The following is a 114,245-nucleotide window of genomic DNA, read 5'->3' on the forward strand; positions in this document are numbered from 1 at the left end:
TCCCCCGGCCATCTTTTGGTGACTTTTGGATGGCTCCAAAAGTCACTCGCCGCCGTAGCGGCGAAATCTCCTAACCCTATAGACTAAAATTTATTTGACCGTTGAGATCGCAATGGCGTGACAGATGCCGGGAATAGACTCGCCCTGGAAGGATGCGGTGGGGGAGTGGAGCGCCCCGGTGGGGCAGAACAGGATGTTGTTCCACCGCCCGGTCCGCATCCCGTTCAGAAGATACCCGGTGAGCACCGACGCGCTGCATCCGCAGCCCGATCCGCCGCAGTGGACGTCCTGGTCCTGGGCGTCAAAAATCAAAGTTCCGCAGTCCACATGATTGGAGAGCCGGTAGCCCTCCCGCTCCAGCAACTCGACCAACAGCTCGCTGCCCAGACTGCCCAGGTCACCGGTGACGATCAGGTCATAGAAGTCAGGGGAGCGGCCGGTGTCCCGGAAGTGGGCGGCGATGGTGTCCACCGCTGCTGGCGTCATGGCGGCTCCCATGTTGTTGGCGTCTTTGATCCCCTTGTCCACGATCTTGCCCACGGTGACATGGGTAATATAGGGGCCGGGCCCCTCCCGGGCCAGAATGGCGGCCCCGGAGCCGGTCACCGTCCACTGGGCGGTGGGGGTGCGCTGGCTGCCGTATTCCAGAGGGGTGCGGTACTGGCGCTCGGCGGAGCAGAAATGGGAGGACACCACCACGCCGGCCCACTCGCCAAAACCGCCGTCCAGCACCATGGAGGCCAGGGCCAGTCCCTCGCCCATGGTGGAACAGGCTCCGTATAGGCCGAAGAAGGGAACGTTTTCGTCCCGGGCGGCGTAAGAGGAGCCAATGCACTGGTTCAGCAGGTCCCCGGCGAAGAGCCAGTCCAGGTTGGAGGCGGACTGCCCCGCCTTGTTCAGCGCCAGCTCCAGGGACTGCTTCTGCATGGCGCTCTCGGATTTTTCCCAGGTGGACTCGCCGAAGGTGTCGTCAGGGGCGATATAGTCGAAGGAATCGGCCAGGGGGCCTTCTCCCTCTTTTTTGCCCACCACGTTGGCGTGGCCGGCGATGGAGGGCGGATTGGACAGGGCAACCGTCTGGCTGCCCCGCTTTTTGGTGGTCATAGGGAACACCTCGCAAGCTGTATTGAGAATCGAAACTAGCCTTCCCATGGAAAAAGAAAATTATGCCCGGCCCAGGCAGAATTTTGAGATGGGGCGGGAAGAAAGGCAGGTGAACCGCCGCCGGAAAAGTATCAGGCATAACCCGTCCTTCCGCCACATAGGATTGGGCGAAAGGAGTGGACAGGCATGGATGGGGAACAGAGGATACGGGCGTATGTCCAGGCGGCGGGGGCCCTGCCCCAGCGCCTACGGCAGGAGGCCCTCTCCCTGCCCCGGGAGGAGCAGGCCCGGGGAGAGGAGCTTCGGCTGCGGTCGGGGCGGCCCATGTCGGTGGTGCTGCCCGAGGGGGAGCGGACCCTGGGCCGTGTTCCGGTGAGCACCAGGGAACTGGAGCAACTGGTGGAAATCGCCAGCCGGGCCTCTCTCCATGCGGTGCTGGACCAGGTGCGCCGGGGCTATCTCACCATGGCGGGGGGACACCGGATCGGCCTGTGCGGGACGGCCTGTATGCGGGATGGTGCCATCCACAGCCTGAGCCGCTTTTCCTCCGCCAATGTGCGGATCGCCCGCCAGGTGCGCGGGGCGGCGGACCCGGTGCGCGGGGCGCTCTGTCCGGGCGGAAAGCTGGCCAGCACCCTGATCCTGGCCCCGCCCGGGGCGGGGAAGACCACCCTGCTGCGGGACCTGATTCGCCAGGTATCCGACGGAGCGGGCTGCCAGCCCCTCCGGGTGTCTCTGGCCGATGAGCGGGGAGAGGTGGCCGCCCTGTACGGCGGCGTTCCGCAATTGGATGTGGGGGGACGTACCGATGTGGTGGAGGGATGCCCCAAGGCCCAGGGGCTGATGCTTCTGCTCCGGGCCATGAACCCCCAGGTGCTGGCGGCGGATGAGATCACAGCTCCGGAGGACGTGACGGCCCTGCGGACGGCGGCGGGGTGCGGGGTCACCCTGCTGGCCACTGCCCACGGGGAGAGTCGGGAGGATCTGGAACGCAGAAGCTTGTACCGCCCCCTTCTGGAGGAACATATTGTGAGAAAGCTGGTCCGCATCCGGGAGAAAGGCGGCCAGCGGTTCTATACTGTGGAGGAATTGGGATGATGCGTCTGTTGGGCGCCGCCCTGGTGGCGGCGGGAGCGTCCTGGCTGGGGTTCCGGGCTGCTGCTGCTTTGAACCACAGGGCCAGGGCGTTGGAGGAGATGGCTCAGGGGTTGGCCCTGCTGGAGCAGGAACTGGAATTGGATGGACCTCCCCTGCCCCAGTTGATGGAACGGCTGGCAGAGGGCAGCCGGGGTCCGGCCCGTGCCCTGTTCCGGGACTGCCGCCGGGCGCTGGATGAGCTGGAACGGGAATCCCTCTCCGATGCCTGGGAGGAACTGGTGGGGGCCAGAGGAGAATTGGGCCGGGAGGGGCAAGGGGCGCTCCTCCCCCTGGGGGAGACGCTGGGGCGGTGCGGCTGTGAGGAACAGCGCCGGGCGGCCGCCCGGGTCCGGATCCGGCTGGAGGAGCTGGTCCAGCGGACGGAGGAGGACCGCCGCCGCCAGGGAAAGGTGTACCAGGTCCTGGGCCTGTCCGGCGGGGCTTTTTTGATCATTCTGCTGCTGTGAGCGGAATAGGAACACGAAAGAGGGGCTTGATGTGGATGTGGATCTGATTTTTAAGATCGCCGCCATTGGTATCGTGGTGGCGGTGCTCAACCAGGTGCTCAGCCGGGCGGGCCGGGATGAGCAGGCCATGATGACCACCCTGGCGGCACTGGTCGCAACAAGATAGAATGGAAAATCCTAGCTCAAATGGTTCTATCTTCTTACCTAAGCAGGACTTAGGAATACAAGATAGAAGTGTTATGATCCCTATTATCACGAACCACTACAGCAAAGAAGTATCGTATTATAGGGAATATGTGTATAGATTGCATATAATTGTTGGTTAGAAGTTCAAATATTCGAAAAATAGCACTCCATGGCGACAGGGCCATGGAGTGCTATTTTTGATGCTTTACTTCTATTTAACCGAAAGCTCTTTCCATCAAACATTGGAATGCAGATGGTACCAGTCACATTTCTCCTTGAGCATGAGTTGTATTTCGGATGTATCGTAGTCAGAGAACTGGCTTACAGCTTTCACGAAAGAGGGAATCATAGGGCCGTCCAGTACGTGGTCATATCCAGAGTACCACTCAAATCCATTATCCAATTTTACTGGTTTAATCAGCTTGTCGTATGAAATGAAAAGATTGTCATATTTGAACAGGTGGTTCGGTACTCTATAATTTGCAATATACAGTAGGTGTTTTACGCCTCGCGCTGATATGAAGCCATAGCTCTTATAGATATACCCGTAGACAAACCATTCTGGAAGATCTTCAGCTTTTATTTTTGTTGGGTACTTACCACTAGAGTACAAATAGCCATCAGGATGGGGTTCGAATAAAGATCGACGTTCTTGGCGAACCCTATGTGTTTCCATGTATAATGTTGATCGTATTCTCTTCATGAGCCTCATCATTCTTTCATTCACGTTTCTTCAATTATTGCAATAACGGAATTAACAGTCAATGGGATTGGCGGTTTCATATTTGCTATGAAACTGGCCCCTGCAGAAGTCTCTGCAGAGGGCCAGTTTTCTTAGCCAATCTGTGGTTTCACCTGTCTTTTAGTACATTGGATGTACTTGGTAAATGCTGTAGACTATCAATAATGAGACCTTGATTTCACCAGAAGACAACGGTTGTTCCGAAGGCTGGTTTTTGCTGCAACTGCCAGTTCGTAAATGATCCGACGTTCGTAGCTACTGCAGTCCTGTAACAGTTTATAAAACTCAGGTTGGTATTCCAAACGATCATGCGGTTGGTTGCCATAGAGTATGTGGTCTACGGTGACACCAAGGGCTGCAGCTATCCTGACATAAGAATCCAGACTTCCGCTTCTCACGCCGGTTTCAATACGACTGATGTAAGGTTCTGTGAGATCTACCGATTCCGCCAGCTCTGACTGTGTCATGTGTAGCAATTTACGGATGTCGTGGATTCGCCTGCCAATCAGCACATAGTCCAAAGACATTTCTTCACCTCCTATCGTGCATAATTTCAATTTAAATATGCACAATAGTTTGTGTCACCGTCTATTGTTTGTTCACTATTTCGGCTTTTCACGGTACTATTTCAATGCGCAACAAGAATAGTGTGTGGAGGTGATCCAATGTCAGAGCAGCTGAAGGCGCTTGGTGAGCGAATTAGAGAGACCCGAAAAGAGAAAGGACTCACTCAGTTGGAACTGGCTGAAAAGGTCAAGATTTCTCCCACATACATGAGTGAAATCGAGTTGGGTAAGTCCAACTTTGGTGTAGAGACGTTGATCCGGATCAGTGAAGAATTGCAGGTTTCTACGGATTGGCTTATTCGTGCAGCCGTTCCGGAGGTTAATGCAATCTATCAGAACGAGATCCACAGCATTATTAAAGACTGCGAACCGGCTCTCATTGAGTACATGCTGCAGATGCTCCAGCTGATGAAGAAAACGAGCGAGCAGTCCGGAAAAGAAGAGTAAATGAATGGCACCCTGTACGGCTGATACAGGGTGCCATTTTTATGCGCTTCATTCAGAGTTGAATTTTTTCGTCTATTGTTGTAATATATAATTAAACTTACAGTTGCAACGGAGGCCGCCAACATGGATGATGTGCTGTTTCATCAGAGGATAACTGAAATTGTAAGAGCCATCAAGGATGCCGGCTATGATCCGTATGATCAATTGATAGGTTATCTGAAGACCGGGGAGGATTATTACATTACTCGGAAAGGCGATGCCCGCATTCTGATTAAGACGTTGGACAAAGAGAGGCTTGAGTCCTTTGTTCGTGATCTAAAGATTAAAAGATAATGTTGATGGACACCCTGCGCTGTGAGTGCAGGGTGTTTTCTTTTTGTGAAGTAGAAAATTTCAGATATTGTGTGAACTTTTGGCTCTTCACTCGACATGTGGACTGTAATTATAGCATGGGACTTACAATTTCTAAAAAAGATTCTCGAAAATGCACTAGGTGGAAGATACCTTCCAGCTGGTGCATTTTAATTTTACCACCCCACCCGTATACTCGAAGTAGATTACACGGTGGAGTGAAAGCCATGAATGAGAATGAAAAGAAACTGATGTCTGTCCAGGATAGGAAAGCAAAGATCCGGGAGCGTTATAAAGGTGTAGATCCGGATCGGTTGGAGATTATTCCTGCCCGTCGTCAGACAGATGTGTTCGATGATGAAATCTATAAAAGAGTGGCAGTTTATGCTCGAGTATCAACGGACGATCCTCGGCAGACATCGTCTTATGAGCTCCAGAAGAATTACTACACGGACATGGTCAGCAGGCATCCTAATTGGGATCTCGTCAACATTTATGCAGACGAAGGTATCAGTGGTACATCCCTTAAAAAACGTGACTCGTTTAACCGCATGATTACTGACTGCAAGGCAGGGAAGATTGACCTCATCGTTACAAAGAGCGTATCGCGATTTGCTCGAAATATTGTGGACTGCATCAGTATCGTACGTATGCTCTCTGCCATGACACCTCCGGTAGAAGTGTTTTTTGAAACTGAGCACATCAATACTCTGAATGATAAGACTGAGATGAGTCTGGCATTTACGGCAACACTGGCGCAGGAAGAGTCTCATACGAAGAGTACAATCATGAACGCATCCATTGAGATGCGTTTCTCTCATGGTATTTTCCTAACGCCTCCGCTGCTTGGATATGATCGTGACGAGGAAGGCAATCTTGTCATCAATGAGGAAGAGGCGCAGACAGTGCGCCTGATCTTCTTCATGTACCTGTATGGCTATACCTGCACACAAATCGCAGCAACGCTCACACAGCTTGGTAGAACGACGAAGAAGGGAAATACAAACTGGAGCCCGCAGTCAATCCTTGGTGTTTTGAAGAACGAAAGACACTGTGGCGACCTGATTTCACGAAAGACATATACACCGAGTTACCTTGACCATAAATCGCGTAAAAACCGTGGTGAGAGAACACAAGTAAAGACTCGTGACCACCATGAGGCTATTATCAGCCGAGATGATTTCATCGCTGTGCAGCGCCTAATCAGCAATGCCAAATATGGAAACAAGGGGATTTTGCCTCAGTTGAATGTAATCAAAGAAGGTGCTCTGCGTGGTTTCGTGTCCATCAATCCGCGTTGGGGCGCTTTTACGGAAGACGATTACTTCGAAGCTTCTGCAAGCGCTTATCCAGAGGATGCTCCCATGGAGAGTGAGATTAAAACTATTGAAGCGCAGGGGGGCTCATTTGATTTAAGAGGCTTTGAAATTGCAAGAGCACAGTTTTTTAATACTTCAGGTCGTTTGTGTGTAACCTTAACCGACAACTCTGTCCTTTTCAGCACGGAATGTATTCGCAAATTTGGAAAGACAATCTATGTAGAATTATTGATCCATCCCAGTGAGCATCTTCTTGCTGTTCGACCCAGCACAAAAGAAACTCGTAATGCTGTGAGATGGGCAAATCTGAGCGAAGTGGGGACCTATCATCCGCGAACGGTGCGAGGAGCCGCCTTCGGGAAAACGCTCTATTCCTTGTTTGGATGGTCGCCTGAATGTAAATACCGAGTCAGAGGTGTATACCGTCAGAGGGATAAAGAGAAGCTGTTGGTATTCGATATGCGTGAAACTGAGGTGTTTATTCCTAAGGCCGTGCTTGAACCTGAGGTTGGCGAGATTTCTGAGGAAGTAAGCTTTGTTGATGGTGCTAGTGAATCTGCCCTCGAAGAGCGTCGGAATGTGATTGCGTACCCAACAGCCTGGGCAGCCAACTTTGGACCGGGTTTCTACCGCCATTCTCAGGCACGAGAACTTGCGGCGCTGGAAGCTGAAAACGCCTGGAAGAGCATGGAGGAAGCGCAGCCCTATACGGACAAGATGGACATACAGGTGACTGCACCTGAACTGGTAGTGCAAAACATCCATCAGATTATCAGTGATATGAAGCAGGAGGTTGGAGAAGTCGATGCCTGAAAACAATTCTATAATTTACGATCCTGTGGCAGCTGCGCTTTCTGGCCAGACAATGCCGCCCCCACCAATTGAAATCCCTATGCAGCAGATGATGCCGCTCTCACCCCAGGATCAGGAAGAGGAGCCGTTTAGCTATGATGGATATCAAGTTGTCCGTGGTGAGTTCTTCGCGCACATCTATGAGCCGTCCATCACATTTAACAACTGTAAGGTTAATGTGAACACGGCATGTCTCAATCGGCTTCCAACAGTCTCCTATGTGCAGTTTCTTGTTAATCCTGAAGATAAGAAAATGGTTGTTCGGCCATGTAGCGAAGATGAAAAAGACTCTTTCCGGTGGTGTAGCGAGAAAAACGGAAAACGGAAACCGAAGCAGATTACCTGCAGAATCTTCTTCGCGAAAATCGTGAACCTGATGAACTGGAACCCGCATTATAGATTCAAGCTGCTTGGTAAGGTAGTACGCAGCGGTGATGAGCAGCTTGTGGTGTTTGATTTGACTGCTACGGAAACTTATCCCAGAGTCATCAAGGAAGGTGAGAAGCCAAAGACATCACGTACGCCAGTGTTCCCGGCAGAATGGCAGAACCAATTCGGTTTGCCGGTGGAAGAGCATCGTAAACTTCTGCAGGTGAACATTTTCAATGGCTACACCGTTTTCGGGCTTGGCGATGAGCAGAATGCTTCGGATAGCGTACAGGAAAAGATGGAGGAGGTGTCTGTTGATGCAGGATAAAGAGACAGCAAACTTGGGTATATTCATAGATTTGAAGAAAAAACGTATCCGGATCCATCGCTCCACACTCCATGCGCTTGGAGACCCTGATCGGGTATATTTACTTGTTAATCCGGAGCAGCGCATTCTTGCCGTGCAGTCTGCCCTGGCGTCCGATAAACGCGCTCATAAAGTATATACAACGTCCGAGAGCAATCGACAGACATATGAGTTGTATAGCACCCCACTGGTTGCAAACTTACTCGCGTTAAATCCTGATTGGACTGAGCTCTATAAGTATCGTTTAAGGGGCGAGGCTATTCCAAATGAAAGCGCTGTGGTTTTCAAGATGGATGATGCAACGGCTGTTGGATGCTAAGTTCAAGGTGACTGGCATGAGAATGTATAATTTAACGATTGACCCTGAATTCAAGCAACTGATCCCGCCTTTGATGCAAGTAGAGCGTCAGCAGCTAGAAGAGAATATAAAGCGTGATGGGTGCCGTGAACCGATTGCACTATGGGGCAACACCATCATAGATGGCCATAATCGGTATGAGATCTGCCGGAAGCACAATCTTCCATTTAACACCGTTCAGGTCGAACTGCAGAGCAGGGAAGAGGCCATTGCGTGGATCTGTGCCAATCAGTTAGGAAAGCGTAATATATCCGATGAATCACGACGCTACCTGATTGGGAAGCGGTATGCAATGGAAAAAATCCTGGGTGCACACAACTCTGCCGGGATCAACCAATACACAAAGAATGAGGCAGGGGCCAAATTGTTGCCCGAAGCTAAGTCTTCAGATCCGGAGATTGGGGCCAAATTGTTGCCCGAACCACAATACGATAGAACAGCAACTCGGACGCGAGAACGCCTTGGTCGTGAATACCACATATCCCACGCAACTGTTCTGAAGTACAGTACCTATTCTGAAGCTCTGGACTATCTCGCTGAGATTGTGCCGGAGCTCATCTCAAAGGTGCTGTCAGGCCAAGTGAAAATATCACAAGAGAATATTCTGGAGTTAGCAAAAATGCCCCCATTGGAAATTAAACGTCTTGGCTCCCAGTTGGTAAGGAAAAAGGAAGACTTCGTAGGTTACTCAAATGCCAGACGAGTCATTCCCACAAAACCAGAACAACCAACAAGGCCTCTGTATACGCCAAACGTATCAATTAAGAATATGCCAGAGTATGATCCTGATGCAGAGTTTTCCAGCTTGACACTTACAATCCCGTCTTGGGTTAGCTCTATCATGCGAACACAGTCAATTGCAAACTTGGAGAAAGTGACTCCCCAAGCAAAAAGCAAACTTGTGCAGGGCCTGATGGATTTGAGAAAGACTGTCGATGAACTTCTGAGCGTGATCGAGGAGGTAGAATAATGGATGAAGATCTGAAACTCTTTGTACCAGATGTTCATTTTGAATTGTTGCCGATAAAGAACCTGGTTTCCAGCCAGGACTATCAGCGTAATCTGTCACTGGCTCATATCCAGCGAACAGTTGAGAATTTTGATTTGCATCAGGTAAACCCTGTGAAGGTAAGTCGGCGTGATGGTATAAACTATGTCTTCAACGGTCAGCATACGATAGAAGTGATTGCTGCAGTCTCCGGATCTCGAGAGACCCCTGTTTGGTGCATGATTTACGACGACATGGATTACACCATCGAAGCAGACACCTTTGCCAATCAGCAGAAATATATAAAGCCGCTGATTCCCTATGAAATCTTCATGGCCAATATTGAAGCAGGTAATGACACTCAGCTGATGATTAAGTCTCTTGTAGAATCCTATGGCCTTACCATCAGCAGTACCCGCTCGCCCGGATCTGTCTGTGCCATTTCCACGCTCGAAGGAATCCACGATAAGTATGGGTTTCACGTTCTTGATCGCACGCTCCGCCTATGCGTCGGCACCTGGGAAGGAGAGCCGGACTCCCTGTCTGGAAACATGCTTAAGGGCATTGCTCATCTGATCATGTCTTTTGGAGAGTCCTTGCGTGATGACGTATTCAAAGATAAAATTGGTAAAGTATCAGCCAGAGAGTTAAGTAGGACAGCTCGGGAGCGGAAGGCTGGTTCTATGGGCTATGCTGAAGCGATCCTGCTTGAGTACAATAAGAAGATGAAGAACCCTCTCCATTGGTCGAAGCTATATGAGAAGAAGACGCTGAAGACAGACGGGTATGATTTTGAAGAAGATGCAGAGCCCATGTATGAGGATATGGATCATTATAGCCAATCGCCGTGGGACGATATGGATGCACTCACTGGAGGTAACGAGCTATGCTGAGCGATATATACAGGGAAGGGGAGCGAGTGTTTGGCCAGGAATCGAAGTGTAGGGTATTACACGCGACGAACTCCCGATGAGATGGATATCGATCAAGATTATGACTTGCTATGTAAGGAGGCCTTTAGTGGCAGATTTGCTGAAGCTGGTGAAACTGAAACGGCAAGCTACTATTTGGATATATGCTATCAATCGGACATAACCCAACGCCCGCAGATGCTTCGATTACTCCGCAACTGCGTAGATGGCAAGGTAGATCTTGTTGTGATGGACTACCCCGAACGTGTAGCTGCAAGTATGAATGAACTGTTTTTTCTCTTGTATTTTCTGCTCCATTTAGAGAGACCACCGGAAATCGCTATACTCAATTGTCTGAGCACGGGAGTATCTAAAGGTAAAAAGAAAAGCATCATGCGAGTAACTGAACAGATCGTATCCGAACAAAAATCGGATTACACGCATTGGAAGAATCGCATTCTTCGTGGAATGTAACAGAGCAATTTTCATGATCCACCACTCCGAATTAGGGTGGTGGATATTTTTTTTGTTTTTTCAAAAAAAGTTTGAGGAGGATACCTTAAAAAATGGCCGTTTTTCTCTATTTATTACGAGAGGTTCATTCCGGTTTCAAAACTGGGCAACAAATCGCCTCTCGATATACCCATAGCAAATGCACCTTGAAAACTTCATACGACCTCAAGACGTTACCATGTTCGAGCCACCGTAGCGGGTGTTAAGGGCCGAGGACAAGCCCAGAGCGAAGAAGACATGGGAAAATAATGATACCCCGCCCGGCTAGGCCACACACCGAGGGGCGGCTTGCCCACAAGAATGGGATGAGCGCTGAGATGCCTGTGATCCTCCGTGACCAGAGGACTTGAGGTTGATTTTTTTCTAATCTATCTGGAAGGAGGTGCATGTCATGGCTTGCACACAGCATAAGCAGCTTGTATGCTTTCCGAAATCGAGAATTCAAAAGAAGTGGTTTCGCTACTTCAATGACCATAAGGACTTTCATAACGAAGGAACCTTACACCTGTTCAGCTTAATGGCCTTATTTTCCTACGCCAATTTCCGAAGCAATAATCGTAGATTTGGCAATCAGGAGTTTATGGAAAGCCCCGGCCAGTGGATTTGCAAATGGTCGGCGCTGCCTCGCATACTCCGCGTTCATTCCAAAGAACAGGCAATGGTGCGTATGGAATACTTCAAAGGAGCCGGGTTCCTTGATTATGAGATTCTGGATGAAGAGCTGGGAATCATTCGTTACACGATTGCTGACTGGCAACGCCATTGCGTGCATCTGGAATATAATTACTACAGCTACAAAGGATCAGGCTTTTTCTTCTTTCCGCTACCTGTTGGCAGATCCCTGATCAAGAGCTGCCGCGAAAGTGGGGAGAAGGTCGTATTCAGTGAGTTGGACGCAATCATGGACCTGTGGCTCCACACCATACTCAATGATCCAGCTGTTGCCGGGTCTGAGTATATGCCAGTCGTATACTATGCCAATATGAAGGGCATGCCGCTGTTGTCCTATTCCTATCTTGCAAAGCGATGGGGCTGGTCAAAGTCCAGAGTCGGACGCTTCATTCTGAAAATTGAAGAGAGTGGAATCATCAGCCGCGTGAGCTTTTCGAGTTCTCGCGGCTCTGTACTTTCACCCTGCCTGTTCCGTGAAATGATTTTCGGCGAGGATTGTGAGCAGCTTCAGCTGCAGAAGATTGGCGAAATCCTGGGTATTGCTCAGGTCGTTGAGCCGGTTAGCGATCCCAGTACACTTGAACTGAGTGTCCAAACTCGCGTCCCATCGGGGAAACCTGTGAGGGAAGGCGCAAAAGCCTTGAGAATTCAGGTGTTTCAGGTGCCTGGATCCTCTTTTTTTGCTCGTCCGGTGCCCTTAATCTTCTATAGTTCTTTAGACTGGGGAACGTTAGAAGTAGAAGCTGGTACTTATAGAGGCCCACCAAGAAATAAACGGAAGGGAGATGAGAACGGTGGCTCAAAGTAAAAACATCACAAATCCAGCCTTTGAGTTGGAAAAAGCAATCATCTGTGAGGAAGTCCAGGCGGGACTTGAGACTGGTGTGGATCAATTGAAGAACCACGGTGAAAGCAAATCAGAAAAACCGGATCATTTCCACAACACGAAGCATTTGCTCCAGCAGTATCGTAGAGTTGCTTACGCAGTGAAAATGTCGGAGGCTGATCTGAACGTTCGCATTGAAATGGAGCATGGTACTCGACTTTCCACATTTGAGCTGAACGCGGAGCTGGCTGGGATTGATTTATCTAACACGAAGCTGGAGAACTACGCCAGAACGGTTGTACGCAGTAAGCAGATGATGGAAATCATCAATAATGCTCTTGAATACGTCAAAGAGGATCCGGATCGAGGAGACCTGCTCCATGCCGTATTAGAGCAGACGTACTTCACCCCCAGAAAGCCAAGAAATCGTGAGGAAATCCTGTATGCTTTAAGCCGACTGGGCTTTGATATGTCCCTGGCAAGCTATCACATATACCTCAAACAGGCGATTCGAGCGATTGATCGTATCCTGTGGGGCTACACAGCTCGTGACTGCATGGATATCATCAAGCAGTTCCTGCCGGAGCCCTAAGACATAATTTGCACTAAATTTAGACTGTTTTTTAATTGAAGGCTGATTTTTCCTATGGTAAGATGTCATCGTTCCAAAATAGCAAACACGGACAAGCTGCCTAAGCCAGGCGGCTTTTTTATTGTTCGAAGGCTCGGACGGGAAGTAGATCGCACTATCTGCTCCTGACTGGGCCTTTTCTATTTGGACAAGTCACTTCAAAAGGAGGTCAAGCACTCATGAAATCCAAAGTCGAAGGCATTCGGGCAAAAATCCGTGAGAAAGTACATGCCCTTGATAAGGGCCGTGCTCTCTATACGGCATTCGTATTGCCCAGTGCCATGACGCTGCTGCCTACCACGGCATTTGCTGCAAACGATACGATTTGGACCAAGGCCAGTGAAATCATGAAGGACGTGTACAGTCAGGTCCTTGGTATTTCCACCATTGCTGCCATCGTCACAGCCAGTATCGCATTGCTACTGATGAACTTCTCTAAGACTGGTAAAACTGTCGATGAGTCCCGTGCGTGGCTGAAGCGCATCATCATCACCTGGGCCATTCTGAACTCCCTTGGTTTCATCATGGCCTACGTTACGCCCTTCTTCCAGGGAGGACAGTGGACGCCCTAAGAAGGCAGAAAGGAGCTTATATGAACAAAGGAATTATCGGTTTTATTGGCGGCATGGTCACTGGTGTAATCCTGACCCTCGCCGCAGCAAGTCTGATCCCTGAAGACTATGTCTTTCAGGATAGACACTGACAACGCTGGATAGGAGGGACCCTCCATGGGGATTCTTGATAGCGTCGTTGAATGGCTGGCAACACAGGTCATGAATCTGCTGGATATGATAAACGGCTCTGTTCTTGGCGCATTAGGTTGCGATATGACCGTGTTCCTCCGGTACTTTCCGGCAGCACAGACGCTATACGAGGTCTTTGTTGCCTTTTCCATCGGATTTATTCTGTTGAACCTTGTGTGGCAGCTATTCAAGAATTTTGGAGCAGGTATCGGACTCAGTGCGGAGGATCCGGTAAAGCTCACCGTTCGTTCGATTCTTTTTATCCTCCTGGCATATTTCGCTGACGATATCGTTTCACTTGTCTTGACGATTGCTGGAACACCGTATTCATGGATTGTAGATGCTTCGCTTCCAGCCATTGATTTCGGTAATTTTGGCAGTGTGTTGACGGTAATCATAGGCTGTCTTGCCAGTGGATCTGTGAGCCTCATTGTCCTGATCCTGATCATCATTATTGCCTGGAACTACATTAAGCTGTTATTTGAGGCAGCTGAGCGATACATCATGGTAGGCGTGCTGGTCTATACGGCACCTATGGCCTTTGCAACAGGCGCTTCAGAGAACACTTCAAACATCTTCAGTGCATGGTGCCGTATGCTGGGTGGCCAGCTATTTCTGCTGATTATGAATGCATGGTGCCTTCGTCTATTCGTATCCATGGTCGGAACCTTTCTGGCCAATCCGTTATCTGTATGAGGAGGAAAAGAACTATGAAACATCGAAGAATAACAGTATGCTTCCTCCTGATTATGCTGATGGCGTTGCTTTCTACCTCAGCCTTTGCAGTGGATGAAAGTGAGGTGGAAAGTGCCATTGCAGCATCCGGACAGGATGCAGTCGCAGGCAACCTCTTCATCTGGTTCCTCTGTGCGGTATCATTCCTGAAGATCAGTCAGAAGATCGATAGCTTCATGACCAGCCTGGGTATCAATGTCGGTCGAACAGGTGGCAGCATGATGGCTGAAATGCTGATCGCCGGTCGTGCGCTCGGTGGAGCAGCCAAAGCAACAGGTGGTGCAATAGGCAACATCTTCAATCGCGGCCATTCCAATATGACCAACCAGGCAACTGGTCAAGCTTTCACTGGAGGTGGTGGCGGTATGATTGGTGTCGCCAAACGTGCCGTTGGTAATGCTGCAGCAGCAAGTGCAACGAATACAGCAGTTGGGCTTGGAAGCGTTGTGGGTGGAGCTATGTTCGGCTCCAGCCTTAATAACGGTGGCAAGTTTGCAACAGGTGTTGTCGGAGCAGTTGCTACTGGAAACATCTCGAAGGTAGGTTCCATTACAGGAGCGAAAGCTGCGCAGGCCCTGACTTCTTATTTGGGCTATGGAGTAGCTGCGGGTACTGGTACCGGTGCGCCTTCTGGCAAACCGGGAGGAAGTGCCACAGTAAATGCTGGTGGTGTCACTGATCCACACCTACGCAAAGAAGGGAATCACACATGAAAATGACTCCCTAATCGATCCGGAGGACCCCACACGATATCGGGAGATGCCGCTTTTAGGCGATGTCTATGACCTGCTGATGGAGTCGGATGAGACCAGACGTCTTGGCAACATCTTGAACCGATTGGTTCATGGCTCGGCAAAGACATTCAATCAGCATACCAATGTCAATCTGAACAGCCCATATACCGTTCTGGATATCTCCGAGCTTACTGGCGACCTGCTGACCGTGGGTATGTTCGTTGCTCTGGACTATGTCTGGGATAAAGCGAAGGAAGACAGAACAAAGGAGAAGGCCATCTTCATTGACGAGATCTGGCAGCTCGTAGGTACCGGCAGTAACTCCCTTGCTGCTGAGTTCTGCCTGGAGATTTTCAAAATTATCCGTGGCTATGGTGGTGCTGCCATTGCAGCTACCCAGGACCTGAATGACTTCTTTGCCCTTGAAGGTGGCAAGTATGGTAAGGGCATCATCAATAATGCCAAAACAAAAATCATCTTGAACCTTGAGGATGATGAGGCCGTTCGTGTTCAGGACACCTTGAAGCTCACAGATGCAGAAATTACCAACATCACACGCTTCGAGCGAGGCAACGGACTCATTTCCACCAACAGCAATCACATAACCGTTGAGTTCAAAGCCTCCCAGTTGGAGAAGCAGCTCATCACCACAGACCGGTATGAATTGAGCAAGATGCTCGAGGAAAAGCGGCAACAATAAATACGTTCAACGTTCTCGTTTGAAAACGTAGAAATAGCGGGTTTTACATATCGAGAACGTTGAACGTAACACTCTCAAATGACTACGTACAACGTTTTCGATTGAAAACATAGGAGGGATCAAAAATGACTTTTGCACGTGCCGTGAAGAATAAGGAACTGGCCTACATATCACGGCTTTTATCTATCTTTGGGATTGTGGAAGAACGGCAGATGCGATTGCTGTTCCAGCACCTTGATTCTAAAGAGTATGGAAAGATCATGACACGGCTTCATCGTGAAGGCATGGTCTACCGAACACCAGACGCCAAGTACTTGGCAGTCAGTGAGTTAACAGCCAACCGCGCTGATCGCAGGTACAGTGTTCTTTGCTTCTGGGCTTTCATTAAGATCCGCGATAAGGCGCATGACTTCTGTATGGGAGAGCCTCCGACGATCATCACTGTCGCATCCGGAACAACAGACTATGATGTGATCCCCCTGTCGAAGGAGAATATCCCTCTGATCAATGAGCAGGGAGATGAGATCCCGGAACGCTCTGTGAGATATCTGGTTACAGACGACTTGACGCTAGTTTCCGGTGTGGAGCGTCGGTTCAAGAATGACTATTTACTCCATATCAATACAGACGGCGAAATTGAAACTTATGAATTGTGAGGTGAAGCATGTTTACTAATGCCTATAAATCCATGCTCAGGAAGGTTGCATCAGATTATGATGCTGCCAGTCAGGAGCTATTTGGCATTGCACACAGGATTGAAGGATCTGAGCGATACAACCCTGGGAATGAGTTGTATGGTCTGGTGCGTGTTGCGGAAACAAATGCCGTGCAGCTTCGAACGCTGGCAGCGCGTGTCATGGGTCAGCCCAATACGGCTCTGAATGAAGAGATCTCCCAGGCACAGGGTATCAGGGTAGAGGAGGAGCACCGATGGATTAAGATCGTTGTTCCTGCAATCCTTCCGAACCGCAACGCACGAGATAACACCCTGTTTACAACTCGACCATTGCGACACAGCCTCATCCAGTTCCAGAGGGAAAACCCAATGGAGCGCTTTTCATCCTGTGCGATTTGCATCGTCCATAAATACGACGAAGCGCTTGGCCTGAATCGTGTTCGTGACTATGACAATATTGAGACCAAACGATATCTGGATGTAATTGAGTCGGTAATGCTGACGAACGACAGCGGGCTGCTTTGCACTATCCTTCAGACCACGCAAATATCTGATCGGGACTGCACGGAGTTCTATCTGATGCTCCCGGAAAGCCTACCTATTTGGGCCAGTGCACAAATCAAATCTCATACCGGAAGCTACAAAAAAATAGCTTTAGAAAATGGTACCTAAAATGAGGACACATGTGAGACCCGTCCAGCAACCTCAGAAATTGGTATGCTCGAGATGAAATCATCTTTTGGGGTCTTTCTGTTCTGGGGCGAATAGTCACTCGTGTGTTCTTACGAATATTTTGTACAGGCAGTCTAGGCAGTCTGTTATTCAGAATGGAGGTGAGTTGCTTGATTACCTGTAAGAATGATCGGATGCTGGAGCTTCTTTGGTTTGTTGGGTACTGTGGAGAATTTCCATCGCAGTTGGCGATTCGTGTAGGAGGTCATCCTGAGTGGAATCGTCATGTGAAGTATCGTGCGATTGAGGAAGGGTATGTGACGGTGTTTCGGGGTAAGAACAGGCAGAGAGTGATTCGGTCTTTGCGTTTAACTGAGAAGGGAATTGACTATATCAGTGAGCGGGATCCAGAGGCACTGGCATACATCCTGGCAAAGAACCACGGTGGAATTATTACAAGAAACAATATTGATAAAACAATGCGGAGGCATTCACTGGCGACCGGTCTTCTAATGTCCGCAAATGCAGGGGCAGAAATCCTGCCAGGAAAGAAGCCCACACTTATGCCGGATGCTCCGAGGGTAACGCCTCTGGAATGGGGACCTCTCTATTATTCAGTTGAAGAAATCCGTGCGGCAATCCAAGCCTTTGACCCAGAGACAATGGCAAAGACTTCGCGGATCATCGGAATCATCGTCAGCGGAAAACAGTGCTTTTGCCTTTATCATACCGGTCATAGCAGAATGTATTGGATGAAAACGCAGGAGGAAAATACCGTTGCGGCAATAGATGCTCTGTTAGTGACACGTGGTTTCTCCTGTACTGTTTTCAATCAGGTGGTAATTGGCAGCAACCTCAATCTGGCCGTCAAGATCGCACGATATAAGCTCAATAGCAGAAGTCGATACTTCACACTCTCTGAGGAATACGATCACAGCTACTACCTGGAAAACAGCTTTCACGGCGATGAACTGCTGAAGATCCTCATCCATCCGGACTTACGGTTGAAGGTGGACCGAACTGCCCTACAGGGTTACGAACCACCTCCCGAATGGGTCAGGACATGTGATGCAACAGCGGATGACGGTCAGCGTCCTGTCATTCTGGGCTACTCATTTGATCTATTGCAACTCCATGAATTGGATGGCGCTCATAATGGTTTTCCACAGAGTCCTATCGTGCTCTGCTTCGAATACCAGCGTGATGCGCTGCAGGCCATTGCAGGCCCAAAGGTTGAAGTTCGCCCATTCAGTGGAGGATTATGAATATGAAAGAGAAATTGAAGAAGAACACTGGTGGAGTGCTGTCCATCGCTCTTCTGGTCCCAGTACTATTTTACGTGGCAGGCATTATCGCACAGCTGATGATCAATATCAATGAATGGGAAGCGGCAGGCAGTAACTATAACGTGAGCCCTGGCTTGCCGTCACTGAATGTACTGGACAGTTGGGGGGCACTCTTCAACTTCCCGGAAGGTCCCATCGCCATAGGTGTGGTACTAATTGGAGTGACACTCATCTGCGTCTTCGGCCTACGACTTGGTTGGGGATCTCGCGGCACTACGGATCGTGAGAGGAATCTTACCATCTCCAACTCCGGCAGTTATGGTACAGCATCATTCATGACCGATAAGGAAGCGGAAGCCTGCTTCGATATTACCACCTGTGCAAAGACGGACCAGGACATCCTCGGGACCACTGCTGGAGGTAAAGTCTTCACATTACCTCGTAACACCCGTCTTAACGCGAATATGGCTATCTGCGGTGCCTCTGGTACCGGCAAGTCCAGATCCATATCCCGAAATCTGATCCTACAAGCTGCAAGACGGAATGAGAGCGTAATTATCACTGACTGTAAGTCAGAGCTTTACGACTCCATGTCCGAATACCTCAGAGAACAAGGTTATGTGGTCAAGGTCCTGAATCTCATTGAGATGGAACATAGCGATGCCTGGAATTGCCTTGGTGAAGTGGGCTCCAGTGAGCTTATGGCTCAGACCTTCTCCGATATTGTTCTATCCAACACATCGGGTGATGATCGTGATGCATTTTGGTACAATGCAGAGCTCAATCTTCTGAAAGCTCTTGTCCTGTATGTCTCATTGGAGATGCCGCCGGAGAAACGAAACTTCGGTTCCGTCTACGATATGCTGGTCAATGAAGATGAGAAATCATTGAAGCAGAAAATGTACGCAATCCGGGGCGGACGTGTGGATCCGGAAACCGGCGAGTATAAACCCCCATCACCAGCCTTTGCTCCATTTGCCATCTTCATGCAATCCAGTGAAACAGTCCGAACCAGTGTGATCATTGGTCTTGGCAGTAAGCTGCAGGTCATGCAGGCACAGCAGGTGAAGAACATCACCAGCTACGATGAGATTGATCTGGAACTGCCAGGGAAGCAGAAGTGTGCGTATTTCTGCATCGTATCCGATCAGGACAATACATTTGAGTTTCTAAGCACCTTGTTTTTCTCGTTCCTATTTATTCGACTCATCCGCTATGCAGATAGTCGATGTGAAGGGAATACACTCCCAACGAAAGTGAGATTCATCCTGGATGAGTTTCCAAACTGTTCTGGTAGTATCCCTGACTTCCAGAAGAAGTGCAGTACAATCCGTAGCCGTGGCGTATCCGTCGCAGTCTTCTTTCAGAATGTCGGTCAGATGAAGAACCGCTATCCTGATGACCAGTGGCAGGAGATCCTCGGCGCTTGTGACACGACCGTGTTCCTCGGCTGTACTGACATGCTTACTGCAGAATACTTCAGCGATCGCATTGGAATTGCCAGTGTGGAAGTGGAAGGAACCATGCGAGAACTTAACTCCATGCGTATCACCAACTACACACCCAGCTACCGCGAGACCAACTCTCTTGGCAGACGTCAACTTATGACGCCAGACGAGATCCTCAGGATCCCACCTGACGAGGAGCTGATCTTCATCCGTGGCCAGAAAGTATTCCGAGCGCATCGCTTTGACTACTCCCAACATACTCACTATAAAAAACTGAAAAATACCAAATCCATATACCATGAGCCTGCCTGGAAGCGAATTGCTGACGGACAGGCTTTTGCTATACCTGCCATTTACGATACGCCTCCGAAAAAGCATCACGTGAAGGAGCGCAAAAGAGCAGAGAAACCCACTGCCAAGCAATCCGGAGCGGAGTCCTTAGGCCTGAAGCGTACCGATATAAATGAGACCATATAGAAAGGAAGGTAAACCCCAATGCCCAGAAAGAAGATAGAACCTGAGCTGGAAGCTGCGGTAGAGCAGAAGCTGGTAGAGGAAAAAGAACCGGTTGAACTGACTCCCAAGCGTAGCCATCCTCAGACACGTTCTTCCGACGACATCCTGACCATCAACGATCAGGAACGTGGCATCACCCCAACTGATAGCGACGACGTCAAGTGGAACTACATCTCCGGCGCATATGCCAAAAAAGAGATCCTTACCGGCATCGTCAGTGGTATCGAATCTCCTGATACTGCTAACCCCGTCTGCGTTGTGGATTTCGAAGGCATTCGCATTCTGGTACCTGGAAGAGAAATGTTCATGGACGATTGGCCTGTAAATGAGAAGATGCCGCGTGAATTCTTCATGCGCTTCAATCGCATTCTCGGAGCCACTGTCGATTTCATTATCGTTGGCGTTGATAGTAGAAACCATGCTGCAGTTGCAAGCCGTAAGATGGCCCTGGAACAGCGGCAGGCGAAATACTACGCCACCGGTCGAGTGAAGCCCGGTATCCGAGTTGCATGTCGTATCATTGGCGTCGGCAATAACCGTATCACCGTCGAAGCGGTTGGTGTAGATACCACCATCTACGCAAGTGCACTGTCCTGGGAATGGTTCCCGGACGTAACAGACCTGTACTCTACGGAAGACCTGGTCGTTGCAAGAGTACTGGCAGTCGTGAAGGATGAGAAGACCGGTGCGTATTCCGTTCGACTCTCCGTCAAGGATGCCACAGAGAATCCCGATCTGCCCAACCTGCGCAAGCTGGTGCCCGGCTCCAACTATTATGGCGTCGTTACTGGCGTCCGCGATCAGCTGATTTTCGTTCGACTCCAGATGGGCGTCAATGCCAAGACCAAGCTGTTCCACACCAAGCAGATGCCCAGTAAGTTGGACACCGTCAGTTTCCAGGTACGAGATGTCGATCTGGAAAGCGGCGTTGCATTCGGACTCATCACACGCATTATCAGACGCCACGCAAGAACGAGGTGAAGACCATGCCCAACAAGCGGAAAAGCATTTATGAAAATTGTCGCGCTGTTGTGCGGGCATGTCTCAATATCGTGGAAGAGAAGGGCGACACCTACGTTGCCATCCATAAAGATGACGATGTGGAATGTGTCGTCCTTGTCTCCATGATCCGATCCTATCCCATCCTGTCCATTGTCGTAGCGGATAAACTGCTCTTTGCTGAGGAGAATGCCGCAGACATGTATCAGGCAGCCAATGAACTCAATAGCGAGTCCATTACCGGCTGGCACTCTATCATGCTCTCCAGCCAGACCAGTATCTACATGTATCGCCAATGCATCTGGATCAATGCGCAGCTCAATCGTGACTACCTCATGGAGATGCTGTGTCAGAGCATTGCGGAATACAAGAGGGGGAAACTGCATCTGGCATCCGCACTGCGAGAGGGCGAGAAGACTCCAAATAATACTGAAGAGGAGGTTCACTGAGCGCCTCAACCTTGGGGCGCTCAGCCAAAATCAAATGAAGAAAATGATTACCGTATTCGGACTTGTGCTTGCATTGAGCATGAGCCTTTGCGTGGGTGCCAGCGCTGCGTCGTATGTAGCGGATGACATCACGTATCAGAACCTGAACGGTCAGCAGTTGGCAGTCAAAGTCTACACGCTGCTCCCGGATCAGGATCCCGGCGACCTGCTGGAAGCCGACTTCGAGCATGACGGCTATATCTATTCCTACAGTGACATGGTCAAAGCGGAACAGACCTTCAATGAAGAGACCCTGCACAAGGAGATCGTAACCGTCACCACTGCAAGCAAGAACCTGGAAGATATCCTTGCAGCCCTGCAGCCTACCATCGAATTCGATGATGGCAACGCAAAGGGCACTCTTGCACTGGACCACAGCACCCTCAAGACCGAAGCTGCAGGCTATAAGAGCAGCAGTTACACCGTCACCGCTACCAAGAACTACACCGGCCTTGCTCGTAACGACTCCAGCCTGATTGATAAGACCGTGGTGAAAAACGGTCGCACTCTGAGTCTCTCCAATGTGACCTGGTCCGTGGAGAGCACTGCGCTGGTTGGCGATGAGCTGGTCCCCGCAACCTACTCTGCAGTTGCCACCTATTCCGGCTCTGCCAAATCCACTGTAGCCACCGGCTACATCACCACCGCTGAGTATTCCGGTAAAGTCACCGCATCCGGCATCTCCAGCATCCAGTACACCGTCACTTACCTCGGCACTCCCATTGTGATTGAGGAAGATGGTATGGATCTTCTGCCTGTTATTGTGGGTATTGTCGCCTGTGCGGGAGCAATTTTGTTGTTAGTTTGCCTGCTGCCTCGTAAAAACACTACAGTATACGCTGCAACAGGAAAGGGCAACGAATACGACAAATGCGGTCGTTTGCATCTCAAGGTGAAGAACCCTGACCTGCGCATTGACCGTCTGAAGGAAGTCCCTGAAGGTGTCATTGCCATTGAGGTAGAGGAGAAGGTGGCTCGTAAGCTGTTCGGTCAGAACATCGCCATCCACTACTACGATCGGAACTTCGCCCACACTGTAGGCACAGTCAATGGACCCTACTGGTTTAAGGTCGATGTTGGCACTGCCCCTGCAGATGATGAGGATGAGATCCGAGCGGATGAAACCAGGGAGGACCTCGTATGAAGAAAGGACTCATCAATCTGTTGCTCACCATGAGTGTAGCTGCCAGCATGGCAATCTCCGCAAGTGCAGCAGATTACACATTTAAGACAGATCCCAATCCCGAGTATTACGGGAGCACCAATTACACGGATCTGTATAACGCCGACTATCAGTACGGCGGCAGGAACCAGATCGATTACGACATCCCTGAGATCCGCTACGGACTCAGTCAGCAGTTCCTGGAAAGTTCCCTCAATAATCCCTATCTCGGGAGCGGGATCCAGTACGGTGTGACCGCATCTGGTGGCGGGAATACCTCCATCAACTATCCTGGATCTGACTTCAGTTCGTCCAGCATCATCACCGGCGGCGGTCTGATTGATGTCATCTATCGGCCTTCTTATACACTGAAGGATCTGACACGCAGTGACGGCAGCATCGGCACCGTCAGCATCTCCCGCGTCGGTCTGAAGGCGAAGGTCTACGAAGGTGCCACAGACGCCTCTATGTCGAAGGGGGCCGGACACTACACCGGCTCCAGCCTGTATGAGGGTAACATCGGTCTGTTCGGCCATAATCGTGGCAGCAACGCCTATTTCGCCAAGCTGAAGAATGTGAAGATCGGTGATACGGTCACCTACAAGACCAGCGTTGGCACCAAGACCTACGAAGTCGTATTCGTTGGTACCATCGCCAGTACGGACTTCTCCTACCTCAACGAGATGGGTGATAACCGGATCACGATGATTACCTGTATTGCAAACCAGCCCTCTCTGCGCCTGTGCGTTCAGGCAAAAGAGATTCACTGATATAAATGGAGGAACATATGAAGAACAACAGCAAAGCCCGTAACCGTGAGCATCGAACCAAGCCTTCCAAAACACCCGTATCCATCCAGATCAAAATGGATCGTGAGATGTTCGAGCAGGTCAAACGCATTGAGACCCGAACCGCCTATACTCGCGATCAAATCTTCATGCTGGGCTTAGCCTGCTGCAGCAAGGAGTGCTTCAATTCCTGAAACCCTAACAGTCAGTAACCTCACAGAGAGTGGTTGGAAATAAACTGATGAGGTGAAAGCACATGAAACGAATCGGAACCTTTATGACCGGTCTCGTGATCGGCGCAATGCTCTTCGGTAGCTCTGTAGCTTACGCTGCAGGAGCCATCGCAGAGCTGAGCAACCATCGCTTCTTCGTAGATGGTGAGGAAGTGACCATGACAGCCTATGGCATCAACGGCAATAACTACGTTATGCTGCGTGATATTGGTAAAGCTGTCGGATTCAACGTGTATTGGGACAGTGTGAACCACTGTGTCCAGATTGAAAGCGATAAGCCTTATACCGGTACAGCGCCGACAAAGGTGCAGCAGGTGGCTAAGCCCGAGAGAGCAGATTACTCTCAGGGTGATGTGATGCCGAACCCTGAAGTGGGAGATACCATTACCTGTAGCGACGGCTACGTAATGGAGATTAAGGACCTGACCAAGTACCAGAACAGCATGTTCGCAACCCAGGAAACGGACACGCTTCCGAAACCGACCTGTGATTGGTCCATGTTGGATCAGCCGGTTCTGCCGGATGCTGAAGCAAATCACTTCAAGTCCGGTGGTCGCGACTACGTCTTCGTCAGGAACCTGTTCGAAACCCGTCGCATGCAGTACACACTGTATAACGCGATCGGGGATAATCCCCAGACCTGGAAGAATGGAAAGCCTGTAACAAGAGCTGACGGCGGTCCTCTTGTGACCGTGAAACTGTCCATCCCTGAAACCGTGGCAGCCAACAGTTTCTGGCCCTGGCGCACCGAACAGATCACAGAGCTTTTCAACTCCTGCCCGCCTGGTGAGTATAGCTTCGAAGCATGGGATGTCTACTGTGATGGCGTCTTCCGCTACACGGAATACTACGTGGCAGTCAAGTAACTCAATAGCAGACCATCTACGAGAGCAGTGTGCAAAAAACGCACATTGCTCTTTTCTTTCACCTCAATTCCAACAGCTTCATGTGATACACAAAATCAAAATGGAGGAACAAGATATCATGAAAACACGCGTAATGAGTATGTTGCTCGCCGTCATCATGATCTTCGGCATGATCCCCGGAACGGCCTTCGCTGCAAGTTCCGTAGAGGAAGCGCTGGGCGAAGTGGACATCTACAATGGTGGCACTCCGCTGAGTTATCTTTCCATCAATGGCCGAGTCCGCGAGCTCATCTATACGTACTACAACTACGTCAACCGCAATGGCCAGACGAAGGAGATTCCTGCGTACTGTGTCAACCCCAACACAAAGGGCGTGCCCCAGACCGTGGCAGAAGGGGAGAGCATCAAGTACCTGGCGGAGGAGATCGGTAGCGATCCCAAAGTCATCGGTATCATTGCCAACGGCTATCCCCACCGTGGCCTCGGTGAGCTGAAGCTTGAGAATAAGTATCAGGCCTACTACGCCACCAAGATGGCACTCTGGGCGTATCTGCTGCCCAACTGGGACATCAACAACATGAAGGTCAATCCCAATCTGACCGGCGTTGAGCTTGAGCGTGCCAATAAGATGCTGGCAGCGGTGAAGGACATCTACCGGCGTGGCACCGCATGGTCGAAGGTCCTGGCACCCAACGTTACCACGGAACCCGATCAGGAAGTAGCATATCCCGTGACCGTCAATGGCCAGGAATACCTGCAGCAGATCTTCACTGTCACTTCTGAGACTTGGGTTTGCGACTATACCGTCAATGTCGGATTCACCGATCCCTCTGCTGTACCTGCCGGTACCAAGATCGTGGATATGAATAACCAGGAAATTGATGTGGTTACCACCCAGGCAACTGGCAATGGTTACGCCGGTCAGTTCAAGGTCCTGTATCCCGTTGGTAGCGTGGAAGGTCAGAATGGCAGTGTGCAGCTCAGCCTTCGTACTAACGTCTATAAGTACGCTATCTACTACGCCGTGTGTGCTGAGGTGGATAAGTACGGTAAGCTGCAGAACTACATGGTGGATACCGACCCCACCACACCTCTTAGCCTGACCACCTACAGTAACTATACCGACACCCCTGAAGAGGAGCCTACTGAGACCAGCCTGAAGATCATCAAGTATGAGGAAGGCACCACCATCCCCCTGAAGGGCGCGATGTTTGAAGTGGTGGATCCCGAGGGTGCTACCGTTGGCACTTTCGCAACCAACTCCAAGGGCCAGATCGTAATCCCTCTGACTCTGGCGGGCAACTATACCGTCTACGAGCGCGAGGCTCCTAACGGGTACCTTATGAGTGAGGAGCCCGCAAAGAATGTCCGTGTGGAATTCGGTAAGCAGGCGACCCTGACTTTTGAGAATGCACCTTACGGTACCCTGATGGTCCGGAAGTACTCTGACTCCGGCATGCAGCTCTCCGGCGCTGTGGTCAAGATTGAGCACATTGAGTCCGGTGCCACCTACACTGGTGAGACCAACTACTCCGGTGTGGCCGTTTTCGATGAGATCCAGCCCGGTGCATATCGAGTCCAGGAGATTGCTGCACCTGCAGGCTACATCATGAATGATACGATCTATACCGCAACTGTGCTCTCCGGAGACACTGTGGAGGTGCCCATCGTCAATGAGGAGAAGCCCGGCCTGCGAATCATCAAGTACGACTCCAAGAATCAGAAGGCTCTGCCCGACGTCTCTTTCGAGATCTTCCGCGACACACAGTCTCTGGGCATCTTCAAGACCGATGAGTTCGGCGAGATCCTGCTGACTGATCTGGAGCCCGGTACCTACGTTGCAAAGGAAGTTGCAACGGACTCCGAGCATATCATTAATACCAATCCCCAGCAGATTGAGCTGGAGGGCTCTGACGGTATTCTGGAGTTGATCTTCTTTAATGACCAGAAGCCCGGCATCCATCTGGTGAAACTGGATAGCACCACTCTGGAGCCTCAGGCCAATGCCCGATTCCGCATTGAGCATGTGGGTGGCACCTTCTCCAAGGAATATGTGACCGATGAGAATGGTGAGATCGACCTGACCGCTCTGGAGCCCGGTGCATATAAAGTCACTGAGTTGGAAGCACCTGAAGGCTACCTGATTGATGACTCCACTCGTGTCATCCAGATCAATGGTAATGAGAATGCACAGTTCGTCTTTACTAATACCCGCATGCCCAGCTTCCGCCTAGTTAAGCTGGATAGCTTCAATAGCGAAGGCTTGCCCGGAGCAACCTTCCGCATTGCGAAGATTGAGGATGGCACCCATTACCTCGATCGCATCACCGACACCAACGGTGCAATCAACATCTCCAATCTGGAGCCCGGCGTCTACTCCATCATTGAGATGGATGCACCTGAAGGCTATGTGAAGGATCTGCGTGAGTATCATGTGGAACTGTTCCCCGGCCAGACCAGTGAGCTCGTAGTCTCCAACGATCGCATGCCCAACCTGGAGATCCTGAAGACAGACGCAATCACCGGCAAGCCGGTCGCAGGCGTCACATTCACCGTCAAGCGTGTAGATTCCTCCACGCTGACTACCGTGACTTCTGATGAGAATGGCCGCTGCTTCCTGGAGAAGCTGATGCCCGGTGTCTATGAGATCTGGGAGCAGTCCGTACCCGATGGCTACCTGCTCAATGAGGAGCATCAGCTGATCACGCTGTTCCCCAACAGAACGGGTACCGTGCAGTTCCAGAACTACCCCAAGCCTACACTGACCGTCAATAAGATCGACAGCATCACAGGCGATCCCATTAAGGGCGCAAAGTTCAGCGTCACCTTCAAGTCCGATAAGACCAGTACCGGTGAGATTCGGAACCTGGGCACCTTCTACTCCGATGAGAATGGTCAGTTCAAGCTGGACAAGCTGGATGACGGCTGGTACACCATCACCGAGCTGGAGAGCGCTGCGGGTTATGCCATTAAGGACCCTGCATCTCAGGAACTCTATGTGGAAGCCGGTCGCGGTAAGGTTGTAACATTTGAGAATACGCCCCTTAGCGCCATCGTTGTGAAGAAGGTGGATGCCAATACTGGCGATCCTCTGCAGGGCGCGTTGTTCCGTGTCCGATTCTTGGGCGGCACCTCCGGTACTGGCGGCACTACCATCGCTGAGCGTCAGACCAGCGCCAACGGTACTTTCGTCCTGACCGGCCTGAAGGCAGGCACCTACATTGTGGAGGAGATCTCTGCTCCTAACGGTTACGTGCTCAGTGAGGATGATATCCAGACCGTGTACCTGAGCGGTAAGGATCAGGATGTCATCACCGTCACATTCGGGAACGAGGCGAAGGGCAGCGTACTCATCAAGAAGATTGACGCTGTGACTCGTGAGCCTCTGTCCGATGTGGAGTTCCTGGTCACGGAGAGCGATGGCAGCGTCGTTGGTAACAGCAACGGTAAGTTTGTTACGGATAGCGCTGGCACCATCCTGATTGAAGGCATTGATCCCAGCACCACTCTGGTAGTGAAAGAAGTTAGAGCTCGGGAAGGCTATGTCCTGGACGATACGCCTCAGAGCATCAAGACTAAGAGCGGTGAGACCGTCACCCTCGAGTTCCGTAACTATCCCGAGGGAACCCTGCACATCATCAAGAAGGATGCCTTCACTAAGGAGCCCATTGCCGGTGTTGAGTTCCTGGTCACCACCAGCAACGGCACTGCAGCTGGCAACAATAATGGCCGCTACACCACTGACAGCTCCGGCAGTATTGTGATCCCTAATCTGAATCCTGAGACTACTGTCATCGTGAAGGAGACCAAGGCGAAGGCAGGCTACATCCTGGATGACACTCCTCAGCAGGCAGTCATTAAGAGCAATGACGTTGCCATCCTGGAGTTCCTTAACCAGCCTCTGGGCTCCCTGCAGATCCTGAAAAAGGATAGCAATACCCGTGAGCCTCTGGATGGCGTACAGTTCAAGGTTACGAAGACCAATGGTGCTGTTGTGGGTAATGGTACCGGCATCTACACCACTGACGCGGATGGTAAGATCATCATCGATGGACTGGAGCCCGAGATGACCGTTATCATCATGGAAGTCAGAGCGAAGGATGGCTACCTGCTGGATGACACTCCTAAGCAGGCGACCATCAAGAGCAATGAAGTTACTACCGTGGAGTTCCTGAACCAGCCCTTGGGCGGCCTTAGAATTGTGAAGTTGGATAGTGTCACGAAGAAGCCCCTGGAAGGCGTGCAGTTCAAGGTGACCTACGATGACGGCAGTTATGTGCCCGATGAGGGCGGTAAGCTGTCCTCCAACGGTATCTATCGCACAGATAAGAATGGTGAGATCCTCATCAGCGATATTATCGGTACTCTGGTCGTCACTGAGACCCAGACCATTCCCGGCTATGTGATTGATGAAGAGACCAGAAGCCAGACCGTTGTGGTCAATGTCAACGACCTGCAGACCTTGACCTTCTATAACCGTCCTGCAGGCGGCTTGCAGATCATCAAGTCCGATGAGGATACCGGCGCACGTATCGGCGGCGTCAAGTTCGAGATCCGGAAGATCAATGGCGAGATTTTGGGTACCTACACCACCGACCGGAACGGTGTCATCAGCATCCCCGGTGCTGAGAGTGGCTGGTACACCATCACCGAGCTGAAGGCGGCGGATGGCTATGAGCTGGACGCTACGCCCGTACAGGCCTGTGTGAAGGATGGCGAGACCACTACTGTGGAAATCACTAACCAGCGTATGGCGTCCATCATGATCCATAAGGTGGATGCCCACACCGGCAGAGGCATCTACGGCGTCAAGTTCGTTCTGTACGATTCCGGTAAGAATCCCATCGGTGAGTACACCACCGATCAGGATGGTTATATCTACATCGACGACGAGCTGACTCCCGGCAAGTACTACATCCGTGAGCTGGAGGCAGCTGATGGCTATATCCGTGACGAGCAGTATAAGACCGTCTACGTGGAGCGAGGCAAGTGCGCTCAGATTGAGTGGGAGAATAGTGCTGTCACCGGTGAGATCCAGATCCGCAAGTATGCTGCAGATGATAACTACGTCACCGGGCAGCGTGCTGGCAGCGCACTGGAGGGTGCGGTGTTTGAAATCACTCAGGCCAGATCCGGCGCTGTAGTCGGCTACATTGTGACCGACGCACGTGGTGTCGCAGCTTCCGGGCCCCTGCCTCTGGGCCGCTACTATGTCACTGAGGTGTCCGCACCCAAGTACTATCAGCTCAGCGGCGAGAAGATGGAGGCAGAGATCGAGTATCCCAACCAGATCATCAAGCTCTCCGCCTATAACAAGGCAGCCAATCTCGGCGTTACCATCAAGAAGGTTGGTAACTATGAAGTGCAGCCCGGCCAGGTGATGAGTTACGCCTTCTCCGGCATTGGCAATACTTCCAACGTTGCCCTGAATAGCTTCTTCTGGCATGACCGCATTCCTACCGATGCCACTCGTGCCATCAGTATGTCTACCGGCACCTATAACCAGCGCCTGTACTATAAGGTCACCTTCAAGACCAACCTGAATGACTATCGGACTCTGGCCAGTAACCTGCTGACTACCAATAACTACTCCCTGAGCCTGAATGCTACTACGCTGGGCCTTGTGCAGGGTGAGTATGTGACCGATGTCCGGTTCGAGTTCGGCGCTGTGCCCAGCGGTTTCGCATCCGTGGTCAATCCCACCATGCGTGTACAGGTCCTTGGCACCGTCAGTAACGGCTACCAGATCATCAATCGTGCGGATGTGGGTGGCCAGTATTTGAACGAGTGGCAGACGGCTAAAGCAACTTGGGTAACCACCGTGCGTCGATTCCAGAATACTTCTCTGCCTAAGACCGGCTATTAAGCTGAGTTAGAAGCGGATTGTATCTACCTTTTGAAGGGATTGGCCCCGGAGCTAGTAACACAGCTCTGGGGCCAATCAAATTCCAATGTGAAAGGAAATTCCAAATGTACATCCAACATTATGACATCCACCTCATCAATGGTGAGGTTCTGCATGTTGGCGAGGACTATGAGCTGTCAGGCGACTATACCCTCGTTGCAAAGTTCAGGAAAGCTTCTGATGATGCCATCTTCCAGATTGGCGATGAGTTTTCCGGGTTTGTCTATGTTCCTAAGAGAAGTATCGTGTTCATCTCCACGGGCGATGTTAGAAGAATTGATCGCACGGATGAAGCTGATACCCATGACGGAAAGCCTGTAAAGGCACCTAGTATTTGAAATGAAAAGGAGAAAAAATAATATGTGTAAATTTGTACCGGTTGGAAAAAGTGATCTGCTCAATACCAACGTCGTTTCTCGCATTGTACCCATGGAAGATGACAGCGGCTGCGTCGTTATCACGAATGACGGTCAGCACTTCCTAAGCGAGTTCGATCTCACTGAGGAAGTAGATACCTTTGAGAGAGTTCGTGCAATTATCCCCTGCAAGGGCATCAGCTCCATCTACTTGAATCGTGACGGTAGCACGGAAATCAGACCCTGCGCATTCATTATCCTGAAAGACAACGGTAAAGTTGAGCCTGTGGAATTTGTTACGGACGCTGATTTGGAACACGCGGCCTTTAACGACGAGTATGGGTTCCAGGGCTTTGTCCCTACCAGAAAGGTGTAAGCAATGAAGCGACAGGGCCTGCTTGATCGTGCTGCAGCATGCCTAGGTTGCCATTGCATTCCCGACCTTCGCTATCTAACACAATATCAGCGCTGTATATTGGCTACCCATATCGAAGACTACGATGTTGAGCAATACTCTCTGTGAGAGTGGAATGACGCTCTGGAGTATCTATGTCGGAAATCATCTGAAGCAACGGGAATGGCGGCGAAGGAAGCATTCTTAGCGGCATTACGCTACTCATAAAAATCAATAAAGATGGCCGGGACTGAGCGTTTAATACTCAGTCCCGGCTTTCGTCGTATATGGGCAATGTTACTGCCTGTATATCAGGGTATATTCCAAAACATGGCTCAGGAGCGCACGAGGCTCCACACCAAATTTGGCAGCGAGAGTAATGGTGTCTTCGTCAATGAGATGCAGATTGTCTTCCTCAACTTTTTTCAAGGAGTCCTGGTCATGGATCAGGAACTCGGAGATGCCATTTGGCTGAGCACCTAACTTCTCAAATAGCTTCTGGCTTGCCTTGTTACCGGGGTCAATCCGAACTCTGAACTCATTAACACCAAGACGCTTGGCGATTGCTTCCATCATTGCTGTAATTGCGCAATAACCGATACCCTGACGCGTCCATTGTGGAAGCAGTTCAACGGCAATCTCCCATGTCGTTTGTGTAGTGTTTTTAATACCGCAGTAGCCGATATACGAGCCATCCTGAACGATAGTGAGCATAAGAGCCTTCGGCTCAACATGTTCGTTCCAGACCATGTCACAATAGGCGTCTTCCGCTAACATGGATTTCATGATGCAGTATTCCTTCTGTAATGCAATGTATCCGCTGCGATCGGTGTCATCAGTCTTGCGAAGGATCAGACTGGTGCCAGGACACGTGATCTCACCGTAGCGCCAGAATTCGTCCTTATTCTGTTGGCCGATTTTATCGGCAATCGCGAGATCTGCCAGTGCATCTACAAGCACAGGCTCGCGATGCTTTTGTAAATGTTCGATGATTGCCTCTCGCTTTTCTTCAAACGACTTGCCGTCATCTGCATCCAGAATGTCCAGAGCTTCTTGTAAGGTGTCCTCAATGGTGTTCTTGACAGCATATTCAGCAAAGGTTTCTTTATCCATGATGATCCCCCCTCGATGCTTCTGTGGGTAAGATTAGGCGGCTAGAGCAATCCAGATCCAGAATCCTACTCCAATTACAATTAGGAAAATGCCCCAGACGACATTCAGAGCTTCGCCCTTGCCAACTTGCTTGAAGCCGATGATAGGGAGCGCAAACATCAATAGCAGGAACATAACGACCAGGCTGAGTGCACCCTCATAATCATTTCCGCGTCTACGCATTGATTTTACCTCCAGTTTTCCTCTTGATGTACCCAGTCTACTCACTACGCTGTCCCATTGAATGGACTGCGAAACTCTCGAAAGGAGATAACGATGAAAAAATATAAGAAACTTCCCGGTCTGATCCTTGCACTGATGCTTCTGTGCATGTCGTTGACCGTATCCGCCTTTGCTGCAGAGCCCCCCGCGTTCTCAGACGTTGCGGCTGACTCGCCCTGGGTGGAGGGCATTAACTACGCAGCAGAGCAGGGAATTACCTCCGGTACCGGAAATGGATGTTTCTCCCCGAACCAGAACATTACTGCACGTCAATGGGCAGTCATGCTCTGCAGAGCGTATGAAAAGGACGTTGAACGACAGGAGGATGAGGCATTCGGTGCCGCAGAACTCCGCCTGGCATTTGAGGAAGGTTGGCTTGATGTAGGTGCCATGATTTACCCTGACTCCGGCATCTGCCGTAGATACGCGTACGAGAGCATTTTCCGTGTTGAGCGTATCCCCGTATTCAGCACAACCCTCTATAGCAACGCTCCTGCAGAAAACAACTTCGTGTACGTTGCTAAGGAGAATGGCTTATGTAGTGAGAGTGCCAATGCCCTGGATCTGCTCAGCCGTGGGGAAGCAGTGCACCTAATCTATCTGATGCAGACACAGGAGCTGCGTATTGCAACACCGGACCTTCTGAAGGTCATGGATATCGTCAATACTGACGACGTGTATTTGAATGACTTCCTGTTGGAGATCCAGAAGATCCCCGAAACCATTCTCTACGAATTCAATGCCCGTGGTTGGAGCTATTACGTCGATAGCGCATACGTCGATGCCTTTGGTGATCGGATTGGCATGGATTGCGCCGGTTGCTGTTCCTACATGAATAAGAGCATCTACGTCAAGATGGACTATGCCACAACCCATGAGTTCGGACACTTTTATCATCAGTTCATTGGCTATGACGATGCCATTGAGACTCTGTATGAGAAGGAAGCCAAGGCGGCAGAGAAAGTGCTGGGCGAGTATTCTACCACCAATCACAAGGAATACTTCGCTGAGGTCTTCGATTACTGGATCCAGCACAGCGACCATAACGAATTGGCTAAGGCAGCGCCTGATACGCATGCCTATTTCACGGAACTGGAAGAAGGGGACTGGATGAAAGCCCCCGTCAATTAATTGAGGAGGAAATAAATCATGGAAACCAAGAAGAATCTGCAGTTGGAATATCCCTGGAACTTCATTGATGCGGTATTAAAGGAGCCGCTAAGCGATTCGGTTGATCGTGCTGAAGTAGAGCGTGGCCTTGAGTATCTGCTTTCGACCCTGGTTTCGGAAGATACTCGTACGATGATCGAACTTAAATATCGTGACGGCATGACCCAGTACGCGATTGCTGAACAGCTTGGGGTAACACCCTCTTTGGTTGGTGAGAGAATTCGAAAGGCAGTGCGTCGGTTCCACGGTCCACACTACAATACTTTCCTGAAAAATGGCTATGCGGAAGGCATGAAAAAGAACCCGAAAGACCTTTGGGAAAGCAAGTATTCTAAGCTTGATGCTCGCCGTGTGCCTGGCACATATCCGGGCCATATTCATGACATTAAGGATCCATGCAAGCGTATTGACGCCATTATCGAGCGTGGTGGTGCATTGTCAGTCTGGAAGTTGCGGCTGGGTACTCGTGCATCGAATATCCTCCTTCGGCATCATATCCAACTAATTTGGCATCTTTGCTTCTATACGGAAGAGGAACTGCTTGACTTCGAGGATTGTGGTGATGGCACGATTGCCAGAATTGTGGATACTCTTTATCAGTGGGATCTGGCCCTGGATGATGGGTTACTCGGCAGTACAGAAGAATCCCTGAAATACGCAGAGTACGCTGCGAACTTGTGCGACGCCCTGGATGAACAGAAGGAAAATGGAGGTATCTAATCATGGAACTGAAACAGTATTGCTGGAAAGTCCGAAAGGATACACTGTTCCATGTCTACTATGCCGTCATTGACGATCAGCTTAGCATGGCGAATTTCCTCTGTATTCGATACAGAATCAAAGCAAAGATCCTGGGGTCCTATGCAAGGCCCGGCAGCAAGTATGCGATCCATATCCTTTGCGTGAGAAAACGAGATGAAGTGGACTTTGAAGCCGCAATGTTTGATCTTCCGAGCATTATGCAGGAAGCTGGACACGACGACTATGAGTTATACTGCGGGGAACTGCAGAAAGATCTGGAAAAGACGAAGTTGAAGATCTTCGCATAAAACGAAAATGATAGCGGGCCTGCTTATTGCGGGCCCGCTGAAGTGATGGTTTATTTGCTTGTGAGCACAGGTTGTTATGTAGTCGGCAATTTGACAGCTGGAATAAAAGAACATGCGTCGCTTGCGTGACTCTGTTGAAGACTAATTTGCTCATGTTCCGACAGATCCTGAAAGAGGTGTTCGCACCTGTCGGCATAATCATGATAGCCTGCGATGACGGTGTATTCCTTCAAGGCATCCACGGCGGCCATGAATTTAGACTTCTGCCATCTGCGGATCTGGCAGGTAACCAGGCGATAGGGTGAACCGGCCTCATAGGTTTTATCAACTGCGATGAAAGGTACCTCGTTTTTCCGAAGATATCTCCCGAGCTGATGATTGCAATCCAAAACAGTGAAGTAAGTATTGAAAAAGGAGAAGCGGGGCACACGCAGCCAGTTGGGAATACCCTCCAGACGGCTTCTGAGCTTTGCCTGCAGCGAAGCAAGGGCTTTGGCCTTCAATACCTCCACATGCTCAGCCCAGGAATAGCTGAGCATCATACGTGTGAAGTTATGGAATGAGTGGATCCCACCACCGTTTTGGACGTGGTATCCGACATTGAACAAACGCTGATAATTGTCAAGGACAGAGTAGTTGTTGTGATAGAGCAGAGGCTTATTATTCACGAAGCAAATCATCCAGTGATCGTCATGTACCTTGATGACGACTCGGTCGATATCAATCGCAGATAGCCGAGCGCTGTTTTCAATGATGAGCTCTTTCAGATCTGCCACAGTGGCCTTAAGTCGATCGAAGAGATGTACGTAGGCATTGATATGCTTAGTATCGTCACCAATGCCGCTACGGATGATAGCTTTGCGATAGCACTGCTTACAGATCGGCCTTTTCACATCGAAATCTGCCAGCATACGGAAGTCCTTATCTCGAATAGCCTTCAGAGCTTCGCAGTCCCGATCGTGGATGGTGTTATCGATCTGGGAATACGCATAGCGCATTCTGGGATTACTCAACAGGCTTGCTCGCTTCCTGGCTTCCGGGGAGACATACTCGATCTTTTCAACCGACTTTGGATTCATCGGCGCGGGCTGAGGCTTTTCAGCCCCAGTACCAGCACCCTGAAGTTCGGCAAGAAGCCCGCTGAAATCTTGGTGTTCATAATGTCTACAGACTCTTGCCATACTTAACATCTCAATTCATCACGAAGCTGCCGGTTTCCTTACCATCCATCACAAAATTCAGAAAGGCTCCCTTACTGATGGCAGCGAAGTAGCTGCCGCGCTTATACTGAGCAGCATAGTTCTTTTCGATTAGATCCAACGTCTCTCTCAACTGCAGCATTGCCGCTACTTCGTGCTTGCAGGGATAACTACAGAAGCAGTTGCAGGTGAGGTGAGAGATTTCACCGTTCTTGAACTCAAACTCCAGTTCATAGGGTTCGCTGCCTTCTACAATGGCACGACCGTGTTCACCATCCAGGCAGATGTAAACCACCTTGTTGGACATGTAATAGTCGTGACCGCGTTCGCCAACCGCGTTGCTGGCACCCATGCCACCGAGGTTCTCCAGACGGAAGGAAGAGTCGTCCTGACCGGAGATATACTCATCATCTTCCTTCACGGGAGGCTTGAACCAGGTGATAACCTTCTCATACGGCATGGTAGTGGGTTCGAACGCTACGAAGTGAGAGCCAGCCAGATGCAGTTCGCCGGTGACATTTGTATCTGCAACGGCAATGACGCGTTTGTAGTCGGAAACCTTGATCTTAAAGTTATAGGCCACATCTACAACGCAGCCACGCTTACCCTCAAGCTTGCCATCTACGAAGACCAGGTCACCCCGATGGAGGTTGAACTGATCGTTGTAGTAGGAGAGCGTCATATTACGAGCAGGGAAGTGGATCTGTACCACGGATCTGACCAGCTTAGGTTCTTCGGGAACTGCGATATGGGCGGGTGCTGTATCTTCGTGTTCGTACTTATCAGCAGAAAAACCAATCTTGAATTTCATGTGTTACCCTCCTATATACGATAGAGATTTCTTTCAGTGTACTCATTCTACATCCTTAGTTGTCCCATAAAACGGACAGCGAAAAAGAAAAGTGGCCCTGGACAAGTTGTCCAGAGCCACTGTAAGAGCTTGTTATTACTGCAGTTCCTCTCGGATTAGATCTCGCATGCGCTCCACAATCAGCTTCACATCGCCACGCTCCACCCGAGTTTCAAAACTGCCATTATCGAAATGATCTTCACGGAACAGGAGTGTGAGCAGTGCACGACAGAGATCGAAGTCAGCATCGAGCACACGCCGGAGCTCTTCATCTACATTAAGTGGTTCCGTTACCATATAGGAACCGTAGTCATAAACGATCATATCCAGATTTTCCAGCTGATCATAGTACCAGTCGAACTTCCTGGGTTCGTAGCTGAGCAGCTGTGCCAGAACATCATCGATCTTCTGGTTTCTTTCACTTAAATTCATATCCATCACTGAGTGCTCCATAGATTTCATTTTCAGACAGTACATGGTACTGCGTTAGAGGTCAAGAGAGTTGGGGATCGTATCAAGGTACTCAGCCCGCTTGGCATCGTTCCAGGTGAGAGGATCGCCAATTAAGCTGCCATCCATCTTGGTCAGAATTCGTTTCTTCGGTTCGACTGCAATATTAACAAAGTCACCATCCACAGTGAGATGTAGCTTACGTATCTCAAGGTGTGGATACTTTTCCAACACATGGCTTTCGTAGTATTTCTGTTCCTCGATTGAGAGCATGCCGCCAGTCACGATAACTTCCATTGTTTCCTCCTGTCAGGACAGAACACAGTGAAGCTAAGCAGCACAAGTGGCTCGTCCGACAATTCTATTTCAGCAGTTTTTTGATTTGGGCTTCCGTTGCGATGGGATACTCAGAAGCGATATGAGTATAGATCCTAGCTTTGGATTCCTCCGGAGACTCCTGATAAGCAGATGAGAGCAGTTCATAACCCCAAATTGCTTCCGGTGTAGTGTAAACAGCAATCGGCCAACCGTAGGGGAGACCGGCTTTATTCACGCGACGCCGGAAATCCCGAATGACCAGGTAAGTTTGCATTTGGAGATCTGTCACAGTACCTTCGAAGTTTTTCTCGCCACCCTTACCGAACCCAGCTTTCTGTTTTGCTTCAAAGGAGAATAGTTCAGTGGCATCTTCAAATAGGTCCATGATCTTCTTTGACCGGTGATGCGCCTTGCCATCTTCCCAGCGAGCATCAAAGTCATAGCCATCCCTGCGCCAGTTGGCAAAGTAGGGAAGCCATTTCAGGGAAATGAACCCGGCCTTCTTATCGAAGAATTTGCCATAGGCTACCTCGCCAGTCGCTGCAATGATCTCACGCCATTCCCATGGATCACATTCCGGATCTCCACTCCACCAGTCTCTGGCGAGCGTGCGCTCCTCAACTGAAAAGCCCGGAATGGTGTTTTTGAACAGGGGAAGGAAGCCGATCTCGTTGATGTAGCTGATCAGCTCAGGGACAGATTTAATTCGATAAGGATCGTCTTCATCGACGCCATACATGATCCATTCGCCGTTTTCATTTCCCATGGTGATGTCTCCACTTAGGTTTGAAGTTACTCGCGCGGTCCGTACAGATCGGCAGCAGAGTAGATGTGCTCTTTCATCTCAGCAACAACATGATCCGGCCCGATGATCTGTGCTTGGGAGCCAAAGCCAAGAACCCAAGCAAAGAACTGGGGACTCACAACCACGTCAGTACGAACGGTGAAGTGGTCAGGGCCGTCAGCAATGATGAATACCTCGCGGCCAAGGCGATCCAAAACAGCGCCAACCAGGTGGTTTTCAAAGCGCAGCTGCACATTCGTTTCTTCGCCAGTGAACATGCCGAACGTCTTTCGAGCGTAGATGGCCATGTCAAGGGCCTGATAAGCCTCCTGACCGTCGCGCTCTTCATCCAGCATGGAGATCTTCTCCATCTTATCGACGCGATAATGCTTAATAATACCGGCATCAGAGTCGTAGGCGACCAAGTAGTAATTCTCATCATCCCAAGTCATGGCAAAAGGACTTACAACGTAGTATTCGCCGTTACGGCGGTACTGACGTTCTTTAGCCACGTTATACTCGAAATACAGGAATTGGATTTTGCGATTGCTGGAGATGCCGTTATAGATCTCATCCACGTTGTAGTAGATGGACTCATTCATGGTCTTAATCCGGTTCTTTACGAAGACCTGACGATTCAGTAGCTGAGCGCTATGTACACTGGCTAATGTCTCGATCTTTTTGATCAGAGAAGCAGTCTTCTTATGGGTAATGAACTTGGAGGACTGAACACTATCTACCAGAAGCTTCAGCTCGGGAAGCTCAAAGGTACGGCTTGCCACATAATAGCCGTAGAATCGACCACCCTTTACCTCGACGATATCCATGCCAAATACACGCAGAGCTTCAATGTCATCATAGACGCTCTTACGCTCGGCGGAAATGCCATTGGAGTCCAGGTAGTTGATGATTTGATTTACCGTTACGGGGTTTTCCTCGTCAGAATTCTGAAGCAGGTAATTCATGACGTGCAGCAATTTCAACTTCTGAAAAGAAGATCTTGCCATTGTGATGGTCCACCTTTCTTATATCATAAGCAGGCACAGGCACGTGCCATAGTTGCCTCATCTTCCACATGGCGGGCAGCCTTTGCTGCTACATGTCCACCATGCTCATTGTAAAAGGAATTGAGGGCATCTGTCAACGGATATACGATCCGGTTACAACGATATCAGTCATCGCTCTTCCGGATACGGATACCTCTGATGGTACCCATTCTAAACACTTAGATGTCCCAAAATGCGGACAGCCAGATCAATCCATGAAGCAGTCGCTGAAAAGCGGCTGCTATTTTTGTTGCCCAAATTAATGTTCACAAAAAATTCACAATTAAAAATGTGGGGTACCCCCGGGTTTTCTGGGTGAACTCATGATGAGAACGAAATAAAGGAGGTTTAAGACCATGTGTAAAAAGAAAACGAAAAAGAAGATGAACCAGCCGGTGCGATGTCCATACTGCGGTTCTATTGCCCACATTCGGCCTGCAGCTGAGATCTACCACGACGCACAGCGTACAGATGAGCTGTATGTCTGCAGCAAGTACCCAATCTGTAAGTCCTACGTCAGCATCTATCCTGGCTCCAAGACACCTATGGGCCCTCTGGCCAATGGTGATTTGCGGAACCTGCGCATCCGGGCGCATCGGAAATTTGACCGGATTTGGCAGACCGGCATCATGTCTCGGCAGGATGCTTACCGTTGGATGGCTGATTTCTTCTGCTTACCGCTGCGTGAGGCGCATATCGGCATGTTCAGCGAGTATCGCTGCGAGGAACTCATCAAGAAATGTGACAGCATTTTAGCCCTGAATGAGAAGGCGGCCAGCTAAAAGGAGGTATTTGAAAATGAAACAGATGACGGATTATCAGCGCGAACTGGTTGTACAGAATATGGACCTCGTAGAACAGATCATTAAAAAGAGAATCAAAGTGGTTGGTGAGGTTCTATTAACCCACGAGGATTTCTATCAAATCGGGTGTGAGGCTCTGTGTCGTGCTGCGATGAGCTACAGACCGGAGATTGGATCCTTTGTCCCTTTGGCTTGCAGGGCAATCTACAATGCCATGATCGATCACTGTAGAAAGGAAAACTCTGCCCGCTATCCGAAGATGGAGATGGATCTTGAATGTGATTGTGATTCCTACGCGCTGTCCTTCTTCGGAGTAAGCGATGATTTGGACGAGTCCATGTACTATAGTGACGCCCAGAAGGTGCTGCAGCGCTGTAAGGAGAATTACTCCGGGATTACCCTGCGTGGTATTGAGGCGTTGGAGCTTAAGAGCCTTGGCTATAGCTCCAGAGAGATCGCCGAAAGGTACGATACGACGGTGAATAACATCAACGCCTGGATATCCAGAGCACGCTCCAAACTGCGTGAGGATCCGCAAATGCTGAAATTCGCATTCTAATTTGTTGTTGCCAGTCAGGGTGGTGCGTAAAAAAAGAGTAGAAAGACAAATTGAGGAGGACTTGAATATGATGACTTTTTACTCTGCAATTGGCAGTTACCGTATTAAGAATCAGAATGGCCGAAAGGTACCGTACATTCAGAGGCTTGGGAAGCTGCATCCGATTTCCATTCCTGAGTTTGTGATTTGGAGCACGCTGCTTTGGGAGGTGCTTACCTACGATGAGTTGAAGCGCTTCTATGACAGTCAGATGAAGCTGTTGGAAGGGGAGAAGCCCGACTTTGACCAGCTGCTGGATCTGCTGGTGAAGCGCAAGCTGGTGTCTAAGGGCTTAGGCTATACTGGCCGAGATGCACTGTACAATATGCTGTCTGATGCGTTTGTTGTGCCGTATCACATTTCCACTGGCCGGAAGACTCTGCAGCTGCTGAGAATGCTCACGAAAGGTACTCTGCAGCTGGTGGATATCCTGCTGGGTACCAAGAAGCGTTCTTTGACTGCAGATGAACAGCGTGTGTTGGAACTGGTGGAGCAGACGCCATTAAGTACAGCGGAAATCATCCGCTGCTTTGAGCGTAACATTGTAGACGTCAGCTCTGCAGAAAAGGTGATTAATGGGATCTACTGTGCAGAAGACAGCGATCAGCGCCACATCTCCAACGAGCAGTTCCATTCTGTATATACAAATCCTGTGCTGGAGGCAATATCCAATCTGTACCTCAATCGGCAGATCCTTCTGGAACTGCCATGATATTACGGCACCCGTCAGATGCGTCTGGCGGGTGCTTTGCGTTCAATAGGAGGACAAAATGAAAAATACAATTCCCGGACCGATCTTAAATCGGATCATCAAACTCATTATCTGCGGCATCTGCATTACCGGAGCCGGAGTCGTATGGAGCGTTGTATCACGAGATAAGACCACAGCCATGCTCTCTCTGGCCGTAGCGTTGATATGTGTGATGAAAGTAGCCACTCTTTATCGTACAGCTCGCGATGCTGCTTATGATGTTTTTGAGGGCACCGTTCTAACGGCAACGGTACTGCCGCTTCGCAAGAAGCAGGAAGTCATTCTACAGCAGGACGATGGCGAGGTATCTATCATGCTGGAAGGCCGAACGAAATTTGACCTTGGTTCAAACTATCGCATTTATACGGAAAAGCAGCATGAGGTGCTGCAGAATACGAATCTGCCACAGGCCTTCCTGCCTGGCAGGTCACTTCTGGGTTTTGAGCTGCTGGATAAAAACGGTTCGCAAAAAATGATGTAGATTTCGGTATCGTAGAATCGCCATGCTTCAGATGGTAGTATGAACCTGTATTTATTAGATTCATAACCTCCTGGAGGAGATTGCGTGTGTGGTGAGCCTGGAGCGGAAAGTGCTTTAGGCAATGGACAGCTTCGTTTGTTATGGTCCGTGGGATCTGCAGATGACGCTGTTTTTTCTTTTGCAGTTGGAAGACTGCAGTTTAGTTGGACCAAATTGCTGGCGACGGCATTTGGAATATATTTTATGGTCTGGTAATCCCAGACGGAAAGGATGTCATAGTATGTCGTTTGCAAATCTGAATTTGATGGGTCGTCTTGTAGGTGATCCGGAGTTCAAAACCGGGAAGGAGAATCGTGAGTTCTGTACGTTTAGCGTTGCTGTCAATCAGCAGTTCGGCGCACAGGAGAATACTTCCTTCTACAACTGTACTGGCAATGAGGCGATTGCAAGACGTGTGAGAAACGCGGGCCTGTGCAAGGGCCGTATGATCCACATCAGTGGTAATCTGACTCTGCGTGAGTACAAGACCCAGGGTGGCGAGACTCGTATGTCTGCGGATGTTGGGATCCTTGACTGGCACTTCGTTGGCGGCAAGCCGAAGGGCGAAGAGCAGCAGGGTCAGGCTCCGGCCAAGAGCGGTTCCACGAGACCTGGTAAGGTCAATCAGGAGCAGTATATTGGCGAAGACGATGATGAACTCCCCATCTAAAAAGCGTGAAATGGAATACTGCCGCAGGGCTGTGAGTGTTTGAGGATACTTACAGCCCTGCTTTTTTTGTTTCACGCGTGAAATCTTTGAAGGAAAGGATGAAGAATTGATGGCGTTGATCCGCCAGGCGAAAAGTGCGACGATATTCCGTTGCCTGGTAGTACCGTCGCTCCTGTTGTGCTGCATTTTCCGAAAGCAAGTATTCCAGTGGATTGCATTAGCTGCCGCTGTCATCTGGCTCTCTACGGAACTGGTACTTGTGTATCAGCAGCATAAATGCAGGAGAAAACGAACCAAATCTATCCGGCATCTATCGGAACTCAAGGTAGAGTCGAACGGTGACCGGCCAGAAGCTAAGACAGACGAGCATGAGTTGTTCCTGATTCGGCAAATCAATTACCGTATCACGGAGCAACTGAAGGAGAACTATCCCATGGTCAGCTGGCTTTGGCAGCAGCAACCCAATGCAGCGCAGCTGTGTAAGGGCGGCTCGTGGCGTATCCGACTATCCAATACGGATCCATTCAATTATGGAGAAGTAGAAATCTCCCGTATGGGCAAGATCAGCATCACACTGCTCCAGGCAGTGGCGCTGAAGGAATCCAAATCGGTTGTGGTGGAGTCGGAGGATATTGCGGAAGAAGAACTCCTGGATAAGGTCGATGTGAAGGCCTGGTATCAGGAACATGGTGAACAATTGCTGTCTCAGATCATTGACGATCTGAACACACAGGGACATCGCCAGATCCTCATCAAGGAAGATGGCGCTGTTTGTGTGACTACCTCTGACACAGAGCAGATTGTTGATTCACTCCTGAACTTCCCGCCAAGAAAGGCGTGGGTGGAGCTGAAACAGCTGCTGCTGGAGGATGAGATCACTGCATCTGAGAAGCCTGAAGGCCTGCTCATGGCCTGGAACTAATTGTTGAAGGAGCTTTTATTTATGGCAAGATCGAAACTGTTTGAAGGCTGGTCGTTCAAGTTGAAGCTGCCAGCACCATTTGACGATCCCCAGTACGCGGGACAGAAGAACATGGGCAGGTCGAAGTATAACACCAACACTTCCGTTGGTACTGCGACACTGCATGCACCATCCCTGCGAGCGTTACTTGCGTTTGCGAAGCTGGTCAATGCATCGGAGCAGGGGAGTCCTACTGATGACCTTGGTGCGATTGGACATCAGGATGCAACCTATCGGATTGCAGAGTATGTCTCTGCCAATAAGACCGATTGTGTTGTTTTCAATCCCACTACCGGTAAGTTCATTACTGGACGATTCATCAAAGGCTCTGATAACGCAGTGCCTTACACCATGGGAGCGGGTAATTGTTCCGGCTCTGCACTTCTGTTCTGTCTGATGCCGGTATTTGACGAGGACTCTGAATTCCACGATTGCATGGCGGACTTCAAGGAAGCTATGGCATCCGGCTGGCCGGATATGGATGCGGCATTCGAGACAGCGCTTAAGCTCTGTGACAATATGTATCGTCGCATTGAGAATGCCAAGGGAGCAGGGAAGGCGGGCATTAAGCTTGCAATCCCTACGACCGGTAACATCAGTAACCTTTCTCAGCTGGCGATCAATAACGGCAGCTATTCGCCGACCGGAGCGGTGTATGGTGACTTCTCCATCCTGAAGATCGGGAGTCGTAGTACGCCTGTGACAAAGGTGGTCAGCCATAACGATTTCGTGAGTCAGTATCAGATGACTCAGCGAATTCTGACCGATCGTGAAAGGGCGATGGTGCCCAAGCTCCCGGACTGGTACATCATCCCGCATGAAGTGGTACGTGTTTGCGAGCATGCGAAGCTGACGACATCATCACAGCAGCCGATGCGGAACTTCCTGTTTCGAGGTGAAGCGGGAACCGGCAAGACCATGGGTGCCCAAGCTATTGCCGCCGGTCTCAATCTGCCCTATACGCTGATGACCTGCAGTGCAAATACGGAGATCTCCGACCTGGTTGGCCAGTTCATCCCGGATGCTGACGGTACCGGTCACGATAGCTGCTTTGGCGATGACGAGTTACCGAAAGTCTCTGATATCATCATGCATCCGCCTTCCGTCTACATGGCGCTTACCGGCGTCTATGACGACGATAAGACGGAAGATGACGTGCTTGAGAAACTGGTGGAAGCAGCTGTAGCACGTCTGGCAGTGAAGGAAGAGAAGCAAGGTCAGAAGATCCGCTATGTGGATACTCCGTTGATTGAAGCGATGCGGCATGGTTACGTCTGCGAGTTGCAGGAGCCGAGTTGTATTGCAAATCCCGGTGTTCTGGTTGGCTTGAACTCTCTTCTGGATAGCTGTCAGGAAATCACATTGCCTACTGGTGAGCGTGTGAAGCGCCATCCGGACACTGTGATTGTCGTTACGACAAACTCCGACTACGCGGGCTGTCGTGATATGAATCAGAGCATCATTTCCCGTATGGACCTGATCTATGACATTGCAGCTCCTGACCTTGCGACGATGGTAAAACGCGTGATGAATGTAACTGGCTTTACTGATGAGCAGGAAGCGACCAAGATGGCGCTTGTTGTACGTGACATCGCTGAGCGGTGCCGTGAGACCATGATCACGGATGGCAGCTGTGGAATGCGTGAATTCAAAAGCTGGGTGCTCTCCACGATGATTACGAAGGACCCGTATGAGTCGGCCCTGTCTACGATTATTTCCTCTGCTTCTGCGGATCCGGATAATCGATCTGATCTCGTGAGTACCTGCCTGGAGAAGCAGTATGTACGGTCATTTTAATGTTGAATTGTGAGGTGTGAATTATGTTGATGAAAACGAATGAAACCAGTTATTTTACCTTTGCCGTAGCCGTTGCTGTTAATTGTAGCGCGGTGGATTTGAGCGCAAATGCCTCTCCGGATCAGGCAGCCGCATATGTAGAAGATATCCTGAGCGTTATCTTCAGTAATACCGACGTGACTGCCAGCGTGGAGCCCATGGCGTATCCGGTCACGAGTAAGATCCCTCTCATTATTACGCTCAACGACAGTGTGCAGCGCCTTCTGTGGTTCTACCCGCAGATGAGTGCATGCGAGCTGGCGGCGGAATTGGAAGGTCTCTTTTCCGACGTGTCCATGGGAATGCTTAGTGCGACCGCGTGATAGGAGGTACGGAGTATGAGAACTTCGCACCGACAGATCAGAAAGCGGATTCTGGAAGAGAAGAGCAAGATCACAGATGAAGAGTTCTTCTCATCCAAGGCGTATCAGGCCTATATCACAGATATCTGCGAAGCAGCTACAAGAAGGTATCGTCGTCCACTGAAGGTGACGATCGTAGCAGATCATGACGATGAACGTCTGGCACACACGGATTTCAAGGGGATTTTCATCAATGCCTGTAATGAAATCACTTGGAGTATGCCGGGTAGAATGCTGCGTTCCCTCAGCATTGAGGGCCTTGCAGCTCATGAGAATGGTCATAACCTGTTTACAGACAATCGGGTCTGGCGCACGTATCGAAAGGCACTGGAGCGTGGTAGGTTCTATCCCAAGCTTCCTCAGGGCCTTGATGGTATCCAGAAGCTGCACGCCCAGGAGATCCTGGACGCACTGCAGGATGATACTGACGACATCCCGAAGATGGTCATCTGCAGTACAGCACACGCACTGAGCAATATCCTGGAAGATGGATATGTGGATGCCCGCTATGCGTTCGAGTTTCCCGGCAATCCGGCTCGTGGAATTACGCTGAATAACCTGCGTATCTCCGAGAAGGCACCGGATATCCAGACCATGATCGATCGCAAGTACTGCGACCATAACATTGTCATGAATCTTCTGATCCAGTATGTCAATGCCGGAGAGGTCAATAACCTCTCCGGCTACTCCGGCGAGTTGCTGGACAAGCTGACGGACCTGATTCCTGTTGTTGATGGCTGTATCCATGATGAGGATGCCAGAGCTCGCTGTGAGGCGTCTAATTGGATCCTGATCGAGCTTTGGCCTATTATGCAGCGCAGCTTTGATATGCTGCGTGACATGCAGAAGAATGCGCAGCAGAGTTCTGGTAATTCTACAGGCCAGCCGACTGGTACTGCACCAGGCGGATCCGGTCAGGGCAATCCCAACCAGCAGAATCAGCAGGCAGGCTCCAAGGCTGTGCAGGAGGAATTGGATAGTCAATTGCCTAAGACCCCGCAAAACTTCACCTTAACGACTTCTGCGGTGCCGTCTACCGGTAATTTCATTCCGAATGGTGGCCAGACACAGACGCTCAGAACACAGGTGGAGCGGGTACTGGCTGAAGAAACGGATCGCATTGCCTCGCATGTATCTTCCCTGACTGAAGGGGAGGGTGAAGGCGGTGTCACCATGAATACTCAGTATACCGGTAATGGCTATCAGCATGCTGCAGAGGATATTGAACGTGTTCTGGAGGAAATGGCAGAAGGCCGTGTCCATGAAGCAATGGAGGAAGAACTGACGGAAGAACTGCAGGAGGAGGCAGATGGCATCTCTTACGGGAATGCACATCGCAACATCAGTGTAAAGGTAAATCGCATGGCACACGTTGATCAGGAACTGATTGACGCCTATCAGAGCGTTGCACCGGAACTTCTGATGCTCTCCAAGCGCCTGCAGAGAAGCGTTAAGGGTGTACTCCAGGACAAGCGGCAAGGCGGTAAACAGACAGGCCTGCTTTCTGGCAAGCGACTTAATCAGCATGCCTTCCATCGCAACGATGGCAGGATCTTCTGTAACAGTCGCCTTCCAACAGAGCCTATCAATTTATCCGTCGGACTGCTCATTGATGAGTCCGGCAGTATGTGTGGCAATGACCGTATCACACGAGCCAGAGCTACCGCCATTGTCGTTCAGGACTTCTGTGAGAAGCTGGGCATTCCCATCATGATCATGGGCCATACGGCTTGGAACTCCCATGTGGAGCTATTCTCCTACGCAGAGTTCCAATCTGTTGATAAGAATGACAGGTACCGTCTCATGGACATGAGTCCTCGTGACTGTAATCGTGATGGTGCAGCCCTGCGCTTCGTTGCGGAAAAGCTCTATAAGCATGTATCTGAAGTGAAACTGCTCATCATCATCTGTGATGGACAGCCGAATGACAATGGATATTCCGGAACGGGCGCGGAGGCAGATCTGCGTGGTATCAAACTGGAGTATAACCGGAAGGGCGTGAAAATCTTTGCTGCAGCGATCGGTGACGATCGTGACAGGATTGAACGTATCTACGGTTCTGGGTTCCTTGATATTACGGATCTTAATCAGCTGCCCATTATGCTGACAAATCTGATTTCACGAAACCTGCCGTTATGAGGTGCTGACGCTATGAAGAAAGTAAAGAAAGTTGCTGTGCGAAGAGTACGACTCAGACCGAGGAAGATCTGCGACCCTGCTATCTGCGACCACTGTATGTATATCGGGGAAGGTGACTTTGTCTGTGATGACCATCCGGATGGCGAGTTTGTCCTGGTCATGTCGGACTGGGAGCCTACGGAACTCTTCATGCATTGTGAAACTGGAGGAAACAAAAAATGAATTTGGAATTGAGATCTACCGGTGTGATCCGCAGGATCGATGATCTTGGTCGAATCGTTGTTACAAAGGAAATTCGGCGTAAGTTATGTATCCACGAAGGTGATCCTCTGGAGTTTTTCGTTGGCGACGGTGTTGTAGCATTTAAGAAGTACAATCCGGCAACCAGTGTTAAGGCTTCCCTGGAAGCACTGAAGGATGCCATTCGTGATGAACCCCTGCTTCATGGTAAACCCGAACTGCTTGTGAAACTGAAAGAGTTTTCTGAGCTGCTGGATGCCATGGGAACGGAGGGAGATTACTCATGACGAATGCGGAACGCAAGATCCGACTCAATGTAGCCATCGAGGTTGCCGAGCACGTCCATTCAGACCTCTGTCATGAGCGGACGGAAGAAATCAGCCGTGAAAAGCTGATGGACCTAGTGGACATCATTGTGAAGCTGCGCTATTTCGCCGAGTCTCTTGGCACGGAAGATAAAACTGAAGGGAGCAGAACAGTATGGGACTCAAACCATTGACGGTGAAGGACATCGTAGACCGAGCCGTAAAGGATGCGAAGGCGGATGTTGCATTTGCCCTGGCAGAAAAGAAATGTCCACTGGACTACGACATCTATTCCTACGGACGCGAGGTGGAAGTGGTCAATTGCGATAGCTTCTACGCAGTTGGTAGCGTCGCCTATGGCGGCAGTGAAGGGATTTATGGTGAAATCTACTTCATGGGTACCTGGAACGAGCAGTTATCTGATATCAGGTACAAGAACTCCATGGAAGTCTATACCCTGAAAACCCTGGACTGCACGAAGGATGCGTATCTCGGATTAGGCATGATGGTCAATCTTATCTGCTACTACATCAATGAGCGGATTAGAGATGGCTTCATTCCGTTTTGATGGTTGGGAGGTTTTGAGATGATCTATAGCATTTTACAGATCTCCCGGACACCGGTGGCACGGGACGCCTACATCCAATTCTGCAGTATTCCCGAGTCGTTCTTTGCGACGAATGCGGAATACATGGTTGAGGAAACGAACCGAGATGAGGCTATCCGCCAGTTCTTTGAAGCACATCGGAATATCATTGTGCCCAGAGAGGATGGCGAGAGCTTTACATTCATCGCCCATGCCAAGCAGACGTATTTCAGACGCAGGCACAGCGAATTCGTACAAAAGGCTGCAGAATTGGCAGATGTCAGTATCGACGCCTTTGTTGGTAAGACTCCTTATCCCATTGGAACTGCCATGTACGAGCTTAATCGCGCCTTCTGTGATAAATTTGCTGACTACGTCATGTGTGATGATGAGCTGACGCCATTTGATCAGTGGCTTCGTGATGAGCCTCTGAAAGGCGTCTACTACATCGGTGGTGTTATGGAATACCATTACTAAATTTGAGAAATGAGGTATTGATTGATGGAAGATAATCGTATTCAGCCGCAGGTTGCGATCTATATGACGAATAAGAAGCTTTGCGAATTCAACGATAAGTTGAAGGCAGCCCCCGTAGAGTACTACGGGCACCTGCATGCGCAAGGGGAGAAGGTTGAGGGCGAACGCAGTCAGCGCTCTTGCATTGGTATCGTTCTCCAGGACTACTCCAACGGCACCGGAAACAAGACCGTGAGAGTATCTGCCAATCTTGCTCCCGAGTTCTTCGCCTATGCACTCAGCCGTGTATCTCTCGGAGTGGAGCTCTTTGAGTTCTATGAAGAGAAGATCTTCGGTGATCCCGATAAGGAAGGGAAGAGCATGGTTACGAAGGTGTCCATCAAGCGAGCTTCTGTTGGGCCGGATGGCAAGAAGCGGAACTACCCCTGGTGTGTGATCGTTGAGAACGGTCGTGCTATCAAGGAAGGAACGCAGACCGGCGGTGTACACATGAAGAAGGGTAGCTATCAGAAGGAGCGTCAGGTGTTCGTGAATATCAACGACTACGACTTCTTCCGACTCATGCAGCAGACCACACGCTACATCAACGCGTGGGAGCTGACCAATGGTCCGAAGAAGATCCGCGAGGCGATGCAGATCATGGAACAGCAGTGTGCTTCTGAGCGGAATAATTGAAGAACATAACCACATTGGGGGCGATGAGAGATCATCGTCCCCATCTCTTTTCTGGAGGTAACTTATGATTGCAGACGAGTTTGACATGATCATGGAAATTGCGGATTCTATCAGCGTTTTTGCTGAGCTGGAGCACCGCTCTCAGGCGTTTCAAAGAGCTGCAGCTGAGGCGATTGAGTCGTCTCTGAAGCTGGTCCGATTCTTCCGAAACCAGGGGATTCGCAGCGATGTGGTACATGTCGTTTATGAAAAGCGCATGGCGCAGATCCAGGCGGCAAGTACTGTAGCTGAGTTGAATGAGATCTTAAAACCGGCCAAGCCGCATTATACCGGCAATGGCTTCATCACAGGCCCGTATGATGTTCCGGAAGAGGAAATGATCTTCTGGTCCCTTGCGTCCTTGAAAGCGCCTTTGAATCATGATGCGTCTGAGCGATATATGGAGCTCTTCCGACAGACTTTCGGATTTGATATCCGAGAGGGTGTTCCTCAGACCATCCGAATTCAGGGGGTGGAATGAAATGCTGGCCTACTTTGGTGTAGATCTGCTCCATGAAGTGAAGGCATATTATGTTCCTCGCTTCCAGCAGGCATGCGATCGCGGCTACACGCAGCCGGGGAGTAAATATCACTGGCTGTATGAAGAACTGCTCTGCCGTGTGCTGACCTTAGATCAGGCACTGCGTTTTCTGGATGCACTGCCTAAATTCATGGTCTCAGCGACAGAAGACCAGATTTTCCAATATGTGATGAATTACGCAACTGCGCTATTCAAGACCGATCGGATAAAAGACATTCCCCGAGATGACCAGGATCAGCATCCCTACTTCAATGACCAGAATCCATACTGGGTTCAGATGAATGAGGTGCTGGACTCCATGGGTGTAGATTACGACACTACCTTACTTCCGCTTCTGTTCATTGACTTGAGCGAATATGTGGTGCGTAGCGTCCGGCTATATCTGCAGATCCGGGAACGTGAGATCCATGCGATTGATCGGGATAAGTTCGATCAGATCATGAGGGTAGCCGGTGTGCTGTCTTCATCCGCATGAGAGTGGTGAGCTGCAGCATGAAAGACATGCAGCCCATGACTCCTGAGGAGCGGGCATTTGTCGAGCAGAACATGAAGCTCCTAAATGAGTTTGTATGTCGATATGGGCTTGGATCGGAGCATTATGGACGCCTTGCCCTACACTTCACACAGGTTGCTGTGCGATATCAGAGGGAGGAGCGGCTTCGACGCTTTTCCTTTTCAACAGTAGCCTGGATGCGATTGAGAACAGAGCTGTCCCACATCATGCGTGAGGAGCTAAGAACGCCTCAGGTCGTTTCATTAGAGGAGCAATACTGTCCGGAGGGCAGGGAAGATGAGTACGAGTCATTGCTTTGGCATATGACCACTCAGTTACTGACACCACGTCAGCAGCAAGTCCTGCGCCTACGCTTGGATGGAAAGACCAATGTGGAAATAGCGGATGAATGCGGTATCAGCCGGAAGGCGGTGGAGCATCTATTCGCACGGATCCGAGCACGGATGAAAAAACTGATTGATGACACTTCGTAGTAAATGGCCGTCAACCCTCATTTCGAGGGCTGACGGCCACTTTTTTTGTTATAGGATGCCGAGCTCAGAGCCTTTCTTGAGGAGATCTTCCACCCGCGTCAGGACTTCAAACCAGACGTCATCAGGTTTAGTTCCAGCCTGGAACAGGGGAAGGACCATCATACACATAACCTCATACATTGTTTCCTTAAGGTCGTTCTCTTTCAGGTTGCTGGTTGCCAGGGTGAATTGCTCACAAACCCAGGATGCTGCAATCTCTGAGGAAGGTGCCTGAATATTAACCACAAGCCGGTCGATGACCTGACCGATGGTAAGCTCCAGATTTTTGCTGTGTTCCTGCAGATACTCCATCGTCTGGAACATGACGGTTGCATTGAGTTCCCGAGTCCATTTCGCTTCCTTACTCATTGGCGGTCCTCTCTTTCTCTCGCTCACGAGACTTGTAAGGCGTGGTGAAGCCAAGTTCATATTCCAGGTACAGCGTCTTTGGCATGAGGTCCATGGAGCCCATGGGAACAACGGCGTCAATGGTATCTAAGCCGAAGCGGTACCCGATATAAAAGGCATAGACAGATGCGCTGTGTGCTCTCTGATCCCAACCACAGCTGATGGAAGTGATATGCTCCGTGGTCTCCTCATCAGCGCCCTGCAGGAGATGATTGGTTTCGTCTAGGATCTGTGTGTTGAGCTCATGATATCTTATATGGCGCTTCATGCGAGGAAGGGTGTTCAGATCCTCGTTGATGCTGGTGCTGAAGTCAAAGATCTGCTTCTGACTAGGCAGGAAGAACTGCTCGAATGCACACAGAAGGCCACAGTAGAAAGGGTAAGTACTGGCGTAACTGTACTTTTCAGCGTAGTTTGCTTCCATGCTGGCGAGAATGGCTTTTTGCTCTTCAGACAGTTTCTGACTCAGGAACTCAGCACCCAAAGCATATTCTTTTTCTTCCGTTTCGAAATAACCAGCTTTCACCTGGTCGTCATACGCAGTTTTGAGCGCACTTGCATAAGAGGGGTCAAAGATTCGGGCTTTGATTCCCTCGATGATATTTCTTGTATCCATATTTGTCTCCTTGGTGTATATTTATTGTGGTAGCTACCCAACCAGGTACAGTGTATCAGGATGGGCATCCGGAATTTGTCGAAACCTAGAGCGAAACGTGAAAAATAATCGGGACCCCAAAAGTTGGGATCCCGATGGAGATACGTATTACTGTGCTTTCATGATGACCTTAAGTCGCTGCACGATCTGATCGCCTTTCAATTCCTCAAGGTCGATGACGGCAATTCCAAGCTGGGCAGCCCGATGTCGTGCCGCTGCGTTACAGGGCTCTGTCGTGACGATTGCAGCCTTTGCACCCTTACCGCCAAACCGATCACGGAGGATGGCCAGCTCGTTGAGCGCTTCCGTTTTGATATCGCAGGCCTTGCAGCTGATGAACAGGGGAATGACACCCCGGGCGGCCATGACATCGATCTCATTGGTGACGCTGCCATGACCTAAGACGTCATCCCAACGAACAACGGCGCTGCTGATAACATCGTTGAAGATACCGGTATCAATACAGGCCTTGTAGGTGTACAGTTCCAAAACGCTACCAACATCACGTAACCACGCCCTGGCATTCAGGTCACGGAAACGGAAGGATACCGACTCACCACGCACGATTTTGAGGTCTTGGATATAATTGATCCGTTCAAGCTCCTGCAGAGCAGCTTCATTGGCAGAGTTCCTAGAGCCGTGATCGCCTTTCACGGTATATTTACCCTGGATTGACAGGGGAGGGACCTGACCATACTCGCAGGGCGACACTCTTTGGATGTAGGAGATAATATCCGTCCAATCCCTGCGGAACTGAAGGAAGCAGTCGAAAAACGGATCGAAGTCGCTTAGGTACTTCGATAGTACCGCATTATCCACACGACCGGGGAGAAGAGTACCGCCAGCCATCAGGAAAAAGTCTTCAACGGAATATGCGAGATCGCACAGCAGGTTATCTGCAAACGCTGCTCCGGATATGTCGTAGAAGCGATTTTTCTTTCTGGAGTAGGTAAATGCAGGAACTCCCGTTTGGGCTGTGAACATACCAGCAGCGAATAGTGCGGCGTCACTGCCACCGGTAACGTCAAGAGCGCAGTCCGGATATTTCTCACCAATCGTAAGTAACTGGCGGAGAATGCGGTCTGCCTTAAACAGGCTTGCCTCCATGAAGATAAGTTCAGGGTTCCAGCCCCGGCGCTTGAAGAAGTCCTTCAGCTTTTCTTGCCGGGAACGGTCCTGCGCGATTTCGCCGGGACAGAGGTAGATAATGCGCTGGGGGCGGAACATATCCGGTGCCAGAATGTTTTCAATGGCACGATCATCATATAGCTCAATTAATGTGTTCATTGGTGGCTCCGCCTTTCCTTATGTTTATCTTTAGCGGTATCAAACTGCTCGGAAAATTAGAATTGTCTGTGTGACTTAAAATCTATTCCAGCTTTTCTTGCTTGACTACATAGGTCTTTCTTTTGCAATTTGTATTTTTTGCCATCCTTAATAAAATGAGATCCGCATTGTCTGAACTCAAAGGATACGTTTTTGCGAATACACTGGTCTCTAACATCCAGAACCCAAGCGTAATCAAGCGGCCTTGCATTCGTATCCGATTCACCACCGACGACCACAAGCTCAACACCGTCAAGATGTTGTTCTATGTTGATGGCCTCTATAAGCGGCTGTGCGGTGATGCACTTATGCTTGATCGGGAGCTTTGAAAATATACCGAGCTTGTAGTCTGCATTCTTTTGATCTTCTATCGCACAGCAAACCACCACGTTTTCATAGCCGTCACCCCAATCATCGGGGATACAACGAATGAATCTGTCGATGCGCTTTGTGAGAAAAAGAAAGGTGCAATCCTTACGTTCTTTGATCATATGCCAGCAGTCTTTGCGCCATACATCTGCTTCTTCAATCAGAAAATCGGTGGAAAAACAGGTATATACAGTGCCTGATTTCATTTTGTAATTGCCGTTCTTCAAGCGCTCAATCGGCTTTGCAAAGTCCTTTGTTTTTTCAATAATGCTTGTGTCAACTCCGCGCTTTGCGTCACCTTTGTGGATATAGCAGTGCAGACATCCTTCACTACACTTTTTGCAACCTCTCCATGGATTCCACATTGCCATATTCTCACCTCTGCAAATACCTGTTTATATCTCGAATGTATTCTATCAAATTGGTACCTGAACTTCAATTCTGACTTATAGATAGACGGATGAACTAGAAAAAGGATGCAAACCCGATTTGGGTCTGCATCCTGAGATGATTAGGTGTTCTTTTTGATGATAGGCGTAACAGCTTTTGCAATGTCCTTGAGCATCTGTACCTGTTTGTCAGTCAGATTCTGCTCCTCGATCATCGGTGCCGGAACTAATTCTTCGGGCTTATTGACCCTGCCAGTGAGGTAATCGATAGAGGTATCCAGCGCTTCTGCGATGTTGTAGATCGTCTGCAGGCTTGGACCTCGAGAACCGCACTCAATATGAGTCAGAGAGACTTCACTTAACCCAATCATTTCTGCCAGTCTATAGGCAGTCATCTTACGGGCTTTTCTTACAGCGCGGATACGAGAGCCGCAGAGTTTTGTGTCTATACCCATCGATCTTACCATCCTTATGTATATACTAAGTTAAGTATAGGAAAAATAAGTACTTTTCAGAATGAGCAAAAAGGGTATATGACCCAAAATAGGTTATTGATTTTGAAAGTTTTCTGAATGATGGTTAATACCGTATTTCATTCACGTAGTACGGATTATGGGACAGCTGAGCCGTTACAATGGGATTGTAAGCTGAGTTACCATAGGCCGTCTTAGGGGGAAATCATGAAAAAAAGGAAAAAGAAGCTACTTAAGCCGATTGTGATCGTCCTTGTCCTGCTTGCTATTATTGGCAGCTTCATGGACACGCCAGAGGATTCTGGCACACAGAATCCGGACTCCGGGACCAGTAGCGTCATCGAAGATGTGAACGGTAATGAAACGGGTTCTGAAGAAGAGAACTCGGGTACCGAGAACGTAGCACCGGATGAGGATACAACGACTCCACAGGCTCCGGATGATAACAGCACAGATACTACGATGCCTCCGGAAGAGGGAAATTACGATGTGACCGTTATTCCACCTGCTGAGTTACCTGCAGACTCTACCTTTGAGGTGCATTACCTTGACGTTGGCCAGGGTGATTGTTCTCTGGTACTCTGTGACGGACATGCCATGCTCATTGATGGTGGCGAGTCCTCTGAGTCCAGTAAGGTGTATGCGTATCTGAAGCAGCATGGCGTCAGCCATCTGGATTATATGGTTGCTTCCCATGCGCATTCGGATCACATTGGCGGTCTGTCCGGTGCTCTGAACTATGCCACCGTTGATACTGCCTTTTGTCCTGTGACAGACTATGATTCCAAGACCTTCGATAGCATGGTCAAATACCTGGATAAGCAGGGGATAGACATTACGGTTCCGAGCGCCGGTGATGAGTTTATGCTGGGCAGCGCTCATGTGCAGATCCTTGGTCCACAGAAAAACTATGATGATCCGAACGATACATCTATCGTTTTGAAGGTGACCTACGGGGAGACATCCTTCCTATTTACTGGTGACGCCGAGCGCACAGCTGAGGCGGATATCCTTGATGCGGGCTATAACCTCTCCAGCACGGTCTTGAAGGTCGGACATCATGGCAGCGACACCAGTACGAGCTATCCGTTCCTGAGAGAAATCATGCCCCAATATGCGGTCATCCAGGTAGGTAAGGACAATTCCTACGGTCATCCGACTGAAGATACTCTGAGTCGCCTACGTGATGCCGATGTGAAGGTATATCGAAACGACCTGCAGGGCGATATTGTATGCTCAAGCGATGGCAAGACGGTTTCCTTTACAACTACGAAAAATGAAAGCGTTCAGACCAATCCGACTGTTGTGGTTACACCAGCTGCGGACGAGCCTGATGATGTAGGGGAGTATATCGGGAATAAGAACTCTAAGAAGTTCCATCTACCTACTTGCAAGAATCTTCCCGCAGAAAAGAACCGTATTTATTTCGATTCCAGACAGGCAGCTGTCGATGCGGGACAATCTCCTTGCGGTAATTGCAATCCATAACTGGGAGTGCGAGTCTGATGTTTGGTAGAAAGAAGAAGCAGGAACTACCGCCTGTAGATATTACGAAGAAGCTTGTAAAGACTTGGTGGGGTGGAAAGAAATTCGTGCCCACCACAAAACGTGAGCAGCGTGAGATGAAGAAAGCGCTTTTGAAGGCAAACCCAAAGCTGACCATCATTGATGATGCTGCAAAGAAGGAAAAAGAACTTGAGTGGATTGATCGCATCGAGGATTATGATGCGATGCTTTGATAAAGGTGGACGTGTATGATGGTCTATTTACGTGAATTTACTATGCTGTCCAGATCTGCGGAGGAAGGGTTCTTTTGTGATCCCACAAACGTTAAAGCACGAAGAACCTGTTACACAACAAAGTATCCATTTGGCGTGTTTCGCTATAGAGATCTTCCGACATTTGAGTTTGAACCGATCACTATCCTGTATGGAGGAAACGGCAGCGGCAAATCAACAATCCTGAATGTCATCGCTGAACGTTTGAAGATCCAACGTGGTGCGGTGTTTAATCGGAGCGATTTTTATGACGATTATGTTCGCCTATGCACCTATAAAGAGACCAGAGGACATGGAATACCGGAGCATAGCCGTATTATCACCAGTGATGATGTTTTCGACTATCTTTTAGACATCCGTTGCATCAACGAAGGCATCGATACAGAAAGAGTGAAGCTGTTCGATAGATACGTCAGTGATAAATACGAACCATACCAGCTGAAGTCTCTGGACGATTATGAGGAGTTTAGGAGACGTTCTGACGCAAAGTCGAAGTCTCAGTCACAATTCGTGAAGGACCGGTTGATGCGCAATGTGCAGGAACAATCAAACGGCGAAAGTGCCCTGGTTTATTTTACGGATTCCATCAAGGAAAATGCTTTGTATCTACTGGATGAGCCTGAGAACAGCTTGTCCGCTGCACTGCAGTTGGAACTAAAGCGGTTTATTGAGGACTCAGTACGATTTTTCAAGTGCCAGTTCATTATCTCAACTCACTCGCCGTTCCTATTATCTATGGAGGGTGCGAAGGTATATGATTTGGATTCGACGCCCCCACAGCCTCGGAAATGGACGGAACTGGATAATGTCAGAATCTACCGGGATTTCTTCAAGAGTCACGATAGCGAGTTTTGACTGAGTGTGACTGGAGGTCATTATGTTCGGCGAAATGAAATACTACTATCAGTTTATTGAAGGGGCAATCCTTGGTTCTGTCGTAGGTGATGCACTGGGAGTACCTGGTGAGTTCATGAGCAGGGAAGAGTTGATGGAGGCACCGATTACCGATATGATTGGTGGTGGTGCGCATGAGCAGCTTCCTGGCACCTGGTCCGATGACACCAGCATGACGCTTTGCACAATTGACTCTATCATTGAGAAGGGCATCGATTACGATGACCAGATGTACCGGTTTGCCGACTGGCTTTGGAATTCATCAAATACAGCTCGCGATGAAGTCTTTGACGTAGGTGGTGCCACAAAACATGCAATCTTCCGTTATATGAAGAAGACACCGGCGTTGGAATGCGGAGAGCTGGCAGAGAATACCTGCGGTAACGGATCACTCATGCGGATCATGCCGACTGCTTTGTATCTGGTTGGTCAATACGGCAACTGGGCGCTGGATGATAGAACAGCAGATATTATTCACAACACATCCAAATGTACGCATGCCCATGTTCGCTGTCAGATGGCCTGCGGAATCTTTTGCTCGGTTGTATTCCAAATGACCTGTGGAGGAGACCTCCATAATGCAGCGATGGGGGGCATTATTTCCGGCCTTAAATACTATCGAAACAGACCGGAATTCGCTACTGTTTATCCTGAGTTTGAGTCTCTAGCTAAGGTAGATAAGTGGTCTGAATCTGAGGTTGAAAGCACAGGATTTGTGCTCCACACACTGCAGGCCGCACTTTGGTGTTTGCTTACGACATCTGATTATACTGAGTGCGTCCTAAAAGCGGTCAATCTTGGCAGGGATACAGACACAACAGCTGCGGTTGCAGGCGCTCTGGCCGGACTTTGGTACGGCGAACGTCAGATCCCGAGAGATTGGGCTGAGAAGACAGCGAAATATGATGAGATTAAGCAGCTGGCAAAGACATTCTATTTTGCCTGTCTTAAGAACTCTAAAACGGGTAGGACAGCAAGTGAGTATATCCCGTAACCCTTGCAAGTGAGCATGTACAGCTCTTGAGAATTTTCCTGGATAAGAGTACAATTAAGTCGAAAACAATGCGCGTTTGCGCCGAAAGGACTGCCCTTATGAGCATGTATGAATCTGAAATCAGATTGGAGACAAAACTGGTTGGATCCATTGAAGGTAATTTCTTTGTGCCTTCCTACCAGCGTGGCTATCGTTGGGGTGCGGATGAGGTCACCAGACTTCTGGATGACATTTACACCAATGGACCTAAAAGCTACTGTCTGCAGCCGGTTGTAGTCAGAAAACAGGGCGACAGCTATGAGCTGATTGACGGCCAACAGCGTTTGACTACGCTGTATTTGATTTACAAGTACATGCACATCTCCAGTTCTGGCTTTCTGGATGAGCCTAAGTTTACCCTACGCTATGAGACTCGAGAGAAGTCAGAGGAGTTTTTGAAGTCCATAGACCTAAGCCAGAAAGAAGATAATATCGACTTCTGGTTTATCTGCAATGCTTATGAGACGATTGCTTCTTGGTTCGCGACGAAGGACAAGAAATCTACACTCACCAATATCAACACCTATTTTGACGAAAAGGTGAAGATCATCTGGTATGAGGTGGATGAGTCAGAGGATGCTATCGCTCTATTTGCACGATTGAACATCGGAAAATTCCACTGACCAGTGCTGAACTGGTAAAGGCCATGTTCCTAAGTCAGAGTGGTAATGCTGCCATGACGCGAGAGAAGCAAGAAGAGATCTCTCTGCAGTGGGATACCATCGAGAAAGAACTGCATAACGATTCTCTCTGGTACTTCCTTACTAACAGCATCAAAACTGCATATCAGACGCGCATTGACCTGATCCTGGATCTGATTTCCGAGAAGCAGGCAGATAGCAAAGAGAAGTACTATACTTTCTTCTACTTTGATGCCAGGAAGAAGGAAGAGGATATGAATGAGATCTGGAGATCCATCCAGCATACCTTCCTCATCCTGAAGGACTGGTACGAGAACCACGAGCTCTATCATAAAATCGGCTATCTGATCGCTTCCGGAAAAGTAACGCTTCAGACCATATATAACCTGTCCAAGGATAAAAAGAAGAGCGAGTTCACCGTTGCCCTGGATGCTCTCATCCGCGAGTCTATTGCAATCAAGTCCAACTATGGCGACTTGAGTTATGAGAATAGCGATGATTACGATCGAATCAGCAGACTTCTGCTCCTGTTTAACGTGGAGTCCGTCCGTCAAATTGATGGACATTCTCAGCGGTTCCCATTTGATCGGTTCAAGTACCAGGGAACTGGTAAGGTAGCCTGGAGCTTGGAGCATATTCATGCTCAGAACTCTGAGGGTATGCGGAAGCAGGAACAGTGGAAGAAGTGGCTGGAACTCCATATTCCCTCTGTACAGGCATTGAACGTTGGGGAAGAGGCACTGATTGCTGAGATGCAGGCAGCCATTGATAAGGATGGTCTGGAGCGTCAGGAGTTTGAGCGGCTGGAGGAGCGTGTGATTGACCTGCTCTCTGCAGAAGGCAATACTGAGTATTTGCATTCGATTGCCAACCTCGCACTTCTGAATACCAGCGACAATGCTGCATTGAACAACTCTACGTTTGATGTTAAGCGAAATGAAATCGTGGAGATGGACAAGAGAGGCCAGTATATCCCGTTCTGCACCAAGATGGTGTTTCTCAAGTACTATACGCCCTCTGCCAAGAACCAGCTGCACTTCTGGGGACAGGCAGACCGGATTGCTTACGTAGGCTATATCAACGAGGTTCTGAAGGAGTACCTTGCTGAACCGATCTCTGTGGAAAAGGAGGATGAATAATGGGTACCGCACTGCACACTTTCATTGATATCTTTTCCGCAGCATTCCCGGTTGAAGAGGAGAATGTAACCGTCCAGAAGATTGTGATTCCTATCATCCAGCGTGACTATGCGCAGGGCCGGAAAGACACTGATGTAGCTCGTATTCGTGATCGCTTCCTCAATTCCCTGCGAGCAGCCGTGACCGAGGCACCCATTACGTTGGACTTTGTTTATGGAGATATCGACAGTAATGGCGTTATGACGCCGCTGGATGGCCAGCAGCGCCTGACAACCCTGTTCCTGCTCCATTGGTATGCAGCGAAGAGGGGAGAGGTGGCAGAGGAAGAATATGCCTTCTTGAATAATTTCAGCTATGAAACCAGGTACAGCGCTCGCGATTTCTGTGATTGTCTGATTCGCAAGTATACCCCGTCCTTTACCCAGCAGATCTCCGAAGAGATTGTTGATCAGGCGTGGTTCCCTCTGGATTGGGAGAAGGATCCCACCATCAGCTCCATGCTGGTTATGCTGGATGCTATTGATGCCAAGTTCTCCGATGTCCCTGACACTTGGAGTAAATTGAAGGATGGCGCAATTTCGTTCTATTTCCTGCCTATTAAGGACATGGGCCTGACGGATGAGCTCTATATCAAGATGAACTCCCGTGGTAAGCCGCTGACCCAGTTCGAGCATTTTAAGGCCGAGCTAGAGCACTCTCTGCGTTTGGTGGATGAAGCTACCGCAAAGCGTATCCTCCGTAAGATCGACATCGATTGGACCGATATGCTCTGGTTCTACCGTGGTGAGGATAACATCATTGACGATGAGTTCCTCCGTTACTTCCGCTTTGTTTGTGACATTATCTGCTATCAGGCAGGCGGCACCACGCAGGGTAAGAGCGATAATGAGTTCGACCTGCTGAAGGAGTACTTCTCTCCGGAAGCTGAGAACGTAATGCTGAACATCACAAAGCTGGAGTCCTATTTCGATTGCTGGTGCTCCTTGGGAGATGTGACTCCCACCGATTTTCTGCTGAAGTTTATTTCCTATGAACATGAGGCAGGGAAGATCCAGATTGAGACCCGTTATGCTTTGGATATCTTTGAGGACTGTCTGCGTACATATGCCGACATTGCTGGTAACGGCAACAGAAGTTTCCCCTTAGGCCGCATCATTCTGCTCTTCGCTTTTGTGACCTATCTGGAGCACCGCACTGATGTATCTGAAACTGACTTTGCCCGGAGACTGAGAATCGTTAATAACCTGATCCAGAACTCCGAGGACGAAATCAGTGACAGTGAACGTCGTACCAGTGGTAACCGTATGCCCACCATTCTGCGTCAGGTCGAGGAAATCATCCTGACCGGTGTGGTGGATGCAGCATTTGAAAAGTCCATGAATCCGAGTCAGCTGCAGGAAGAGGCAGAGAAGATTGTCTGGTTGGAAGAGCATCCTGAGTATGCGGAAGATCTATTTGCTCTCGAGGACCATGAGCTGCTGCAGGGTCAGATCGGCATTGTTGGACTGGAGAATCCGGAACAGTTTGTCCGGTTTGGCAGACTGTTTGATTGCGATTGGGATAAGATCGATTGTGCCCTTATGTCCATCGGATTCTACGGTCAGAAAGAGCGTAATGGTTGGCGTTACCAGCTGGGCACCTCGTCCAGAAGAAATACCAAGGCCTGGAGAGCCCTGTTCCATAGAAGCCGTAACAATTCCGGTTTCGATGAAACTAAGCGCATCTTGAAGGAACTGCTGGCCAGCAAAGAAGACTTCTCTGATGAGTACCTTGACTTCATTAAAGAAGCTTTCATTAAGGGTTGCGAACAAGACAAGCTGTATCCGTGGCGCTATTACTATGTGAAGTACGATTTCTTCCGGCCCGGCAGTTATGGCAAGTACAGCTGGGATAGCGTTGAAGAGACTCCGTATCTGTTCTCTGTCATGATGACGGAAACCAAATGGTCTGAGAACACCTATCAGCCGTTCCTGCGTGCAATTGATGAGTCCAGACTCTCTCGTGATGAAATGGGTCAGTATCTACTCTGTGGCGACAAGTATATGGAAGCCCTGAATGATGGATATTCCATCTGCGATATGGCCAGAGAAGAGGAAGAAGATGCGGAGATCTACCGTATTACTGTCACTCAGAATGAGGATGGCATTGATAAGGAAAACCGCATTGAGAAGATGATGAAGATCTATCCCAATATCTAAATCAAGTTTGACGGGAGGCGAAAATATGCCATTTGAAATCGTTCGAAACGACATAGTGAATATGCATGTTGACGCCATTGTCAATACTGCGAACCCAAAGCCGATTATTGGTTACGGCGTCGATGCAGGCGTACATAAAAAGGCAGGTCCGGAGCTTCTTGCTGCACGAGAGCAAGTTGGAAGGATTGGTGTCGGGGAAGTTGCTGTCACACCCGGCTTTGAACTGGACGCCAAGTATGTACTCCATGCAGTTGGTCCCATTTGGCAGGGCGGTAAACATGGTGAAGAGCAGCTGCTTCGGCAGTGCTATGATAAGGCGCTGCAGGCAGCTCTCGATCAACAGTGTGAGTCAATTGCATTTCCTTTACTCTCTGCAGGAAATCATGGATTTCCCAAGCCATTGGCTCTGCAGATCGCTATTAATGCATTCAGCTCATTCCTAATGGAGCATGAGATGCAGATCTATCTGGTCGTGTTCAGTAAGAATGCCTTCGAGCTGTCCGAGAAGCTATTCCATTCCGTTGAGAGCTTCATTGATGAAAATTACATCCTGGATAAGACCCTGGATGAGTATGGCATCGAAAACAAGCGAGACGTCCGAGATGCAGAACTGGAAAAGATCAAGCGGGAACTAAACCTGCAGCGCCATCTGCGCAGAAAGATGGAACTCCGGCAGGAGGCAGACGAATGCATATCTGCTGCGATGGGCATCGCATCTGTTGTATCTCCTGATAATCTGGATGATCTGCTCCAGAATACCGATGCCGGTTTCACGGAGACTTTGCTGAAACTGATTGATAAAACGGGAAAGAAGGACTCCGAAATTTATAAGAAGGCCAATGTAGATCGCAAGCTCTTTTCGAAGATCCGTAATACCCCGGCCTATAAGCCTTCTAAGGTAACAGCCGTGGCTTTCGCCCTAGCTCTGGAATTGAATTTGGAAGAAACCCAGAACTTTATTGGTCGGGCAGGCTATACGCTGTCGCACAGCAGCAAATTCGATATTATCATTGAGTACTTCATTACTCATGGTAACTACAATGTATTTGAGATCGACGCAGTACTATTCCGTTACGATCAACCACTGATAGGATCTGAATAAAAAGTGTCGCCTTTCATGCGACCATTTGAAGACCTCCACTCGTTAAACTTTAGGTGTAATCAACGAATGGAGGTTTTCAAAATGACAGAATTAGTATTTATCCTGGACCGTAGCGGGTCCATGTCCGGGTTGGAGCAGGACACCATCGGAGGCTTTAACTCCATGATCGAGAAGCAGCGTAAGGAACCCGGTGACGCGGTAGTCTCCACCGTGCTGTTTGACAACGATTCTGAGGTAATCCATGACCGTGTACGCTTGGATCAGGTGCCTCGTATGACCGACAAAGAGTACTTTGTGCGTGGCTGCACAGCACTGCTTGACGCCGTTGGCGGAGCGATCCACCACATCGGCAATGTCCATAAGTACGCAAGACCTGAGGATCGACCGGAAAAGACGCTGTTTGTCATCACGACGGACGGTATGGAGAACGCCAGCCATCACTATGACTACACCAAAGTCCGTAAGATGATTGAACGTCAGAAAGAAAAGTACGGCTGGGAGTTTTTGTTCCTTGGTGCAAACATCGACGCTGCAGCTGAGGCAAAGCGATTCGGCATTGCTGAGGACCATGCTGCTAATTATAACTGTGACTCCGCAGGTACAGCACTCAACTTTGATGTGATTGCAGATGCCGTCTGTAGCGTCCGCATGGGATGCGGTATTGCGGGTGATTGGAAGGCGCGTATTGACGAGGACTATGAGAAGAGGGGGAAGAAGTAATGTACGGTGCAATCCTGGGTGATATCATTGGTAGCCCTTATGAGTTTAATCGCGGAGATAAAACGAAAGATTTCCCGCTGTTTTCTGAGCGATCCCGTTTTACGGACGACACCGTTATGACTATCGCTGTTGCTGACGCCTTTTTGGATGCGCATCCTAATGCTGCTGATGAATGGACTACGAACCGGTTGATTAATGGTTTGCGAATGTGGGGCAAGAAGTATCCGCGTGCTGGCTATGGTGTCCGGTTTAACCTGTGGCTTCAGGTCCAGAAGCCTATTCCTTACAACAGTTTCGGTAATGGCTCTGCCATGCGCGTTTCGTCTATTGCCTGGCTCTATAACGATATGAATGCCGTCCGGAAGGCCGCACGCATGTCTGCCGAGATTACCCATAATCACCCCGAGGGGATTAAGGGAGCTGAGGCAACTGCAGCTGCTATCTATCTGGCTCGCACTGGTCACAGTAAGGATGAGATTAAGGAATACATCGTTAAGAACTTCCAGTACGATTTGAGTCGCACTTGTGATGAGATCCGGCCTGACTATCGGCACATTGAGAGCTGCCAGCAGACAGTTCCTGAGGCTATTACTGCTTTCCTGGAAGGTGAAAGCTTTGAGGATGTCATTCGCACTGCAGTTTCCCTTGGTGGAGACTGTGACACGCTGACTGCCATTGCGGGAAGCATCGCAGAAGGCTTTTACGGCGTCCCTGAGGCGCTGAAGGAAGAGTGCCGACTCAGGTTGCCTGATGATATGAGAGCCGTTCTGGAGCACTTTGATGCGCATCTGAAGGAGGTGCGATGATGGAAGACAAGTTCCTGATTGGAAATGATATCATTGAAAAAGCACTGGCAGAAGCCAATGCCAACATGAATGATGATACCGTCATGAACTTGGTCTATGCGATCCAGCAACGCATGGTAGCCGATGGTCATGTTCTTCTGCCGGTCGAGTTTCCTGATCCAGAAGATCCGCATACCTTCAACATGCGTGGCCTGCCGAATGAAGAAGGTGAAATCTATCTGGCCTGCTTTACAAGCCAGGAAGAACTGGATAAGGGAGAACCCACAGCTGTTGTGTCTCAGTTCATCGACGTGTTCATCAACGCCGTTCTGGAGTCTGACAGTGTGAAGGGAATTATGATCAATCCCTTCGGGATTACCTGCAGACTTCCCAAGGGCATTCTTCAGATCGTCATGGAGGCAAGACAGCCTTCCGCTGATGATTACAAGCGTGAGAATCATCTCCTGGAGAAAGCAATTCATTTTGCAACCAATAAGCACGCCGGTCAGCTCCGTAAGGGAACAACGACTCCCTATATCGTTCATCCCCTGGAAACGATGAATATTCTGCGATCCATGAACGCGGATACAAACCTTCTGATTGCTGGGCTGCTGCACGATACCGTGGAGGATACAGATACTACGGTAGAGGAAATTGCGGAAGTATTCGGTACTGATGTTGCTGCTCTTGTCGGAGGCCACAGTGAAGATAAGAGTAAGACTTGGGAAGAACGAAAGACTCATGCTATTCAGGAGTTGGCTGAGGCCAGTCCGCGTATGAAAATGTTGGTAATGGCAGATAAGGTCTCTAATCTCCGTAGCATTGCATCGGATTATATTGCCCTAGGCGATGATCTATGGAGCCGGTTCAACGCTCCAAAAGAAAAGCAAGCATGGTATTATTCTGGCATCCAGGACTCCCTTTGGGATATGCAGACGGACGAAAATGCAAGTCGTGTTTACTGGGAGATGGTGGGCCTCTTTAAGGATATATTTGTTGCGTTCTATGAGGTCCATGAGTTATGTCCTCCTGGATATTATGACGACTACATTCTGCAGGTCTGTATGGATGGAACTGCCTATCGCTTTGATAAGGGAAGTCCGACATGGAAAGAAACCTGGTTCCATGAAAACCAGATTGATGATGATTGTACGCTTGTCACCCGGGAATACGCGGAACGCCTTGAGGATGAGTGGTACAAGCAGTTCTGGGATCTGGTTGATCAGGATCTTAAGGATGCAAAATACGTTCTGATCAATAAAAAAGAACGATACGCAGAGATTGTTGTAGAGTCTGGTTGTATGGCTCTCAATGGTGAAGATCATGGTGCTGCATGCCAGAAGGTAAACGGTAAGGACGAATATGAGTACCACGTTACCCTTGATGCAGATAATACCAGGGAAATCATTGCTCTGCTAAGGATGAAATATAGCTTGGAACTCAGCTTGAACGATATCCTTACCAGGGAATTTGGTTCGGAAATGCCGTCTTCCAAATTGATGGCATATTGTGCGGAGAAGGAAATCAAATACAGCTTTGTGTCCTTTTAAGTAAAATCACTGGAGGTGCTCCATGGAGAAGAACGTAAAAAAGCGATCTGCAAGCCATATTTATTTTGGCATTGATAAGAATACTGGAGCCCTCCAGCACATTTCTCAAGTGTCGAGTGGAGCAAAGTGTAATTGTAAGTGTGCTTTATGCGGAGAAGCATTTGAGGCAAGAAAGGGATCCCAGAGGAAGCACCATTTTGCCCATGTATCAAACTATGAATGCATGTATGCCGGTGAAGTGGCCGTGTATATGGGATTTGCTGAGGCTATTAGGAACCAGAATGTAATTCGTTTGCCGCCAGTCACCTTGTATTTCCCAGTTTGGACAAAACCTGAAATCATTCAACAGGGAAGAACAATGGCAATCGAAGAGGTGAGCTATGAGTGCAAAGAACTGGCTTACCCACCCATGCTGCTTATTACCACAAGCGGAAGCAAGCTCAGAATCATCCTGGATTTCGGACACTATTATGATGAAGATGATAAAGCGATGCTGGCAGCAGAGGCGAAACGTGAGGGATATGCACTCATGATGTATCATATGCCGAAAATTGACGATGATAGCTTTAGCCCTGAGCAACTTGGAAAGATCATCACTGCAGGCGATCAAGCGTATTGGGTATTCAGTAGGCTAGAAGAGCAGTGGAGAGATCGATATCGCAGTATGGCCGTTACACCACCTGAACATGGGCTTGGATACTTGTGTCCAATTTCAATTGGGAAGTATAAAGGAAAGTTCTCAGCCCGATACGCTGATTGTGCGTACTGTCGTTTTAATCTTGCAGAAGCGCCTGGATGCCTTTGCATTGCAGCTGCCGGTATTCAGAGTAAAGATGATTTCAAAAGATCTGAGACAGAACGTAAAGCTGATATTGAAAAAATCCGTCTTGCCAATGAAGCTGATATTCAACGCCGCGAAGCAGTAATTGAGGCCCAAAGAGTTGAAAGGGAAAAGCGTATTGCTGCAATGCAAACGCACTTTACACCCTCTGTAAAAAGTGAGAAACCGAAAGACCCTACACCCCAGGAACTTGAGAATGCTTATCTTGAAGTGAAAGCATCGTTTAATCCGGATTCAACGGCATGGACGACCGATCGCTACGGACGAAGATGGATCCAATGTAAGGTGTGCGGTGAGATTAAGCGCGACAATCAAATGTCATCATATGGCGGTAGCGATGGAGTCAACAGAGGCGTTTGCTCACTGTGTTCGAGAAAAGGGCTCGGTTAATACTGAAAATGACTCAGGAATGCGATAAAAGAGAGGTGTGGCACTGTCACACCTCTCTTTTATCGCAATAAGTTGCGATTATCGGTTGCCGAAAGTACACGAGAGGAGTATAATAGTCTCAAATGCTGTAGAAGGAGGCTGGTTTGTTTGACGATTTCATACAACAAACTCTGGAAGCTGTTAATAGATAAAAAAATGAGTTCCTCTGATCTGCGGAAAGAGGTAGGTATTGCACCTAACACGATGACGAGATTGCGTAAGGATGAAGAAGTATCGCTGGCAGTGCTTAATAGGATTTGCAGCGCTCTGAATGTCGATATTGGCGATGTAATGGAATTCTTACCTGACAATTCTACACAGAAATAAGAAGCCTTTTTAGCAAGCTTTCAAGGAGAGTAAGTATGGTAAAATTTGCTCCTGGTATGCGTACCATCATTCGAGATGAAGAATGGATGGTCAAAAAAATCGAGACAAACAGCCTTGGAAACAAGGCATTATATTGCGTTGGCATCTCTCCGTTAGTTAAGGATAAAGAAGCAACCTTTTTAAGCGATTTGGAAGATATTCAGATTGTTAATCCGGCAGAGGTTCGTCTGGTAGCGGATAAATCTCCGTTCTATAAAAAGACCCTTCTTTACCTGGAGAGTCAGTGGCGTCAGCAGATCCCTACAGATGCCAATCTGCACATAGGTCATCGGGCTGCTATGGATTTAATGCCATACCAGCTGGATCCTGCAAAACTCTCGCTCCAGCGTCCTCGCCAGCGAATTCTGATCGCTGATACTGTCGGCTTGGGTAAAACCCTTGAAGCAGGTATTCTGATGTCTGAGCTCATCGCACGTGGCAAAGGTAAACGCATTCTTGTTGTTACTGTTAAGAGCATGATGACTCAGTTCCAGAAGGAAATGTGGAACCGTTTTACGATTCCTCTCGTGCGGTTGGACTCTAAGCGGATTCAGGACATTCGCGCGAAGTTGCCTTCGAATTATAATCCGTTTTTCTACTATGATAAGACCATCGTTTCTATTGATACGCTGAAGCGCGATGTCGAATACAGGACACATTTGGAGCATGCCTATTGGGATATTATCGTAATTGATGAGGCTCAGAACGTAGCTGAGCGAGGAGATCATCAGGCACAGCGTTCCAGACTAGCCAAGCTGCTGGCGGATCGAAGCGACACGATGATTATGCTCTCTGCCACTCCTCATGATGGCAGAGCGAAGAGCTTTGCTTCTCTTATGAATATGCTGGATCCGACTGCTATTGCGGATCCTCAGAATTACACACCAGAAGATATTAAGGGCCTTTGCATTCGTCGTTTCAAGAAAGATGTTAAGAATCAGGTCAGCGGATCCTTCTTGGAGCGTAAAATCACTTTGGAGCGTTGTCGGGCTTCTGCCAATGAAGAACGCGCCTTTAATGTGTTTGCTGATATGCAGCTGGAGATGGATCTTTCTAAAGCTCGAGGTACTGGTCAGCTGTTTAAGACCAGCTTGGAAAAGTCCCTGTTCTCCAGTCCTGCAGCATGTATTAAAAGTATTGAGGCTAGACTTAAGAAGCTCTATAAAAAGTACAGCGCTGATGATATCAAGGATATTCGTCAGCTTGAAGCACTTAAGAGTGCATTGGAAGAGATTGCCCCGGAGGATTTTACGCGTTATCAGAAGCTGCTGTCCTTGCTGCGCAGTCAGGAGTACGGATGGAACCCCAAGGACACCGGCGATCGTATTGTTATCTTCACTGAGCGCATCGAGACCATGAAGTATCTTGCTGAGCATCTGCGCAAGGACACTGGACTGAAGGCAAATGCTATCCAGGAGATTTCCGGTGGTATGAGTGATGCAGAGCAGCAGAAGATTGTTGAAGACTTTGGTAGAACAGAATCTCCTGTTAGAGTTCTTGTTGCTTCTGATGTTGCGTCTGAAGGTTTGAACCTCCACTATTTAAGCCACCGGTTGATTCATTTCGATATTCCCTGGTCCTTGATGGTATTCCAGCAGCGTAACGGTCGTATCGATCGTTACGGTCAGCAGCTGCGCCCTGATATTCGTTATATGCTCATTGAGAGCATGAATGAGAAGATCAAGGGTGATATGCGAATCATTGAGATACTCGTTACGAAGGAAGAGCAGGCTCTGAAGAATATCGGAGATCCAGCAATGCTCTTTGGTAAGTTTAATATTGAAGAGGAAGAACTGATTGTTTCTGACGCAATTGAAAATGGTTCCGACGAGGTTGCATTTGAGAACCTGATGAGCAGTGGGGAAGATGAATTCGACCCGTTTGAAGCAATTATGGCAGAAGCGGGGAAGGCGGCTGAGGAAAAGAGCACTCAGTCGGAGATTGTTTCCAATGACACGCTGTTCTCTGATATGGAATATCTCTATCAGGCGCTTACATATTTGAACCAGACCGAAAACTATCCTGTAGAGCGCTTGAAGACTGTTTCCGGACTTGATATTAAGTTGACGCCGGAAATGATTCGCAGACTAAGAGCAATTGTTCCTGAGGAAGCATTAACGCAGGGGGAAACTTTGCGTGTGTCTGATGACAAGGAATTCTGTATGGAGCAGATGCGGAACAGTATGCAGAAAAACATGGATGAGACCGCATGGCCTTCTACGCAGTACCTTTGGCCTCTGCATCCGGTGCTTTCATGGGTGAATGATAAGGCTGGATTACTTGTTAAGCGTGGTGAAGCGCCTGTTGTTGGCTTGCCTGGTAAGCTTGAGGCCGGTGAGAGCATCTATATTGTTTCGGGTAGCATGCCTAACCTGAAGTCTACACCTCTGGTAGATGAATGGTTTGGCCTCCTGTATCAAGATGGCAAATTTGTCAGAGTCCTTTCTATGAATGATGTCATCCAGAAGACCGGTATTGGCAGTACTAATATCCCTAACACGAACTGTATTGGGGATGCTGATTTGGCAGCTGCAGGTGCTCTGCTTGAGGATGTTGTTACTTGCGCCAAAAGCCATATGGACGAGCATTATACCAGATATCAGGAAGAGATGAATCCGCTTCTGGATGAGGAAGTTGACAAGTTGATTGAACTGCAGGAGAAGCATCATGAATACTACCAGATGACACTGTTTGAGCATGAGCGAAAGCTTCATGAACAGGAGCGCAGAGTCACTGAGTTGTTCGATCAGTTTACTAATTGGGTTAAGGATACTCTTACAATTCAGAATAATCCTTATATCCGGATCATTGCAGTGCTTATGGGGGTATCACAATGAGCATGGATTTGACGGGTATCTTCAATAAAAACGAATACTATACCAATCATTATTTCTCGACACTGTTCGAGGAGAATGCTAACGAGTCAATTGGCGTTTGGAATGCCGCAGCTAAGGAGTCTGAGGAAATAAAGACCCCTTGGTCGATGCTGCGCCAAAATGCACGACAATTCTATGCTGCACATGACCGGTTCCTTAGATCTTCGGTCAACATGCAGTATCTGAACAGTGTTCGCAATCTTGCTGACCTGTATCTTTCTTCTCTGGGGTATCCTGAAGCAAAGCCTGAGAATGTTGCGATTGATGACACTCTTGTGGCTCCTGTTTATCTGGAAATTAATAAGAGCAATGGCGCACCATTGCTCTGGGTAATCCTGTCTGCATCCAAGGATACTGATGTTGGTATTCTGGAGAGCCAGGCCTTTGACAGCACGCTTGTCGGTGAAGATGATACCGGTGCGCTGCAGGCAGGTATCATGAGCCAGTTGACCAACGAAGACTTGGCTACAAAAGCCCTCTTCGCATCTGCAGAACCTCCTCGTTTCATCATGTTTATTGGTATGAATCAGATCGCGCTGATTGACCGAAACAAGTGGAATGAGAAAAGGTACTTAGAATTTGACTTGGAGACTGTTTTCTCCCGATTGGAGAATTCCACCCTTCAGGCTGTGGCAGTTTTACTGCATAAGGACTCTCTGTGTCCTGATGATGGCAAAATCTTGCTGGATGAGCTGGATGAGCACAGTCAGAGAAACGCATCCGGTGTCTCTCAGGACTTGAAATATGCACTGCGTGAAAGCATTGAATTGCTGGGCAACGAGGTGCTATATGACATGGCCACGCGTTTGAAGCGAGATTTTGACACGGATCCAGTTGACGCGAACCAGTTAACACTGGAGTGCCTGCGGTATATGTACCGTATGCTGTTCGTGCTCTTCATCGAGTCTCGTCCGGAACTAGGATATGCTCCGATTAAGGCTCAGAGCTATTATTCGGCTTATTCGTTGGAAAGCTTGCGGGACATTGCTGACAATATCCGTGATGATGTAGACGAAGTCGGCGATGGTTATTACTTACACGAGACCCTGGCTAAGCTCTATGATCTGATCTATGACGGATACCCTAAGACTGAAGAAGAGCTCAAGGCTGCAGTGGGATCTGATAGCCTTCACGATATGTTCCTCATTGCACCTCTGAAGGCCCATATCTTCGATCCTGAGTATACGAAGATGATTACCTGCGCAAAGCTACGCAATAGCTGCATGCTGCGTATCATTGATCTGATGAGCCTTACCAGAGCAACCGGAAAGAAGAACGGACGCCGTGGTCGTATTTCTTATGCGAATCTGGGTATCAACCAGATGGGCGCAGTCTATGAGGCCCTGCTTTCTTATCGTGGATTTATTGCAGAGCACGACTTGTATGAAGTTAAGCGTGCTGGCGATAGCTTCAACGAGCTGGATGTTGGCTATTTTGTTTCTGAATCTGAGCTTGACCAGTACACCGAGGATGAGCGTGTCCGATATGAGCACGGTGAGAAGAAGGGCAAGCTCCGTATGTATGAAAAAGGCACTTTCATTTACCGTCTGGCTGGACGCGAGCGCGAAAAGTCTGCGTCTTACTATACGCCGGAGGTTTTGACGAAGTGTCTGGTTAAGTACGCCCTGAAGGAGTTGCTGCAAGAGAAGACGGCAGATGACATCCTTCAGCTGACAATCTGCGAGCCCGCCATGGGTAGCGCAGCGTTCTTGAATGAAGCTATTAATCAGCTGGCCGAAGCCTATATTTCTCGTAAGGAACAAGAGACCGGCGAGATTATTGGTTATGAAGACCGATTCAACGAGCTGCAGAAGGTCAAGATGTTCATTGCTGACCGTAATGTTTATGGTATTGACCTGAACCCTGTTGCAGTTGAACTGGCTGAGGTTTCCTTGTGGCTGAATACAATTTATGAGGGCGGCTTTGTGCCCTGGTTTGGTACCCAGCTTGTAAATGGCAATTCCTTGATTGGTGCGCGGCGTCAAGTGTACCGAATTGATAATGCTCAAGCAACCTCCAAGGGTATGCGTTGGTACGAGATGGAGCCGGAACGACTTCCGTTTGGTACCGCAAGAGCTGATAAGGGGTACAAGTTCGGTCGTAAGCAGATCTACCATTTCCTGCTTGGCGATCCTGGAATGTGCAGTTATACGGACAAAGTCATAAAGTCCTTGGAGCCTGACAACATCAAGGCGATGGTTCAGTGGAATAAGAAGTTCATTGAGCCTATTACCGATGATGATGTCATTACCTTGTTGCGCCTTTCTGCAGCTATTGACAATCTGTGGGATGCGCAGATTAAGCTGCGCAAAGAGGTAGGGGCAAAGACTCAGGATACATTATCCATTTTTGGCCATGCGGATGATGCTGTCGATTCGCATACGACCATCCGGCAGAAGGATAAGATCTACAGTGAGCTCTATAAGAGTGAACACATGAGAAACGCCGGTCCATATGCCAGACTGAAGTTCGCGATGGACTATTGGTGTGCGCTCTGGTTCTGGCCGATTGATAAGGCAGAACTGCTGCCGACAAGAAGCGAATTTCTGTTTGATATGTCGCTGATTCTTGAAGGAACTATGGCATCGGTGAATGTTAACGCGGGGCAGATGTCGCTGTTCGAGGCGACCGAAATGGAGCAATTGGCAATGGATATCATTGATACCTATGGTACTGATACCATCGTTGATATTCCGCGCCTTAGAAAGGAAAACCCGAGACTTGATCTTGCTGCTCAAATTGCCGATCATAATAAATTCATGCATTGGGAACTTGAATTTGCTGACCTGTTTGCAGAGCGTGGTGGATTTGATTTGATTATCGGTAATCCACCATGGATAAAAGTTGAGTGGAATGAGCAGTCTGTCCTTGCAGACAGAGAGCCTCTATTTGCCGTAAAAAACTACAACGCAACTAAAACAGCGAATTTACGCGAAAGAGAATTAGAAGATCAAGCGTCTTACTCGCTATATTTTTCTGAGTTTGAAGGTACTGGAGGTATGCAAGCATTCTTAAATGCTGACCAGAACTATCATGTGCTTAGAGGGCAGCAAACAAATCTGTTTAAGTGTTTTTTGCCTCAGGCGTGGTATTTTGGGGCCTCAACAGGCATCAGTGCCTTTATACATCCAGAAAGTGTTTACGATGATCCGAAAGGTGATATGCTTCGGATAGAATTATATCCTCGCTTAAGAAAGCATTTCCAATTTGCAAATGAACTTAAGCTGTTCCCTGAAGTACATCATAGCACAGTTTTTAGTTTGAACGTTTATAGCAACGTTGAAACACAGACATTTGAAACGATCGGAAACTTATTTGCTGTCCACACAATCGAGCAATGCTATGAAAATATTAAAACCAAGACTGTACCTGGTATCAAAGATGATAATGGCCAATGGAACACCAGTGGTCATCCGTCTCGTGTGATAAATGTTGGGAAAAAAGAATTACAATTATTTGCTAGGTTATTTGATAATAGCAACGAATGGAAGGCAGCAAGATTACCGGTAGTACATGCAAAACAGTTGGTAGATGTTTTGATGTGTTTCAATAACCAACCAAGCACGCTAGAAGATCTTCATGAGAATATCTTTTATACCGTTCTCTTCGAAGAGAAGAAAGATCAGCTAAAAGGAACCATAGCGCGTGATGTCCATTTACCAGAGAATTCCCTTGATATGATATATTCCGGACCTCATATCAGCGTAGCAAATCCTTTGTTTAAGGGCTCTCGTAGAATTTGTGAATTGAATAGCGATTATGATTCAATTGACCTAACAAGCATTCCAGAAGACTATCAACAGCGGTGCAACTATAGACCTGCTTGCAGTGTGGATGAGTATTCTTCCCGTTCGCCGTTCACAACATGGGGCAATAAGTACATGGACGAGTATCGCTTATTCTATCGACTTATGGTAGGGACAGATAGTGAACGTACATTAGCACCGGCAATAATCCCCCCGAAGAGTGCTCATATTGATACTGTATTTGGTTTAGCCTTCAAAAACAGAGAAGAATTGATTCACTTTGCAGGAATTAATGCTTCTCTTCCATATGATTTCTTTATCAGAGTAAGAAAGAAAAGGCATGTTCGTTTTGATGTGCTGGCGAGTTTACCACTGTTGACGAGCACGAAACAAACTGTGTCAATCAGCCTCAGGGCGTTGCTCCTAAACTGTCTTACTAAAAAATATGCGGATTTGTGGTCCAATGCATGGTCTGATGATTTTAGAGAAGAGACATGGGCAAAACGTGACAAGCGCTTGGGTTCGGATAGATTTGTTTCCTTGTGTAATGTGTGGAACAAGGATACTCCGCTCAGATCTGACTTTGAAAGAAGACAGGCCATGGTCGAACTCGATGTGCTTGTTGCGATGGCATTAGGGATGAACCTGTCTCAACTTATCACAATCTATAGAATTCAGTTTCCGGTATTGCAATCTTACGAAGCCGATACATGGTATGATGCAAACGGCAGAATTGTTTTTACCAATAACAGAGGTTTGGTGGGTGTAGGTTTTACAAGAGCTGAATTTGAAGGTGGGATGAAAGATGCACCAGCAGGCAAGACGTTCTGTCGAACCTTTACAGATGATACCATGCCTGAAGGTCCGATTGAGCGCACCATTGAGTATGTAGCTCCTTTCGACCGCTGCGATCGTGAAAAGGATTATGAAACTGCGTGGAAGTTCTTTGAGGAGAAATACAAGCAGGACTGATTAGGTCAGGAAGTAGGTCTTTATGGCAATTCTATTTTCAACCGAATTCAATATTTCAAAAGAACGTCTTCGAGATGTAGGGGTTTTCGATGTCTTATTGGATGAAGACAGTCCATTCTTTATCAACGTTAAGCGTCTGCAAAAGTGCACCGAACCAGAGTTTGCTGGTTCATATGAAAGAATCAATCGTAGATTTCGTGATATAGGATTGCTTCTTAAGAATGCAGTGCCTGGGGGCAAGCTTTATAGAACCGCTTATGAAAAATTTGATTTTTCAGAAGTAAATGGAATTAATCTTGGCTTTTCTTCTGGTCGGCATGGTGCAGGGTTTGGCCCTGGTCTTCGAAGTCAAATCATAAAAGACGCATATGAAATTATCAAATCTGGCAGTGAGCAACCGGAAATCTTCCAACTCATTAGCCTCTTTGAGGATAACGTCGGTCCAGATCGTCTAAGTGACATGATCGCTCGGATAATCTATCCTGACATTGTTGCTTATTCTCAGCGGGTTTATAGGGAACTCGGAATTACTCCTGAAGCACATCCGAAGTATAGGTTCAAAAACGGGCTTCTTAAAAACCCGTATAAGAAGTACTTCTTATTACTTCTACCGGAAAGCATTATTCATGAACTGCCGATTGCCCGTTGTTGGGATGACATTGATCGTGTATGTGCTGAGAATCAGGCTATCCGAGCCGAAATCAATGAAATGGTCAGCTCTGAGTGGACAAGGATGTCTTCACCTGCTCGGAAAGAGTACTTACGCGAGCAAGTATTCAAGGATCCTGATAAGTTGGGGAGAATCATTGATGCATATCAGGAGGAAGAGGTGGAAGCGTGCAACGTATTCAGAACTCCTGAGTATGTCACTGGAGTACTAAAAAGTACCTACCAGATTCCACCAAGCGAGAGTGATAACTCGTTTGATGCATCGCTCGAAATCATTGAAAGCTTCAAGGCATGGGTTGAATTTCACCGAGGTGCTACTGTAATCAATGGTAATAGCGCAAAACCTTCGGAGAAGTTAATCCAAATAATGATCCATGGCGTTGCCCAGATGTTTTGTGATAAGTTCAACTGGGACTTCAGCCCGGAAACTGATAGTGGTCGTGGACCGGTTGACTTTAAGGTCAGCCGAGGCACGGATAAAACTGTGCTAGAGGTCAAGCTTACATCCAACCGGGAATGCGTACATGGTTTGGAAGTTCAAATCGAAGAGTATGCCAAGGCAGAGAACACCCAGAACAAGCTTTATATTCTTGTTGATACTGGAAGCAACAGCTACAGAGTGCAGCAGGTCGAGCAAAAGAGAAATCAGATGCTTGAAGCAGGTTTGAACCCAGCTAAAGTCGTTGTTGTTGATGCTGTTCCAAAAGTCTCTGCAAGTAAATTTGAACCGGATTGATACAACTAAGGAGGTACGAGGTATGTTACCGTCCATACTCGCAAAACAACTACAGAAGGGGATTGGGGACTATATAGAAACAACGTTCCCAATGACAAATCTCCCTTTTAAGGGATCCGTACGGAATATGATTGATACAAAGGACTCAGTTTATCATGAGCCCTATGTTTCCGTACGCCTTCCATTCAGAGTTGCTGAGGAGATGCCGACTTGTTTTGAGGCAATCCACCCTGCGTACCTCCCTTATGTTCATCAGCAGAAGGCGTTTGAACGACTGACTGGCAATGATGGTAGATCTACGTTGGTTGCAACCGGTACCGGCTCTGGTAAAACTGAGTGCTTCCTGTATCCCATTCTTGAATACTGCTACCAGCATAGGGGTGAGCGGGGTATCAAAGCTCTCATCATTTATCCTATGAATGCTCTGGCTACCGACCAGGCTAAACGTATTGCTGAGCTGGTCTATGGCAGTAACGAGCTTCGCAGCAATGTTACCGTAGGTATGTATGTGGGTGGACAGGATGAAACACCTGCCAGAATGATGAGTGAACATGGCGTTATCACTGACCATGAAACGATGCTGAATAATCCACCGGACATTCTGCTCACCAACTATAAAATGCTCGATTATCTCCTGGTTCGTCCGAAGGATAGTACGCTCTGGCAGGACAACGATCCCGAAACTCTCAAGTATATCGCAGTTGACGAATTACATACCTTTGATGGCGCTCAGGGTACCGATCTGGCATGTTTGCTGCGTCGCCTCAAGCGTCGCCTCGGGATTTATGATGGCTATTTGTGCTGCGTTGGCACATCTGCAACAATGGGTTCCAAGGAGAATAATGGTAGTATTCTCGAATATGCTGCTGAAATCTTTGGTGAACCCTTTGATAAGGATGCAATCATTACGGAGGATCGACTGAGTGCACAGGAGTTCTTCGAGGGCTGTGAGGTAACTGAGTTTGCTATGCCTTCTGCTGAGCAGGTGGAGGACTTGGAGCGTCATTCTGTAGATGATGATCCTTCTGCTTACCTTGCAGATGCTGTTGCTGCATGGTTTCCTGAGTATAAAGGTGATGTTGGCAGCGATGAAGGAAGAATTGACCTTGGTCATCAGTTAATGCATCACAGCTTTATGCAGGCTACGATCAATTTGACCGGTGGCAATTACTACCAGGTTTCCAAGATCGCGGAAGAGCTGCAAGTGCACTATCCTCAGTTGAAGTCCGTGTCCGATCCGACTGCAGTCATTAATTCGTTATTCGCTTTGGTATCCCATGCTAGGAGCGGATCCGTAGGCAAATTGCGCCCGTTCCTCAATGTGCAGGTACAGCTCTGGATGAGAGAGCTGCGTCGTCTCGTAGCCAAGGTTGACGCGGAAGACGTTTCGTATGAAATCGCACATGATCTTAACAAGCACCAAGCAAAACAGTATCTACCTGTAGTTAACTGCCGTGATTGCGGAATTACTGGTTGGGTTTCCGTGCTGAACGAGCGCGGAAATGCAGCTATGACAAACTTGGATGCGTTCTATAACCTGTATTTCAGAGCCGACGATAAGATAGCCATGCTGTTCCCGCACAGTCACGACGAGCATGTGACTGGTATGATCCCTGGTCGTATTTGCCCTGATTGCCTACAAGTCAAAATAGGGGAAGAGGGGACTGGATCCTGTCCGGATTGTGGAGCAGAGATGGTTGATGTTCTCATTCCTAACCCAATCAAGGTGTCCGGATCTAAGGATCACAAGCAGTACATTTGCCCATGCTGCGGCAGCCGTCGTGGCCTTTCCCTGATGGGTCTACGAAGTGCTACGGAGATTAGTGCAAGCATTTCCCAGCTATTTGCATCTCGTTTTAATGACGATAAGAAGACGTTGGCGTTTTCTGACAATGTCCAGGATGCTGCGCATCGTGCCGGTTTCTTTAATTCCCGCACTTGGCGCTTTGGACTTCGTACTGCCATTCAAAAGTATTGCAAAGAAAAGGGGAACGGCCAATCTCTCGCTGATTTCCAGAACGGATTCATTGAATACTGGCGCACCAATATGTCTGTTGAGCAGTTTGTCAGTTTCTTTATTGCACCGAATATGACCTGGAAACATGCCTATGAGGACATGGTAAAGGATCGTAAGTTCGGGAAGGGAAAGCAAGCAGAGATCCTTCTTTATGAAATTGAGCAGCGTCTGAAATACGAAATTTTGCTGGAATTTGGTTTAGCCGGAAAGATTGGTCGAACCCTTGAAAAGTCTAGCTGTTCAGTTCTGTCGTTTGATAACAACGAGATCCGTGAGATTGCCGATTTGGTACAAGAACGCACAGTTAATGAGCTGGGCATTTTAACCTCTGAACCAAAGCGTTCCTTTGAACGAATGGTTTTAGGATATCTGTATCTCATGCGGATTAATGGCGCATTTTTGGATCCCGTATTTGATGAGTATACTCTCAGCAATTTTAACGGCTACATGCTTTCCAGCGATAGAAACCGTTGGCTGCCAGGTCGTCAGTCTGGTCGTAATACGCCGAGATTTGTTGCAGAACACGTTGGCTCTGGTAGAAGATCTTTTGAATATGACTCTCCTGCTGCGGAAAAGTATGTAAGCTGGATTGCATCTTGCAGTGACGAAGTCATGATTGAGGAAAGCAACTACTATACAATTAGTCGTTTCATTTTAGAAGCGGCCCTTAAGCAAGGGGTTGTATCCGTCGTTCCTTCTTCTGTCGATTACAAGATTTACGGTTTGAACAAGGAACATGTATTTATCAGTGCAGAAGTGCGTCAGATGCGCTGTGATAAATGCGGTACGAGTTATTCTGTATCTGCAGAGAATGCTGAGATCTGGAATGGTGCATCGTGCCAGAGAGCAAACTGTGCTGGTACTATCGTGCCTGATGAAAATGTTGAAACTAATTATTATGGTCGTCTTTATAGCACTGGTGATCTTGCTCGCATAAATGCTCATGAGCATACGGGTCTGTTGGAGCGTCCGGATCGTGAAAAGATAGAGATTGATTTTAAGCGCGGAAAGGATTCGCATGCCATCTGGGATCCAAATGTGCTTTCGTGTACCCCTACCATGGAGATGGGTATCGATATTGGCGACCTCTCTACTGTCATTCTGTGCAGTATGCCACCGGCACAGAGCCAATTTTTGCAGCGTGCTGGTCGAGCTGGTCGAAAGGATGGTAATGCACTAACATTGGCCATCGCAAATGCAAGACCACACGACCTCTATTTCTATGCGGATCCGCTGGACATGATTGCCGGCAATGTCACGCCGCCTAAAATCTTCTTGCGTGCATCTGCGGTTTTGGAGCGGCAGTTTATGGCTTTCTGTATGGACTCCTGGGTAAAGAAGGGAATCCCCGATGGAGCAATTCCGGAGAGAGTAGGCCAGATTCTCAAAAAACTGGATACGCGCCCTAAGGATATGTTCCCGTTTAACTTCTTGGAGTACGTCCAAAGCACTTTGTCGCGCCAGCTTAACAGCTTCATGCAAATGTTTGCCGCATATCTTGACTCCGGTGCGAGGGAAGAGCTCCAAGTTTTTGCGCGTGGTAAAGATGGCGGCGATAGTCCCATGTGTGTCAAAATTGTTGATGCATTTGAGGATTTGAAGAAACAGGAAAAAGCGCTACAGAGTAGTAGAGATGCTCTGAAGGCCATGATCAAAGAACTGGAAGCAAAGCCCAAAGACAGCTCTTATGATGAGGAAATCAAGGAACTTAAGAGTGAAGACAATGCGTTGTTGAATGTTCTTCGTGAGATTTCCAATAAGAATACGTTTAGTTTCTTGTCTGATGAGGGCCTCTTGCCGAACTATGCTTTCCCTGAAGCGGGCATCATTCTGCGTGCAGTTTTGTATCGTAAAGAGGACGATCCTTCTGTACCTGAACCTGCAACTAAAAAGTTCGAAAAAATGGTCTATGAGTATAGCCGTTCTGCAGCATCTGCGATCAGTGAATTTGCGCCCAATAACAGCTTTTACGCCGGAGGTCGTAAACTGACGATAGATCAGGTTGATCTTACCACTGCGCAAACTGCAAGTTGGCGTCTTTGTCCGAATTGCTCACATGCACAGCTTGAAAAAGCAGGTGAAAATGTTGCCGCTTGTCCGCAGTGCGGTAGTCCTGCTTGGGCTGATGCCGGTCAGGTTCGAACGATGCTTAAGGTTCAGATGGTTTATTCCAATATGGACTACACCAAGAGTCTTATCAGTGATGAGAGTGATGATCGATCCAATGTTTTCTATTGTAAGCAACTCCTGGTTGATGTTGACGAGAATAACGACATCTCGAGTGCTTATAGAATGGACAACCAAGATTTCCCGTTCGGTTTTGAATTTGTCCGTAAGGCCACATTGAGAGAGATCAACTTCGGCGAGAGTGACATGGTCGGTGAAAAGCTGTCCGTTTCCGGTGTTGAAGATGTTAGAAAGGGTTTCAAGATCTGCAAGTATTGCGGAAAGATTCAACCTGATCATGGTAAACCGAATCATGCCTTTGCATGCAAAACCAGGAAACAACCGGCGCTGCTGCAGGGTGATGCATTCGAAGAGTACCTGTTCCTTTATCGTGAATTCCATACCGAAATCCTGCGGCTTTTGGTACCCGCGACAACTATGGACACGACCTCGACAAAGATGGAGTCGTTTGTGGCTGCATTTATGCTTGGTATGAAGGAGTATTTTGGCAACGTCGATCATTTGCGTGCTACAGTAAGCGAGGTACCTGTGCCTGATGCAGACTATCGAAAGCAGTATTTGGTGATTTACGATTCTGTGCCTGGTGGCACCGGATACCTTAAGCAGCTCATGAACGAAAAAGATGCCTTGGTAGACATCTTCGAAAGGGCCTTGCATGTTCTGGAGAATTGTTCTTGTAAGGATGATGCTCAAAAGGATGGCTGCTATCACTGCTTGTACGCATATCGACAGAGTCAGCAGATTGGTAATATTTCAAGAACAACAGCCATTCGTTTGCTCAAGTCCATTCTTTCCGGCAAGGGCAATTTGCAGAAGATCAGCAAGATTAACGACATTCCTGTTAATCCTTTGTTTGATAGCGAACTGGAACTCCGCTTTATGGAAGCTATTAGAGCAAAAGTAGGGGCAGCCAACGTAAGCGACACAATTCGAAATGGAAAGCATAGCTACTATGTCAAGTTCGATAATTTGGCATGGGAAATTGAGCCTCAGGTCTTGCTTGGTCCGGAGGAGGGCGTAAAGAATACCTGTAAACCCGATTTCATGTTCTGGCCTGTGTCTGCTCCCGATCATTTGCCTGTAGCCGTATTTACTGATGGTTACCTTTACCATAAGGATATCGTTACTGACGATACGATAAAGAGAGAATCCATCAGAAGAAGCGGTAATTTCAGAGTGTGGTCTTTAAGTTATAAAGATGTCCAAAGCGTGTTTGCACCTCAAGGCGATAACGCCACGCCTACACTTACTGCGGAGAAAATGCCTTATGGTACTGCAATGTATCAGAGCTATATCCGGAAAGTCGGCGCTGATAGCATCAACCCGGCGAAGACATCTCCGTTCGATATGCTGCTGACCTACCTAAAGACGGAAAATGCTGAGGAGCTTTTCAGTGCCCATGCATATGCATACTCACTTTCCTTGCTGGATCCGAAGCTCATGAGTAATAGTCTGGCATTCAACAGTTGGGACAAGCTTGTAAGTGCCGTAAATGATCAAACGCATTTTACCGATGTGGACTTCGCTTTCCCGGGAACCGCATTTGGTAGCTGGGTTCCAAGATCACAGAACGCTCATTTGTCTATTCATGCAGGTATTATCGCAACGGATTTGAAGTCTGGAAAACCTGTGGCAGTTTGTGCAGTCCTGAACGATGAAAAAGATGCAAGGACTGATAAATACGAACTTGAATGGAATGGCTTCTGGCAGTTTTTCAATGTTATGCAGTTTTCCAAAGCATTTGTTGGTGTAGCTCATACAGGCATGGAGCGAATGGATTACCTTGCGTTGCCTGTTGTAACTCAGGCAGAGGAGATCCAGGTAGCTGCTGATGATGCTTGGGCAGAGATTATTGAGCTTCTTTTTGATGACGAGGCAAAAGCTTTTGTTGAAGTCGTGAAGAGTCTCGGCATTCCTGCCCCAGCAGCTGATGACATTGGTTATGAACTGACTGGTGATGATGGTGAGGTCGTAGCTACGATCGAAATTGCGTGGTCGGAGAAGAAAATTGGCTTTATGACCACTGAACAGCTCGAAGATAGAGACACTGTCGAAGCTTTAGGTTGGAAGATTGTAAATGCGATTGATGTTGTTGATTCCACAGCACTATTTGGAGGTGACAAGCAGTGAGCGCTAATACCAAAGTTGCAATTTCATCGGATTTCTTAACGGCATTTGCTCGCTTGCCTAGACAGATTCAAGGTAGAGTCACAGAATTCGTAAACAAATTCCGTAATGATCCTATGTCTCCAGGCATTAATTATGAAAAGCTGTCCAAGGGTATAGATAAGAAGATCTACTCTGTTAGGATAGATGACACATATAGGGGGATCGTAGTTCGTCAGCCGGAGTCAGGAGTCTATCTCTTGCTCTGGGTGGATCATCATGATCGTGCGTATGAATGGGCAGAGCGGAAACGCTGTGAAGTCAACCCGAAAACTGGTGCTATTCAGGTGTTCGATGTGCAAACTGTTGTAGAAACGGTTGTGTCTGATGCTGCCCCGTCCTTGTTTGCACAGGCAACAAATGAGGACCTGATGAACTTGGGTGTACCCGAGCAGCTACTGGAGTATGTTCGCAGTTTTACTGATCCTAGCATTTTTCATGAAGCGAAGAGCAAAATGCCCCAAGATGCCTATGAGTATCTATCCTGGATTGTCGAAGGTTTTTCTGTGGCTGAGGTGCTTGAACTTGCAGCAGAGGAACAGGGACAGGCAGCTGCCGGAGATCTGGCGACTGCGCTTGATGCCCCATCTACACAAAAGAGTTTTGTTGTTGTTGAAGGGGAAGAGGAGCTCCGAAGGATCATGGCTGAACCTCTTGAGATGTGGAGAGTCTTCCTTCATCCTACCCAGCGGAAAATTGTGTCTAAGAATTATTCTGGTTCTGCTCGTGTTCTTGGTGGAGCTGGAACTGGTAAGACGGTTGTTGCCATGCACAGAGCAAAGCAGCTCGCATCAGCGATTAGTGGGCAGCAGAGAATACTGTTCACTACATTTACTGCTAATCTAGCTGCTGATATCAGAGAGAACTTGCGCAAGATTTGTTCTGTTGAGGAACTCCGGAAAATTGAGGTAATTCACCTTGATGCCTGGGTCAATCAGTTCCTTAAGGAGTCTGGTTTTTCTGCGCAAATTGGTTATGATGATGTGATCGAACCGCTCTGGGAAAAAGCCGTCTTAGCTGCCAATCTTGATTTGCCGTTTGAAACTTCGTTTTATGAAGAAGAATGGAACCGTGTTGTAATTGCGCAAGAAGCTCTTACACTTGAGAAGTATATTAAGGCGACAAGAAATGGTAGAGGAACCAGATTAGATCGAAAGCGTAGAATGCTTGTTTGGAAAGTATTCGAATGCTATCAGAATCTTATGAAGGAAGGCCAAGTTCGCGATATCAACACAGCGATGTATGAGAGCTCCAAGCTTCTTGCTGCAGGCGCCGGTAAGGGACGATATGCGCATGTAATTGTCGATGAGGGACAAGACTTCAGTGACAATGCTTATCGACTGATTAGATCTATGGTGGACGAAGGTCCAAACGATATTTTCATCGTTGGCGATGCCCATCAGCGAATTTACCGAAACCATCCAACGCTATCGAAATGTGGAATTAACGTACGTGGTCGGAGTAGTATTCTCAAGATCAATTACCGTACTACGGAGGAGATTAGAAAGTATGCCTTTGCACTGTTGAATGGCATTTCTTTCGATGATCTTGATGAATCTACAGATCTCGGAGATAAGTGTCAGTCCTTGACTCATGGCGAAAAGCCTGTCATAGAAAACTTCAAAGACGCAAATGCAGAATTTGAGTATTTGCAGGAAGAGATTAAGAAGCTTAGGGCTGCAGATGTTGCGTTGAATGATATTTGCGTTGTTGCACGTACCAAGAAATTGGTTGAAGACTACATTGCCCAATTTACGAAGGTCGGTATTAGATGCTATGCAATCAAGCGCAACAAGAGTGATGACCGAAGCTTTGATGGCATCCGTATTGCTACCATGCATCGCGTAAAAGGATTGGAGTTCAAGTATGTATTCGTTGTTGCAATGAACAATAGAATCGTACCTCTTCCTTCTGCCATCAATAAAACCGATGCTATTTCCGAGGCTGAGTCCATTGCATCTGAAAAATGCCTAGTCTATGTGGCTTTAACACGAGCTCAGCAGGGTGCATATATTACGAGCTATGGAAAAGCATCCGAATTCTTAGACTGAGCGTGTGCCTAAAAGCATACTCTTTGAGACAGTGAAAATCGCATAAGAAAAGCGCCCCAGAAGTGTGCCAGAAAGCTTGGCAACACTTTTGGGGCGTTTCATTTTGGGGAGATATGTTTTGGAACAGGGGAGAGGGGCGATTATTTGAATTCCACGATGACTGAGTATCTCCGGTCAATTGCCTTTACAATAGGCTCGTAGACTTCTTTCACCATTTTGATGGCCAGGGCATCGGCTTCCTGTCCGTTGGCTGCTGTATCGAATTTCTTCTCAAGTCGCGTACGCAGATCTTTTTCGATGGCATTGTAATCGGAGACAGTCAGCTCGATATCACCACGAGCGAAAAGGCTTTCCTTAACTTCGTCGATGATGATATTATTCGGGTCGATTTCAATAGCCTGCAGATAAGCATGATCGATTTTGATTGTGATGGTCCGCGTTTCATTATCCTCGATAATATTGGAAGCGGTTAGATTATCAAGATCAACCACAAAGTAGCCAGTTCCTGTATAGGACACTGTCTGGGTCTTTTTCAGGAAATTGAAATCTAACTGCTTAATGAGCCGATCGGTCAATTCAGTAGATACTTTTCCTTCCTGCGTACTGACAATAAGCTTTCTGGTCTCTTTATGATCAGAGAGGATTACTTCGGAAAAATTCACCTCAACACCACTTGCGTTCAGGTAGATCGTGTCTAAATCAATTTGCTCAATCCCATCAGACATGTCCATCTGCAAGGGATTGTTTTCTCGTAAGAGACCAGAGATGAGTACGACGACTAGAAGACCTGCAAGAATGTAAACAGCTATGTTATAACGTTTCTGTTTATTCATCATCGTGATCCCCTCCAATAGCAACGAGTGAAGTCTCTTCCTTGCGCTCGCGACGCTTTTGGTTAATCTGCTTAAGGTTGGGGGTCGGGATCACAATATGGAAGGTTTCATTTAGGATCCATTTGAGCACAAAGAACGTAAGTATCGGCATCACAAAGTTCGTAAAGATTAAAATTGCAATGGAGTTCATGCACCTACGAACGTTGTTTTGGAAGTGTAGCATGAGGTCGGAAATGTCTCTGATAGCTGTTTGGAAAAGTTCTGACAGCTTCTCGAAGATATTCATATCTTCCTCGTTACTTTCCATGGCAGTGTTTAGCTTATCCGCACCATTCTCAGTCTCGGCAATTGTTTCTTCTACATAGGCCGTTAGATCAGCAGCCACATATTCAGTAATGTGGGTGCTGCAAGGAACAACTAGAGCTATGGCAAGGCTGAGAATGCAAAGACGAACTGCAAACGAATGAAGATAGTTCTTTTTTGTAGCTATAGCAATGGCACCTGCGATACATGACCATGGAATTAAAAGAGCGAAAGAGAGTTTGGTTCCATAAATGATTATTATTTTTTCTAATAGTAGGACGACAAGAATTGCGATGAAGTAGGTGTTCATGTCCGTAAGGTGCTCAGCTATAGGTGTTGCAAAATCATCCGGTAAAGCTGTGATAGCTAAAGATGCAGATAGCGTTGCGGCTGAAAATGCCATGACAGTTTGATTGCTTTCCTCGATACTTTCGAGGGACTCTTTAACAAAACCTGTATCCGAGAACCATGATGTTGCATAGAAGAACGATAAGGCAGCTACAAGAAGCAGGGCCAAAATCTTAACTGCAAGTTTTGCGTGATCGGTTGACAGCATTCGCATTATCAGCCCTCCTTACTTCGCAGTGCTTTCATCATCTGAAGGCTCTTCTGAGGTGAAGGCTACATCAATGACTGCATCGTTCAAAATGAGATCGTCATCTTCCTTAGAGGGACAATAATCGGGATTGCTAAGCATGGTGTTTTTCAGAGTCGCTCTCAGCTTATCACAGCAGGGCTTAAAGGAAACAAAGGTGAGTCCTCCACCGACAACGCCGCCAACTACAGGAATGGCTTTCTTAAAGAAGCCTGCAAACACCTGCTTGGTCATCTTTACGCCAAACCATTTGGCAACACTTTTAACGATAGGATAAATAGTGCCTTTAGTCAGAGCCTGACGGAGCAACTGTTTTTCAACACCGGTAGCCAACGCCTTGGCCATCGCCTTAAGTGCATTATTTGCGCCTGCAACACCGTACATGACACCAAGACAGATGATCAGGGTATTCATAGTCTCTGAGTCAAATGTCTGATCCTTTTCGTCCAAGTCAATGGCCGGGAAGCCATAAAGGTACATCAGCTTCTGGGTGGCACGAAGCATGTAGCCATAGTACTGCGCAATGTCAGCAGGGATCGTTGCAGCCATGGCAACTCCACCGGGCATACCGAGAGCAGCTGAGATGCCGGAGACGCAGTTACGTTCATACTTGATAACTTCATCTGCAATCTTCTCAATTAATTCAGAAGGTATATTGGCATGCAGCGGATTGAAAGTAATTGCATCATCAATGACGTCCTGAGGTAGTTTTGTCTTAAATTCATTCTGCAGGAACTGGGCTCGATCAATCCGGATGCCGGGAACCTTGAGGCCCATAATAATGACATCTTCAATATCGACTTCGCCATTACCATTCTGGTCAATGGCTCCAAGAATAGCTTGCTGAGATTTTTCAGTGAGTTCCTTGGTTTTTCCTGCAACAGAAACGGCTGTTTTGCCAACGCTCTGAGCGGCATCAACGGTGGCTTTCCCGGCTTTATTAGCCAGTTCCTTTAGATCAATCTTTGGTTTCTTTTCCATATTTGTTTTATCCTCCAAAGTATATTAGGACCCGTAACAACGATCCCTATTACAGGCGTTGTATTTTTCGCGAGCAAGTATTGTCGTATTTTGTCGCCTAAATAATACCATGTTACAGCTAAAAAGTACAGTGGAGGTCAGACGGAACTGCTCAATAGAGCGATGGCACCAATCATCATCAATACCGGGATGATAAGGAGTAGGCCACCAGCAAAAAGGATACAAATCACCAAAGAAGGTAATGCAACAACGAACAACAGCGAAGCAATAAGCTTTGCCACTCCCCATGTGATCTTTAGAGCTAGACCTATGAACTTATAAGAGAGCCAGAGGAATAGAACTGAAATAAGAAGTTCCAACATAAGATAAGACCTCCTCAGTAGGAATATGCCGGAATAACATACTTGCTCCACGCTGCAGCCTGCTCAACACAGGCCTGGTAATCAGATCTAAGAGCATCTGTGAGCTCGTATACAAAGCGCTTAACAGATACTTTGTTATTGGGTGCAGGGCGGAATTTGAGCTTGATCAGATACTCCTGGCCATCAGAGCATTCGCCAGTAGACAGCAGAATTGAAGTATCGTTCTTTCGAACCCAGTTATCACCCCAGACAATATCTCCGCAATTGGGACATTCGAAGGAAACAACATAATCGTCACTCAACGCGTCGCTGATGTCTTCGTAAGCCTCATCAAAGGAATAGGACTCCACCACGCCATCTTTATGCTCAACGAGTTCCTTATACTCGGCAAGGCCTTTCAGCATATCCAGATGATTGCATAGAAGCATAGTGCTCTTAGCATCATTGAGTGCATCATGTGCCTCGAAGGGTGTTTCATTGAAATGTGCAAGGGCTCTGGACAACCGATACTGGCGAGTATCATGGGTTACTTGTTCAGCGAATACATTCTGAAGATTAAAGCACATGGGCATGAAGCTAGTGTCAATACCATGGAGCTCCATGTTCTTCTTGAGGATACGGAGATCTTCGGTGCCCCAGATCAAAAATGCAAAGTTGGTTCCGCACCAGTCACAGAAAGAGGAAAACACATCAACAAACGGTTTTCCGTTACGAAGATCGCGCTGCTCAAGTTTCGTGACCTCTGCAACCTGAGGATGGAGTTCAGTATAGTACTGGGGAATGACACGTCCGTTGAAGGAACTGACAGGTTGGAATTCATCGTTCAGCATAACAGCGCCTATTTGGATGATCTCGCCGGTCAGGAATACAGGGTTCTTGACCATGTCGGCATAAGTAATCGCCTGGTTCCATTCCATATCTAAAACGACGTAATTCATATTGGCAGCTCCTTTGATATTTCTTGTTGTACTAAGGATATCAAGGATGCTGTACCAAAAAACGGACAGCGGTGAAGAATGATGAATGCTGCTACGCTGGGGTACAGCAGCATATGAACTGAAATGTTTGGAAGCATATGATAGAATTGATATTATAGGAGGTGTGAAATTAAATGACTTTACAGGAATGGACCGGCCAGCTCGTTATGCAAGCTAGGGAAGAACAGGGGTATTCGCAGCAATACGTAGCAGATGAGGTGGAAATTGATCTACGTACCCTCAAGAAAATTGAAGAGGGGAAGTCGGACCCGGATTACATCACAATCTATAAACTGATCCACTTACTCTACATCTCGCCGAAGATCATGTTTTATGCTGAGCAATCACAGGCGGGGCTCACGATGGACCATGAGTATAGACGACTACTGCGGTTTACGCCAGATCAGATTGCTATGATTTCGGAATCTGCTTTGCATGTCAGATCGTGGTACGAATCACATCCTGATGAATATCAGGAATTTATGGAAAAGAACGGCCTCTGCTGAGAAGCAGAGGCCGTTCTCTCTGGCTAATGGAGCTAAATCATGATATACTAAAAAAACACAGTGATAGAAGAGGAGGGCGAGGCCATGAAGAATAAAACCTATATTGCGATTGACCTGAAGTCCTTCTATGCTTCAGTGGAATGTATGGAACGAGGGCTGGATCCCATGACCACCAATCTGGTAGTAGCTGATGCCAGTCGAACAGAGAAAACGATCTGTCTTGCAGTTACACCGTCACTGAAACGGCACGGTATTTCTGGACGTGCAAGATTGTTTGAAGTCGTACAGCGAGTTAAAGAAGTAAATGCGCATCGAAAATCCAAGGCTCCTGGACATGAACTTACTGGATCCAGCAGTAATGCATCGGAACTTGATTCGAATCCTTCACTTGCACTGGATTATGTTGTTGCACCTCCACGCATGGCTCATTACATTGAGCACAGTACAAAAATCTACAATGTTTATCTGAAGTATGTAGCGCCAGAAGACATCCATGTTTATTCTATCGATGAAGTGTTTATGGATGTTACGGATTATCTCGGAACCTATCAATTGTCAGCACGGGACCTTGCGATGAAGATCATCCTGGATGTATTGGAGACAACCGGGATTACAGCCACGGCAGGAATCGGAACGAATCTGTATCTTGCGAAGGTTGCCATGGATATAGGGGCTAAGCATATTGAACCAGATAAAAACGGCGTGCGAATCGCTGAACTTGATGAGATGAGCTATCGCAAGCAGCTTTGGGAGCATCGACCCCTGACGGATTTCTGGCGGGTAGGACGTGGTTATGCAAAGAAGCTTGAAGCCCATGGAATGTTCACCATGGGTGACATTGCACGCTGTTCGATTGGTAAGGCCAATGACTATCTGAATGAGGATCTGCTATACAAGCTATTCGGTGTGAATGCGGAGCTTCTGATTGATCACGCATGGGGCTGGGAGCCTTGTACAATTGCGGATATCAAGGCATATAAGCCATCTACGAATAGCCTGGGTGCCGGTCAGGTTCTGCAGTGCGCATATCCAGCAGATAAGGCGAGACTCGTCATGCGGGAAATGGCTGATGCGCTATCCCTAGATCTGTTTGATCATGATTTGGTAACGAACCAGCTGACTATTACTGTTGGTTATGATATTGAGAACTTGAGTGGATCGGCAGGGAAGTCCTACGCCGGTGAGATCACGACAGATTTCTATGGCCGCAAGGTTCCTAAACACGCCCACGGAACCACGCATCTTTCAAAGTATAGCTCCTCCACAAAGCAGATACTTGCTGCCGTGACGGAATTGTATGATCGGATTGTAGATAAGAACTTACTTGTGCGCCGCCTGAATATTGTTGCCAATAATGTTATCGCAGCGGGTGACGTAGATGAGAAGCCCTCCTTTGTGCAGCTTGATTTATTTACTGATTATGCTGCGAAGAAGGAACAGCAGGAGCAGGAGACATCAGCTCTTGAAAGAGAGAAGAAGATGCAGGCAGCCATGCTGGCCATAAAGAAGAAGTACGGTAAAAACGCCATTCTAAAAGGAATGAATTTTGAAGAGGGCGCTACTGCTCGGGATCGAAATAAGCAGATTGGAGGTCATAAAGCATAATGGGCCGATATGACGACATTATCAACCTCCAGCATCCAACATCCAGGAAGTATCCTAGAATGGCAATGGTCGAACGTGCAGCTCAGTTTTCGCCATTCCAGGCGTTGACTGGGTATGCATCTGCCATCAAAGAAACTGCTCGATTAACCGATCAGTGGATCGAACTGGATGAAAGCTCCAAAGCGGACCTAAATGAAAAACTGAGAATTCTGGTTGCTCAGATCCCAAATGTACCGGTTGCAGCATTTACGTATTTCGTGCCGGACCAGCATAAAGACGGTGGTGAGTACGTTACCCGAAGAGGGATTCTTAAGAAGGTAGATCCAATTGAACAGGTGATTGTTCTAGCGGATGGGTGCATCATACAAATCAACTCCATTACAGCTATTGAAATTGAATAGAAGATAGGCAAGGGCCTCTGCTGAATAAACAGCAGAGGCCCTTCGAAATTAATTATTTAGCGGTATATTCAGTTTCTTCGGCGATAAGAATAGCCGTCGAAGAAGATACACAGCATTTGCGGTTCTCATTATATCGTTTGTCATCATCAATCTGACCACGGTACATGGAATGTTTATTTTTGCCACCAAACGCATGGTACATTTTCAGCGTATCCTGAAAATTGTACTGGGTCAAGTAGATGCGGTCACGACCGCTAGAACTTCCTAATCCATTTTCAATCACCCTGCGGCACAAAATAATCGTATCAGTATCCTCATTACCAATAGCGCGAGGTCTCCAATCGGGTAGGATTAAGTGAGTGTCCCAGTTTTGCTCGAGATCTGCAGGAGGCTGCGTCATTATGATGTCCCAATTGTCCCTCTCAAAACGTGTATAAGGGATTGCGTGAAGGAAGAGGTCACAGAGTAAAGCTTCAAAATAACCATCGCGGCTACCGTCATTGTAGATTGCTTCCATTGGAGGAGCTGCGGTTTCTGGAAGTTCAAAGTGCTGTCCGTGGAATAGTTTTGATAGCCAGGCGTCCTTTTGATCAACGACAGGGTCTGAAGGATCGCCATCCTTGACGGCAGCAATTCTGCCCCAGATGCCATGATATTCTCTCGCCAGATAGCAAATGAGCTTATAGTTCTCATCAAGCTCCAAGTGCGGGAAGCAGGATAGGACGTTAGAGATATCGAAAGTGATTACTCCATTTTGATGGATGTTTTCAGATATAGAAGTCCAGTCCATACCCTCAAGGAGAAATCTCTGGCAAATAGCATAGTGTTCTTCCAGTGGATATCCATCAAGGTAGTGACAAATAATACCCATAAAAATCGCTCCTTATTCCTAAGAATTATAAAACCTTCTGCAGAACTGCATCGTAGACTACTTCATCGTCATAGATGAGGTAGATATCAGATGGAATAAAGGTTCTGGAAGATAAGGCTACCTCGAGAGATTCTACAAACGCATCAAAATTATCCCAGGCACTGGTAAGGGCAAAATCCTCATCGTCTCCAGGATGTAACATCACATCAACTTCATCAAAATCAAGCTCCCAGTCTCGACTGTAAGTGCCGTAGAATTCAAAGTTCTTACATTGGCTCATCAGAAGTTGAAGGGCTTGTTCCCGGACAAAAGCTTTGTCATACGTATGTTCAACAATGAAGAAGCAATGAAAATTTCGGTTAGGTGTGAGCGTAGTTTTACCGGTGAAAAGATCCATGCTATAAAAATTGTTGCTCAACTTAATGCACCGAGGCACGCTAATCACATCCTTTTGATTGGGGGAAGAACTAATCCTTATACGGATTATCAGAATATCCGCGTCGTTTCAAATAACAAACAAAAGCAGAAAGAATAGTTTTGATGGGTAAGCGAAACCATGTGGAGGAACCAAAAACAGAAACGACTTTCGGTGATACAGCGTAGTAGGCTTTGATAAATAGCCTACCCCAATAGGAACGTTTCAGATAGTTGTCGCGAAACCGTCTAAGAGTCCAAACTTCAGGACAATCGTAGGATCCGTATACGCATGTGGCTACATAGCAACCACCAGAGTTTTGCGGTCGTCTGTGATAACTGCCGGAAGATCCTGCTTCATAGCCATCCTCGTAGCCTTCTTCATATGCTTCGTCTTCGTCCATCATTTCCATGATTAGCATGTCATCCCAAAAGTCGTCTTCATCGTGATCGAACATAATTAATCCTCCGAATGGTCAGCAACGAATGCTGCTTGCTTGAAAAGTCGTTCTTTAATGAGCGTGATGAAAGCATCAGGAGCTACAACCTCCAGCACAGGACCGAAAGAAAGAACACGAATGAGAAGTTCGGTCTCATCGTCCTTATCATACCGGAGCTTAATCTGATAGAGCCGATGATCAAGCTTCAAAGTCTCCTTCTCGAAATGAGAGAAGTGGAGAAGGACACGCTCAAGGGCATTTCTCTCGTCATGAAGCAACATGGTAAGTTCACACATACGCTCCTGCGGGATCTGCATACTGTCTGCTTCATATTCCTCCAGAAGCTCACAGGACCGGACACGGGCGAGATTGATGATGTGCATATTGCGCTTTCCACGGGACTGGAGCCGGAACTTATCGTCTTTTGAAGAGTACTCCAACCGGTAGGGCATACAGACCAGAGAATGACGAATGCCGGTGTGCCCACGGAACCTGATGCGCAGCATTCTCTTCTCACGGATCGACTGAAGCACTGTGCGGAAACAGGCAATGTAGTTTTCATCCTCATAGGGATCGCCATCAGAATACTGGTCGAAGAGCACGAACGTGCCGGGCTTATACAGTGGTTCGACATCCTCAAGACCGGTGGTATCAGGATTGAACAAAGCAATACGCGGATCCTGGAGCAATGCCTTCAGCCAGCGCTTCTGCAGCTCGGTCAGGGGCATGGTGGGGGAGTGCTGGATCACAGTATTCTGATCTCTGTCCAAAAGGGGCCATGCCTCTTTTTTCAGTGCAGCAGGAATGGAGAGGGAACTTTCTGCAAAGGCCTTGTCCTGGATCAGCTCTGTCATACGCTTGTCCGTCAGACAACCGGCAGACGCCTCAGAGAGAATGGCGGCAACAACGTTAAAGTAGCTGCCATAGATTTCACTGAACAGCATCGTTGTCACCTCCGTACATAGCATTCATCCGTTCGAGATCTTCATAGAATGTCTTCACCACGAACTGGCTGCTACACTGCAGATCCACGATCCGGCCAATAAAGGTACGGAGCCACGGCAGCATTTCGGATGCATCATAAACATCAGCAACGAATTTACAGGTATGCTCGTCAATGATCTCAATGTGGCCATGCCGCTTCTCACGCTCCAGACGCTGCAGGATGAATTCTTCGCCAGGACCATGATGGATGGTCATTTCGATATGATCCAAGTTGTGATCCGGACCAGTCGATACTCCCCAGAGGTGCTGATCGAACTTTTCCTGGTACCCGACGTACTTGGCGTATTGCTTTTCGATGTTGCCAATAGCGACTTTCTTAATGGCATCCAGTCGGAAGAAAGTCATGTGCTTACCTCGATAGTGATAGCCCAGTAAGTACTGGCGTCCGGATTGTGTGCTGACATAGATATTCAAGGGGCAAACCGTGCGTTGGTAGTCTTTGCCGCTGCGCAAGCTCTTAACGGTCAATTCAACAGCACGCTGCTCATCAATGGCCAGCAGGAGGTCACACAGAACATCACTATCCAAGGCGTGGAGTATGTAGTGATGCTTGAAGCGGAAGGCATCAGAGTTATTTTCCAGCTTGTCCATAAGGAAAGAGCCCACAACACCCATAGGATTTTCTTCAGAGAAGAATGCCAGGGCATCAACCCATGTAGTGAGATCAAAGGACTCATCGTCCGTTCTTTTGTAAAAAACTTCACGGCCACGCTTCTCAGAGCAGATGAGACCGAGCGTTTCATACTCCTTCAGCTTCTTTCGAACGGTGGATTCATCCAAGGAAAAGGCGTCATTGAAGTGGGACAGGTAGTTATCCGAAATTCGATCGATGATTTCCTTCGACGACAGGGAATTGCCATCAGCCAGGATATCTAAAATGTAAAAATGTAGTGTAATATCCTTATCTGTAAAGCTTTTTGCCTTGAAAGCTTTATGGAGCGGATTATGGGGGATTCTTCGGCTATCTACGGACAGAAATACATTCTTACCAGAAGAATCCTGATGGAAAGACATATAGTCGCCAAGCCAGCTTTCAATTCTGCGGCGCTCATTATCGTAGCTGCGAGCGCTCTTGGAATCGTATTCTTCACGGCTCTTGAAACCATATACATAGAACTCACGCATGTAGTCACGAATGCGTTCGAAGTTCTTTATCAGTTCACTGTATGCCATCAAATCCACCTCCATTTCCGGGTTATACGCTAATTTTACCATATTCGCTGTACCAATAAAAGGACAACTGGAAAACATATAAAACGATTAGTTGCTTATTCATCCAGAGATGAGTACAATAGGGAACAGGTGGTGATATGTATGAGCTCTTCTGGAAACAACGTATTGATCTCTGAGAAAATAAAAAGAATATACGCGATTACTGCAGAACTTGAGGCTCTGTATCCCGGTCGCCACTTTACTCCAGATGGCCACATGGTTGGCAGCATCGGAGAAGTGTTGGTTGCTGAGCATTACGGCTTGCAACTCTTGACGGCATCATATGAAACTCACGATGCAATTGCGCCAGATGGCCGCTATGTGCAGATCAAGGCCACCCAGGTTAATCGGATCGCGATCAGCAGTGAACCGGACTACCTGATCGTCATAAGGCTCTTGCCAGACGGCTCCTTTGAAGAATGTTATAATGGAACTGGAGCCGAAGTATGGAATGCTGCCGGTCCCATGCAGAAGAATGGTCAGCGGAGCATTTCCTTGGCCAAGCTTATTAAGCTTAATAGGGAGCAGAAGGATTCTGACCGCATCCAACGTCGATAACGTGGAGGAATAGACATGGACATCATTGGAAAAGAAGTCTTACATAAAACACTGGGCGTTGGAACAATCATTAACCAGGAAGGGAAGACCCTATCCGTTCATTTCGAGAGTAAGGATACGAAGTTCATTTATCCGGACGCCTTTAAGCAGCATCTGACCTTTGTAGATCCTTATGTATCCACCCAAATGGCAAGTGAGCTTGCTGCGGCTGAAGAAAAGAAGAAGGCCGCCTATACCGCTAAGATCGCAACGCCGATTGAGGTTCCTGTAGAGAAGATACGGAAATACAAACGGGTTGAGAAACCCAATATCGCATTCAAATGTAATTACTGCGATGGAGGTATTAAGGAGAACGACATTGGCTTCTATGGTGTATGCAGTGACGCAATTATCTATAACAACATCGAAGTTGAACATAAGACCTGGTGTAGCGCAGAAGAGTGCCCTTGCATGCAGTTTATGAACGGTCAAATTTCTCGTCAGGATCTTGATGATATTCTTGCTAACGGAGATCTGGTCTGTTATGAAAGCCAAATGCTACGGGAATGGAAGGCTATGGCAGGCGTTGTTCAAAATGGTGACCGTAAGGGACAGCCAATGCATTTGAGTGGCGTTCAGTCGAACAGCCTATGTGTTTTGACTACGCGTGAACCCTACACAACAGAAGAGGATCGCTTTATCTTTGCAGTCTTCCTGGTAGATCAGACCTACGATGGAGACGATCTGGATGAAGGGTTCGTTTCCACGCAGTCCAAGTATAAGATCAAGCTTACCACTGAGCAGGCCCATCAGATGCCGTTCTGGCGCTACCATGCAAATGAAAAGCAGCCGGAAATTGCTGTCTGGAGCTCTGGACTGCATCGGTACTTCAATGATGAACAGGCTGCGCAGATCCTTAGAGATATCGTTGAGATCAAGAAGGGGACAGCGGATGAGGCTCTTGCAAGGGAGTTCTATGAAACTTTCTGTACAATTACAAAGATCAATTCTGAGTCTCTCAGCGATCCCAATGGCGCTCTTTGCCAATAAGAATTGAACGGAGCCACGGTTGATTAAGTTCAACCGTGGCTCTGTTGCGCTTCAAGCCTTCCAAACAGAGGGCTAAGCGCACGTATAAATGTGTGTACAGGAATGGAAATGAATCCGTCTACCTGCCTCTATACTATATATGTTTGTTCAGAACAGCAAAATGTGGTATCAAATTAGAAATTTCCTCAATTTTTTCTGCTCTATACAAGTTTCTATATAATAAGACACTTCAACTCTGAAAGTGCAACATGAAATATAAGGATATTTGAAAATTTATTGTTACTTCTCGTGTTCTTATGGTGAATTCAAAGCGTGTATTGGAGTTCGCAACTTTTTTTCCGTGATTTTCCTCTATGTGCGCGGTATTCTTAACTCACGAAAAGCACAAACAGCAACGCTTAAAAGCATACGACTGTTAACCGTAGAAGCTATGTCCCTTCTGCAATCAATACCGGTTGCAGCGCTGGGGCGGATACAATGTGCTTTGTAAAAGACGCCAACAGCAATTCCTGATATTGTTCCTACATTAGCTCACTTAAGGAGCACCTGACTTCGGGTCAGGCCAAAGTTGGGTGAGATCCCCAACATGTAATTATCATGATGGCGTCTTGTAGCTGAGGAATGCATCATACTGGTAGTTCGGCTGGTAGAATAGGAGACTAATAATCTCGGTGTCGCAGGTTCAAGTCCTGTCCGTATGATGCATTCTTACCATCAATAACGGTAGCTGGCCGTGAGATATCCACTTTCGACTGCACTGCAGTTTGGGATGTAGAGGATCGGTCTACCGCTATTATAAAGGCACCAACAGCAACTGACGAATAGCTAAGTTGGTTATAGCAGATGGTTCATACCCATCGTTCGTGGGTTCGACTCCCACTTCATATGGTGCCTTGTACTTATCAATAAAGATGCCAACAGCAATCAAACTAGACGGTTTTGGATCCGACACTATCGCTACCAATGGGCTGTCGGAAGCATGACAGCTCATGTAGGCGGTAAATCTAATGGCATCTTGTTAAAGGCGCGATCAGCAATTTAGCAAAGGTCTAGCTCATGCTCTTGAGCCACTCATTTTGTCCGGCAGTAGCGATGAGTGATTGCATGGCTGTCTGATGTTGCCGGAACTGAAGACAGCAGCGCCTTGCTAATAAAGGCACCAACAGCAATAATTGGTAACGTCTCTTACGCTGGGTTCAAATCCCTAATGGTGCCTTGTATTTACGAATTCTATCACGGAGGAGTGATTTTACATGCTTAAGTTTCTGAAGAAAGAAGCGAATATGACCTATACCGAGAACGGCGCAGCTACATATCGATCCACCCAGTCTGAATGTCTGGATCTGTTTGCAACGATCGGTGCCCTGCGCAGAGAAAGTGATGAAGAGATCACCAATCGCTTCCTCCGTGCCTATGCTGAGGACGCAGACCTGGCAATGAAGACCCTGTTCTTCGCCCGCGATATCCGTGGCGGTATCGGTGAGCGTCGAGTGTTCCGGACTATCCTGAAGTGGCTGGCGGCCAATGAGCCCCAGTCTTTGGAGAAGAACATCCAGTACATTGCAGAGTATGGTCGTTACGATGACTTGCTGGCTCTGATGGGCACTACCTGTGAAGGTAAGGCTCTGCAGCATATTAAGAAGCAGCTAGCTGCAGATTGTGCTGCACTGGAGTCTGGCGATTCCGTGTCCCTGCTGGCCAAGTGGCTGCCTTCTGTCAACGCATCCAATGATGATACTGTTCGCCATGCTAAGCGAATTGCACGTGCAATGGGTATGAACGATGCCCAGTACCGTAAGACGCTGAGTGCCCTGCGTGCGAAGATCAGTATCATTGAGAATAATCTTCGCGAAAAAGACTACACCTTCGATTACTCCAAGCAGCCCTCTAAGGCAATGTTCAAGTACCGTAAGGCTTTCATGCGTAATGATGGTGACCGATACGGTAACTTCATGAACAGAGTCGCCGAGGGAGTGGAGCAGATCCATACCGGTGCCTTGACTCCCTACGAGATGATTAAGCCTTTCTTCAATAGAGGTTCCATCTCTGACGCGGAGCGCAAGGCAATCGATGCCACCTGGAAGGCGCAGGAGGATTTCACTGGCGGCGAGAACGCTCTGGTCGTTATTGATGGCTCCGGCTCCATGTACGGTGGTGCGGATCCCATTCCCGCAACGGTAGCGCTGTCTCTGGGAATTTACTATGCCGAGCGTAACACCGGCGCATTCCAGAACCATTTCATTACCTTCTCTGAGAATCCCAAGCTGGTTGAGATCAAGGGCAAGGATATCTATGAAAAGGTACGTTACTGTCATCAGTTCAACGAGGTGGCCAACACCAACATCCAGCGCGTGTTCGAGCTGATTCTGAAGACTGCTGTAAAGAACCGGGTGCCTCAGGAAGATATGCCTGCCAAGGTCTACATCATCTCTGATATGGAGTTCGACTACTGTACCGAAGATTGTTCTCTGACCAACTTCGAGTACGCACAGCGACTCTTTGCAGAGCATGGCTACCAGCTGCCTGAAGTGGTGTTCTGGAACGTGGCAAGCCGTAACCAGCAGCAGCCCGTCAAGGTTAATGATAAGGGCGTTGCACTGGTCTCCGGTTGTAACCCTCGTGTCTTCTCCATGCTGAAGGCAGGCATCCTGTCTCCCTACGCCTTCATGATGGATGTGCTGGGTTCTGAGCGTTACGCACCCATTGTGGCATAAAGCTGTTGAAGCAGGAGGTGATAGCATTGCTGTTATCATCTCCTGCTATTTTCATTTTTTCATGAATGCCAAAAACTGTTGCTGTAAGGCGCATTTGCTCGTAAAATTAAGTATAGAGAGTATTAAAGGAGATCGTTATGGTTACGATTCAAGGTTTATATAATACCGCTGTCTGTTACACTCCCGAGCTGGAGGAACTGGCAGCGAAGCAAATTAAGGCGGTGTGCGATCAGGTGGAGTTTGCCGGTTGCAAGATCCGCATCATGCCTGACGTGCATGCCGGTAAGGGCTGTACCATCGGCACCACCATGACCATCCAGGATAAGATTGTTCCCGGTATGGTTGGCGTCGATATTGGCTGCGGCATGGAGACGGTTGAAATTGCAGAGCGTGATATTGACTTCGCCAAGCTGGATGCTCTGATCCGGAAGGAAATCCCTTATGGCCGAGAGGTCAGAGATACCCTTCACGCACTGAATGCCGAAATTGATCTGACTCAACTGCGCTGTGCCGATCAGGTTAATTTGAACCGAGCTATGCGAAGCATTGGTTCTCTGGGCGGTGGTAACCACTTCATTGAAATAGACCGCGCTGAGGATGGCCGCCTGTTCCTGGTAGTTCACTCCGGCTCCCGGCACTTCGGCACCGAAGTTGCTGAATACTATCAGAATGAGGGCCGTCGTGCGCTCTGGGGCGGTGCACAATACCAGGTTCAGGAAGTGATTGCGCAGCTGAAGGCAGAAGGTCGGTTCCAGGAAATCCAGAAGACCATTAAGGCGCTGAAGAAGGAACATGATCTTTCTATCCCTAAGGATCTGGCCTATGTAGAGGGCAAGCTGTTTGAGGACTACATCCATGATATGAAGATCACTCAGCAGTTTGCCATGCTCAACCGTAAGGCCATGGTGGATGTCATCATGACCGGCATGGGCTTCACTGCTGTGGAAGCATTCACCACCATCCACAACTATATCGATACTGACGCCATGATTCTGCGTAAGGGCTCTGTGTCCGCTAAGGCAGGGGAGAAGCTGTTGATCCCCATCAACATGCGCGATGGCAGCCTCATCTGCATTGGTAAGGGCAATGAGGAGTGGAACTGCTCTGCACCTCATGGCGCTGGTCGCCTTATGAGCCGTCGTGCAGCCTTTGGTGCGCTTTCCATGGAAGAGTTCCAGAAGGAGATGGAAGGTATCTATACCACCTGCGTGCTGCCTGACACCCTGGATGAGTCTCCTATGGCATACAAGAGCATGGACGAAATCGTTGCGCAGATCGGTCCCACCGCAGATATCATTGAGCGCATCCGACCTGTTTATAACTTCAAGGCTGCCGACTAAGGAGGAGCATCATGGATAACTATGAAGCAATCCTGCGTATGGATAGAACCGCAATGGAAGGATTCTTGGATCAGGTATATCTGGCCGGAATGAATGCCGGGTTATATGCAGCTCGACTTCCAAACGAAAGTGAGGAGCAGTTTGAGGTGCTCGATGAAAACCCGTTTGATTCTTCCTGGCTTTCTGGTGAGGCAGAACACGCCGTGTTAGGCACGATCGTCGAAGATGGGGATGAATATATGCTTGATGCGCTAACTACTGCGGTATTTCGTAACGCAGGGATTGACCCAAAGGAGGAAGGTGAACCGGGCGATGGAGGCATTGATCCGTGAAAAACTGAAAGAAATTGAACAGCGCGAAGGTTGCCGAATCCTGCTCGCTGTTGAGTCCGGAAGTAGAGCCTGGGGCTTTGCTTCTCCGGATAGCGACTACGATGTACGCTTCATTTACGTGCGACCTAAGGAGTCCTATTTGCGGCTGGATCGGGTACGTGACGTAATTGAAGTGCCCATCAACGATGAGTTGGACATCAACGGTTGGGATGTAGATAAGGCTTTGAAACTACTCCACAAATCTAACCCTACTGTGTTTGAGTGGTTCTCATCTCCAATCATCTATCAGACCAGCGAGTTCGCTGAGAAGTTCAAGCATATTATGAGGAAGTATTTTTCTTCCAAGAGTGGCCTGTGGCATTACCTTCATATGGCTGAAGGCAACTTCCGCGAGTTTCTGCGTGGTGACAGGGTCAAAGCCAAAAAGTATTTCTATGTACTTCGACCTATTTTGGCTTGCCGCTGGATCCTTGAGAAGGGAACCCCACCCCCGATGCTGTTTTCTGAACTCATGGAGAGCCAGTTAGATGAAGGCCTGAAAGAGACCGTTTATGAGCTCTTGGATCTGAAAATGAATGCACCGGAAGTGAAGACGATTCTGCGTATTGATGTGCTCAACGAATATCTGGATCGCAGTATCATCGAAGTGAAAGAAATGATCGAGCGCCTGCCTAAGGAGCAGACGCATGAGTGGGAGGAACTGAACGAATTGTTCCTCTCAGTATTGGAGTTGTGATGATATGATGTATGTGCCACCACAAGTGAATACCGCTTTGGATCTGCTCGCTGCAGCTGGTTATGAGGCTTACCTTGTTGGTGGTGCTGTCCGTGACTATGTCAGAGAGAACCGGCAGGGGAAGGACTGGGATATTACAACCAGTGCGCTTCCGGAAGAAGTTGAGCGAGTGTTTGCCGGATACCGTCTGATCGAAACCGGCCTGAAGCACGGCACCGTCACTGTTGTGATTGATGGAGAGCCTTTGGAGATCACCACTTACAGAGTTGATGGTAGCTATTCTGACCACCGGCGTCCGGACTCCGTTAGCTTTACCAGGAGCCTCCGGGAGGATGTCGAGCGCAGAGACTTCACCATGAACGCTCTAGCCTATAATCCATCTGCAGGTGTCGTTGATCTGGTCGGTGGCGTGAAGGATATCGAAGCTAAGATCTTACGTTGCGTAGGAGATCCTGATCGGCGCTTCCAGGAAGATGCCCTTCGTATACTCCGAGCTTTGCGTTTTGCATCTGTCCTTGGCTTGGAGATTGAGTCCGCAACTGCAGAAGCAGCGCATAAGAATAAAGCTCTTCTGAAGGAGATTGCAGCTGAACGCATCCAGGTTGAATTGACGAAGATGCTTTGTGGTGAGGGTATTCAGGAAGTACTTGTGAAATACTCAGACATCCTTGCTGTTGTCATGCCCGAGCTTGAACCGATGTTTGGCTTTGAGCAGCAAAATCCACACCATAACAGTGATGTTTGGTATCATACCGTCAAAGTTGTTACCAACGCACCGGCTGAACCGGTGATGAGATGGACTGCGCTGCTGCACGATGTCGGTAAGCCTCACTGCTTCTCGCTGGATGAGCAAGGTATTGGGCACTTCTTTGGACACGCCAGCAAAAGCACCGTTATAGCAGATGAGTTGCTTCAACGGCTTCGTTTTGATAACGCTACACGGGAGCGGATCACTTTGTTGGTTAAAAATCACGATACACCGCTGCCGTCTGATGAGCGTGGCGTCAAACGACTGATGAACCGACTTGGTTCAGAGGCTGCGCTTCAGATTGTAAATATCCACCGGGCAGATACCGCTGGTCAGCACCCAGACTGTGCGTATAGATATGTTGAGTTCGATGAGGTAAAGGCAATGATGCAGAAGGTACTCGATGAGCAGGCTTGCTTCTCTGTGAAGAACCTTGCCATCAACGGTAATGACGTGCTGGCAAAAGGACTACGCGGCAAACAGGTAGGTGAAGCGCTCCAGAGGACGCTTAATGCGGTAATGGACGGTGAAGTGCCTAACGAGAAGAACGAATTGCTTATCTTTTTGGATTGTATCCTGGACGAGTACATGGAAGACTACAGGAAAATGTCCGAGTAATCGGCGATGCCCATGGAGGTGTAAATACGAATGAAACAGCTTATCCCTCTGAATAAACAGAGTAAGAAAAAGCAAAAGGAATATCACGATAAGCAGCGGGGGAGTTGGAATGGCATCTCGCCGGTCACGCGCACTGTACCAAATGGAAAGGCGTATGACCGAAACAAAGTGAAGCGTGAGGTACACACTTCTGAATAAGCACAAGGGACATAGAACGTGGAAAGTTCCGCGAACTATGCCCCTTTTTATAATTCAAGATAAATTTTTTGAAAATATTTGATTTTTGGTGTCCGATTTTGGGCTTCTAAAACGAAATTATATATAGAGGGACAAGAAGAGAGGCAGAGACCTCCCTTGTTCAACAACTTTATAATAGCGTTTAGCCTCACGCGAATAGCGGTGGCTTGAAACACCGAGCCTGACCACAGGCATGTAATGTGCCTGTGGTCTACTCGTTTATGAAAATAGACGTGAAGTAGATTCCTACCTCACGTCTTATCTGGTGGGCCAGGTTGGACTCGAACCAACGCATGATTAACCGGCGCATTTACAGTGCGCTGCCATTGCCGCTAGGCGACTGACCCATATGGCGGAGAGCGCAGAATTCGAATCTGACACCGTGAAGTGCGATCCGCTTAGCGGGCGGTCCCCGGACCTTCCGGGTTCACTCTCCGTATTTTGGCTGGGGTGGCTGGATTCGAACCAACGAATGGCGGAGTCAGAGTCCGCTGCCTTACCACTTGGCTACACCCCAATATTGGCAGGGGCAGAGTGACTTGAACACCCAGCACGCGGTTTTGGAGACCGCTGCTCTACCAGTTGAGCTATGCCCCTATGTGGTGATGCCTGCGGGACTTGAACCCGGCATTACAAGCTTGAGAGGCTTGCGTCCTGACCAATTAGACGAAGGCACCGTATGGAGATCCGCACCGGACTCGAACCGGTCATCGCAACCGTGAAAGGGTTGTGTCCTAACCTTTTAGACGAGCGGACCATAGAGCAGGGAAGTGATCCCTGCAAAGTTATGCGACGGAAATGTCTGTGATGAGGATATCATCTATACGAACATGCAGCAGAGCTGCAAGAACAAGCAGATTATCAACGGTCGGCAGTGCGGTTCCGTTTTGCCACTTGTAAATGGCTTGTGGGGAGTTAAAGCCAAACGCCATTTGGAGATCATGAACAGAAAGACCGGCTGCCTTGCGTAAGTTCATGATATTGGCACCTGTCAGTGCAAGGTTAATCGTTGGAAAGTCCATCTCGTGAACACCTCCTATCTAATCTGAATATTTGCCGGTAGGCACGAAAAAGCCGCTTGTCTCGAACTTCAAGACAAGCGGCTTCAATCATTCAGATAGGAGAGTCCTGGAACAGTCCTAGAATCCCGGACCGTTAGGAGACCAATCCAATCATGTTCTTCTGCTTATCTTGAAATGGGCGTGCTTCGCTATAGCTATATTCCTGCTGGAAGATAGCCTGCCACTCGCTCATATAGAAGATAGCGGAAGAGATGTTCTTCATGGTCATATGTCCTTTCTGTAGAGTAGTTTATCTTGGTTTCTGAATGTACTATAACACATGGAACTGAGTTTGTCATTCAACCTGTAGTTAAAATAATGAAATTGTAACATTCAGAATACGGAGTACATCACCCACATGATGAGGATGCAAGGAGTTAGGAACAGTGCCGTTCCTTTCAGCAGCCGTCCCTTTACCAGCTGAAAGTCATGAGGCAAGTATGGGATACACGAAAAGATCATCTGAATGCCGATGGTTATGGAGATAATCATCGCAACACTGACAATACAGAAGATAGCAACAAGCATAGATAACTCCTTACCTGCAGGCACAGAACAGCTCAGGATCAATTGTAGCGCCTGCGTGTTGCAGCATTTTCCGAATGCGCTTTTCAATATCAGGGCCAAAAGGAGGGCTCCAGGGTGCCGTGAATTCTAATCGGCGTGGATCTGCCTTGACGCACGTTAATATTCCACATGAAGCCATCGCAGACATCAACACTGTAATCAGGGATCCAGGCCTCGGTATCCATCATTACCTGATCGATTAGAACAAACAGGTCATAGATCTCGTCGGCATTGACTCTAACAAGTTCATCGTGGATCAGATCATGGCGGCCATTAAATTGCTTAACATGAATCGTACTCGCTGCTCTGGAAATGGTTGTTCTCTCCAGCACCATGTCATCGCTGCTGCATAGAACCCAGTTATGCCATTCAATTGTAAGGGAAGTGCTCTGCATACAAGCCTCCTAAAGCATCAGTTGAGGCGCAGTTCTGCAATCAATTCATCAAATGTAATTTGACCCAGAAGAGGCTCATTGTCCTCCCCGTGCTCAGTCGTATCAATCATGATATCTTTATCTTCCATTCTAATCACCGAGGAAAGATTGTATCGTTAAATCGGCTGAAAGTCAAATTGGATTACTTATCTGCAGATGCTTCAAACTGGGTGAGATCTACCTTTCCTGTTTCAAATAACTCACGCATGAGAGAGTCGGCATTCGCCTTCACGATGCGATGTACAGTGTAATCATAGTTTTCAGAAGCAACATACAGCTCCTGCGCCTGTTCGTCATAATACAGGCTTTCAGCTTCCAGAACGATATAGGTGTTGTCGCTCTGATCTCTCAGCAATACACGCATATTACAGGTCCTCCATTTTATCTTCTACGTCAGAGATCTGGGACTCAAGCTCAGCAATCATGCCCTCTAAGCGTTCTTTTCGGCGTTCCCACCGGGCATATGCAACTGAGGTGCAGTCTTCCGGCTCTTTATCTTCAAGGTCTGAAAGCTTGTCCTCCAGATCAGACAGTTCGTCTTCCAAACTGTCTAATTCCTCCTCCAGAGCTTCCAGGGCAATCTCGTCGTCGGTATCCTCGTCATCTCTATCGGTCTCGGCCTCCTCGCCGAGGCTCAGAACAATGCTTACACCTACCGCGTGCTCAAAGGCATCAGTCTCACCGTCGTGATTAAAATCAAAAAGTCCGCCAAACATAAATGGGGCACCTCCTTCACTTGATACCTTAATGATATCGAAGGGGGTGTCCCATTTTACGGACAACGAAAGTGAAAGTTATTATTCATCAGTAGAATCAGGGAGGAATTCCATGATATCTCCGATGTCAGCTTGGAGTACACAACAGATCCGGTACAGAATGGACAAGCTCACTTCCTCGTCGCGCCGGATACGTGTCATGGTATTAGGTGCAACCTTGGATGCCTGTCGCAATTCAGAACAGGTCATCTTTCGGTCTATCATGAGCTTCCACATCTTATTATAGGAGAGGGTCATGGGGAACCTCCTAGTCTCAGAAGATATAATAGAGAATGCGTGTCTTATATGCCTGAAGATCTCTGACCGGTATATCCTTACGATAGGGGATGGAGTGATTGAAAGCCTCAAGTTGGTCATGCACTTTCTCTACCATGCGGCGCAGCTGGTTACGTGTGTCGTAGGGAAAGTCCCATTTGAGCAGAACGTATTCACGTCTGGCTTCTTCAGGGAGGCCCAGTAATTCATGTGCTGTCAGGACTTCGCTGGGATCTTCGTCATTACCGTTTTCAATTAGCGCTGCGTCGTTTCGGGTGACATATCCCTCATACATGTATGGGGAATTCAAAGTCGTCTCCAGAGTCTTTAGATCGCCCAGAACGAAGTATTTGCCAAGGCGGACATAGTCCTCTTGTTCTTCTTTTGTTTCCTCCAGTAGCAATGTCTGAGATGATTCGGCCAGTTCTTCAAAGTTCAGGCAATGTCCGCTTGGAATCAGCGGTTCCAGAAGACCAAGGAAAGAGCGGGAAATGTTGGCGAGATACTGATGGTTAAGCCCCCCATCAGTACCCTGAGTGAGATAATCGATGTTATACCATTTACCGGCATAGAATGCTTCTGCGAAAAATTTGTAAGTAGTGCTCATTATATTTCTCCTTCAATATCGTCCAAAAGCCCCAGGGCCTGAACGATTTCGGCTTGTCGCTCCATGCGACGGATCAACTCAGCCTCTTCTTGCATATTAAGCGTTTGAGGTAAGATGTCATAGTCCTCAAACATGAATTGAATCTTATCGATCTTCTTTGCAAGATGGTAGTGGCCACAGTACCACCGCTCATAAGTAAGCTTCTGCTCAATTTCCTCGAGCCATATCTCTGTACTCTTATCTACAGTGCTCTGGTCGATCATGGGGAGGAAGACTTCCACAGGCTCGTAGCGAAGAGGACAGGTGTGGGCAAATACTACATCGACTTTCCAATCACGTGCTGCCAGCACAGATTCAACTTTACGTTTGATTTCTTCGGACGGCTGCTCATCTGGAAACCAACGATAACCACGAGCGAGGCGGTAATATTTATCAACGCTATATGCACCACCAATGACGAGACAGGAGTAACCCATAAAGTCGTAGATCTCGCCGTCAATTGCAAACAGAATGTTAGGATATGCTGGTTCTACCCATACTTTGCCGCCACGATACTCTTGTATTTCATAGCCCAACGCCTTAGATGGTCGAAGCTCATGGTTACCGTGGATGCAGAAGAAGGTGACTGGAATCTTTGAAAGCTTTTTCTTACCTTTGCGATCGGTACCTCCACCGAAATAGTTCAAGCCCACATCGCCAAGAATGATGAATGTATTCTCTGGCTCGACTTCATGTTGCTGGCAGAAATTTTTGATCCGTTCGAATTCTCCATGTGTGTCACCAGTAATGTAAAAGACGTTCTTAGCGGAGAATTTCTCTTCCAGCTCAGCAAATACCTCTTCAGAAGGGCGGCCAGTGCCTTCCTTCGCCTCATCCAGCATTGCCATGAATTCCTTCTTCGCTTGTTCTTTATCCATAAGCTCACGCTCCTTAGATTGTCTTTTAATCAGTTCTACGATCCAGTAACAGAACCGACAACAAATCAATCCTGATTTTATAGTAACCGAACAGGTGTACCATTTTCCGGCCTGCGAATGAAAAGCATGTTATAAAAGAATTACCACATAGGCGTTTGGCCTATGCGGTAACTTCATTATCTATTGCTGTAATCATTGAGTCAATGTGCTGGACGAATTCATAGTGATATGAATTGGTTCGGGCAATATTGTTGCCCGAACCTCATTTCATTCAAGCATCAAGTGTAAAACTCTTCCATGTCGTCTAACCTTAAGCAGCCGAGATGCCTGAGAAGGGTTTCGTTCCCGCAACCGCAGTCGATGTCGATGATTCCATTTCCGTGCCAGATTGCAAAAGGATTTCTTTCGTCCTTGTTCATATAGCAGGTTGGTGTGTGACCTACAATCACTGTGCGATCAGGGAAGGGTGGAGGAGCTGAAGGCGAAGGGCGATCCCAGATTCTAATGTTTGGATCATCAGAAGGGGAGTCATGTACCAAGTGGAATTTCTTGCCGCCCACCTCGATATCCAAGTGGTCAGGTAAGCTGGCTAGAAACATGATAATGCGATGACGTTCTGTAGGAGTCATCATGTACATCAACTCGCGGTAGGTGTCGCTGCCTCCATTTTGAAGCCACAACGCTCGACTGCCGTATACGTTATTTGGACCCAGTGTGTCGAGGCACATTTGCTCATGATTTCCTAACAATAGGACCATATTGTTCGATGCCATGATTTGTTTGAGGATATCAATGCCTCCGGGCTTGCGATCGATCACGTCGCCGATAATATAAAGTGTATCGGAATCAGAAAACTTTATTAATTCCAACATCTTCTGGAACCGATCATATTCACCGTGGATGTCAGACATGCAGTAGATCAAGGGAGCCACCTCCGATAGCTTTATGATAGCACGGTGCAGCTCAGAAATCCATTTATGAAAATTTTCATATACGGTAGCGCCGGTTGAACTCATCATAAGCCGCCCACTTGGGATTATCGAAGATCCGGGATGCATGGAGCTCAAGCGCGTAGGTTTCAATCTCCTCTCTGGTGTGCTGGAATGGGCAACAGTCCTTAACCCACTTCAGAAGTTGCTCATGCAGCGTCTGTTCATGAGCCTTTTCAATCAGGCCATGAACAAGCTCACGCCAACGGCTGAGTTCAAAATCGCCAACATCGGTCATGACACCACTACGATAGGAGTACTTCTTATCCCTTCCGGAACCGGAGAGAAGGATAGACCTGCCGGTGAAGAAGTGTACACTGAGATCTTCGAATGTGACAGAGTCGGCAAGCTGGTCTGCAGTTGCGACTCTACAATAACAAGCAATCCTTGGTTTACTCATGAGTGTCCTCCTTTGCTTGATTGACGAGACGATAGAAGGTGGATCGGCTGATACCCATTTCTCGGCAACACTGGTTTGCCGTGATTTCGTTTGCCAGCCACTTGGCGTACCATAGATCCCAGTCCTTCGGAAGCTTCTTCGGGCGTCCGAATTTGACGCCTCGCATATGTGCTGCGGCGATTCCTTCCCGCTGTGCTTGGGACTTCGTATCGACCTCAAGCTGGGCACCGAAGGAGAGCACGGCCAGAACGATGTCGGTTATGACGCTGCCCAGCAGGTCCTTGAACTGAGTCGTATCAAGAATAGGTGTATCGAGGACAATGATATCAGCGCCTATCGTCTTGGTAATATACTCCCATTCGGTACGAATAGCGGAATAGTTGCGCCCGAAGCGATCAATGGACTTGACAACCAACACATCACCTTCACGAAGAATGTTGTCACGTAGGATCATGTAATTGGTGCGGTTGAAGGTTCTACCACTTTGCTTATCGATAAAGATATCGCGCTCGTTGATGCCATATTCCAGAAACTCAAGTACCTGCCGGTCCTCGTTCTGGTCAGTAGAGGAAACGCGTCCATACGCAAATTTCTTCTGCGCCATTACTGCTCACCTCATTTCCGGAATGCGGACATGAAATCACCCAGATCACTGGCGTCCTCATCAGATAGCTGTGAGCTGTCTGGTTTTGAGCTGTTCAGGACGAAGGTGCCATTGGCCTGCATTTCATTAATGACTTCAACTACAACTTCTCGAATGGCAGCTTTATTGAATTCCTGTTCGGCATCCGGGCAGCTGACGAAATGCAAAATGGCATTGACAACCAGATCGGTCATGTTCCGAGGTCTTGCCCGAAGAATGTCCAGTACTTTTCGATGCCGGAAATCAAACTCATTGAACTGCAGAACGATTCTTGGCTTACCGGTTGGCATTGGCGGTCACCTCACTCTTGTAGAGGAGCTCATAGCCCTGCGCATTGGCGTAGATGTTATCAATGAAGATGGGGAACCCAACCTTACCGCTACGTTCAATCATGTTTCTCAGCAGCATGGAACCACCACCGGCGAAGACACACTTGCTGCTCTTCACGTCGATGCCACGCTCACGAAGGAAATTGTAGAACTCATTCAGGAACTGTTGGGCATGCGTACGGATCAGCAGCTGAATCTCACCGGGAAGGATGGTAGGCTCACCCCGGATTACCTCATCGATGTCGCTATCCTCAAGCAGACGATCGTACTGGGAGTTGCACTGACTCGTAATTTTGTTATAGAGAGTAATGATGCCCTGTTCGAAGCTCTCCATAACCTCCAAATCCGGCTTACCACGACGTAGCTTAAGGACGTCAACGGTAAATCCGCCAATGTCGATGATGTAGGATACGGCATGGTTCTTCAGATCACCGTAACGAGTCACAGCTGCAGCCAGTGCCTGGGCATAGCTGACCACCTTGTTGACGCGGATAGAGAAGCAGCGGTCATTGAATTCAAAGTCTACAATCTCCCGCTTCCGGAAGAAGTAGTCCTCGAACCGGCGATGGAGCTGTCCGTAGTGTGCAGGGGGGAGACCTACCAAGAGGGTGATGTCGATGGGATCCAGACTTTCCGGAACACCTCTACGCTCCAACTCATAGGCGATTGCGAAGAGGGTCAGTACATAAAAACGGTCATCTTCAGTCTTGTCCCTCATGTACGAGATGCGCTTTTCCGTGAGAGTGTAGTACTTGCCCTCCCAGAAAACGTAATCGCTCTTGATTCCAAACTTGTTGTCAGAAACAATGACGCCGGATGTGAACAGGGAAGTTGGGGTCTTAATGCTGCGGTTGCCGTGATCGACAGAAATAATCATATGACAAAGGTCCTCCTTTTCTTTATCTATCAGGTATTACGTACAACGTAGGCGAACGACAACAATTTTTCTCTAGTTGCCCAGGACATAAGCAAAGGGATATACTCATGCCCTGGGCTGCGTGGTGAAAGTTACTCGTTGAGCAGACGGCGCAGCTTCTTCAGCGCCAATTCTACGGACTGGCGCACGGAAGGAATGCTGATGCCTTCCTCGTGTGCGATTTCTGTGTAATTCATATCGTCCATGAGCATGTAGATTCGTTTGCGCTGCAGGGGAGTGAGTTCAGCAATTGCACGGTAGAGGCGTCGGATTTCTTCCTGCCGAATGATCTCTTCTGTGAGAGGATCGAACCCAGGGGTGGACCAGTCATTCTCTACGTCGTCAAATGGGACATAGCAGCCGTGGTAGTTCTTGTACTTGTTCTGTCGGTCTTCCTCACGATGGAAGTTGCGGAACTCTTCATAGAGCTCGTCAGATACGGGGATTTCCTGATAGATGCCATAGTAGTCTTTAATTTTGATGGTTTTCACGTCATATTCCTCCAAGTCGTTCAAAGTCGTTTAGCGGTTCGAAATGACCTGGAAGGGGGGGCTCTTGCCCTCAAATACAGTTGCCGCATAGGTTTGCTCCCGAATTCGGGCAACAAAAAAGCCGGGCACCTGCTTTTTCAGCAGATGCTCGGCTTAATTGCTCCCGTTATTGGCCGGGATAGGTATGAAAAAAGCCCCTCAGACCGATATGGTCTGAGAGGCAATACCTGCTCCAGCATAACCTATTATAC

The 114,245-nt window shown here is 48.2% G+C and carries 118 protein-coding genes, 6 tRNA genes and 1 pseudogene; 81 read left to right on the forward strand and 44 right to left on the reverse strand.

Features of this window, described 5'->3' with window-relative positions; all coding sequences use genetic code 11:
* Positions 1-90: 90 nt before the first annotated feature.
* A complete protein-coding gene (spoVAD, locus tag I6E42_RS03255) occupies positions 91-1,104 on the reverse strand; it encodes a stage V sporulation protein AD (protein WP_235370504.1) in 1,014 nt (337 codons plus the stop codon).
* A 186-nt stretch (positions 1,105-1,290) separates the two neighbouring features.
* Between spoVAD and I6E42_RS03260 the strand changes: the two genes are divergently transcribed.
* The 3 genes and pseudogenes from I6E42_RS03260 to spoIIIAC form a co-directional block, all read left to right on the forward strand.
* Positions 1,291-2,202 carry a stage III sporulation protein AB gene (locus I6E42_RS03260; RefSeq protein ID WP_235370505.1) on the forward strand — a complete coding sequence of 304 codons (912 nt, stop codon included), beginning with the start codon at positions 1,291-1,293 and terminating at the stop codon, positions 2,200-2,202.
* Entirely contained in the window at positions 2,199-2,708 is a 510-nt protein-coding gene (locus I6E42_RS03265; RefSeq protein WP_235370506.1) for a stage III sporulation protein AB, read from the forward strand. The genes I6E42_RS03260 and I6E42_RS03265 overlap by 4 nt, the downstream gene beginning before the upstream one ends.
* Before the next feature lie 31 nt (positions 2,709-2,739).
* Positions 2,740-2,862 (forward strand): annotated as a pseudogene (gene spoIIIAC / locus I6E42_RS03270) (stage III sporulation protein AC); the annotation flags it as partial.
* A 932-nt stretch (positions 2,863-3,794) separates the two neighbouring features.
* Here spoIIIAC and I6E42_RS03275 read toward each other — a convergent pair.
* On the reverse strand, positions 3,795-4,163 hold the full coding sequence (locus I6E42_RS03275; RefSeq protein WP_235370507.1) for a helix-turn-helix domain-containing protein: 369 nt from the start codon (positions 4,161-4,163) through the stop codon (positions 3,795-3,797).
* 138 nt (positions 4,164-4,301) lie between these two features.
* Between I6E42_RS03275 and I6E42_RS03280 the strand changes: the two genes are divergently transcribed.
* From I6E42_RS03280 to I6E42_RS03410, 27 genes are all read left to right on the forward strand, one after another.
* The gene (locus I6E42_RS03280; protein WP_235370508.1) at positions 4,302-4,649 is read left to right on the forward strand and encodes a helix-turn-helix domain-containing protein; all 348 of its coding nucleotides are present in this window, start codon (positions 4,302-4,304) and stop codon (positions 4,647-4,649) included.
* A 123-nt stretch (positions 4,650-4,772) separates the two neighbouring features.
* Positions 4,773-4,982 carry an IreB family regulatory phosphoprotein gene (locus tag I6E42_RS03285; protein WP_235370509.1) on the forward strand — a complete coding sequence of 70 codons (210 nt, stop codon included), beginning with the start codon at positions 4,773-4,775 and terminating at the stop codon, positions 4,980-4,982.
* A 245-nt stretch (positions 4,983-5,227) separates the two neighbouring features.
* Positions 5,228-7,132 carry a recombinase family protein gene (locus I6E42_RS03290; protein ID WP_235370510.1) on the forward strand — a complete coding sequence of 635 codons (1,905 nt, stop codon included), beginning with the start codon at positions 5,228-5,230 and terminating at the stop codon, positions 7,130-7,132.
* Complete coding sequence (locus I6E42_RS03295; RefSeq protein WP_412761280.1) at positions 7,125-7,868, forward strand: integrase; 744 nt, start codon at positions 7,125-7,127, stop codon at positions 7,866-7,868. Before I6E42_RS03290 ends, I6E42_RS03295 begins: the two co-directional genes overlap by 8 nt.
* The gene (locus I6E42_RS03300; protein ID WP_235370511.1) at positions 7,858-8,226 is read left to right on the forward strand and encodes a hypothetical protein; all 369 of its coding nucleotides are present in this window, start codon (positions 7,858-7,860) and stop codon (positions 8,224-8,226) included. Before I6E42_RS03295 ends, I6E42_RS03300 begins: the two co-directional genes overlap by 11 nt.
* Positions 8,174-9,235: a ParB N-terminal domain-containing protein gene (locus tag I6E42_RS03305; RefSeq protein WP_235370512.1), complete on the forward strand. Its 1,062-nt coding sequence runs from the start codon at positions 8,174-8,176 to the stop codon at positions 9,233-9,235. The genes I6E42_RS03300 and I6E42_RS03305 overlap by 53 nt, the downstream gene beginning before the upstream one ends.
* Entirely contained in the window at positions 9,235-10,146 is a 912-nt protein-coding gene (locus tag I6E42_RS03310; protein ID WP_235370513.1) for a DUF6551 family protein, read from the forward strand. Before I6E42_RS03305 ends, I6E42_RS03310 begins: the two co-directional genes overlap by 1 nt.
* 81 nt (positions 10,147-10,227) lie before the next feature.
* The gene (locus I6E42_RS03315; protein WP_235370514.1) at positions 10,228-10,638 is read left to right on the forward strand and encodes a hypothetical protein; all 411 of its coding nucleotides are present in this window, start codon (positions 10,228-10,230) and stop codon (positions 10,636-10,638) included.
* Between the two features lie 430 nt (positions 10,639-11,068).
* On the forward strand, positions 11,069-12,157 hold the full coding sequence (locus tag I6E42_RS03320; RefSeq protein WP_235370515.1) for a hypothetical protein: 1,089 nt from the start codon (positions 11,069-11,071) through the stop codon (positions 12,155-12,157).
* Complete coding sequence (locus tag I6E42_RS03325; RefSeq protein ID WP_235370516.1) at positions 12,144-12,767, forward strand: hypothetical protein; 624 nt, start codon at positions 12,144-12,146, stop codon at positions 12,765-12,767. The genes I6E42_RS03320 and I6E42_RS03325 overlap by 14 nt, the downstream gene beginning before the upstream one ends.
* Positions 12,768-12,985: 218 nt before the next feature.
* On the forward strand, positions 12,986-13,378 hold the full coding sequence (locus I6E42_RS03330) for a fimbrial protein (protein ID WP_459559314.1): 393 nt from the start codon (positions 12,986-12,988) through the stop codon (positions 13,376-13,378).
* A 156-nt stretch (positions 13,379-13,534) separates the two neighbouring features.
* Positions 13,535-14,245: a hypothetical protein gene (locus I6E42_RS03335; RefSeq protein WP_235370517.1), complete on the forward strand. Its 711-nt coding sequence runs from the start codon at positions 13,535-13,537 to the stop codon at positions 14,243-14,245.
* Positions 14,246-14,259: 14 nt separating this feature from the next.
* A complete protein-coding gene (locus I6E42_RS03340) occupies positions 14,260-14,997 on the forward strand; it encodes a hypothetical protein (RefSeq protein ID WP_235370668.1) in 738 nt (245 codons plus the stop codon).
* Positions 14,945-15,718: a TraG/VirB4 family ATPase gene (locus I6E42_RS03345; RefSeq protein ID WP_412761281.1), complete on the forward strand. Its 774-nt coding sequence runs from the start codon at positions 14,945-14,947 to the stop codon at positions 15,716-15,718. Before I6E42_RS03340 ends, I6E42_RS03345 begins: the two co-directional genes overlap by 53 nt.
* Positions 15,719-15,843: 125 nt before the next feature.
* Entirely contained in the window at positions 15,844-16,374 is a 531-nt protein-coding gene (locus tag I6E42_RS03350; protein ID WP_235370518.1) for a DUF5697 family protein, read from the forward strand.
* An 8-nt stretch (positions 16,375-16,382) separates the two neighbouring features.
* Positions 16,383-17,066, forward strand: coding sequence for a DUF6100 family protein (locus I6E42_RS03355; RefSeq protein WP_235370519.1), 684 nt, complete (start codon positions 16,383-16,385; stop codon positions 17,064-17,066).
* 170 nt (positions 17,067-17,236) lie between these two features.
* A complete protein-coding gene (locus I6E42_RS03360; RefSeq protein ID WP_235370520.1) occupies positions 17,237-18,331 on the forward strand; it encodes a hypothetical protein in 1,095 nt (364 codons plus the stop codon).
* 2 nt (positions 18,332-18,333) lie between these two features.
* Positions 18,334-20,277 carry a VirD4-like conjugal transfer protein, CD1115 family gene (locus tag I6E42_RS03365; protein ID WP_235370521.1) on the forward strand — a complete coding sequence of 648 codons (1,944 nt, stop codon included), beginning with the start codon at positions 18,334-18,336 and terminating at the stop codon, positions 20,275-20,277.
* Between the two features lie 18 nt (positions 20,278-20,295).
* Entirely contained in the window at positions 20,296-21,297 is a 1,002-nt protein-coding gene (locus I6E42_RS03370) for a hypothetical protein (RefSeq protein WP_235370522.1), read from the forward strand.
* A gap of 5 nt (positions 21,298-21,302) precedes the next feature.
* On the forward strand, positions 21,303-21,764 hold the full coding sequence (locus tag I6E42_RS03375; protein ID WP_235370523.1) for a hypothetical protein: 462 nt from the start codon (positions 21,303-21,305) through the stop codon (positions 21,762-21,764).
* A gap of 34 nt (positions 21,765-21,798) precedes the next feature.
* Positions 21,799-22,947 carry a hypothetical protein gene (locus I6E42_RS03380; protein ID WP_235370524.1) on the forward strand — a complete coding sequence of 383 codons (1,149 nt, stop codon included), beginning with the start codon at positions 21,799-21,801 and terminating at the stop codon, positions 22,945-22,947.
* Complete coding sequence (locus tag I6E42_RS03385) at positions 22,944-23,735, forward strand: class D sortase (protein WP_235370525.1); 792 nt, start codon at positions 22,944-22,946, stop codon at positions 23,733-23,735. The genes I6E42_RS03380 and I6E42_RS03385 overlap by 4 nt, the downstream gene beginning before the upstream one ends.
* A gap of 17 nt (positions 23,736-23,752) precedes the next feature.
* Entirely contained in the window at positions 23,753-23,947 is a 195-nt protein-coding gene (locus I6E42_RS03390; protein ID WP_235370526.1) for a hypothetical protein, read from the forward strand.
* A 62-nt stretch (positions 23,948-24,009) separates the two neighbouring features.
* Positions 24,010-24,852 carry a hypothetical protein gene (locus I6E42_RS03395; RefSeq protein ID WP_235370527.1) on the forward strand — a complete coding sequence of 281 codons (843 nt, stop codon included), beginning with the start codon at positions 24,010-24,012 and terminating at the stop codon, positions 24,850-24,852.
* Between the two features lie 118 nt (positions 24,853-24,970).
* Entirely contained in the window at positions 24,971-30,718 is a 5,748-nt protein-coding gene (locus I6E42_RS03400) for a SpaA isopeptide-forming pilin-related protein (RefSeq protein ID WP_235370528.1), read from the forward strand.
* A gap of 104 nt (positions 30,719-30,822) precedes the next feature.
* Positions 30,823-31,095, forward strand: coding sequence for a hypothetical protein (locus I6E42_RS03405; RefSeq protein WP_235370529.1), 273 nt, complete (start codon positions 30,823-30,825; stop codon positions 31,093-31,095).
* A gap of 22 nt (positions 31,096-31,117) precedes the next feature.
* Positions 31,118-31,489: a hypothetical protein gene (locus tag I6E42_RS03410; protein ID WP_235370530.1), complete on the forward strand. Its 372-nt coding sequence runs from the start codon at positions 31,118-31,120 to the stop codon at positions 31,487-31,489.
* A 315-nt stretch (positions 31,490-31,804) separates the two neighbouring features.
* On the opposite strand, the gene I6E42_RS03415 is transcribed toward I6E42_RS03410, so the two are convergent.
* Both I6E42_RS03415 and I6E42_RS03420 read right to left on the reverse strand, forming a co-directional pair.
* Entirely contained in the window at positions 31,805-32,620 is an 816-nt protein-coding gene (locus I6E42_RS03415; protein ID WP_235370531.1) for a GNAT family N-acetyltransferase, read from the reverse strand.
* A 33-nt stretch (positions 32,621-32,653) separates the two neighbouring features.
* On the reverse strand, positions 32,654-32,842 hold the full coding sequence (locus tag I6E42_RS03420) for a hypothetical protein (protein ID WP_235370532.1): 189 nt from the start codon (positions 32,840-32,842) through the stop codon (positions 32,654-32,656).
* A gap of 93 nt (positions 32,843-32,935) precedes the next feature.
* Here I6E42_RS03420 and I6E42_RS03425 point away from each other — a divergent pair, with 93 nt between their 5' ends.
* From I6E42_RS03425 to I6E42_RS03435, 3 genes are read left to right on the forward strand one after another with little or no spacing between them, the layout of a single operon-like run.
* Positions 32,936-34,012: an S-layer homology domain-containing protein gene (locus I6E42_RS03425; RefSeq protein WP_235370533.1), complete on the forward strand. Its 1,077-nt coding sequence runs from the start codon at positions 32,936-32,938 to the stop codon at positions 34,010-34,012.
* Positions 34,013-34,030: 18 nt separating this feature from the next.
* The gene (locus I6E42_RS03430; protein WP_235370534.1) at positions 34,031-34,771 is read left to right on the forward strand and encodes a sigma-70 family RNA polymerase sigma factor; all 741 of its coding nucleotides are present in this window, start codon (positions 34,031-34,033) and stop codon (positions 34,769-34,771) included.
* A gap of 2 nt (positions 34,772-34,773) precedes the next feature.
* Entirely contained in the window at positions 34,774-35,100 is a 327-nt protein-coding gene (locus I6E42_RS03435; RefSeq protein WP_235370535.1) for a hypothetical protein, read from the forward strand.
* Between the two features lie 74 nt (positions 35,101-35,174).
* Here the strand turns inward: I6E42_RS03435 and I6E42_RS03440 are convergent, their stop codons facing one another.
* From I6E42_RS03440 to I6E42_RS03465, 6 genes are all read right to left on the reverse strand, one after another.
* Entirely contained in the window at positions 35,175-36,281 is a 1,107-nt protein-coding gene (locus tag I6E42_RS03440; RefSeq protein WP_235370536.1) for a hypothetical protein, read from the reverse strand.
* 10 nt (positions 36,282-36,291) lie between these two features.
* Positions 36,292-37,110 carry an SWIM zinc finger family protein gene (locus tag I6E42_RS03445; RefSeq protein ID WP_235370537.1) on the reverse strand — a complete coding sequence of 273 codons (819 nt, stop codon included), beginning with the start codon at positions 37,108-37,110 and terminating at the stop codon, positions 36,292-36,294.
* A 135-nt stretch (positions 37,111-37,245) separates the two neighbouring features.
* Entirely contained in the window at positions 37,246-37,587 is a 342-nt protein-coding gene (locus I6E42_RS03450) for a DUF6508 domain-containing protein (RefSeq protein ID WP_235370538.1), read from the reverse strand.
* A gap of 48 nt (positions 37,588-37,635) precedes the next feature.
* Positions 37,636-37,896: a hypothetical protein gene (locus I6E42_RS03455; RefSeq protein WP_235370539.1), complete on the reverse strand. Its 261-nt coding sequence runs from the start codon at positions 37,894-37,896 to the stop codon at positions 37,636-37,638.
* Between the two features lie 64 nt (positions 37,897-37,960).
* Positions 37,961-38,683, reverse strand: a complete 723-nt coding sequence (locus I6E42_RS03460; RefSeq protein WP_235370540.1) for an AlkZ-related protein — start codon at positions 38,681-38,683, stop codon at positions 37,961-37,963.
* 26 nt (positions 38,684-38,709) lie between these two features.
* Entirely contained in the window at positions 38,710-39,708 is a 999-nt protein-coding gene (locus I6E42_RS03465) for a helix-turn-helix transcriptional regulator (protein WP_235370541.1), read from the reverse strand.
* Between the two features lie 395 nt (positions 39,709-40,103).
* Here I6E42_RS03465 and I6E42_RS03470 point away from each other — a divergent pair, with 395 nt between their 5' ends.
* The 18 genes from I6E42_RS03470 to I6E42_RS03555 all read left to right on the forward strand — a co-directional run bounded on the left by I6E42_RS03470 (position 40,104) and on the right by I6E42_RS03555 (position 52,237).
* Positions 40,104-40,529 carry a zinc-finger-containing protein gene (locus tag I6E42_RS03470; RefSeq protein WP_235370542.1) on the forward strand — a complete coding sequence of 142 codons (426 nt, stop codon included), beginning with the start codon at positions 40,104-40,106 and terminating at the stop codon, positions 40,527-40,529.
* A 16-nt stretch (positions 40,530-40,545) separates the two neighbouring features.
* On the forward strand, positions 40,546-41,109 hold the full coding sequence (locus I6E42_RS03475; RefSeq protein WP_235370543.1) for a sigma-70 family RNA polymerase sigma factor: 564 nt from the start codon (positions 40,546-40,548) through the stop codon (positions 41,107-41,109).
* A gap of 67 nt (positions 41,110-41,176) precedes the next feature.
* Complete coding sequence (locus tag I6E42_RS03480) at positions 41,177-41,860, forward strand: hypothetical protein (protein WP_235370544.1); 684 nt, start codon at positions 41,177-41,179, stop codon at positions 41,858-41,860.
* A 58-nt stretch (positions 41,861-41,918) separates the two neighbouring features.
* Positions 41,919-42,380, forward strand: coding sequence for a hypothetical protein (locus tag I6E42_RS03485; RefSeq protein ID WP_235370545.1), 462 nt, complete (start codon positions 41,919-41,921; stop codon positions 42,378-42,380).
* A 280-nt stretch (positions 42,381-42,660) separates the two neighbouring features.
* Entirely contained in the window at positions 42,661-43,089 is a 429-nt protein-coding gene (locus I6E42_RS03490; RefSeq protein ID WP_235370546.1) for a single-stranded DNA-binding protein, read from the forward strand.
* A gap of 106 nt (positions 43,090-43,195) precedes the next feature.
* On the forward strand, positions 43,196-44,011 hold the full coding sequence (locus I6E42_RS03495) for a hypothetical protein (RefSeq protein WP_235370547.1): 816 nt from the start codon (positions 43,196-43,198) through the stop codon (positions 44,009-44,011).
* A 21-nt stretch (positions 44,012-44,032) separates the two neighbouring features.
* Positions 44,033-45,847 carry an AAA family ATPase gene (locus I6E42_RS03500; RefSeq protein WP_235370548.1) on the forward strand — a complete coding sequence of 605 codons (1,815 nt, stop codon included), beginning with the start codon at positions 44,033-44,035 and terminating at the stop codon, positions 45,845-45,847.
* A 23-nt stretch (positions 45,848-45,870) separates the two neighbouring features.
* Entirely contained in the window at positions 45,871-46,209 is a 339-nt protein-coding gene (locus I6E42_RS03505; protein ID WP_235370549.1) for a hypothetical protein, read from the forward strand.
* A 15-nt stretch (positions 46,210-46,224) separates the two neighbouring features.
* Positions 46,225-48,387 carry a VWA domain-containing protein gene (locus I6E42_RS03510; protein WP_235370550.1) on the forward strand — a complete coding sequence of 721 codons (2,163 nt, stop codon included), beginning with the start codon at positions 46,225-46,227 and terminating at the stop codon, positions 48,385-48,387.
* Between the two features lie 12 nt (positions 48,388-48,399).
* Positions 48,400-48,609, forward strand: coding sequence for a hypothetical protein (locus I6E42_RS03515; RefSeq protein WP_235370551.1), 210 nt, complete (start codon positions 48,400-48,402; stop codon positions 48,607-48,609).
* Positions 48,606-48,914, forward strand: coding sequence for a hypothetical protein (locus tag I6E42_RS12955; RefSeq protein ID WP_459559315.1), 309 nt, complete (start codon positions 48,606-48,608; stop codon positions 48,912-48,914). The genes I6E42_RS03515 and I6E42_RS12955 overlap by 4 nt, the downstream gene beginning before the upstream one ends.
* On the forward strand, positions 48,911-49,126 hold the full coding sequence (locus I6E42_RS03525) for a hypothetical protein (protein ID WP_235370552.1): 216 nt from the start codon (positions 48,911-48,913) through the stop codon (positions 49,124-49,126). The genes I6E42_RS12955 and I6E42_RS03525 overlap by 4 nt, the downstream gene beginning before the upstream one ends.
* Positions 49,108-49,500 carry a hypothetical protein gene (locus I6E42_RS03530; protein ID WP_235370553.1) on the forward strand — a complete coding sequence of 131 codons (393 nt, stop codon included), beginning with the start codon at positions 49,108-49,110 and terminating at the stop codon, positions 49,498-49,500. Before I6E42_RS03525 ends, I6E42_RS03530 begins: the two co-directional genes overlap by 19 nt.
* Before the next feature lie 18 nt (positions 49,501-49,518).
* Positions 49,519-49,995 (forward strand): hypothetical protein, encoded by a 477-nt coding sequence (locus I6E42_RS03535; RefSeq protein WP_235370554.1) that lies wholly within the window; start codon positions 49,519-49,521, stop codon positions 49,993-49,995.
* A 24-nt stretch (positions 49,996-50,019) separates the two neighbouring features.
* A complete protein-coding gene (locus I6E42_RS03540; protein WP_235370555.1) occupies positions 50,020-50,670 on the forward strand; it encodes a hypothetical protein in 651 nt (216 codons plus the stop codon).
* Between the two features lie 64 nt (positions 50,671-50,734).
* Entirely contained in the window at positions 50,735-51,190 is a 456-nt protein-coding gene (locus I6E42_RS03545) for a hypothetical protein (RefSeq protein WP_235370556.1), read from the forward strand.
* Position 51,191: 1 nt separating this feature from the next.
* Positions 51,192-51,725 carry a hypothetical protein gene (locus I6E42_RS03550; protein WP_235370557.1) on the forward strand — a complete coding sequence of 178 codons (534 nt, stop codon included), beginning with the start codon at positions 51,192-51,194 and terminating at the stop codon, positions 51,723-51,725.
* Between the two features lie 17 nt (positions 51,726-51,742).
* Entirely contained in the window at positions 51,743-52,237 is a 495-nt protein-coding gene (locus I6E42_RS03555; protein ID WP_235370558.1) for a LuxR C-terminal-related transcriptional regulator, read from the forward strand.
* Positions 52,238-52,285: 48 nt separating this feature from the next.
* Here I6E42_RS03555 and I6E42_RS03560 read toward each other — a convergent pair whose 3' ends face one another.
* The 5 genes from I6E42_RS03560 to I6E42_RS03580 all read right to left on the reverse strand — a co-directional run bounded on the left by I6E42_RS03560 (position 52,286) and on the right by I6E42_RS03580 (position 55,878).
* Positions 52,286-52,645 (reverse strand): hypothetical protein, encoded by a 360-nt coding sequence (locus I6E42_RS03560; RefSeq protein ID WP_235370559.1) that lies wholly within the window; start codon positions 52,643-52,645, stop codon positions 52,286-52,288.
* Positions 52,638-53,300, reverse strand: coding sequence for a hypothetical protein (locus tag I6E42_RS03565; protein WP_235370560.1), 663 nt, complete (start codon positions 53,298-53,300; stop codon positions 52,638-52,640). Before I6E42_RS03565 ends, I6E42_RS03560 begins: the two co-directional genes overlap by 8 nt.
* A gap of 147 nt (positions 53,301-53,447) precedes the next feature.
* On the reverse strand, positions 53,448-54,626 hold the full coding sequence (locus I6E42_RS03570) for a PDDEXK family nuclease (protein ID WP_235370561.1): 1,179 nt from the start codon (positions 54,624-54,626) through the stop codon (positions 53,448-53,450).
* Between the two features lie 56 nt (positions 54,627-54,682).
* Entirely contained in the window at positions 54,683-55,405 is a 723-nt protein-coding gene (locus I6E42_RS03575) for a DUF5131 family protein (protein WP_235370562.1), read from the reverse strand.
* A 140-nt stretch (positions 55,406-55,545) separates the two neighbouring features.
* Positions 55,546-55,878 (reverse strand): helix-turn-helix domain-containing protein, encoded by a 333-nt coding sequence (locus I6E42_RS03580; RefSeq protein WP_235370563.1) that lies wholly within the window; start codon positions 55,876-55,878, stop codon positions 55,546-55,548.
* Between the two features lie 225 nt (positions 55,879-56,103).
* Between I6E42_RS03580 and I6E42_RS03585 the strand changes: the two genes are divergently transcribed.
* The 18 genes from I6E42_RS03585 (at position 56,104) to I6E42_RS03670 (ending at position 86,792) form a co-directional block, all read left to right on the forward strand.
* On the forward strand, positions 56,104-57,384 hold the full coding sequence (locus I6E42_RS03585) for a ComEC/Rec2 family competence protein (RefSeq protein ID WP_235370564.1): 1,281 nt from the start codon (positions 56,104-56,106) through the stop codon (positions 57,382-57,384).
* 17 nt (positions 57,385-57,401) lie between these two features.
* Positions 57,402-57,635, forward strand: a complete 234-nt coding sequence (locus I6E42_RS03590; RefSeq protein WP_235370565.1) for a hypothetical protein — start codon at positions 57,402-57,404, stop codon at positions 57,633-57,635.
* Positions 57,636-57,653: 18 nt separating this feature from the next.
* Complete coding sequence (locus tag I6E42_RS03595; RefSeq protein ID WP_235370663.1) at positions 57,654-58,529, forward strand: AAA family ATPase; 876 nt, start codon at positions 57,654-57,656, stop codon at positions 58,527-58,529.
* Between the two features lie 22 nt (positions 58,530-58,551).
* The gene (locus I6E42_RS03600; protein ID WP_235370566.1) at positions 58,552-59,562 is read left to right on the forward strand and encodes an ADP-ribosylglycohydrolase family protein; all 1,011 of its coding nucleotides are present in this window, start codon (positions 58,552-58,554) and stop codon (positions 59,560-59,562) included.
* Positions 59,563-59,660: 98 nt separating this feature from the next.
* Complete coding sequence (locus tag I6E42_RS03605; protein ID WP_235370567.1) at positions 59,661-60,224, forward strand: DUF262 domain-containing protein; 564 nt, start codon at positions 59,661-59,663, stop codon at positions 60,222-60,224.
* A gap of 53 nt (positions 60,225-60,277) precedes the next feature.
* Positions 60,278-61,381, forward strand: coding sequence for a GmrSD restriction endonuclease domain-containing protein (locus I6E42_RS03610; RefSeq protein WP_235370568.1), 1,104 nt, complete (start codon positions 60,278-60,280; stop codon positions 61,379-61,381).
* Complete coding sequence (locus tag I6E42_RS03615) at positions 61,381-63,579, forward strand: DUF262 domain-containing protein (RefSeq protein ID WP_235370569.1); 2,199 nt, start codon at positions 61,381-61,383, stop codon at positions 63,577-63,579. Before I6E42_RS03610 ends, I6E42_RS03615 begins: the two co-directional genes overlap by 1 nt.
* A gap of 25 nt (positions 63,580-63,604) precedes the next feature.
* Positions 63,605-64,681: a macro domain-containing protein gene (locus tag I6E42_RS03620; protein WP_235370570.1), complete on the forward strand. Its 1,077-nt coding sequence runs from the start codon at positions 63,605-63,607 to the stop codon at positions 64,679-64,681.
* A 3-nt stretch (positions 64,682-64,684) separates the two neighbouring features.
* Complete coding sequence (locus I6E42_RS03625; protein WP_459559316.1) at positions 64,685-65,401, forward strand: vWA domain-containing protein; 717 nt, start codon at positions 64,685-64,687, stop codon at positions 65,399-65,401.
* Positions 65,401-66,207 carry an ADP-ribosylglycohydrolase family protein gene (locus tag I6E42_RS03630; protein ID WP_235370572.1) on the forward strand — a complete coding sequence of 269 codons (807 nt, stop codon included), beginning with the start codon at positions 65,401-65,403 and terminating at the stop codon, positions 66,205-66,207. Before I6E42_RS03625 ends, I6E42_RS03630 begins: the two co-directional genes overlap by 1 nt.
* Positions 66,204-67,736, forward strand: coding sequence for an SseB family protein (locus I6E42_RS03635; RefSeq protein WP_235370573.1), 1,533 nt, complete (start codon positions 66,204-66,206; stop codon positions 67,734-67,736). The genes I6E42_RS03630 and I6E42_RS03635 overlap by 4 nt, the downstream gene beginning before the upstream one ends.
* A 22-nt stretch (positions 67,737-67,758) precedes the next feature.
* On the forward strand, positions 67,759-68,967 hold the full coding sequence (locus I6E42_RS03640; RefSeq protein WP_235370574.1) for a hypothetical protein: 1,209 nt from the start codon (positions 67,759-67,761) through the stop codon (positions 68,965-68,967).
* A 147-nt stretch (positions 68,968-69,114) separates the two neighbouring features.
* Complete coding sequence (locus I6E42_RS03645) at positions 69,115-69,333, forward strand: helix-turn-helix domain-containing protein (RefSeq protein ID WP_235370575.1); 219 nt, start codon at positions 69,115-69,117, stop codon at positions 69,331-69,333.
* A gap of 35 nt (positions 69,334-69,368) precedes the next feature.
* A complete protein-coding gene (locus tag I6E42_RS03650) occupies positions 69,369-72,209 on the forward strand; it encodes a DEAD/DEAH box helicase (RefSeq protein ID WP_235370576.1) in 2,841 nt (946 codons plus the stop codon).
* Positions 72,206-76,966, forward strand: coding sequence for an Eco57I restriction-modification methylase domain-containing protein (locus I6E42_RS03655; protein WP_235370577.1), 4,761 nt, complete (start codon positions 72,206-72,208; stop codon positions 76,964-76,966). The genes I6E42_RS03650 and I6E42_RS03655 overlap by 4 nt, the downstream gene beginning before the upstream one ends.
* Positions 76,967-76,988: 22 nt before the next feature.
* Complete coding sequence (locus I6E42_RS03660; RefSeq protein WP_235370578.1) at positions 76,989-78,371, forward strand: hypothetical protein; 1,383 nt, start codon at positions 76,989-76,991, stop codon at positions 78,369-78,371.
* A 22-nt stretch (positions 78,372-78,393) separates the two neighbouring features.
* Positions 78,394-84,705, forward strand: coding sequence for a DEAD/DEAH box helicase (locus I6E42_RS03665; protein WP_235370579.1), 6,312 nt, complete (start codon positions 78,394-78,396; stop codon positions 84,703-84,705).
* Entirely contained in the window at positions 84,702-86,792 is a 2,091-nt protein-coding gene (locus tag I6E42_RS03670; RefSeq protein WP_235370580.1) for a UvrD-helicase domain-containing protein, read from the forward strand. The genes I6E42_RS03665 and I6E42_RS03670 overlap by 4 nt, the downstream gene beginning before the upstream one ends.
* A 140-nt stretch (positions 86,793-86,932) precedes the next feature.
* Here I6E42_RS03670 and I6E42_RS03675 read toward each other — a convergent pair whose 3' ends face one another.
* The 5 genes from I6E42_RS03675 to I6E42_RS03695 form a co-directional block, all read right to left on the reverse strand.
* Positions 86,933-87,628 carry a DUF4230 domain-containing protein gene (locus I6E42_RS03675; protein ID WP_235370581.1) on the reverse strand — a complete coding sequence of 232 codons (696 nt, stop codon included), beginning with the start codon at positions 87,626-87,628 and terminating at the stop codon, positions 86,933-86,935.
* Positions 87,618-88,490 carry an AI-2E family transporter gene (locus I6E42_RS03680; RefSeq protein ID WP_235370582.1) on the reverse strand — a complete coding sequence of 291 codons (873 nt, stop codon included), beginning with the start codon at positions 88,488-88,490 and terminating at the stop codon, positions 87,618-87,620. The genes I6E42_RS03675 and I6E42_RS03680 overlap by 11 nt, the downstream gene beginning before the upstream one ends.
* Positions 88,491-88,502: 12 nt before the next feature.
* Positions 88,503-89,504, reverse strand: coding sequence for a hypothetical protein (locus I6E42_RS03685; RefSeq protein ID WP_235370583.1), 1,002 nt, complete (start codon positions 89,502-89,504; stop codon positions 88,503-88,505).
* A 137-nt stretch (positions 89,505-89,641) separates the two neighbouring features.
* Positions 89,642-89,866: a hypothetical protein gene (locus I6E42_RS03690; RefSeq protein ID WP_235370584.1), complete on the reverse strand. Its 225-nt coding sequence runs from the start codon at positions 89,864-89,866 to the stop codon at positions 89,642-89,644.
* 14 nt (positions 89,867-89,880) lie between these two features.
* On the reverse strand, positions 89,881-90,804 hold the full coding sequence (locus I6E42_RS03695) for a 3'-5' exonuclease (protein WP_235370585.1): 924 nt from the start codon (positions 90,802-90,804) through the stop codon (positions 89,881-89,883).
* A 173-nt stretch (positions 90,805-90,977) separates the two neighbouring features.
* On the opposite strand from I6E42_RS03695, the gene I6E42_RS03700 reads away from it, so the two are divergent.
* The 3 genes from I6E42_RS03700 to I6E42_RS03710 all read left to right on the forward strand — a co-directional run bounded on the left by I6E42_RS03700 (position 90,978) and on the right by I6E42_RS03710 (position 93,355).
* Positions 90,978-91,349: a helix-turn-helix domain-containing protein gene (locus I6E42_RS03700; protein ID WP_235370586.1), complete on the forward strand. Its 372-nt coding sequence runs from the start codon at positions 90,978-90,980 to the stop codon at positions 91,347-91,349.
* An 84-nt stretch (positions 91,350-91,433) separates the two neighbouring features.
* Entirely contained in the window at positions 91,434-92,954 is a 1,521-nt protein-coding gene (locus I6E42_RS03705; RefSeq protein WP_235370587.1) for a Y-family DNA polymerase, read from the forward strand.
* Between the two features lie 59 nt (positions 92,955-93,013).
* Complete coding sequence (locus I6E42_RS03710) at positions 93,014-93,355, forward strand: hypothetical protein (protein WP_235370588.1); 342 nt, start codon at positions 93,014-93,016, stop codon at positions 93,353-93,355.
* 52 nt (positions 93,356-93,407) lie between these two features.
* On the opposite strand, the gene I6E42_RS03715 is transcribed toward I6E42_RS03710, so the two are convergent.
* From I6E42_RS03715 to I6E42_RS03735, 5 genes are read right to left on the reverse strand one after another with little or no spacing between them, the layout of a single operon-like run.
* Positions 93,408-94,226, reverse strand: a complete 819-nt coding sequence (locus I6E42_RS03715) for a hypothetical protein (RefSeq protein ID WP_235370589.1) — start codon at positions 94,224-94,226, stop codon at positions 93,408-93,410.
* Between the two features lie 25 nt (positions 94,227-94,251).
* Complete coding sequence (locus I6E42_RS03720) at positions 94,252-94,662, reverse strand: hypothetical protein (protein WP_235370590.1); 411 nt, start codon at positions 94,660-94,662, stop codon at positions 94,252-94,254.
* A 31-nt stretch (positions 94,663-94,693) separates the two neighbouring features.
* Complete coding sequence (locus I6E42_RS03725; RefSeq protein WP_235370591.1) at positions 94,694-95,098, reverse strand: CFI-box-CTERM domain-containing protein; 405 nt, start codon at positions 95,096-95,098, stop codon at positions 94,694-94,696.
* A 2-nt stretch (positions 95,099-95,100) separates the two neighbouring features.
* Positions 95,101-96,024: a WYL domain-containing protein gene (locus I6E42_RS03730; RefSeq protein WP_235370592.1), complete on the reverse strand. Its 924-nt coding sequence runs from the start codon at positions 96,022-96,024 to the stop codon at positions 95,101-95,103.
* On the reverse strand, positions 96,011-97,258 hold the full coding sequence (locus I6E42_RS03735; protein WP_235370593.1) for a helix-turn-helix transcriptional regulator: 1,248 nt from the start codon (positions 97,256-97,258) through the stop codon (positions 96,011-96,013). The genes I6E42_RS03730 and I6E42_RS03735 overlap by 14 nt, the downstream gene beginning before the upstream one ends.
* Positions 97,259-97,399: 141 nt before the next feature.
* Between I6E42_RS03735 and I6E42_RS03740 the strand changes: the two genes are divergently transcribed.
* The 9 genes from I6E42_RS03740 to I6E42_RS03780 all read left to right on the forward strand — a co-directional run bounded on the left by I6E42_RS03740 (position 97,400) and on the right by I6E42_RS03780 (position 105,570).
* Positions 97,400-97,855, forward strand: coding sequence for a DUF6998 domain-containing protein (locus tag I6E42_RS03740; protein ID WP_235370594.1), 456 nt, complete (start codon positions 97,400-97,402; stop codon positions 97,853-97,855).
* Positions 97,856-97,870: 15 nt separating this feature from the next.
* The gene (locus tag I6E42_RS03745) at positions 97,871-98,884 is read left to right on the forward strand and encodes a hypothetical protein (RefSeq protein WP_235370595.1); all 1,014 of its coding nucleotides are present in this window, start codon (positions 97,871-97,873) and stop codon (positions 98,882-98,884) included.
* Positions 98,885-99,510: 626 nt separating this feature from the next.
* Positions 99,511-99,586: transfer RNA gene (locus tag I6E42_RS03750), tRNA-Ile, on the forward strand.
* A gap of 551 nt (positions 99,587-100,137) precedes the next feature.
* Positions 100,138-101,598 carry a DUF2828 family protein gene (locus I6E42_RS03755; RefSeq protein ID WP_235370596.1) on the forward strand — a complete coding sequence of 487 codons (1,461 nt, stop codon included), beginning with the start codon at positions 100,138-100,140 and terminating at the stop codon, positions 101,596-101,598.
* A gap of 137 nt (positions 101,599-101,735) precedes the next feature.
* Positions 101,736-102,938, forward strand: coding sequence for an RtcB family protein (locus tag I6E42_RS03760; RefSeq protein WP_235370597.1), 1,203 nt, complete (start codon positions 101,736-101,738; stop codon positions 102,936-102,938).
* Between the two features lie 11 nt (positions 102,939-102,949).
* Positions 102,950-103,270: a hypothetical protein gene (locus tag I6E42_RS03765; protein ID WP_235370598.1), complete on the forward strand. Its 321-nt coding sequence runs from the start codon at positions 102,950-102,952 to the stop codon at positions 103,268-103,270.
* A complete protein-coding gene (locus tag I6E42_RS03770) occupies positions 103,251-104,006 on the forward strand; it encodes a nucleotidyltransferase domain-containing protein (protein ID WP_235370599.1) in 756 nt (251 codons plus the stop codon). The genes I6E42_RS03765 and I6E42_RS03770 overlap by 20 nt, the downstream gene beginning before the upstream one ends.
* A gap of 4 nt (positions 104,007-104,010) precedes the next feature.
* A complete protein-coding gene (locus tag I6E42_RS03775) occupies positions 104,011-105,372 on the forward strand; it encodes a CCA tRNA nucleotidyltransferase (RefSeq protein WP_235370600.1) in 1,362 nt (453 codons plus the stop codon).
* A 30-nt stretch (positions 105,373-105,402) separates the two neighbouring features.
* Positions 105,403-105,570: a hypothetical protein gene (locus I6E42_RS03780; protein ID WP_235370601.1), complete on the forward strand. Its 168-nt coding sequence runs from the start codon at positions 105,403-105,405 to the stop codon at positions 105,568-105,570.
* Between the two features lie 302 nt (positions 105,571-105,872).
* On the opposite strand, the gene I6E42_RS03785 is transcribed toward I6E42_RS03780, so the two are convergent.
* From I6E42_RS03785 to I6E42_RS03870, 19 genes are all read right to left on the reverse strand, one after another.
* A tRNA-Tyr gene (locus I6E42_RS03785) sits at positions 105,873-105,956 on the reverse strand.
* Between the two features lie 95 nt (positions 105,957-106,051).
* Positions 106,052-106,126 (reverse strand) — tRNA-Gln (locus tag I6E42_RS03790).
* A gap of 4 nt (positions 106,127-106,130) precedes the next feature.
* Positions 106,131-106,206: transfer RNA gene (locus tag I6E42_RS03795), tRNA-Trp, on the reverse strand.
* 3 nt (positions 106,207-106,209) lie between these two features.
* Positions 106,210-106,286, reverse strand: a tRNA-Glu gene (locus I6E42_RS03800).
* Between the two features lie 3 nt (positions 106,287-106,289).
* Positions 106,290-106,366 (reverse strand) — tRNA-Glu (locus I6E42_RS03805).
* Between the two features lie 28 nt (positions 106,367-106,394).
* A complete protein-coding gene (locus I6E42_RS03810) occupies positions 106,395-106,631 on the reverse strand; it encodes a helix-turn-helix domain-containing protein (RefSeq protein WP_235370602.1) in 237 nt (78 codons plus the stop codon).
* A gap of 133 nt (positions 106,632-106,764) precedes the next feature.
* Positions 106,765-106,899, reverse strand: coding sequence for a hypothetical protein (locus tag I6E42_RS12695; protein ID WP_268841870.1), 135 nt, complete (start codon positions 106,897-106,899; stop codon positions 106,765-106,767).
* Positions 106,900-107,287: 388 nt separating this feature from the next.
* On the reverse strand, positions 107,288-107,632 hold the full coding sequence (locus tag I6E42_RS03815; RefSeq protein ID WP_235370603.1) for a hypothetical protein: 345 nt from the start codon (positions 107,630-107,632) through the stop codon (positions 107,288-107,290).
* A gap of 181 nt (positions 107,633-107,813) precedes the next feature.
* A complete protein-coding gene (locus I6E42_RS03820; protein ID WP_235370604.1) occupies positions 107,814-108,035 on the reverse strand; it encodes a hypothetical protein in 222 nt (73 codons plus the stop codon).
* A 1-nt stretch (position 108,036) separates the two neighbouring features.
* Positions 108,037-108,387: a hypothetical protein gene (locus I6E42_RS03825; RefSeq protein WP_235370605.1), complete on the reverse strand. Its 351-nt coding sequence runs from the start codon at positions 108,385-108,387 to the stop codon at positions 108,037-108,039.
* 81 nt (positions 108,388-108,468) lie between these two features.
* Entirely contained in the window at positions 108,469-108,804 is a 336-nt protein-coding gene (locus I6E42_RS12800) for a helix-turn-helix domain-containing protein (RefSeq protein ID WP_328284076.1), read from the reverse strand.
* Positions 108,701-109,309, reverse strand: coding sequence for a hypothetical protein (locus I6E42_RS03835; protein ID WP_235370606.1), 609 nt, complete (start codon positions 109,307-109,309; stop codon positions 108,701-108,703). The genes I6E42_RS12800 and I6E42_RS03835 overlap by 104 nt, the downstream gene beginning before the upstream one ends.
* Entirely contained in the window at positions 109,309-110,226 is a 918-nt protein-coding gene (locus I6E42_RS03840; protein WP_328284077.1) for a metallophosphoesterase, read from the reverse strand. The genes I6E42_RS03835 and I6E42_RS03840 overlap by 1 nt, the downstream gene beginning before the upstream one ends.
* 278 nt (positions 110,227-110,504) lie before the next feature.
* Positions 110,505-111,245 carry a metallophosphoesterase gene (locus tag I6E42_RS03845; RefSeq protein WP_235370607.1) on the reverse strand — a complete coding sequence of 247 codons (741 nt, stop codon included), beginning with the start codon at positions 111,243-111,245 and terminating at the stop codon, positions 110,505-110,507.
* The gene (locus tag I6E42_RS03850) at positions 111,214-111,615 is read right to left on the reverse strand and encodes a hypothetical protein (protein WP_235370608.1); all 402 of its coding nucleotides are present in this window, start codon (positions 111,613-111,615) and stop codon (positions 111,214-111,216) included. Before I6E42_RS03850 ends, I6E42_RS03845 begins: the two co-directional genes overlap by 32 nt.
* Positions 111,608-112,219: a recombinase family protein gene (locus I6E42_RS03855; protein WP_235370609.1), complete on the reverse strand. Its 612-nt coding sequence runs from the start codon at positions 112,217-112,219 to the stop codon at positions 111,608-111,610. The genes I6E42_RS03850 and I6E42_RS03855 overlap by 8 nt, the downstream gene beginning before the upstream one ends.
* 11 nt (positions 112,220-112,230) lie before the next feature.
* Positions 112,231-112,548 carry a hypothetical protein gene (locus I6E42_RS03860; RefSeq protein WP_235370610.1) on the reverse strand — a complete coding sequence of 106 codons (318 nt, stop codon included), beginning with the start codon at positions 112,546-112,548 and terminating at the stop codon, positions 112,231-112,233.
* Positions 112,535-113,464, reverse strand: a complete 930-nt coding sequence (locus I6E42_RS03865; protein WP_235370611.1) for a ParM/StbA family protein — start codon at positions 113,462-113,464, stop codon at positions 112,535-112,537. The genes I6E42_RS03860 and I6E42_RS03865 overlap by 14 nt, the downstream gene beginning before the upstream one ends.
* A gap of 131 nt (positions 113,465-113,595) precedes the next feature.
* A complete protein-coding gene (locus I6E42_RS03870) occupies positions 113,596-113,994 on the reverse strand; it encodes a sigma factor-like helix-turn-helix DNA-binding protein (protein WP_235370612.1) in 399 nt (132 codons plus the stop codon).
* Between the last annotated feature and the right edge of the window lie 251 nt (positions 113,995-114,245).

Source organism: Pseudoflavonifractor phocaeensis, assembly GCF_021531815.1.
Lineage (GTDB): Bacteria > Bacillota > Clostridia > Oscillospirales > Oscillospiraceae > Lawsonibacter > Lawsonibacter phocaeensis_A.

What these genes read in the sequence shown, in the direction of transcription:
- spoVAD (WP_235370504.1), bottom strand. Translation starts at nt 1,104, where the DNA reads ATGACCACCAAAAAGCGGGGCAGCCAGACGGTTGCCCTGTCCAATCCG.
- I6E42_RS03260 (WP_235370505.1), top strand. Translation starts at nt 1,291, where the DNA reads ATGGATGGGGAACAGAGGATACGGGCGTATGTCCAGGCGGCGGGGGCC.
- I6E42_RS03265 (WP_235370506.1), top strand. Translation starts at nt 2,199, where the DNA reads ATGATGCGTCTGTTGGGCGCCGCCCTGGTGGCGGCGGGAGCGTCCTGG.
- I6E42_RS03275 (WP_235370507.1), bottom strand. Translation starts at nt 4,163, where the DNA reads ATGTCTTTGGACTATGTGCTGATTGGCAGGCGAATCCACGACATCCGT.
- I6E42_RS03280 (WP_235370508.1), top strand. Translation starts at nt 4,302, where the DNA reads ATGTCAGAGCAGCTGAAGGCGCTTGGTGAGCGAATTAGAGAGACCCGA.
- I6E42_RS03285 (WP_235370509.1), top strand. Translation starts at nt 4,773, where the DNA reads ATGGATGATGTGCTGTTTCATCAGAGGATAACTGAAATTGTAAGAGCC.
- I6E42_RS03290 (WP_235370510.1), top strand. Translation starts at nt 5,228, where the DNA reads ATGAATGAGAATGAAAAGAAACTGATGTCTGTCCAGGATAGGAAAGCA.
- I6E42_RS03295 (WP_412761280.1), top strand. Translation starts at nt 7,125, where the DNA reads ATGCCTGAAAACAATTCTATAATTTACGATCCTGTGGCAGCTGCGCTT.
- I6E42_RS03300 (WP_235370511.1), top strand. Translation starts at nt 7,858, where the DNA reads ATGCAGGATAAAGAGACAGCAAACTTGGGTATATTCATAGATTTGAAG.
- I6E42_RS03305 (WP_235370512.1), top strand. Translation starts at nt 8,174, where the DNA reads ATGAAAGCGCTGTGGTTTTCAAGATGGATGATGCAACGGCTGTTGGAT.
- I6E42_RS03310 (WP_235370513.1), top strand. Translation starts at nt 9,235, where the DNA reads ATGGATGAAGATCTGAAACTCTTTGTACCAGATGTTCATTTTGAATTG.
- I6E42_RS03315 (WP_235370514.1), top strand. Translation starts at nt 10,228, where the DNA reads ATGGATATCGATCAAGATTATGACTTGCTATGTAAGGAGGCCTTTAGT.
- I6E42_RS03320 (WP_235370515.1), top strand. Translation starts at nt 11,069, where the DNA reads ATGGCTTGCACACAGCATAAGCAGCTTGTATGCTTTCCGAAATCGAGA.
- I6E42_RS03330 (WP_459559314.1), top strand. Translation starts at nt 12,986, where the DNA reads ATGAAATCCAAAGTCGAAGGCATTCGGGCAAAAATCCGTGAGAAAGTA.
- I6E42_RS03335 (WP_235370517.1), top strand. Translation starts at nt 13,535, where the DNA reads ATGGGGATTCTTGATAGCGTCGTTGAATGGCTGGCAACACAGGTCATG.
- I6E42_RS03340 (WP_235370668.1), top strand. Translation starts at nt 14,260, where the DNA reads ATGAAACATCGAAGAATAACAGTATGCTTCCTCCTGATTATGCTGATG.
- I6E42_RS03345 (WP_412761281.1), top strand. Translation starts at nt 14,945, where the DNA reads ATGCTGGTGGTGTCACTGATCCACACCTACGCAAAGAAGGGAATCACA.
- I6E42_RS03350 (WP_235370518.1), top strand. Translation starts at nt 15,844, where the DNA reads ATGACTTTTGCACGTGCCGTGAAGAATAAGGAACTGGCCTACATATCA.
- I6E42_RS03355 (WP_235370519.1), top strand. Translation starts at nt 16,383, where the DNA reads ATGTTTACTAATGCCTATAAATCCATGCTCAGGAAGGTTGCATCAGAT.
- I6E42_RS03365 (WP_235370521.1), top strand. Translation starts at nt 18,334, where the DNA reads ATGAAAGAGAAATTGAAGAAGAACACTGGTGGAGTGCTGTCCATCGCT.
- I6E42_RS03370 (WP_235370522.1), top strand. Translation starts at nt 20,296, where the DNA reads ATGCCCAGAAAGAAGATAGAACCTGAGCTGGAAGCTGCGGTAGAGCAG.
- I6E42_RS03375 (WP_235370523.1), top strand. Translation starts at nt 21,303, where the DNA reads ATGCCCAACAAGCGGAAAAGCATTTATGAAAATTGTCGCGCTGTTGTG.
- I6E42_RS03380 (WP_235370524.1), top strand. Translation starts at nt 21,799, where the DNA reads ATGAAGAAAATGATTACCGTATTCGGACTTGTGCTTGCATTGAGCATG.
- I6E42_RS03385 (WP_235370525.1), top strand. Translation starts at nt 22,944, where the DNA reads ATGAAGAAAGGACTCATCAATCTGTTGCTCACCATGAGTGTAGCTGCC.
- I6E42_RS03390 (WP_235370526.1), top strand. Translation starts at nt 23,753, where the DNA reads ATGAAGAACAACAGCAAAGCCCGTAACCGTGAGCATCGAACCAAGCCT.
- I6E42_RS03395 (WP_235370527.1), top strand. Translation starts at nt 24,010, where the DNA reads ATGAAACGAATCGGAACCTTTATGACCGGTCTCGTGATCGGCGCAATG.
- I6E42_RS03400 (WP_235370528.1), top strand. Translation starts at nt 24,971, where the DNA reads ATGAAAACACGCGTAATGAGTATGTTGCTCGCCGTCATCATGATCTTC.
- I6E42_RS03405 (WP_235370529.1), top strand. Translation starts at nt 30,823, where the DNA reads ATGTACATCCAACATTATGACATCCACCTCATCAATGGTGAGGTTCTG.
- I6E42_RS03410 (WP_235370530.1), top strand. Translation starts at nt 31,118, where the DNA reads ATGTGTAAATTTGTACCGGTTGGAAAAAGTGATCTGCTCAATACCAAC.
- I6E42_RS03415 (WP_235370531.1), bottom strand. Translation starts at nt 32,620, where the DNA reads ATGGATAAAGAAACCTTTGCTGAATATGCTGTCAAGAACACCATTGAG.
- I6E42_RS03420 (WP_235370532.1), bottom strand. Translation starts at nt 32,842, where the DNA reads ATGCGTAGACGCGGAAATGATTATGAGGGTGCACTCAGCCTGGTCGTT.
- I6E42_RS03425 (WP_235370533.1), top strand. Translation starts at nt 32,936, where the DNA reads ATGAAAAAATATAAGAAACTTCCCGGTCTGATCCTTGCACTGATGCTT.
- I6E42_RS03430 (WP_235370534.1), top strand. Translation starts at nt 34,031, where the DNA reads ATGGAAACCAAGAAGAATCTGCAGTTGGAATATCCCTGGAACTTCATT.
- I6E42_RS03435 (WP_235370535.1), top strand. Translation starts at nt 34,774, where the DNA reads ATGGAACTGAAACAGTATTGCTGGAAAGTCCGAAAGGATACACTGTTC.
- I6E42_RS03440 (WP_235370536.1), bottom strand. Translation starts at nt 36,281, where the DNA reads ATGGCAAGAGTCTGTAGACATTATGAACACCAAGATTTCAGCGGGCTT.
- I6E42_RS03445 (WP_235370537.1), bottom strand. Translation starts at nt 37,110, where the DNA reads ATGAAATTCAAGATTGGTTTTTCTGCTGATAAGTACGAACACGAAGAT.
- I6E42_RS03450 (WP_235370538.1), bottom strand. Translation starts at nt 37,587, where the DNA reads ATGGATATGAATTTAAGTGAAAGAAACCAGAAGATCGATGATGTTCTG.
- I6E42_RS03455 (WP_235370539.1), bottom strand. Translation starts at nt 37,896, where the DNA reads ATGGAAGTTATCGTGACTGGCGGCATGCTCTCAATCGAGGAACAGAAA.
- I6E42_RS03460 (WP_235370540.1), bottom strand. Translation starts at nt 38,683, where the DNA reads ATGGGAAATGAAAACGGCGAATGGATCATGTATGGCGTCGATGAAGAC.
- I6E42_RS03465 (WP_235370541.1), bottom strand. Translation starts at nt 39,708, where the DNA reads ATGGCAAGATCTTCTTTTCAGAAGTTGAAATTGCTGCACGTCATGAAT.
- I6E42_RS03470 (WP_235370542.1), top strand. Translation starts at nt 40,104, where the DNA reads ATGTGTAAAAAGAAAACGAAAAAGAAGATGAACCAGCCGGTGCGATGT.
- I6E42_RS03475 (WP_235370543.1), top strand. Translation starts at nt 40,546, where the DNA reads ATGAAACAGATGACGGATTATCAGCGCGAACTGGTTGTACAGAATATG.
- I6E42_RS03480 (WP_235370544.1), top strand. Translation starts at nt 41,177, where the DNA reads ATGATGACTTTTTACTCTGCAATTGGCAGTTACCGTATTAAGAATCAG.
- I6E42_RS03485 (WP_235370545.1), top strand. Translation starts at nt 41,919, where the DNA reads ATGAAAAATACAATTCCCGGACCGATCTTAAATCGGATCATCAAACTC.
- I6E42_RS03490 (WP_235370546.1), top strand. Translation starts at nt 42,661, where the DNA reads ATGTCGTTTGCAAATCTGAATTTGATGGGTCGTCTTGTAGGTGATCCG.
- I6E42_RS03500 (WP_235370548.1), top strand. Translation starts at nt 44,033, where the DNA reads ATGGCAAGATCGAAACTGTTTGAAGGCTGGTCGTTCAAGTTGAAGCTG.
- I6E42_RS03505 (WP_235370549.1), top strand. Translation starts at nt 45,871, where the DNA reads ATGTTGATGAAAACGAATGAAACCAGTTATTTTACCTTTGCCGTAGCC.
- I6E42_RS03510 (WP_235370550.1), top strand. Translation starts at nt 46,225, where the DNA reads ATGAGAACTTCGCACCGACAGATCAGAAAGCGGATTCTGGAAGAGAAG.
- I6E42_RS03515 (WP_235370551.1), top strand. Translation starts at nt 48,400, where the DNA reads ATGAAGAAAGTAAAGAAAGTTGCTGTGCGAAGAGTACGACTCAGACCG.
- I6E42_RS12955 (WP_459559315.1), top strand. Translation starts at nt 48,606, where the DNA reads ATGAATTTGGAATTGAGATCTACCGGTGTGATCCGCAGGATCGATGAT.
- I6E42_RS03525 (WP_235370552.1), top strand. Translation starts at nt 48,911, where the DNA reads ATGACGAATGCGGAACGCAAGATCCGACTCAATGTAGCCATCGAGGTT.
- I6E42_RS03530 (WP_235370553.1), top strand. Translation starts at nt 49,108, where the DNA reads ATGGGACTCAAACCATTGACGGTGAAGGACATCGTAGACCGAGCCGTA.
- I6E42_RS03535 (WP_235370554.1), top strand. Translation starts at nt 49,519, where the DNA reads ATGATCTATAGCATTTTACAGATCTCCCGGACACCGGTGGCACGGGAC.
- I6E42_RS03540 (WP_235370555.1), top strand. Translation starts at nt 50,020, where the DNA reads ATGGAAGATAATCGTATTCAGCCGCAGGTTGCGATCTATATGACGAAT.
- I6E42_RS03545 (WP_235370556.1), top strand. Translation starts at nt 50,735, where the DNA reads ATGATTGCAGACGAGTTTGACATGATCATGGAAATTGCGGATTCTATC.
- I6E42_RS03550 (WP_235370557.1), top strand. Translation starts at nt 51,192, where the DNA reads ATGCTGGCCTACTTTGGTGTAGATCTGCTCCATGAAGTGAAGGCATAT.
- I6E42_RS03555 (WP_235370558.1), top strand. Translation starts at nt 51,743, where the DNA reads ATGAAAGACATGCAGCCCATGACTCCTGAGGAGCGGGCATTTGTCGAG.
- I6E42_RS03560 (WP_235370559.1), bottom strand. Translation starts at nt 52,645, where the DNA reads ATGAGTAAGGAAGCGAAATGGACTCGGGAACTCAATGCAACCGTCATG.
- I6E42_RS03565 (WP_235370560.1), bottom strand. Translation starts at nt 53,300, where the DNA reads ATGGATACAAGAAATATCATCGAGGGAATCAAAGCCCGAATCTTTGAC.
- I6E42_RS03570 (WP_235370561.1), bottom strand. Translation starts at nt 54,626, where the DNA reads ATGAACACATTAATTGAGCTATATGATGATCGTGCCATTGAAAACATT.
- I6E42_RS03575 (WP_235370562.1), bottom strand. Translation starts at nt 55,405, where the DNA reads ATGGCAATGTGGAATCCATGGAGAGGTTGCAAAAAGTGTAGTGAAGGA.
- I6E42_RS03580 (WP_235370563.1), bottom strand. Translation starts at nt 55,878, where the DNA reads ATGGGTATAGACACAAAACTCTGCGGCTCTCGTATCCGCGCTGTAAGA.
- I6E42_RS03585 (WP_235370564.1), top strand. Translation starts at nt 56,104, where the DNA reads ATGAAAAAAAGGAAAAAGAAGCTACTTAAGCCGATTGTGATCGTCCTT.
- I6E42_RS03590 (WP_235370565.1), top strand. Translation starts at nt 57,402, where the DNA reads ATGTTTGGTAGAAAGAAGAAGCAGGAACTACCGCCTGTAGATATTACG.
- I6E42_RS03595 (WP_235370663.1), top strand. Translation starts at nt 57,654, where the DNA reads ATGGTCTATTTACGTGAATTTACTATGCTGTCCAGATCTGCGGAGGAA.
- I6E42_RS03600 (WP_235370566.1), top strand. Translation starts at nt 58,552, where the DNA reads ATGTTCGGCGAAATGAAATACTACTATCAGTTTATTGAAGGGGCAATC.
- I6E42_RS03605 (WP_235370567.1), top strand. Translation starts at nt 59,661, where the DNA reads ATGAGCATGTATGAATCTGAAATCAGATTGGAGACAAAACTGGTTGGA.
- I6E42_RS03610 (WP_235370568.1), top strand. Translation starts at nt 60,278, where the DNA reads ATGACGCGAGAGAAGCAAGAAGAGATCTCTCTGCAGTGGGATACCATC.
- I6E42_RS03615 (WP_235370569.1), top strand. Translation starts at nt 61,381, where the DNA reads ATGGGTACCGCACTGCACACTTTCATTGATATCTTTTCCGCAGCATTC.
- I6E42_RS03620 (WP_235370570.1), top strand. Translation starts at nt 63,605, where the DNA reads ATGCCATTTGAAATCGTTCGAAACGACATAGTGAATATGCATGTTGAC.
- I6E42_RS03630 (WP_235370572.1), top strand. Translation starts at nt 65,401, where the DNA reads ATGTACGGTGCAATCCTGGGTGATATCATTGGTAGCCCTTATGAGTTT.
- I6E42_RS03635 (WP_235370573.1), top strand. Translation starts at nt 66,204, where the DNA reads ATGATGGAAGACAAGTTCCTGATTGGAAATGATATCATTGAAAAAGCA.
- I6E42_RS03640 (WP_235370574.1), top strand. Translation starts at nt 67,759, where the DNA reads ATGGAGAAGAACGTAAAAAAGCGATCTGCAAGCCATATTTATTTTGGC.
- I6E42_RS03650 (WP_235370576.1), top strand. Translation starts at nt 69,369, where the DNA reads ATGGTAAAATTTGCTCCTGGTATGCGTACCATCATTCGAGATGAAGAA.
- I6E42_RS03655 (WP_235370577.1), top strand. Translation starts at nt 72,206, where the DNA reads ATGAGCATGGATTTGACGGGTATCTTCAATAAAAACGAATACTATACC.
- I6E42_RS03660 (WP_235370578.1), top strand. Translation starts at nt 76,989, where the DNA reads ATGGCAATTCTATTTTCAACCGAATTCAATATTTCAAAAGAACGTCTT.
- I6E42_RS03665 (WP_235370579.1), top strand. Translation starts at nt 78,394, where the DNA reads ATGTTACCGTCCATACTCGCAAAACAACTACAGAAGGGGATTGGGGAC.
- I6E42_RS03675 (WP_235370581.1), bottom strand. Translation starts at nt 87,628, where the DNA reads ATGATGAATAAACAGAAACGTTATAACATAGCTGTTTACATTCTTGCA.
- I6E42_RS03680 (WP_235370582.1), bottom strand. Translation starts at nt 88,490, where the DNA reads ATGCGAATGCTGTCAACCGATCACGCAAAACTTGCAGTTAAGATTTTG.
- I6E42_RS03685 (WP_235370583.1), bottom strand. Translation starts at nt 89,504, where the DNA reads ATGGAAAAGAAACCAAAGATTGATCTAAAGGAACTGGCTAATAAAGCC.
- I6E42_RS03690 (WP_235370584.1), bottom strand. Translation starts at nt 89,866, where the DNA reads ATGTTGGAACTTCTTATTTCAGTTCTATTCCTCTGGCTCTCTTATAAG.
- I6E42_RS03695 (WP_235370585.1), bottom strand. Translation starts at nt 90,804, where the DNA reads ATGAATTACGTCGTTTTAGATATGGAATGGAACCAGGCGATTACTTAT.
- I6E42_RS03700 (WP_235370586.1), top strand. Translation starts at nt 90,978, where the DNA reads ATGACTTTACAGGAATGGACCGGCCAGCTCGTTATGCAAGCTAGGGAA.
- I6E42_RS03705 (WP_235370587.1), top strand. Translation starts at nt 91,434, where the DNA reads ATGAAGAATAAAACCTATATTGCGATTGACCTGAAGTCCTTCTATGCT.
- I6E42_RS03710 (WP_235370588.1), top strand. Translation starts at nt 93,014, where the DNA reads ATGGCAATGGTCGAACGTGCAGCTCAGTTTTCGCCATTCCAGGCGTTG.
- I6E42_RS03715 (WP_235370589.1), bottom strand. Translation starts at nt 94,226, where the DNA reads ATGGGTATTATTTGTCACTACCTTGATGGATATCCACTGGAAGAACAC.
- I6E42_RS03725 (WP_235370591.1), bottom strand. Translation starts at nt 95,098, where the DNA reads ATGTTCGATCACGATGAAGACGACTTTTGGGATGACATGCTAATCATG.
- I6E42_RS03730 (WP_235370592.1), bottom strand. Translation starts at nt 96,024, where the DNA reads ATGCTGTTCAGTGAAATCTATGGCAGCTACTTTAACGTTGTTGCCGCC.
- I6E42_RS03735 (WP_235370593.1), bottom strand. Translation starts at nt 97,258, where the DNA reads ATGGCATACAGTGAACTGATAAAGAACTTCGAACGCATTCGTGACTAC.
- I6E42_RS03740 (WP_235370594.1), top strand. Translation starts at nt 97,400, where the DNA reads ATGAGCTCTTCTGGAAACAACGTATTGATCTCTGAGAAAATAAAAAGA.
- I6E42_RS03745 (WP_235370595.1), top strand. Translation starts at nt 97,871, where the DNA reads ATGGACATCATTGGAAAAGAAGTCTTACATAAAACACTGGGCGTTGGA.
- I6E42_RS03755 (WP_235370596.1), top strand. Translation starts at nt 100,138, where the DNA reads ATGCTTAAGTTTCTGAAGAAAGAAGCGAATATGACCTATACCGAGAAC.
- I6E42_RS03760 (WP_235370597.1), top strand. Translation starts at nt 101,736, where the DNA reads ATGGTTACGATTCAAGGTTTATATAATACCGCTGTCTGTTACACTCCC.
- I6E42_RS03765 (WP_235370598.1), top strand. Translation starts at nt 102,950, where the DNA reads ATGGATAACTATGAAGCAATCCTGCGTATGGATAGAACCGCAATGGAA.
- I6E42_RS03770 (WP_235370599.1), top strand. Translation starts at nt 103,251, where the DNA reads ATGGAGGCATTGATCCGTGAAAAACTGAAAGAAATTGAACAGCGCGAA.
- I6E42_RS03775 (WP_235370600.1), top strand. Translation starts at nt 104,011, where the DNA reads ATGATGTATGTGCCACCACAAGTGAATACCGCTTTGGATCTGCTCGCT.
- I6E42_RS03780 (WP_235370601.1), top strand. Translation starts at nt 105,403, where the DNA reads ATGAAACAGCTTATCCCTCTGAATAAACAGAGTAAGAAAAAGCAAAAG.
- I6E42_RS03810 (WP_235370602.1), bottom strand. Translation starts at nt 106,631, where the DNA reads ATGGACTTTCCAACGATTAACCTTGCACTGACAGGTGCCAATATCATG.
- I6E42_RS12695 (WP_268841870.1), bottom strand. Translation starts at nt 106,899, where the DNA reads ATGACCATGAAGAACATCTCTTCCGCTATCTTCTATATGAGCGAGTGG.
- I6E42_RS03815 (WP_235370603.1), bottom strand. Translation starts at nt 107,632, where the DNA reads ATGCAGAGCACTTCCCTTACAATTGAATGGCATAACTGGGTTCTATGC.
- I6E42_RS03820 (WP_235370604.1), bottom strand. Translation starts at nt 108,035, where the DNA reads ATGCGTGTATTGCTGAGAGATCAGAGCGACAACACCTATATCGTTCTG.
- I6E42_RS03825 (WP_235370605.1), bottom strand. Translation starts at nt 108,387, where the DNA reads ATGTTTGGCGGACTTTTTGATTTTAATCACGACGGTGAGACTGATGCC.
- I6E42_RS12800 (WP_328284076.1), bottom strand. Translation starts at nt 108,804, where the DNA reads ATGACCAACTTGAGGCTTTCAATCACTCCATCCCCTATCGTAAGGATA.
- I6E42_RS03835 (WP_235370606.1), bottom strand. Translation starts at nt 109,309, where the DNA reads ATGAGCACTACTTACAAATTTTTCGCAGAAGCATTCTATGCCGGTAAA.
- I6E42_RS03840 (WP_328284077.1), bottom strand. Translation starts at nt 110,226, where the DNA reads ATGGATAAAGAACAAGCGAAGAAGGAATTCATGGCAATGCTGGATGAG.
- I6E42_RS03845 (WP_235370607.1), bottom strand. Translation starts at nt 111,245, where the DNA reads ATGATGAGTTCAACCGGCGCTACCGTATATGAAAATTTTCATAAATGG.
- I6E42_RS03850 (WP_235370608.1), bottom strand. Translation starts at nt 111,615, where the DNA reads ATGAGTAAACCAAGGATTGCTTGTTATTGTAGAGTCGCAACTGCAGAC.
- I6E42_RS03855 (WP_235370609.1), bottom strand. Translation starts at nt 112,219, where the DNA reads ATGGCGCAGAAGAAATTTGCGTATGGACGCGTTTCCTCTACTGACCAG.
- I6E42_RS03860 (WP_235370610.1), bottom strand. Translation starts at nt 112,548, where the DNA reads ATGCCAACCGGTAAGCCAAGAATCGTTCTGCAGTTCAATGAGTTTGAT.
- I6E42_RS03865 (WP_235370611.1), bottom strand. Translation starts at nt 113,464, where the DNA reads ATGATTATTTCTGTCGATCACGGCAACCGCAGCATTAAGACCCCAACT.